We start from the raw sequence: 84,476 nt of genomic DNA on the forward strand, positions 1-84,476 counted from the left end.
TAACTAACAGAGAATATGTTAAAAATTTAGATGCAATTTATAACGCAGATACTTTTGAAAACTACAAAGCTATGCTTATTGTTAAAAACATTCAACAAGCTTGTGCGTATTTATCAGATGAATTAAGAGTGTTAGCTTCAAAATTAGCATTACATCTTAAAGGAATTGATAAACCGGTTTCAAATAAAAAATACGCTTTCAAAAAAGCAGAAAGTTGATTCTCAAAACCTTTAGGACTAGCTTATGCAGATAAATACTTTGGAGCAAAAGCTAAAGAAGATGTACAAAAAATGATTGCTCGAATGATTGAAATTTATACCAATCGTTTAAAAGAAAATAATTGATTAAGCAAACCAACTATTGAAAAAGCAATTTTAAAACTTTCAAAAATGGATGTTATGGTTGGTTACCCAGAAAAAATTAGACCATTTTACAATGAATACAAAGTAACAACATACGCCCAAAAATCTAATCTTTTTGCTAATGTTTTAAACTTCCAAGAAATCTTGCAAAAATATCAAGACTCATTTTACTTAAAAAATGAATCAAAAGAATACTGAGAAATGTCTCCAGCGATTGTTAATGCTTACTTCCATCCAATCAAAAACCACATTGTTTTTCCAGCTGGAATTTTACAAGCACCTTTTTATAACATCAACCAATCTTCTTCAGCTAATTATGGTGGAATTGGAGCGGTTATTGCTCATGAGATTTCGCACGGATTTGACAATAATGGGTCTCAATTTGATGAAACAGGTTCACTCAATAACTGATGAACCGATGAAGATAGAGCTAAATTTGAAGAACGTAAGCAACAAGTGATTGAACTTTTTGAAGGATTTGATACTGGAATGGGACTTGTAAATGGAGCTTTAACTGTCTCAGAGAATATTGCAGATTTAGGTGGATTTTCGTGTGCATTGGAAGCTGCAATGCAAGAAAAAGACTTTAACGCTAAAGATTTCTTTGAAAACTGAGCTCGTATTTGAAGAATCAAAGCTAAAGCAGAATACATGAACTTATTGCTAAAAACCGATGTACACGCTCCAGGAAAAGCACGGGCAAATGTACATATTAAGAACTCAGATTTATTTTATGAAGTATATGGCATAACCAAAGAAGATAAAATGTATTTACCAAAAGAAAAAAGAGTCAAAATTTGATAATTTGAGCAGGCCTATTGGTCTGCTTTTTGCTTTATTTGTTCATTTATACATTATTTTAATATAATTAAAATATGTATACAAAAAGCAAGCTTAAAATCGTATTTTTTACCATTATTACCTTTGGATTAATTTGAATCAAGTGAAACAAACAAACTAAACACCAAAAAAACACTATTTATCAAGTTGATAAATTACCTTTTAATTTAGAAGTGTTTCTAAATTGTTTTTCAAACTTAACAGATATTGAATCAATTGAACTCAAACCATCACGAGTAACAATTTTGTTTAAAAAACAACCACAAGTTAATGTTGATCAGTTAAAACAACTTAAAGGAATTAGCGGAATTATGCTTAATAGCAACAAAATGTCCTTGATTTTAGGAGAATTTTCAAAAGCAACTTATGAATTACTTTTGCAACATAAAGGATAAATATGAAAAAAGATAAATACCAAACTATTTTAGATAATTTACTCGATATTGATCCGCTTGATTCTTCAGTGTTTACTAAACTTACTCGAAACACTTTAGGACAAAGTAATTATTTTGATATTTTTCGTCTCTTTGGAAAAGAGAATTTTCACCATATTTTAAATAACGAAAAATTCAAACTCAATTTAGTGGAGCAAACTATTGTTAATGCTTATGAGAACATTCAAAAAACTACTAATTTAAACGATTTGGATTTTTTATTAGAAAATCTTTATAAATACGAAATTGTTCAAGACCGAAACATCCGTAAGCAATATCCAACCTTTGAACAAATTAAACAAAAATTAACCGAGCACTTAGAAAAACTTATTCAACAATCTTTATTTAGATGAAAGAGAATTAAAGACCGTGCAGACACTATTTTAGAAGAAACTAACATTTGACCTTTACATATTGGGTTCTTGTTTGTGTCCTTAAAAAAAGATGATAAAAGTATTTATGCACCCCTTTTACTTAAAGAAGTGCAAATTGATTTTGAAAACGGAAAACCGGTGCTTTATAGTAATGGTGAAATTAAAATTAATGATAAGTTGTTGTTTTTATTAAACAACTATGGTTTTGCTATTGACATTGATGATAATTTTAAAGAATTCAAAATAACCAATTTAATTGATGAATTAAGAACTCAATGAAGAGGAATTTATTCACTTCCTGCTAATATTGTTGCTCCTTTTAAAGAATATAAAAATGAAGATATTGTTAATGAGAATCTTCAATTTCACCCAGGAGGGGTTCTAGGAATTTTTCAACCTTCAGGTGGTTATCCAAGAAATCGGATGAAACAAATTATCCAAAGTGGAAAGCTGGAAAGCATCATTGATGTTGAAATTAATAAAACTAAATATCAAGAAGTTGTTGATAAATCGATTTTTAATCCTAAATTATCTTTATTTAGGTTAACTTCTTCAAATCTTTCTCAAGATAAGGCTATTATTTCGGCTTTAAATCAAAACACCATTATTTGAGGTCCGCCCGGAACTGGTAAATCGCAAACCATTGTTAATTTATTAACAAATATTTTAGTGTACAACAAAACTGCTATTGTGGGTTCTCAAAAGAAAGTGGCCTTAGAAGTTATTCGTAAAAGAATGAAATCGCTTGCTATGTTTTGTTTGTTTGTCCTAAATTCTAAAGACATGAGCAAACGAGAATTCTACAAACCAATTGCATCATATTTAAATGAACTAGAATATCACAAAACTTCTACTAAGATCGTTCGTCCACAATTAGCAAGTGAAAGCGAAATCAACTTTGTTAAACATGCAAATGGAGAAATTAAAAAACCAGCTATTCGTGAAGCTTTAGAAGCTATTTATTATCTTGCGGAAAATAAGCTTGATTTTAAAGGTGAAGAAGATATTTTATATGCAGCAAAATTACCTAAAAATGTAGTAATGCCAGATTATGTTGAGCAAGGATTGACTCCGAAAAAATTACTTGAATTATCTGGAAGTAAATTCTTTTTTACCAAACAATATCGTGCATTAAAAGAGCTTGGAATTAGTATCGATCAGAATCTAAGTGAATATAAAGGTTCACTTAAAGAATTGCAATTGAAATTTAAAAACTTAATCCCTTATCAAGAGGGCGCTTTAAATGATGATAATGTTTTATACAAACTTAAAAACTTAGAAGAAATGCATTCACATTTAAATGCTCCAGTAGATACATTTGATGCTGAAGAAATAAAAAAAGTAATTTTAGAACGTATTAGTGATAAATTAGAAAAACTCAGCGATGAAGATAAACAACTATATAAAGAATTTTCAGCTTCAGTTAGAATTCAAAATCTACATCCGCACCGTTTTGTAAAACGCTATACTTCAATTATTAAAAAAGTTTTCCCAATTATCATTGCTACCCCTGATTCAGATTTATCTGGCTGAGAAGAAAAAGAATTTGATTATGGTATTTTGGATGAATCCAGTCAAATTTTCATTGAAAATGGACTTACTTTCTTGTATTTAGCTAAAACTAAAATCTTAGCTGGAGATCAAATGCAAATGCGTCCAAGCAACTGATTTGGAACTAGAGTTACTGACGATTCAATTTATGGACATGTTGAATCGATGCTTGATTATGCAATGGGTCTTGGAGTTTATCATGTTTTATTAAATAAAAACTATCGTTCTGATTATGCAAGTTTAATGACTTTCTCAAGTCAAAACTTTTATAACTCGCAACTAGATGTTGTGGATAATGCTAAAAACAGCGACAAAAATCCAATTGAAGTCTATGAAGTGGATGGGATTTGAGACGATAATAAAAACGAAAAGGAAGCTAATTTAGCTTTAGAAATTACACTCAAAGAATTACCTAATTACTCAAAAATCATTTTACTTGCCTTTAACGCTAAACAATTTAATTATCTTAAAGATAAGATTTTTGTTGAATATCCACAGCTTGAAAACGCAATTCGTAACGGGCAATTGATGGTTAAAAATCTTGAAAACATTCAAGGAGATGAGGCTAATTTAGTTATTGCCACTGTTGCTTATGATAAAAATGCAAAATTAACTTCAACATACATTGCTAAACAAGGTGGAAGAAATGCTTTAAATGTAGCTATAAGTAGAGCTAAAGAAAAATTGATTGTAATTAAAACAATTAAATCCGAAGAAGTTACTATTTTACCTAACTCTTCAGATGATTTAATCATCTTTAAAAAATGATTACAATTTTTAGAATCTTCTCCAGAAAAGAGACTTAATTTATTAAATGAATCATTTACCAAACACAAAGAAAAACTTTCAAGCAATTCAGAAAAAGTTTGATTCACTAAAATTGTGGACAAACGATTAAATTCACTTTTTAGCAATCGTCCAGGATTTGATGTTTTTAAAGATTATTCAATTGGTTCTTTAACCATTGATTATGTAATTACTTTTAATCGTGTTCCTTACAAATGTTTGGTTGTTGATGTATTTAACTACGATAATGGATATGCTGATTACGCATTACTTAAAGATAAAGTCAAATTCTTAAAAAACAAAAATTATGACGTGGAATTACTAAATCCACTTAATTATGTGAATTTACTCAGAGAATTTGAAGGTTGAATCAAAGACAAAAACTTAATTGATTTTAAAGATCACACCAAAGAATTTAACACCGCTTATTACACTTTAAATGAAATTAACAATACTAAATTAACTCAAGAAGTAGTTGAGTCTAGTGAGGAAACAAATGAAGGAATTAACTAATTTATTTAAATATTTTTCCAGTGAATCAAAACTCAAAATTATCATTCATTTATACATGTGTTCAAAAGCTGAATGTGATGTTCAGACCTTAAGTGAACTTTTTAATATCAAACAAGCAAATTTGTCAAAACATTTAAGCGTATTACGCAATGATGATATCATCAAAACCAAAACAAAGGGCATTTATGTGTATTATTACATCAATAGAGACTTTTGCAACAAGTATCATCAACTACTTGATTTACTTGCAAAAGAACCGCTGTTAGAGCCATATGCATGCTCATGCAATTCAACCCATACTCACACTCATTAAAATCTCTTTTATAGAGGTTTTTTTATTACTTCCAAAGCCAAAAAATGAAAAATGGTATAATAAAATTATATTTTATTATAAAGGACATTTTATGGCACAAAACAAGAACAAAAATGAAGAAGAACTTAAAGTATCTTTAGAAGAGGACAAAGAATATGATTACGAAGAAAATAATCGTGTTGTTTTTAAAAAGAAACAACCAGTAGTAATTGAAGATGATGTTGAAGAAGAAATTCCTCAAAGCAAAGAGGAATATCAAGTTCAATCTCAAATTATTACCGAGGCAAGCGAAGGAGTCGCTCCTGTAACTATTGATAGTGAAATGCGAAACTCATTCTTAGAGTATGCAATGAGTGTTATTGTCTCAAGAGCTCTTCCTGATGCACGTGATGGTTTAAAACCAGTACATCGTCGGATTTTATTTGATATGAGCGAACTTGGCATCACTCCCGGAAGTCAACATCGTAAAAGTGCTCGGATTGTTGGAGATGTGCTTGGGAAATATCACCCTCATGGAGATTCTTCTGTTTATGAAGCTATGGTTAGAATGGCGCAAGATTTTTCAATGCGCTATCCTCTTGTAGATGGACATGGTAACTTTGGTTCTATTGATGGTGATGAAGCTGCTGCTATGCGTTATACTGAAGCAAGAATGTCTAAAGTAGCTGCGGAAATGCTTGAAGGAATTAAAAAAGATACTGTTGATTTTGTTGATAACTACGATGCAAGTGAAAAAGAGCCTGAAATTTTACCTTCACGCTTTCCTAATTTACTTGTTTCTGGAGCAACTGGAATTGCAGTAGGGATGGCTACTGAAATTCCTCCTCACAACTTAGGAGAAGCAATTGATGCTACTATTGCTTTGGCTCAAAATCCTGATATTACAACTAAGGAATTAATGGAACACATTAAAGGTCCGGACTTTCCTACTGGCGCTATTATTTTAGGAACTAAAGGTATTTATGATGCTTATGAAACTGGAAAAGGAAAAGTTCCTGTTCGTTCTCGTTGTGAAGTGAAAGAATTTTCAAATGGTAAAGCTAAAATTATTATTACCGAAATTCCTTATGCAATTAAAAAATCAGCAATTGTACAAAAAATTGCTGAGTTACACAAAGACAAAGTCATTGAAGGTATTTCCGATTTAAGAGATGAATCAAACCGTGAAGGAATTCGAATTGTTATAGATGTTAAAAAAGGACATAATCCTCATATACTTTTAAATAAACTTTACCAAAAGTCATATTTACAAACTAATTTTAATGTTAATATGGTTGCATTAGTTAATGGTGAACCAAAATTATTAAACTTAAAATCAGCATTGCAAGTTTATTTAGATCATCAAAAAACTGTTGTTCGTAGAAGATTAGAATTTGATTTAAATAAAGCCGAAGAAAGAGTTCATATTCTTGATGGATTAAAAATTGCAATTCAAAATATCGATGAAGTAGTTGCTATTATTCGTTCTAGTGCCACTGATGCAATTGCTCAAGAAAGATTATCTAAACGCTTTGAATTAACTGAAAAACAAACTAAAGCTATTTTAGATATGAACTTAAGACGTTTAACTGGTCTTAATTTTGAAAAAATGACTCAAGAAATTGAAGAGCTTAGAAAAGAAATTGAGTATTATAAATCAATACTTGCTTCTGATGAGAAATTGGTTGAGTTAATTATTGAAGAACTTCAAGATATCAAAACAAGATTTAATGACAAACGTCGTACCCAAATTGACTCTTCAGCTGCAGGAATTATCTCTGATGAAGATTTAATAGCTCAAGAAGATATCGTAATTACCAGCAGTGTTAATGGTTATGTAAAAAGAATTGCACTTTCAGAATACAACACTCAAAATCGTGGAGGTGTTGGTTCAAGAAGTATGAAAACTTACAATGATGATGATATTAATACTATCATTCATACAAACACTCATACTGACTTACTTTTATTCTCAAACAAAGGAAAAGCATATAAAGTAAGAGCTCACCAAATTCCTGAAGGTTCAAAACAATCTAAAGGAATGCCATTTATAAACATTATTCCTACATTAGATGTGGAAAGTGGCGAAAAAATTGTTTCAATGCTTGATGTTCCTGATTATGTAGAAGATAAATATTTAACTACCGTAACTAAAAAAGGAATTATTAAGAAAAGCACAATTGTGTCATTTGAAAATGTTCGTCGCAACGGATTAAATGCCTTTAAATTAAATGAAGATGATGAATTAGTAAGAGCCTTTATTGTTTCGGATCAAGATCATATTTTAATTGCTAATAATGAGAAAAGCATTATCAAATTCCCTGCTACTTCAATTCGTCCAATGGGAAGAACTGCAGTTGGAGTTAAAGGAATTAGACTTGAAGAAAATCAACATGTTATTTCAGCTTCTTCAAGTGCTGATGGAGAATTTATTCTTTCACTTGGAAGTAAAGGGTTTGGTAAGTTAACCAATAGCGAAGAATATCGGGTAACTAATCGAAATGCCAAAGGTGTTTCAGGAATTAATTCTGAAAAAGCTGGACATTTAGTTTTTGCTCGTTTTGTATCTCAAGATGACGAATTAATTATCATCACTAGCAGCGGAATTACCATTAGAATTGCTATTAGCCAAATTTCGCTTGCATCTAGAAACACTAAAGGAGTTAAAATAATTAACCTTAAAGATAACGATGAAATTGTTGCTGTAGATGTTATAAAATCGCAAGAATAAGATCCAAAATACTCGTGCATTTAGCACGAGATTTTTTTATTTTAGATCAAAAAATGTGAAAAATATCCAGTTCTTAAAATGGCAAAATTCATTGTTTTAAAATGTGATTTAATAAAATATTTTTATGTTAAAAACTTTTGTTCACATTTTAAGCATAAAATCATGTCTAAAAAAAAAAAAAAAAACAAAATAACATCAGATATTTTTTTATAACATAAAAAAGAAATTTTGTTTTAAAATTATTAGTTATAAACTTTTTTATTTTTATAAAAATAAATACGTTTTCCCTAGTAATTAAAATATGTTTTAAAAGATTTTTGAATCTTTGGAAAAGAGTCTTTATGAAAAAGAATAATAAAGTTAAATTGATTCTAGGTACATCAATAGCAACAATTTCATCTGCTACAGTAGCTATTGCTTCTTTATCTGCTTCTTCAATTGCATCTTCACAAGATGCAGAACAAGCCAGAATTAATGATTTAGTTTCAAAAGTTACTTCAGCAGACTATGAAGGCAAAAAAGAAGTATCCGCAGCGTTTGTTTTCCAAAATGCTTTAAATCCTACAAGCACACCAATGGAGAAAACTTTAACCGATGAACAAAAATCTAAGTTAAGTTTCACAATTACTGATGGAGAAAATACCTATACTTCAGTGTACGAAAATGGAAGACATGTTTTTAAAGAATTAAACGTATATGTTAAAAAATATTACTTTAATAATTTTAGCAATGATAACGATCTAACAAAAATATATAGAAATTCTGCAGGACGTGCAGTAAATCCTCCTAGAAGTAGATGGGTTAATGAATATAAATACACAGGAAATTTAAATATAAGTATTTCTCTGGGATCATTAAACTCAGTTTACGATGCCAGTTTAAACGACACTCTTTCTAACACTATTAATATTTCTGGTTTTTTAACAGAAAGATTTAGATTAAGAAAAATAATTTTTGGAAACGGTGAAGATGGTACAACAATTATTAACGATTTAAATACTGAATATTTGAACATATTAAGAAATTCGATTTTTACTGAAGAAGACAAAAAATTTAGACCAAGTTCATTTACAAATAAAGAAGAAGTTGATGGCAAAACTACTTATAGTTTAAAACCAGAAATCTACAAAAGAGTTCAAGATATATTAAAAAATTATAGTGATGAAAATCATTTAGAATTCGAAGTTTATAGAGATAATACAAAAGGTGACTTAATTGATGATGAAAATGGAAGTTTGAGTGTTTCAGTAGCTATCAGAAGCACCAGAAATTTTTCTCGACTTCAAACTTCAGTGAGTATTTCAGATGTTGAAAGTATAGCAGAAGGTTTTTGAACAGATACCAAAGAGAAAAACCGACTAAATTATTTAATTAATAATTTAGATGTTGAATATTCTCCAAATGAAACAATGTTAAATTATCCAACAACATATGCCTTGGATGATTCAACCAAACCTCAATATGTATTTTCTACTACTGATGAACAAGGTAATAAACATACTGCAGTTTATGAAGATGGTAAATTTGTATTTAAAACTTTAGATGCAGAAATCAGTTTATTTGAAATGAATGACGTCATTACAAATAGAAATGACGCTGATGGTGGATTTAATTATAGAGTGCAAATGCATTCTATAAGAGAGCAATTCGAAAATAATAACTCTGAAATTATAACTAGACATTCTCACGGATTTAAGACTGAAACAATGCGTTTAAATGATGTTTTAACTTCTAAAAGGGAATCATTAGAAGGATTGGATTTCCCTAGAAATCGAAAAGATGGTTCTTTACCTTCTTCTGTTACAAATGAAGAAATTGTTGCAAAGTTAAACGAAGTAATAACTCCTTCAACAGATTTAGCAATTATTAAATCAAATAACATAGTTAGTTTGGTAAAAAACAATGCAAACGGTACAATTACTGTTAAATTTAAATTAAATTCTACTCGTGATCAATTAACCGATCAAACTTCTGCTTCAGAAAATGCTTATACAAAAGTGTTTAATTGATTTTTAACATATGACCAAGATATTCAAAGATCAATTCAAGCAGCAAAGCAAGAAATTCAAGACAAAACTTATTTAACACAAGAAGAAAAAGATAAATTAAAAGCAAATTTAGACACAATTAAAGATCAGTATGATAATTCAACTTTAACTGATGACGAAAAATATCAAGAAGCTAAAGATGCAATTTCTTCAAATTCAAATATAGCTAGCACAATTGATTCAAATAAAGAAACTGAAATAAATAATGTAGATACAAATTATCCACATTTAAATGATGAGCAAAGATCTCAAGTAAAATCCGATATTAAAAATGCAAATTTACTTACTGGTATTTCAGATGCTACTAATCCATCAGTTGAGCAAGTAAAACAAAAAGCACAAGCACTTGATGATTCAATGACTCATGCTCAAAATAATATTGATTTAGATGTACCTTTTAAACAAACTGATGCTTATTTACATGCCCCACAAGATCTTAAAGACCTTTATGAAGCAGCTCTACAAGCGACTAAAGATTTAGTTCCTCAAAATGCAGAAACTGGAGAAAATGCAAAAACTCCTGATTTAAATGCATTAACAGATTGAAATACTAATGTTGATAAGCCAACCGATTCTAATTACCCTAAAGATGCTGTTGATGAATTAAATCGGAACTTAGAAGCTATTAAAACTAAAATAAATGAACTTGAGCAAGCTAAAATAGCTGCTAAAGAAGCTATTGATAACATGGGTTATCTTTCTGAAGAGGAAAAAACAGCTCTTAAATCTAATGTAGATAAAACAACAAACTTAAATGATGTTTCTTTAGTTAAAACCGAAGCACAAAGTGTTAATAAACAGAAAAAAGAAGAAGTTGATGAAATAGATGAGAATTATCCAAACTTAAATCAAACTCAAAAAGATGAGTTAGCTCAAGCAATTAAAAATGCTAATTTGAACACAATTGAAGGTTCAAATAATCCAAGTGTTGACGATGTTTTAAATAAAGGTTCGCAATTAAATGATTCAATGGGAACTTTAAATGAATTTGTTGATTCTAAAGATGCATTTAAAGCATCTCCTTTATACACCGAAGCTACTCCAGAAGCTAAAGCTAAGTATGACAAACTTCTAAATGCAGCAACAAATTTAAAAGATGATATCAATCCAAATGTTAGCGACATTGATTCAACAGACATTTCTTCTCAACCTGATGCAGGATGAGAAAAAGACAATGTTAATAAGTTAAATGCAGCTATTAAAAACGCCCAAGTTGAAGCTGTTAAATCAATTATTGATCAGTTGCCTAATTTATCGCAAGAAGAAAAGAATAATCTAAAAAATAAATTAAATTCTAATCAAACATTAGAACAAATGCAAGTAGTTGTTGATGAAGCAAAACAATTAAATTCTGACAAACAAACAGAAATTAATAAAATTAATGCTTTCCAACATTTAAATGATTCTCAAAAAGCAGATGCAATTCAAAAAATCAAAGACGCTAATTTAGATCCGCAGCTCAATCCAACATCTCCAAAAGTAGCTGATGAAGTAGCAAAAGCAACTACGTTAGATAAAGCAATGGAAAAACTTGAGAATTTAGTTAATAACAAAGATAATGTTCACACTCAAGATAAATACAATAATGCCACTGACGAAAGCAAAAATAATTATGATAAATTAGTTGAAGCTGGAAAGCAACTTAAAAATAACACTAATCCAGACGATACTAATTTAGCTTTGCTTGATAATTTCACTAAACCTAACACTCCGAATTGATCTCTAGACGATGTTCAAAAACTTACTCAAGAAATTGAGGATGCTTTAAAACAAGCTACTAAAGATGCAATTAACAAATTACCAAATCTTTCTCAAGCTGAAAAAGATGCGTTAAACAATTTAGTGGATGATGTACAAGATGTCAATTCAAACGATTTGGATAACATTCTAAATAAAGCTAAAGAAATCAATGATAAAAAACAACAAACTATTGATTCAATTAATGCTTTAGATTATCTTTCAAATGATGAAAAAGAAAAATACAGCAATGATGTTAAAGGCGAAGATCTTTCAGGTGTTGATAATTTAGATACTGATACAACATTAACAGATGATTTAAATGCAGCTAAAGCCACAAATGATGCTAAAAAAGCTAAAGATAACACTTTAAACTTAGAGCATTTAAATACCGATCAAAGAGCAGCGGTAACTCAAGCAATTAAAGACTCTAACTTAGAACCTATTGAAGGAAAAGATAATACTCCTTCAACTGAAAATGCTATTGCAAACGGAACCGCCTTAGATGGATCAATGAAAAACTTAAAAGATGTTAAAAATGCTCAACCAGAAGTAACATCTTCTCAATTGTTTGATTTAGCCCCTCAAGACGCTAAAGATAAATTCAATAACTTAATTGAAGCTATCAAACAACTTGAAAACAATACAAACCCTGATGCAGATAAAGTAAACGACCCAAGCATTAACGAAACATCTCCTAATTGATCAAAAGATAGCGTAGATGCTTTAAAAGTAGACACAATTAATGCTCTTAAAGATGCATACAAAAAAGGAATTGATAATCTACCTAATTTAAGTGGTGATGAAAAACAAGCTCTTAAAGATAAATTAGATAATTCTGAAGTGGACACCTTAGAAGAAATTAAAGCAATTGAACAAGAAGCTTTAAAATTAAATACTGATAAACAAAAAGAAATTGATGCTGTTGAAGCAAATTATCCACACTTAAATCAAACTCAAAAAGACGGGGTTAAAAATGCAATTAAAAAAGCAAATTTAGATCCAGATCTTAAAGAAAATTCTCCAACTGTAGCAAGTGTAAAAAACACCGCTTCAGAGCTAGATGCTTCAATGGATAAATTGCACCAAAGAAGTGCTGAAGAAGAAAAAGTCAAATCTTCTGAATTATTTGCTAATGCTACTCCAGAAGCTAAAGTTAAATACGAAAAAGCTTTAGAAGCAACAAGACAATTGCAAAGTAATCAAAATCCTCAAGATGTTAGCGGACTTGAAGGAGTAACTCCTCAAGATAGTGCTAACTGACCTAAAGAACCAGTTGATGTGTTAAAAGCTAACTTAGAGAACACCCTTAAAGATGTAGCTAAAAGTTATGTTGATAATCTTCCAAATTTAAGTGATGCTGAAAAAATAGCATTTAAGGATGCAATTACTAACTTAAGTGATCCTAGTTTTGAAAACATCAAAGCTCTCACTGATAAAGCTAAAGCAATCAATGATAAAAAACAAGATATCATTGACAAAATCAATGCCTTAGATTATCTTTCAAATGATGAAAAAGAAAAATACATCAATGATGTTAAAGCCGAAGATCTTTCAAGTGTGCCTAATTTAGCAGAAGATCAAACATTAACTCAAGATCTTCAGCAAGCTCAAACCACAAATAACGCTAAAAAAGCTAAAGACCAAGCTTTAGATTTACCATATTTAAATGACGACCAAAGAGCTGCAGTAACTCAAGCAATTAAAGATTCTAATTTAAATGAAATTCCAGGAAAAGAAGCTACTCCTTCAACTGAAGATACAATTAATGGCGGGAAAGCTTTAAATGAATCAATGAAGGAACTTGATGATCTTAAAAATGCTCAAGATGACATTAAGGCTTCAGAATTATTCAATTTAGCAACTCCAGAATCGCAAGATAAATACAACACTTTAATTGATGCCATTAAAGAACTTCAAGCTAATAACAACCCCACAAGCGATCCAAATGTTGTGCAAGATTCTCCAAATTGACCAAAAGACAGCGTGGATACCTTAAAGGTAGATATAATTAATGCTCTTAAAGATGCATACAAAAAAGGAATTGACAATCTTCCTAATCTAAGTGATGATGAAAAACAGGCTCTTAAAGATAAACTTGACGATCCTCAAGTGGACACTTTAACTGAAGTGCAAGCTATCGCTAAAGAAGCAACTGATTTAAATAAACAAAAACAAGGCGAAATTGATGCAGTTGAAACTACTTACCCTCATTTAAATGCTTCTCAACAACAAGCTCTTAAAAATGCAATCAAAAAAGCCAATGTAGATCCAGAACTTAAAGAAGGCTCTCCAACTCTTGAAAGTGTTAAAGATACAGCTCAAGCTTTAGATAACTCAATGGCAGAATTAATTAACCGCACCAACGAAGATGCAAATGTTCAAGGTTCAGATTTATTTGCGGGAGCAACCCAAGAATCTAAAGCTAAATACTTAAAAGCTCTTGAAGCTTCAAAACAACTTCAAAATGATTCAAATCCTAATGTTGATGGCTTAGATAACTTAACTGCTCAAGAAAATGCTAACTGAGTCAAAGATCCAGTAGATAACCTCAAAGGTAATTTACAAGAAGGTCTTAAAGATGTGGCTAAAAGTTACATTGATAACTTACCTAATTTAAATGAAAATGAAAAAGTTACTCTTAAAGATTTAGTAACTAATTTAGAAAATCCTACTTTTGAAGATATTGAAAAAGTTGCTAATAGAGCCAAAGAAATTAATGACAAAAAACAAGACGCAATTGACGCTGTAATTGCTGGCAAATACTTATCTGAAGATGAGAAAAATTACTTTAAAAAGCAAATTGTTGATACTGATTATTCAAATGAAGCTAGCGATGAAGATAAAGACATTGCTTTAGCTGAAATTATAAATGTAGCTTCTTTAACTAACACTGATAAGAAAACTCAATATGATAATTTAGATAGCTTACCTCATTTAAATGACTCTCAACGTCAAGCGCTTAAAGAAGATATTATTAATTCTAATTTAAATGATGTTCCTAATTCAAGCAATCCTTCAACAGAGTCAGTATCTCAAAAAGGAACTCAGTTAGATAATTCAATGAAAAAACTTAGAGATTTTCTTGCTTTAAATCCTGAGATTCTTCAAGGTAACACTTACAATAATGCTACTGATGATTCAAAATCAAACTTTGATGATGTAGTATCTTTAGGAGTAAGTTTAGCTAATAACCAAACACCTAATGCAGATACTTTAAATAAAGTTAACACTACAATTGCAGATTCAGCAAAACAATTAAATGCAACAAATACTACTCCAAATTGAGATAAAGATAACGTTGATAAATTAAATGCTCAATTGCTTGAAAAATACAAACAATTAGTTGAAGATAATATTGATAAACTACCTTATTTATCTGATGAAGAAAAACAACAATTAGTTGATAAACTCAACAGTTCAGATACAAATGATAAAGCTAAAATTGATAAGATCTTAAAATTAGCTAATAATGTAAATGCTCAAAAACAAGAAATTGTCGACAAAATCAACGATCTTCCTCATCTCTCTGAAGTAGAAAAACAAAGTTTTACTGATGATGTGATTGCTTCAAATCAAGTTCAAGATCCTTTAAATACTTCACCTGAAGAACCAAACGATCAACCTAAAAATTCAAATGAACTTGAAGATATTTTAGATAATTCAAGAAAAGCTGATTTAGATAAAGCTTTTGAAGATTACATTCAAAACAATTTAACAAGTGAAGATACTAATGGTGCTAGAGAAAAACTTCAAGATTTACAAGATTTAATCAAAACTTTTGAAGATGATGATAAAACCAAAGGTAAAGATACTGATTATTCAAATTACAAAGAAGTAGCCGAAGCTCTTAAAAATATTGCTGATTTAAAAGATGCTTATAATGCATACTTAAATGCTGATGTTTCTAATGTAGATGAATATACCGAAGCTAAAAATGCATTAGAGTCTAAAATAACTCAAGTTAATAAAGACATTGAAGCTTTAGAAAAACAAACATTTAGTGATCCTAGACTTGAAGATGTGAAAGATCAAATGATTGCACAAGCTAAAAAAGATGTTGCTAAAGCTGATGCTGAAAAAGAAATTGTCGATGCGTTAGTCAATTTATCTCATGATGCATATAATCCTGAACACTTTGAAGCGGCTCTAGCAAACGCTCAAGCTAAGTTAAATTCAGCTGAAGAAGATAAAAATAATATCTTGCTTTCTCATTTACGTGATCCAAAAATTAATTATCCAGCATTAGTTGATAAATCTGATAATGATGAAGGTTTAGATGAAGATGAATACAACAGATATAAACCTACTTTAGAATCACCAATGTCTAATGTGGTTAAATCTGCATTACAAAACTTCGGGCCTTACAGAGCTCATTTAAGTGATGAAGCTAAGGCTGAATATAAAGGTCAACTTGATGAACTAGAATACCTTTCTCCACAAGAAAGAGAGTTATTTGAAAGTCAAATAGATAATGCTGAAAGAAATCGTGAAGCTAGAGCAATCATTGAAGAAGCTAAAAATGTCAATGCTGCTAAAAAAGCAATCGCTGATCATATTCGTGATTTTGAACATTTAAATGATTCGCAAAAACAAGCTTATATTGACGAAGTGAAAGCAAATCGGCTTCAAAGTAAAGAACCTCAAAGTGAAAAATCAATGGATCAGATTTTAGAAGATACTCAAAAACTTGATGATAAAATGCTTGAACTTAAAAACGCTTTAAAAGAAGCGTTAAATACTAAAAAAACTCCAATTTATCAAAATGCTTCCGAAACAAAACAAAATGATTTTGATTGAGCTATTCGTGATGGACAAAAAACTGTTGACAACTTGCCTCCAAGAAAGCATCTTGATCCTAATTTGACTCTTGATGAAGTACAAACATTAATTGATAATCTTAAAATTCAAGCCGATCAAGCTGCTCTTAGTGCTATTGATAATTTACCTTATGTACTTAAAGAAGACAAAGATAAATTAAAAGAAGAGTTGGGCAAAGCTAAAAATCAAGACAAAATAATTAAAGTCTTAAACAAAGCTAAAGACACAAATGACTTAATTAAAGAAATTATCGATGCTTTAAATGACTTTAATAAAGATACTAGTGCTGAAAATTCAGACAAAATTAATGATTTATTAAATAAATTAGCTAAAGTTAACCCTGAAGTTAATTTAGATAACTTTACAGACACAAAAGAAGCTATTAAAGCTAATAAAGAATTAAGTGATGTTTTAAAAGCTTATCGTGATAGTGAAATTCAAAGTGATACTTATGAACAAGCTAAAACTAACTTAGAAAACGTTTTAGCCAAAGGTGTTGTATCTCTTGAAAGTCCATATTCACAAATGAATGATTTAGTATCAGATGTTTTAAATGCTTCTACAACACTAAATGCACAAGGACATAACGAAATTGCTTTAGTTGAAGCTTTGGTTAACATTAATAAAGAAAACTTTGATTTATCAATGTTAAATAACCAAACAACTGGAGCATTCGATAAATATAATGATTTAGCAGATAAAATTGCTAAATCTGCATACTTTGATTTACTAAAAGAAGCTGCTAAAAATAACAATCATGTAATTAATGCAATTTATCAACTTATTAAAGAAGTAGATGATGAAAATGCTTCTAATGTAATTCGTTCAGCATTGCTTAAAAACTTTAAACCTCTTAAAGTAGGATGCAATTCATGATGAAAATGCTGATGATGATATGTAATTTTATCAGTAGGTTCAGCATCGCTAGTGGCTCTTGCTGTAGCTGCAGGAAAACGTTTTAAACAAACAAACAAAAAATAAAATTGTTTTTCACACTCCTTTTTCTTTAGGAGTGTTTTTTTTATATTTTTTCATAAAAGTATTTATGAATTTTATGAAAAATTTTGATTTATTAACATGATTTTATTTTTTTAAAAATCTTAAAAGAGTTTTAAGAACACAATTATTGCTAAAAAAAGATTTATAAAAAAAAAAAAAAAAAACAATATTTAAGAAGCGATTTTAATATTATGTAAGAGAAATTAATTTAAGAAACAAAGTGTCAAATATTAATTTTGATAATATTCATCAGTTTATTTGATGTTTTAAATTGAATTTAAAAGATTTAATCATCTATGGAAAAGAGAAATCATGAAGAAGAAAAACAAAATTAGCTTGATTTTAACTACATCTACAACAGCAGCTTCTATAATTGCTGTTGCTGTTTCTTCTATATCCGTTTCACCTATAGCAAATACTCAAGCTGAAGAACAAGCAAGAGTTGATGCTTTGGTGGCAAAAGTCACTGGTGCGGATTACTCAAATAAACAACAAAATACACCTGCTTTAGAATTTTCTAATGCACTAAATCCAACAACAACTCCAATGATTAAGGAACTTACTGAAGCTCAAAAAGCTGGTCTTAGTTTTACAATTACTGATAATGGTCAAACATATACTTCAGTTTACGAAAATGGAAAACATATTTTTAAGGACTTAAACGTTTATGTAAAACACTACTATTTTAGTGATTTTAGTCCTATAAACGATAGAACTGCTAGTAGACCTCCAGATAACAACATCCCTACAACAGAATTTCCTCAATATAGATACACTGCAAACATGAACATTCATGTATCTTTAGGATCGTTAAGTGAAACTTTTGATGCTAATTTAACTGAGAGACCGTCTCAAAAAATTACAATTAATGGCTTTTTATCTGAAAGATTTAGACTTAGAGACAAAGTTCAAGTAGGAATACTAAATGGAAAGTTAGCTACTGAAATTTTTACTCCACAAGAAAGAGCGCTAAAAGCTAGCACCTTTATTGTAAAAAATGTTGTAAACGGGAAAACAACTTATCGTTTAAGAGATGATATTTGACAAAGAGTGGTTGCTTTAGCTAATAATCACCCAGAAGCCATGGCTGAATATTATGAAGATGCTACAAGAGCCAGTTCATTCGATGATGAAGCAGGAACGTTAAGAATTTCGGCTAGGGTTCGTAGTAATAGACCTGATGGTTTTCAAGAAATCAGTACTTCTACATTTAGTATGCCGGTAAGAGGTGGCTTTTGATCAAATACTAAAGAAAAGCAAAGACTAGCAACTCTAATGAATAATTTAGAAATTGAGTATTCACCAAATGATATAATGCTTAATTACCCAAATCAATACGTTTTTAATGATCAAACAAAACCAAATTATGTATTTTATACCACTGATTCAGATGGTGTAAGACACACTTCTGTTTATAACAACGGAGAATATGTTTTTGAAGATCTTAAAACAAAAATTACATTATTTGAAAATGTCGATACTATTTCAAACACAAATGATGCTACAGGAAGTTTTTCAGTAAGAGCACAAATGACATCTTTTAGAGAGCAATTTGAAGGTATAACATCAGAAATTGTTACTAAAAAGGTTACTGGTTTTAAAACTGAAACCGTGCGTTTAAACGAAATTCTAGCTTCTAAAAATGATTCAATCAACGCATTACAATTTGAAGAATCAAGACGCAATAATGCTCTACCATCTTCTGTGACAGATGAAGAAGTTATTCAAAAATTAAATACTATTTTAATAACAAATGATTTAGCTACAATTAAAGCTGAAAACATTATAGGAAAAATAGTAAAAGATGACATTAACGGTACTATCACAGTAACTTTTAAATTAAATTCAACTCGTGATGATTTAACCGATCAAACTTCTTCTCAAGATAATGCAGTTACAAAAACATTTAATTGATTTTTAACACGTGATAAAGATATTGAAAAATCTATTGTAGCCTTAAAAGAACAAATAGATGACAAACCATATTTAAGTAATGAAGAAAAAAATAAACTCAAAGCTGACTTAGATGCAATTCAAAATTCATATAATACATCAGAACTTGATTCTGAGCAAAAATACAACCAAGCCAAAGAAGCAATTACAAATATTAAAACACTTACTGATAATACTAATACATCTAAAGAGCGCGAAATTAATGATGTAGAAACTAATTATCCGTTACTAAATAAAGCTCAACGTGACCAAATTAAAGCTGATTTAAAAAGTTCAAATTTATTAGATACAATTGAAAATCCTCAAAATCCAAGTGTTGAATATATTCGACAAAAAGCTCAAAATTTATCTAACTCAATGCAAAATACTCAAAATAACATTGATAATGACGAAACCTTTAAAACTACTGATGGTTATACAAATGCACCACAAAACTTGAAAGATCTTTATAATGCTGCAATTTTAGCATCAAAAAATTTAGTACCTAATAATGCAGAAACTGGAGAAAATTTAGCAACTCCTGATTTAAGTACTTTAACTGATTGAAGTGATTCTGTTGCTAAGCCTGAAAATTCTAATTATTCTAAAAATGCAGTTGATGAATTAAATAGAGTATTACAAGCAATAAAAACAAAAATGAATGAGCTTGATGAAGCTAAAAAAGCAGCTAAAGATGCAATAGATAATATGGATTATCTTTCACCCGAAGAAAAAGAGGCATTTAAAGCAAATGTTGACAATGCTACAACTCCATCAGAAGTAACATCTGCTCAAAATGAAGCTAAAAGTGTTAATGATACCAAAAAAGCTAAAGTAGATCAAATTGATGATCAATACCCAAATTTAAATACTAACCAAAAAGAACAATTAGCTCAAACTATCAAAAATTCTAATTTAAATTCAATTGAAGGCTCAAGTGGTCCTACAGTGGCTGATACTTTAAGCAAAGGTTCACAATTAAATGATTCAATGGGTACTTTAAAAGATTTTACAAATAATGATGATGCATTTAAAAGGTCACCTTTATACACTCAAGCAACTCCTGAGGCTAAAGCTCAATACGATAAACTTCTTAACGCTGCTAACAATTTAAAAAATAACATAAATCCTGATTCTAATGATCTGAATTCAACAAATATTGCTCCTCAAAGTGATGCAGCTTGAGATAAAGAAAATGTAGATAAACTTAACTCAGCCATTAAACAAGCGCAAGCGGAAGCGGCTCAATCAATTATTGATCAATTAGCAAACTTATCTCAAGAAGAAAAAAATAATTTAAAAAATAAAATTAATTCAGACCAAACGCTTGAACAAATGCAAGCAGTTGTTAATGGTGCTGAAACATTAAATGCAAATAAACAAGGTGAAATTAATAAAATCAATGCTTTCGAACATTTAAACAATTCTCAAAAGACAAATATAATTCAAAAAATTAAAGATGCTAACTTAGATCCGGATCTTAATCCACAATCTCCTAAAGTCTCTGATGAGGTAGCGAAAGCAACTACGCTAGATAAAGCAATGGAAAAACTTGAGAATTTAGTTAATAACAAAGATAATGTTCACACTCAAGATAAATACAACAATGCCACTGACGAAAGCAAAAATAATTACGATAAATTAGTTCAGGCTGGAAACCAACTTAAAAATAACACCAATCCAGATGATGTTAATTTAGCTCCACTTGTTAATTTAACAAAACCAGAAACTCCGAATTGATCTTTAGAAGATGTTCAAAAACTCACTCAAGGAATTGAGGACACTTTAAAACAAGCTACTAAAGATGCAATTAATAAATTACCAAATCTTTCTCAAGCTGAAAAAGACGCTTTAAATAACTTAGTCGATGCTGTTGAAGATACTAATTCAAATGATTTAGATAACGTTCTAAACAAAGCTAAAACAATCAATGATAAAAAACAACAAACTATTGATTCAATTAATGCTTTAGATTATCTTTCAAATGATGAAAAAGAAAAATATATCAACAATGTTAAAGCTGAAGATCTTTCAGGTGTTGATAATTTTGATACTGATACAACATTAACAGATGATTTAAATGCGTCTAAAACCACAAATGATGCTAAAAAAGCCAAAGATAAGACTTTAAACTTAGAGCATTTAAATGCCGATCAAAGAGCAGCGGTAACTCAAGCAATTAAAGACTCTAATTTAGAATCTATTGAAGGTAAAAATAATACTCCTTCAACTGAAAATGCTATTGCAAACGGAACCACCTTAGATGAATCAATGAAAAACTTAAAAGATGTTAAAAACGCTCAACCAGAAGTAACATCTTCTCAATTGTTTGATTTAGCTACTCAAGACGCTAAAGATAAATTCAATAACTTAATTGAAGCTATCAAAGAACTTGAAAATAACACAAATCCTGATGCAGATAAAGTAAATGATCCAAACATTAACGAAACATCTCCTAATTGATCAAAAGATAGCGTAGATACTTTAAAAGCAGATACAATTAATGCTCTGAAAGATGCATACAAAAAAGGAATTGATAATCTTCCTAATTTAAGTAATGATGAAAAGCAAGCTCTTAAAGATAAATTAGATAATCCTGAAATTGACACCTTAGAAGAAATTAAAGCAATTGAACAAGAAGCTTTAAAATTAAATGCTGATAAACAAAAAGAAATTGATGCTGTTGAAGCAAATTATCCACACTTAAACCAAGCTCAAAAAGACGGGGTCAAAAATGCAATTAAAAAAGCAAATTTAGATCCAGCTCTTAAAGAAAATTCTCCAACTGTAGCAAGTGTAAAAAACACCGCTTCAGAGCTTGATGCTTCAATGGATAAATCGCACCAAAGAAGTACTGAAGAAGAAAAAGTCAAATCTTCTGAATTATTTGCTAATGCTACTGCAGACACTAAAGCTAAATACGAAAAAGCTCTTGAAGCAGCAAAACAATTACAAAGTAATCAAAATCCTCAAGATGTTAGCGAACTTGAAGGAGTGACTCCTCAAAATAGTGCTAACTGACCTAAAGAACCAGTTGATGCGTTAAAAGCAAACTTAGAAAACACGCTTAAAGACGTAGCTAAAAGTTATGTTGATAATCTTCCAAATTTAAGCGATGCTGAAAAAACAGCTCTGAAAAATGCAATTACTAATTTAATTGATCCTAGTTTTGAAAACATCAAGGATCTCACTGATAAAGCTAAAGCAATTAATAATAAAAAACAAGATACCATTGATGCAATCAATGCTTTAGATTATCTTTCAAATGATGAAAAAGAAAAACACATCAATGATGTTAAAGGTGAAGATCTTTCAAATGTACCTAATTTAGCAGAAGATCAAACATTAACTCAAGATCTTCAAGAAGCTAAAGCAACAAACGATGCTAAAAAAGCTAAAGATCAAGCTTTAGATTTACCATATTTAAACGAATCTCAAAGAGCAGCAGTAACTCAAGCAATTAAAGATTCTAATTTAAATGAAATTCCAGGAAAAGAAGACACTCCTTCAACTGAAGATGCAATTAATGATGGAAAAGCTTTAAATGAATCAATGAAAGAACTTGATGATCTTAAAAATGCTCAAGATGATATCAAAGCTTCAGAGTTATTTAATTTAGCAACTCCAGAATCTCAAGACAAATACAACACTTTAATTGATGCCATTAAAGAACTTCAAGATAATAATAACCCTACAAGTGATCCTAATGTTGTACAAGATTCTCCAAACTGACCAAAAAACAGTGTGGATACCTTAAAGGTAGATACAATTAATGCACTTAAAGAAGCATATAAAAAAGGAATTGACAACCTTCCTAACTTAAGTGATGATGAAAAAGAAGCACTCAAAAATAAACTTGATGATGCTCAAGCAGATACTTTAGCTGAAGTACAAGCTATCGCTAAAGAAGCAACTGATTTAAATAAACAAAAACAAGCTGAAATTGATGCAGTTGAAAGCACTTATCCACATTTAAACGATTCTCAACAACAAGCAGTTAGAGATGCAATTAAAAAAGCTAATGTTGATCCAAAACTTAAAGAAGGATCTCCAACCTTAGAAAATGTTAAAGACACCGCTGAAGCTTTAGATGCTTCAATGGAAGAATTAATTAATAGAACCAATGAAGATGAAAATGTTAAAGCTTCAGATTTATTCGCAAAAGCTAGCGAGGAATCTAAAGCTAAATATTTAAAAGCTCTTGAAGCATCAAAACAACTTCAAAACGATCAAAATCCGAATGTAGATGGTTTGGATAATTTAAACACTCAAGAAAATGCAAATTGAGTCAAAGATCCAGTAGATAAACTTAAAGCTAATTTACAAGAAGGACTTAAAGATGTGGCTAAAAGTTACATTGATAACTTGTCTAATTTAAATGAAAATGAAAAATCCACTCTTAAAGATTTAGTAACTAACTTGAAAAATCCTACTTTTGACGATATTGAAAAAGTTGCTAATAGAGCCAAAGAAATTAATGATAGAAAACAAGACGCAATTGACGCTGTAATTGCTGGTAAATACTTATCTGAAGATGAGAAAAATTACTTTAAAAAGCAAATTGTTGATACTGATTATTCAAATGAAGCTAACGACGAAGATAACGACATTGCTTTAGCTGAAATTATAAATGTAGCTTCATTAACTAACACTGATAAGAAAACTCAATATGATAATTTGGACAGCTTACCTCATTTAAATGACTCTCAACGTCAAGCACTTAAAGAAGATGTTATTAACTCTAATTTAAATGCTATTCCTAATTCAAATAATCCTTCAACAGAGTCAGTATCTCAAAAAGGAACTCAGTTAGATAATTCAATGAAACAACTTAGAGATTTTCTTGCTTTAAATCCTGAGATTCTTCAAGGTAATACTTACAATAATGCTACTGATGATTCAAAATCAAACTTTGATGATGTAGTATCTTTAGGAGTAAGTTTAGCTAATAACCAAACACCTAAAGCAGATACTTTAAATAAAGTTAACACTACAATTGCAGATTCAGCAAAACAATTAAATGCAACAAATACTACTCCAAATTGAGATAAAGATAACGTTGATAAATTAAATGCTCAATTGCTTGAAAAATACAAACAATTAGTTGAAGATAATATTGATAAACTACCTTATTTATCAGATGAAGAAAAACAACAATTAGTTGATAAACTCAAAAGTTCAGATACAAATGATAAAGCTAAAGTTGATAAGATCTTAAAATTAGCTAATGATGTAAATGCTCAAAAACAAGAAATTGTTAACAAAATCAACGATCTTCCTCATCTATCTGAAGTAGAAAAACAAAGTTTTACTGATGATGTGATTGCTTCAAATCAAGTTCAAGATCCTTTAAATACTTCACCTGAAGAACCAAATGATCAACCTAACAATTCAAATGAACTTGAAGATATTTTAGATAATTCAAGAAAAGCTGATTTAGATAAAGCTTTTGAAGATTACATTCAAAACAATTTAACAAGTGAAGATACTAATGGTTCTAGAGAAGAACTTCAAAATTTACAAGATTTAATCAAAACCTTTGAAGATGACGATAAAACCAAAGATAAAGATACTGATTATTCAAATTACAAAGAAGTAGCTGAAGCTCTTAAAAACATTGCTGATTTAAAAGATGCTTATAATGCATACTTAAATGCTGATGTTTCTAATGTAGATGAATATTCCGAAGCTAAAAACAAATTAGAGTCTAAAATAACTCAAGTTAATAAAGACATTGAATCTTTAGAAAAACAAACATTTAATGATCCAAGACTTGAAGATGTGAAAGCACAAATGCTTGCACAAGCCAAAAAAGATGTTTCTAAAGCTGATGCTGAAAAAGAAATTGTTGATGCGTTAGTTAATTTAGCTCATGATGCATATAATCCTGAACACTTTGAAGCTGCTTTAGCAAGTGCTCAAGCTAAATTAGATTCAGCTGAAGAAGATAAAAACAATATCTTGCTTTCTCATTTACGTGATCCAGAAATTAATTATCCAGCACTAGCTGATAAATCTGATAATGATGAAGGTTTAGATGAAGATGAGTATAATAGATACAAACCTACTTTAGAATCACCAATGTCTAATGTTGTAAAATCTGCATTGCAAAATTTTGGACCTTACAGAGCTCATTTAAGTGATGAAGCTAAAGCTCAATATAAAGCTCAACTTGATGAACTTGAATATCTTTCTCCACAAGAAAGAGAGCTATTTGAAAATCAAATTGATAAAGCTGAAAGAAATCGTGAAGCTAGAGCAATCATTGAAGAAGCTAAAAATGTCAATGCTGCTAAAAAAGAAATCGCTGATCATATTCGTGATTTTAAACATTTAAATGATTCACAAAAACAAGCTTATATTGACGAAGTAAAAGCAAATCCACTTCAAAGTAAAGATCCTCAAAGTGAAAAATCAATGGATCAGATTTTAGAAGATACTCAAAAACTTGATGATAAAATGCTTGAGCTTAAAAATGCTTTAAAAGAAGCTTTAAACACTAAAAAAACTCCAATTTATCAAAATGCTTCTGAAGCAAAACAAAATGATTTTGATTGAGCTATTCGTGATGGTCAAAAAACTGTTGACAACTTGCCTCCAAGAAAACATCTTGATCCTAATTTAAATCTTGATGAAGTACAAACATTAATTGATAATCTTAAAATTCAAGCCGATCAAGCTGCTCTTAGCGCAATTGATAATTTACCTTATGTACTTGAAAAAGACAAAGATAAATTAAAAGAAGAGTTAAACAAAGCTAAAAACCAAGATGAAGTAATTAAAGTCTTAAATAAAGCTAAAACCACAAATGACTTAATTAAACAAACTATCGATGCTTTAAATGACTTTAATAAAAACACCAATGCTGAAAATTCAGACAAAATTAATGATTTATTAAATAAATTAGCTAAAGTTAATCCTGAAGTTAATTTAGATAATTTTAAAGACACAAAAGAAGCTATTAAAGCTAATAAAGAATTAAGTGATGTTTTAAAAGCTTATCGTGATAGTGAAATTCAAAGTGATACTTATGAACAAGCTAAAACTAACTTAGAAAACGTTTTAACCAAAGGTGTTGTATCTCTTGAAAGTCCATATTCACAAATGAATGATTTAGTATCAGATGTTTTAAGTGCTTCTACAACATTAAATGCGCAAGGACATAACGAAATTGCTTTAGTTGAAGCTTTAGTAAATCTTAACAAAGAAAACTTTGATTTATCAATGTTAAACAATCAAACAGCTGGAGCATTCGACAAATACAATGCTTTAGCTGATAAAATTAAAAAATCTGCTTACTTTGATTTACTCAAAGAAGCTGCTAAAAATAACAATCATGTAATTAATGCAATTTATCAATTAATTAAAGAAGTTGATGATGAAAACGCTTCTAACGTGATTCGTTCTGCATTACTTAAAAACTTTAAACCTCTTAAAGTAGGATACAACTCATGATGAAAATGCTGATGATGATATGTAATTTTATCGGTAGGTTCAGCATCGCTAGTAGCTCTAGCTATTGCTGCTGGAAAACGTTTCAAAAGATCAAATAAACAATAATTATTTATAGACATTTCAACATTTAGTTGAAATGTTTTTTTGTAAAAAATACTTAAGTTAAAGTTAAATATATTTGATTATTATTTCTCTTTAAAAAGATTTGTTTGAAATAATACCTACATTTTATGCAATAAAAATAATAAAAAAATAAGTATCAATAAGCTATCATACTTTTTTAATAGCTTAAAGTTACTCATTTTCTAATTGTTGAATTTCTTCGTTTGTGAGCAAACGGTAATCTCCAATTCTTAAAGAATCATCTAACTGAAGATTTCCGAAAGTTAGTCTTTTTAAGTAAGTTACTTCATAATTTAAGGATTTAAACATTTTTTTAACTTGATGAAATTTGCCTTCAAAAATTGTTAGTTTGCAAGTGTTTTTATCAAGATTTGAGACTGTACCTTTTGCTAAGTGATTTAAATCAATTAACACTCCTTTTTCAAATTCTTGGATAATGTTATTGTTTAAAATTCGATTTGTTTGCACATAATAAGTTTTGGGAACATGATTTTTAGGACTAAGTAATTTATGACCTAATTCTCCATTAGTTGATAAAATAATTAATCCTTCGGTGTCTTTGTCAAGTCTTCCTCAAAGAGCAAGATTTTTCTTAGGTATTTCATTTCCAATTAACTCAAATACTGTTTTGTCATTTTTGTCATAATTTGCACTTAAATAACCACTTGGTTTATTTAGCATTATATAGTAACGTTTAGTTTGATTTAAAATTTTATTTTTTATTGATATTTGATCATTTGGAGCACATTTTAATCCTAAATTAGCCACTTTTCCATTAACTAAAACTTGTTTTCGTAAAATCAAATTTTTAATATCTTTTCGTGTGTAATTGGTATGTTCAGAAATTATTTTTTCAAGTCTTTGCATAAAACCTTCTTATTTAAAAGAAACGTAATTCGGATTGTTTTGCGCTTTTAATAAATTAAATATTTTAAGATTCATTCAAGTTTCAAACATTTGTTCATTTAAAGCGCTAAAATTTATTTCCAACTCTAATGCAGAGTATATTTTTAAAAATAAAGCAAAGAGAATTTGTTTATGTTGGTTGTTTAAAACTTGGTTGTGTTTTAAAATATAAGCAGAAATTTTGTCAAAGTAATTGTTTAAAATATTTGATTTAATGCGACTGTTTTCATATGCGCTTTCAAGTTGTGATCCTACTAAAGTTAAAAAGATGATTTTTAGATCTTTTTAGTAACTGATTGTGTTTGCTCAAATTTAGATATCACAGTACTTATTGAACTGTTTAAGAGATCTTCGACAAAAGTATCTGTGTTTTTAAAAATGAATTTTTGTGAAACTTCTAATAAGTACTTCTCAATGTTTTGCTTGGTTGTTAAAATTGTTTGCTGTGGATAATCTTCATTAACTAATAAATTATTTTCATTTACACTTGAAATTCCATTATATTTCAATAAACAAACATTATTTGGAACTATTTCTTTGCTACGAATGTAATGATAGTGATCTGGTGGTATTTGTTTAAAACCAGCAATTGTGTATCTGCTAATGTAATTTGCATTAGAAGAATCGTTTCTTATTTTTCAAGACACTTTCATGTCAGCAAAAGAATTTCCAGGCAATTGAATAACTTCTTCAACTGTTGAATCAAGTATTAGGTTTGTTTTTGAATCAACTATTGTAGCGCCACTTATTAAATGCATACAATCTAACGCTTCAGCTGTATACTCACTTAATTGATCGTTCTTGTTTAAAAATCTAATTACCGGTTGTTGTTTAACTAAAGGTGTTTCTGAAAGAATTTGTAATATTGTTTCTTGTTTTTTTAAATTAGTTTCATCATTTGTTTTATTGCATGATACAGCAAAAGTCACAACTGTTGTAGTCGTAATTAACGGAAACAATAGTTTCAATCATCTTTTCATAATAATAAATTATACTCAAGTATTTGCTTTGTAAAAGTGCCTAAATTAACAAGTGAAAATACACTTCAAAAGGCAAAATTAACCCGTTTTCAGAATGTTTTTTTTTTTTTTTTATAAAATATTTTATAACCACGATTACACGAGCAAAAACACTTGTGTTAATGTTTTTTGAACCTAATTTCTATTTGGAATATTTATATAATACATTATATAAATGGCCTTATTAGGTTTATTTATTTGTGTAAATGAAAAAAGAGGTTTTTATGAAAAATAAAAGATTAAAAAGAGTTTTAAGTTCTAATGTTGCTGTAGGTATTGCTGCACTAGGATCTATAGGTACTTTGTCTCTTACTGATGCTCAAGAACAAGAAAAAGCTCATTTGCAGGAGATTGAATCTAACATCGAAATATTCTTAACTACTCCTGGTTCAGGGTATCCTAACCCAGACAACTTGCCTTTGATGTCTGCTAAATACACCGATCCTTCTGGTAAAGTTACTACTGTTTCTCAACGAAATTTTTGAGATAGTTTTAAATTTACTGACTATGGATTTGAAGTTATTCTAAGAACAACCACAATTTTTGAAAGAGGTGAATTAGAAAATTCTTCTAGATTCTACAAAGATAATTCGGCACATATAGATTGAATAATTAGTGTTAGGTCTCTAACAGATCCAGCAGTTGAGTACTATTCCACTACAAATAGAGTTACTACTGGTTATAAAACTGAACAGCAAAGATTGGATCAGATTATTAACGGATCAATGGCTACGCGAGATTTAGGTGAAATCGATAAAAATAGAACCGTAAGTGATGTAACAGACCAAGAATTATTGGCTTATGTTAAAAAAGCAGAAAGAACTTCTGATAAAGCAGTTATCTCTCCGGGTCAGGATTTTCAAGTAGTAAGAAACGGAAGAACAATCACTATTACATATAGACTAAAAAGTACAAGAACTGATTCAAACACTACAGATCATTTGCGTAATCAAACCGGTGCTCCTGATATATTCTCTAGAGCCACAAATACAATTACATTAGATGGTTTCTTAGAACCTGTGGATCCAACTCAAGAAACTAATCGTTTAAATCAAATTAAAAATGCTTCTTGAAGCGCAAATGGTAATGCTGATTATGCTAATAAATCAAACTTAATTACTTCTACTAACTTAACTTTTAAAGACACTATCATAAAAGCAGTGTTAGAAAATGGACAAATAGCAACTTTTAGATACGATTCTGCTAATGGAGAAGTAAACAAATTAGTTTCAAGTGATCCAAATGTTGATTTTGAAATTAGAAATGTTACTTTTGAAAATAAAACAAATGCCCTTGACCAAAATGGAACACTAAGGGTTAATTTTGATGTATTTTCAAAAAGACCTCGTTTTGAAAACGTTTCAGTTTCTGCTTCTTCTCAAATAAATGGATTTAAAACTGAAGTTCAACGCTTAAATGAACTTTTTGCTCAAAAACGAAACACAATTATCAATAACTTGTATTCTACAAGTGAAAAACAATCTTTAGCTTCATCAGTAACTAAAGATTCTTTAGCAGCCAAATTAACTACTTTATTTAACAATGCTTCTGATAATGCTAAAGTAACTTCAACCTTAATTACTTCATTTACTACAAATAATGACAACGGTACAATTACTTTTACATACAAACTTAATTCAACTAGAAATCAGTTAACTACTCAAGTATCTTCAAATGATAGTGGTTCAATTACAATTGGTGGTTTTTTATCAGTTGCTAGTGAACAAGCTCGTATTGATGATTTAAACAATCGAGTAACTGCTGTTGATTATCAAGGAAAAGAAAATGTTCTTGCTGCTATTGAATTTAAGGATTTCAAAACTGCTACCGGAGCTTATAAAAAAGCAAATTTACCTAGAGGTATAAAAAATAAATTATCTTACACAATTACTGATGCTTCAGGAACAACTCATACTTCGGTTTACAAAAACGGAAGACATGTTTTTGAATCTTTAAATGCATATGTAAAAAGTTATTACCTTAAAGATTTAACTAATTTAAATGATGCAGATGGACATTTAGATTCATACATTACTTTAGGTTCTTTAAATACTAACTTAAATTCTCACTTAATTGAAAGAACTCCGACCTCATCAACTAATGCAATTAGATTAAACGGATTTAAAACCGAAATTCAAAGACTTACTGAAATTCTTGAAGACATTCATCCAAGTCTTGAAGGAAATTTATTTACTGCCGATGAAAAACAATTGAAAGCCTCAAAATATACTGCTGATCAAGTGAAAACAAGATTAGCTAATTATTACAATGATAGCAATTTAAATGTAGTTGTTAAACCTTTTTCAGCAACACCAGATGATATAAATGGTCAATGAAATATCACCTACTCACTTAGTTCAACTAGAGATCAACTTTCAAGTGTTGATACTGTAAAAACCGCAGATAAAACTTTTGCCGAAACTGGTTTCTACACCGCAGCGAAAGAAAAAGCTCGTTTAGATGCTTTGATGAGAACTTTAACTGTTGATTATTCACCTAAAAACTTCTTATTAAATTGACCAACCACATTTGATCCAATAGCTAATTATTCTAAATTTATTTTTTCAGTAACTGATGATAAAGGCGTTCAACATCAAGGAGTTTTCCAAAATGGAGAATGAGTTTTTCCTACTGCTAATGCCAAAATAGTTAGGTTTGAACCATCTCAAATTACAAACCTCACAGATACAAGTGGTGCTTTTAGCATAAGAATTAACTTGCAATCAACAAAAGAAGATTTTGCAACCACTCAATCAGATAATCAAAGTGCAGCAATTTATCTTAAAAGAATTCAAGGTTTTATTACAGAAACTCAACGCCTTAATACTTTAATTGACGATAGAGCTATTCTTAATAATTCGAATATCTCAAATCAAATCAACAATAAAAATCGCCTTGCTTCAAGTGTTTCTAAGGATGAGTTAGTCGCTGCTATTAACGCAGTTATTCCTGAATCACAAAAAGCTCAAGCGGTTAATGATCATCAGTTTCAAGTATCATACAATGATACCAATGGTACAATTAATGTTAGCTTCTGAATTGTGTCAAAACGTGATTCCTTAACTGACAAAAAATCAAATAAAAGAAGCTTTACTATATCTGGATTTAACACAGCAGCTCAAGAACAAGCTCGTCTTGATGATTTAAAAGCAAAAATTACTAATGTTGTTTACAAAGGAGCAAGAAATAATCTTCCAAGTGAAAGAGCACTTGATTATAAACAACTTGAAGTTACAATTAGACATAATAATACTGACTATGTAGCTAAATATGTTGCTGGAAATGAAAACAAATTAGTTATTGCAAATAATCCATTAAATTTAGATATCACCGATATTGTCTTTAATGTTGATACTACAACTAACAGCAGCGATCGTAATGGTACAGCTAATGTTGATTTTAATTTACGTTCAAACAAATCTTCATTTACTAATGTTGTTTCTAGTGTACAAAATAAAGAAATCCGAAACTTTAAAACTGAACAACAAAGATTAAATGAATTAATTAATCGAAACTTGCACAATTCAATCACATTCACCGCTTCAGATAAAAATAATTTACCTTCAAGAGTTTCTGATTCACTAATTAAAGCTAAGTTTCTTGCTTTATTTAACAATGGAGCCAATAAATCTAATCCTGAATATATTTCAATAAATAAAGATGATCAAAATGGAACTATTACTGTCACTTATAAAGTTAAATCAGCTAAAACTAATTTAACTGACATAGTATCTGAACCCCAAAAAGTAGCTATTTTTAATGGATTTTTAAGCAAATCAGCTGAACAACAAAGAATTGATCTTATAGCTGCTTCTTTAGACGGGGCTAACTTTGATTATTCTCCTAAAACAAACACTCCCGCTTTAACTAGTTTTATTGTTAATAATTTACTTTGAAGTACAAGTGCAGATGGCAGTGGAAAAATTGCGGGTAATGCAACCAATACTAATGAGCAAGTTAAATTAACAGGACCAGTTACTGTTAGTGCAACAGATGATCGAAGTGGTAATTTAACTATTTCATACAAATTAGCTTCAACTAAACCAGGTTTTGAAGAACTTCAAACAGAAACTAGAACAGCAATCATTCCAGGATTTTTAACTGAAGTACAACGTTTAAATAATATTTTAAACGCAGCGGTAAACAATCCAGAAAATAACACTAACTTACGTAATGGTTTACAAAACCAAACTCCTTCAAGTGTAACTAAAACCGAAGCAAAACGACTTCTTACAATTGGATACAATCATGATTCTTCAGAAATTGATTTAAATTCAATTAATTTAGTTGCAAATAATGCTAACGGAACTTTAAAAATAACATACCAGCTCCGCTCAAAGAGAACTTCGCTTACTGATGTCCTTTCAAGTGATACTAAATCAATTACTTTAAATAATTTAAGATCAAACGCTAGTGAAAAAGTTCGTGTCAATACACTTGCAAACCAAATTGTTGCAAATTACCCAGTTGGAGATAAAACTGCACAATTAACTAGTTTTGAAAAATCACAATTGAGATTGACTTTAAATAATGAACAAGGTGTATGAGACGCTTCGCGCGATGGTTTTGTTTTTGCAAATCAAAATATGGTTGTAAAGGATATAACCTTTACTGAAGCTAATGACTTAGGAAATAACGGAGCAAATAACACTGGTTCTGTTAAAGTAAACTTTAAAGCTTATTCAACCATTGATCAATACACTGCTGTTGCTAGTGATGCTAAATATAAAGTTGTAAGTGGATTTAAAACTGAACAACAAAGAGTTAATGAAGTAAAAACATCATTAAATGGTGTTGATTTCAACACTGCTGATTTAGCTCGTAATCGTGAAGTATCTCAAGTAACTAATGACGAAATTATTGCTTCGCTTGCTAAACTAATTCCAAGTGATAAACTTGCGACTGTGGATCCAAATATTACTGTAAATCGTGATAATTCAAACGGAACTATTAATGTAACATGAAAAGTTCATTCAACCAGAAATAACTTTAATGTTTCTTCAAGTCACCCAACAAAAAGTGTTGAAAGTTTCACTACTACATTAACTGGATTTTTAAATGCTCAAAATGAAATTAATCGTTTAAATAATATTAGTGTTGTTTCAGCTGATTATGCTCAAAAACAAAACTTAATTACCAATACCAACCTTACAACTGCAAATACAATTTTAAAATTTAATGTTAATGGTGAGCAAGTAACTGCTTATTATGATGCATCACAACCAAACAAACTCAAAATAGCAAATAACAAGGGTCAATTTGAAATTCGTAATGTTGTTTATGCAAGCAAAACAAATGCTCTTGATGAAAATGGAACCATTAATTTAACTTTTGATTTATATTCTCTTAAACCTGGATATGAAAATGTTAAAGTTACCAAAAATGGTACTGCAAGTGGGTTTAAACGTGAAGTAGATCGTTTAAATGAAGTAATTAATAATGTTAATCCTAATTTAGATTTACCTGCTGCGCTTAAAACAAAACCAGCTTCATCAGTAACTAAAGCAGATATAGCAAATGCAATAACTCAAGCTTTCGCTTCTTCAAAAGCGACTTTTGATAATAATAATTCTCTTAAAAATGTTAACTCTACAACTCCAGAAGTATTGCTTAAGTCAAATGATGAAAACGGAACATTAGAAATTAAATACATTATCAAATCAACTCGTGATGATCTAACTGGAGTTTATTCAACTACAGAAGTATCTAAAGTATTTACTGGATTTTTAACAAAAGCTCAAGAAAAAAGTCGTTTAGATAATTTAGCTAATTCTTTATTAGCAGATAGTGTAAATTATGATGATAAAACTAATTTACCTTCAATGACTACTTTTGAAGATTCAAAATTAAAAGTTACAATCGGTTCTCAAACAAAATCAGCTACTGTTAGCGATCCTTTTGATGCACCAATTAATGCTATAGTTGTTCCTTCAAATACTTCTTATTATTCAGATAAAAACGATCGTGATGGAAGCGTTAAAACAACCTTAAAACTTAAATCAAGAATTTTTGATGATGTTGTCTCAGAACCACAAGAGTTTACAATAAATGGATTTAAAACTGAAGCTCAAAGACTTGATGATGTTTTAGATGCAAGAACTACTCCTCGTGATTTTAGTGATAGCGAAGAAATTCCAGCTTCTACAAAAACAAAACAACAAGTATTTGATTTGTTAAATGATTTATATACAGCAGAAGATAAAGCGAAAATTGATTTAGATTCAATTACTCTAAATGCAAATGATACTAATGGAACTTTAGGTGTTTCATATAAATTAATTTCACTTAGAGATAATTTAACTGATGTAGATTCTACAAAAGCAAGAAATGTAAGCTTTAGCGGATTTAAAACAACTGAGCAAGAACAAGAACGTTTAAATGGTTTATTGCTTAGATCTACAGCTGATTATGAAGATAAAACAAATACACCTTTATTAACTACTAAAGACAAATCAAAAGTAATCATTACAATTGATAACGTTAGAGGAAGATATGACTCAGTTACTGATTCATATATCTTTGATGCACCAGTTAATGCCAAAGCTATTAATTTACAATTTAGCGAAGAAAACGATCAAAATGGTACTCTAAAAGTAAAATATGATTTAGTTTCTACAGATCCAGCCTTTTCACATGTTGAAGTTAGAGATACAAACGATACAACTAAAAAAGAAATTACTAACTTCTTAACTGAATCTCAAAGACTTGATAAAGTTATTGATAATAAAACTGCTGATATTAACGGCTTAGATTTTGATGCAGCTACTAAGAAAAAAGCGCCTTCAACCATTGAAGATGCGGATGTAATTGATAAGTTAAATTCGGTATTAAATAATACTAATTCAAATGTTACTATTAATAATATTGTTGGTTCGATTGCGAAAAATAATGCTGATGGTACAATAACTGTAACTTATAAACTAAATTCAACACGTAATAATTTAGAATCTGAAACCTCTTCAAAAACTGTTACTAAAGTCTTTAGAGAATTTAGAAATGAAAATCAAGTTAAAACTGAATTGAATGCAATTATTAACAGCTCAAGTACAACTTTAGATTATTCAGATAAAGCTAACTTACCTTCTGATACCACTTTTGAAGATGCAAAATACACATTAGTGTCAAACGATCCTAATAAAGCGTTTTCAAGTTCGGTTGTAAATAATGAAGTTGTAATTGATGCAATTAGTGCAAAATTAGAATCAGTTGATGAATCAAACAAAAATGACAAGACAGGAAGCGTGGATGCAGTATACAAATTGCGTTCAACTGAGCCTGGTTTTGAAAATGTTGTTTCAGATCCTTCGAGTGCTAAAACTTTAAGCAACTTCAAAACAGAACAACAACGTCTTGATGAAGAAATCCAAAAACATGCAACAAGTGATAATGTAAATGTTACAAACAAAGAAACACGTTCACCTTCAGAAGTGACTAAAGCGGAAATAGCAAAATTGCTTAATGATTTATATAATACAAACGCTAATGCCAAAGTTACTGAAGATGACATTACTTTAACACCAAATAACAATACTGGAACACTAGGGGCAGAATTTAAACTTACTTCAACCAAAAACGGTTTAACAGATGTTAAATCTTCAACTTCACGAACTATTCAATTAAATTCATTCCTTTCAGCAGATGGTGAATCAAAAAGACTTCAAGATTTAGTGGATAATCATACTAGTGTTGAATATAATGGTTCTAGAGAAATTCTTGCGGATTATCAAAGTGATCAGTTATCTAATGAAAACATTAAAATGACAATTAACGGAGTTGTGGGAACATATAATTCAAGAACTGAAGAAATTGATTTTCCAACTTTAAATGCCAAAGCAACAGAACTTTATTTCAATAACACTGAAGATCGCAATGGAAGTTTAGAATTAGAATTTAAATTAGTTTCTACTAAACCAGGTTTAAGAAATTCAACAAGCGATTTATCAACTAAAACAATTTCTGATTTCAAAACAGAAAAAACAAGGCTTTCTGAGCTAGTATCTGCTAAGGAAACTCAACTAAACAATCTTCAATACAATCGCGCAAATAAAAAAGGAGCTTCAGAATTTACAAAAGACGAAGCTTCTCAATTATTATCAACTGTATTTTCAAGTGATCATGCAAGAGTTCGTGTAGAAGATGTCCAAAGTATTGAATTTAATAACGAAACCGGAACTGCAACTGTAGTATATAAATTAAACTCAGCTAGAGATGAGCGTCAATTAGGTGATATTGCTACAGATGAGACTTACACTAAAGTGTTTACTGGTTTTATAACATACGAACAAGAAAGACAAAGATTAGAAACTGCATTAGCTGATACACTAGAAAATGTTGATTATGAAGATAAAACAAATTGACCAACTGGTACTACATTTGATAAACAAGATGTATTTTTTAACCTTAATGGTGAAGATTTAAGTGGTTTAGCTACTGATTACATAAATAAAGTTAGAGTTTCAGAAATTGAATTTGATAATAAAAACGACAGAAATGGTACTGTTGATGTTTCATTAACACTTACTTCAACTCGTCCTGGTTTTGAAACTGTATCAGTTAAAGATAAAACCACTGTAGAAGGTTTCGCAACAGAAGTAAATCGTTTAAATCGTGTTTTAGTGGGAGAAACAGAAAGATTTCCGTTACCAGTAAATATAGACTTTCTTTCACCAAATGATAAAACCACTCGTGCGGCATCCACATACACTCCTGATGAAATTAAAGCCTTAATTCAACCATATTACGATGGTCATTCAGTAAATATTGAAAATTTAAGATTAAGAGCTAATAATAAAACCGGTGTTTTAGAAGCTACATATACTCTTTCTTCAACTCGAGAAGGTCTTGAAGGAATAAGATCAACACAAACAAAAACCCATGTAATGAGAGGAATTAAAACCGAAGAGCAAGAAAGACAAAGACTTTCAAAAATTCTTGAAGACATAAATGCTAACATCGCTAGAAAAAATAACACACCAATTTTAAGCAACTTAATGTTAAGTGATATTTCCTTAAGTGTGAGAGAAGTAAACGGAACATTAAATGATCACAATGAATTCGTATTTGGAGCACCAGTTAACGCAATTGCTAAAAACGTAACTATTGAATCTCTTAACGATGAAGAGGGAACTGTGATGGTAAAAGTTCCTGAACTTGCTTCAACAGAACCTGGATTTGAAAACGTTTCATCATTTAACATTCGCGGCGCAGATGATAATGCAGGTATTTCAAGAGAAGTAACCGGATTTTTAACCGAATCTCAAAGACTTGATAAATTAGTTGAAGCTAATGCAGGAGAAGTAACTTATACAAGTGAAACTGCTCCAAAAGCAAACAAATTACCTTCAAATGTTACTAAATCAGATTTAAGTTTTTCAAAAGATGAAACTGAAAATAAATGATATAAATTACTTCCTGATGATGCCACTTTAACACCAAATGATAAAGCCGGTACTTTAACTATTACTTTACCAATTACTTCAACTCGTGATAATTTGAGTGATGTCAAATCAACACAAAGTAGAACCTTTACTTTAGAAGGATTTAAAACAACATATCAAGATGCAATTGATAAATTAAACAATTTAGATAAAGACACCGTCTCAATTACCAATAACAATCCAACAACTACCTTGCCAAGTTCTGAAGAAGGTAAAAATAAAGACAATTACACAATTAATTTAACTAATGATGATCCGAATTTAGTTGCTGAAATTGTCAATGTAGTTGGACATGATGATGTTAATGGTAAAACATTGGTTGCATATAAATTAGTTGATAATAATCCTGATCACACTAATTTAGATGGAACTAAACCTGAATCCAAAGTATTTTATAAAGTTGTTGATGGTCTTAAAACCGAAAGAGATAGATTAAATGAATTAAAAGATCAAGCTAATAATAATTTAACTTATTCAGATTCTGAACATCCAAAAGCTTCAACATTCCCAAGTGATGTTCAAAGTAGCGATTATGTGCTAGATAATACCTTTGCTACAAACAATAAAGTTTCAACAATTGATACAACCATAGATCCAAATAACGAAGATGGAACACTTACTGCAAATTACAAACTTAACACCACAAAAACTTCATCAGAATTATTTAATGTGGATACTTCTTTAGTTCCGGAAAATGCTCGTGAAGATTTAAATAATTTTAAAGATACTAACTTTGTATCTCCTACTGCAGAACAATTTAAGGTTGCTGTTGACAACACTAAAGATGACAATGGATTCTTAAATTACGAAAGAGATTTAGATAATAAAATTCAAACTGCTAAAAATGCTATTGATGGTAAAACTAATATTTCAGATGAAGAAAAAACAAAACTTAAAGCTGATTTAGATCGTGTTAAAGATACATTTAAACAATCTACATCAACTCCTGAGGAAGCTTACAATACTGCAAAAGAAGCAATTGAAACCATCAATAATATAGCTACTACAACTGACAATGCAAAAGGAGCTAAAATCGCTGCAGTGGATGCTACCTATCCACACTTAAATAAAGCTCAAAGAGATCAAGTTAAAGAAAATCTTAAAAACTCAAATACTTTAGAAGTATCAAATGCAAACCTTCCTACAACTACACAAGTTGAGCAAAACGCAAAAGCTCTTGATAATGCAATGAAAGATACCAAAGAACGTGTGGATGCAAATGAAGAGTTTACTGCTGGTGAAAAATACACTAATGCTCCACAAAATCTTAAAGATCAATATGATGCTGCAATTCAAGCAGCTAAAGATTTAATTCCACTTCCAGATAATGTAGATGGAACTAACACAAAAGTTCCTGTACTTGATGGAATTACCGATTGAAGAGATACAGTTACAAAACCAACAACTTCAAATTATCCTCTTGATGCTGTAGAAGAACTTAAACGGACAATTGATTCTCTTAAAGAAACTATTGAACATCTTCAAGAAGCTAAAGATAACGCTAAAGCAGCTATTGACAAATTACCATATCTTTCAGCTGATGAAAAAGCCGATCTTAAAAAACAAGTAGATGCAGCTGAAACCGTTGGTAAAGTTAATGAAATATCAGATAAAGCCACTGTGAAAAATTCAACAAAAGAACAAAAACACAATGCTGTTGACACTCAACCTGAATTTGAACATTTAAATGATGCTCAAAAACAAGCAGTAAAAGATGCAATTATTAATTCTAATTTAGAACCAATTACTAATTCAACTCTTCCTTTAACTGCTAAAGTAATTTCAGATGCTACTGAGTTAGATGATGCAATGGAAACTCTTCAAGGATTAGTAAATGCTAAAGATAGTGTACACAAAACACCTCTTTACATTAATGCAACTCCAAATTCTAAAGATGTATATGATAAATTAACTGAAGCAGGTAGTGAATTATCAAGCAATACCAATCCTGATGCAACTAAATTACCGAACGTTGATATTCATGAATCAACTCCAAATTGAACTAAAGAATCTGTTGATAAGTTAAATGAAGCAATAAAAAATGCTTTAGTTGAAGCAGCTAAATCTGCAATTGATAATTATCCAAATCTTTCTGAAGAAGAAAAAACTAAACTTAAAGATAAAATTAATGATTCTTTAGATAAAACAGCTCTTAATAATGTTGTTGAAGAAGGTAAAAACTTAAACGAACAAAAACAAGCTAAAATTAATGCAATTGATGCTTCTTATCCATATTTAAACCAATCTCAAAAAGATGCGGTTGCTAAAGAAATTAAAGAAACTAATTTAAATAAAGATACCAACCCTAATGCACCTGCGTTTGAAGATGTTGATACTAAAGCGAGCGCTTTAAATGAGTCAATGAAAACTCTTAGAGATCTTGTTGCTGATAAAGCTAATGTTTTAGGAAGTGATTTCTACAATAAAGCTACTGATTCTTCAAAAGACAAATACAACAAATTAACTGAAGGAGCTTCAGAATTAGCTAATAACAATAATTTAACTGATGATCAAGCAAATCAAATTGAAGATTCATTTACTAAACCTGCAGATGCTAACTGAAATAAAGAAGCTGTTGATAAATTAAACGAAGCAATCAAAAACGCTTTAAAAGCAGCTGTTGAAAGTGCTATTGATAATTATCCAAATCTTTCTGAAGAAGAAAAAGCTAAACTTAAATCAGACCTTGCTAAAGCTACAACTCCAGAAGCAATCAAAAACGTTGGTAATAATGCAAAACAAATTAATACCGACAAGCAAGATGTAATTGATGAAGTTAACAAATATCAACATCTAAACGAAACCCAAAAAGCATCAGCAATTAATGAAATTAAGCAAGCTAATTTAGATGCTACACTAAATGCAAATTCAAATAATGTTGCTGATGTTAAACAAAAAGCTAAAGATCTTGATGATGCTATGGGAGTGCTTGATACTTTAGTTAAAGCTAAAGAGGCAGTACATACAAGCGACAAATATAATAATGCAACTGATTCAAGTAAACAAAATTATGACCATTTAATTAGTGGAGCAGATCAATTACTTAAAGATCAAAATCCTAGTGATGAAAACTTAGCTCCCGCTCTTGCACCAAGTGGATCAATTACAAAACCTTCAGATCAAAACTGAGACAAAGATAATGTTGATAAACTGGCTCAAGCAATTAAAGACGCTTTAAAACAAGCGGCTAAAGACGCAATTGACAAATTACCTAATCTTTCAGATGCTGAAAAAGAAGCTCTTAAAAATTCAATTGACGGTGTTGAAGATGTTAACACCAGCGACATTGATGATATTGTTGCAAAAGCTACAAATATAAATGACGCAAAACAAACAAGTATTGACAAAATTAAACAATTACCTTACTTAAGCGATGATGAAAAAGAAAAATACATCAAAGATGTTAAAGACACAAACTTAAGTGATGCTAATGAGTTAAATGAACAAGCTTTAGCACCTCTTAAAGCAATTGAAACTAAAGCCAAAGAAGTGAATACAACCAAAAAAGGTCATTATGATGCTGTTGAAACAAATTATCCATATCTAAACGATTCGCAAAAAGCAGCTGTTAAAGAAGCAATCATTAAGTCTAATTTAGAAGTAATTCCTAATAAAGAAACCACTCCTTCAACTCAAAATGTTTTAGATCAAGCAAGTGCATTAAATGAATCAATGAAAACATTACGTGAATTTAATGACAAAGCTAAATCAATCATTGATAATAACGAACTAGGAGATGATGTTAGTGCTGAATCTAAAGATAAATTCTCTGCAGCTCAAGCTGTCGCAAATGCTTTAAGTACAAATACAACTCCTGATAGTGCTAATGTAGATAAAGTTGATACTACTATTTCAAATAGAGAAAATCCTAACTACAACAAGAGTGATGTCGATAAAGTAGTGGCTAAATTGGCTGAAACCCTTAAAAAAGTTGCTGAAGAAAAAATTGATCACTTACCTAATCTTTCAGAAGCAGAAAAAACAGCTCTTAAAGAGCAACTTAACAATCCTGAAACTAACACTGTTGCTGAAATTGATGCTGTTTTAAATAAAGCTAAAACAATTGATAATGTCAAAAAAGACACAATTGATGCAATTAATAAATTAGATTACTTAAGTGATGATGAAAAAGCAAAATACATTAAAGATGTTAAAGACACAAACTTAAGTGCTTCAGAAAATCCAGCTCAAGATCCTGCATTAAGCGAAAAATTACAAGAAGCTCAAAATACAAACAACACCAAAAAAACTCAAGATCAAAACTTAAATTTAGAGCATGTTAACCAAGCTCAAAGAGATGCGATTACTCAAGCAATTAAAGATTCTAATTTAAATGCAATTGCAGGAAAAGAAAACACTCCTGCAACAGCTAAAGTTATTGAAAATGCTGAAGCATTAGACAATTCAATGAAAACATTAAGAGACTTAGAAGCTGCTAAAAATAAAATAATTACTTCTCCACTATATGCAAAAGCAACTCCTGAATCTCAAGATCTTTACGATAAATTAACTAATGGTGGTGATGAGTTAATTGCTAATAATAATCCTCAAGCAAGTAATTTAGCAAACACTAATATTAATGAAACTTCACCAAATTGAAGCAAAGCTAGTGTTGATACTTTAAATGATGCTATCATTCATGCTTTAAAAGAAGCTTACAAAGGTGCAATTGACAAGTTAGAACATCTTTCACAAGAAGAAAAAACAGCACTCAAAGATCAACTTGACAATCCACAAACTACTACATTAGATCAAATTCAAGAAATAGCTGATAAAGCTACTACTTGAGACAATGCAAAAGCGCAAGAAATTGCTAATGTCGAAACTAATTATCCACACTTAAATGCTTCACAAAAACAAGCTGTTAAAGATGCAATCAAAAATGCTAATTGAGATGCCACTTTAAATCCTGATGCTAAAAACGTGGCACAAGTAAAAGCTCAAGCTCAAGAACTTGATGATTCAATGGCAAAATTACAACAATTTACCAATGATGATCCTAAGGTTGTTGCTTCTCCGATGTTTACTAATGCTTCAGAAGAATCAAAAACTAAATATCAAAAAGCAATTGAAGCATCAAAACAACTTCAAAATAATCAAAATCCTAGCGTTGAAGGGTTAAATGGCATTGAAGAGCAAAATGATGCAAATTGACCTAAAGACCCAGTTGATAAATTAACTACCAACTTAGAAGATGCTCTTAAAGAAGTTGCTTCAAGTTATGTTGATAATTTACCAAATCTTAGTGAAGCTGAAAAAACCGCTCTTAAAAATCAAATTAACGCTGTTGAACACCCTACATTAGAAGTTCTTAAACCAATTACTGATCGTGCTCAAACAATTAATGATAAAAAACAAAAAGCTATTGATGTTATTGTTGGCGGGGAATATCTTTCTCAAGCTGAAAAAGATAACTTCCAAAAACAAGTTAAAAATACTAATTACTCAAATCCTGATCAAGACTCAGTTAATGATGAAGCTATTAGTGGAATTTTAAGTAATTCAAATGACACTAATAACACCAAAAAAGAACATCATAACAATATTGATAATTTAGATTCTCTAAATGATGCTCAAAAAACCGCTCTTAAAGATCAAGTAATTAAATCAAATCTTAATGCAATTGAAAATTCAAATAATGAACCTACAAGTGATGTGGTAGATCGTGCTAATGCGTTAAATGAGTCAATGAAAACTCTTAAAGATTTTGTCACTCAAAATCCAACTGTTATAACTCAGCCACTTTACACTCAAGCAAGTGAAGAAACTAAAGATAAATACGATCATGTAAGTGAAGCTGGAAGCAACTTAATTAATAACATTGCTCCAACTCAAGAGTCAATTAACGATATCAATAGTGCCATTGCAGAAGAAGATAAAAAAATAGCTCAAAACAATACTCCAAATTGAGATAAAGCTAATGTTGATAAGTTAAATGCTGATTTACTAGATAAATACAAAGATTTAGCCAAAGAAGCTATAGATAAATTACCTTATCTTTCACAACAAGAAAAAACTGCTCTTAAAGATAAATTAGATCAAGAGCAAAATAACACTAAAGCTAAAGTGGACGAAATTCTTGATTTAGCAAAAAATATCAATTCTCAAAAAGAAAATATCGCAAATAAAATTAAAGAACTTCCACATTTAAACGAGCAAGAAAAACAAAACTTTATCAATGAAATAATTGCAACAAATAAAGTTCCAGAAAATCCTAACGATCCTCAAGATAATTCTGATTTAGAAAGTATTTTAGATCGTGCTCGTAAAGATGATTTAGATAAAGCGCTAGAAGAATATGTTGCAAATAATTTACCTTCACATAACACCCAAGATTCAAAAGCTAAGTTAAGTGAAATTAATGATTTAATTAAAGCTTTTGAAAAAGATGATCAAACCAATAACAAAAACACTAATTACAACGATTACAAACAAGTTACTACAACTTTAGATAAAATCGCTTCTCTTAAAGAAGCTTATGACGCTTACTTAGATTCTAATGTTGCTAACAATGATGCTTACAAAGTAGCAAAAGAAGCTTTAGATAACAAAGAAACTCAAGTGCAAAATGATGTTGATACTCTTAAAGATAAACAATATTCAGATCCAAGATTGCAAAATATCAAAAATGCACTAATAAATGAAGCTAACAAAGACATTGCCAAATCACAAGCTGAAAAAGAAATTGTTGATGCTTTAGTATCTCTTAAAGATGATGGATATAATTCAGAACACTTTAATGAAAAACTAAATGATGCTTTAGCCAAAATGAATGCAGCTCCAGATTCAAGAAACAACCAAGTAATTGCTGAGTTAGAAAACGCACAGTTAAATTACCCAGCAATGGTTGAAAAATCAAACAATAATGAAGGTCTTGATGATGCTGAATTTGCAAAACTTCAACCATTACTTGATGCTCCAAAATCAAATGTAGTAGCTTCGGCATTAGAACATTTTGGTCCATATCGTGCAAACTTAAATGATGAAGATAAAAACAAATTTATAGCTAATTTGAACGATCTTGAATATCTTTCACCAAAAGAAAAACAAGATTTCATCAATCAAATCAATCATGCTGTTCGTACTAAAGAAGCTAAAGATATTATTGCTAAAGCTAACGAAGTAAATGATGCCAAAAAAGCTATAGCTGATCAAATTCGAAACTTTGAACATTTAAATGATTCACAAAAACAAGCTTATATAAATGAAGTTAAAGCAAATCCACTTGTAACAACCGATCCACAAAGTGAAAAATCAATGGATCAAATTCTAAAAGACACTCAAGAACTTGATGATAAAATGCTTGAACTTCAAAATGCTTTACAAGCAGCTAATGAACTTAAAAAATCAGATGTATATACCAAAGCCAAAGAATTAAATAAAATGAATTTTGATGAAGCTATTGTTGATGGTCTTAAAGTTACTCACAATGAAGCTCCAAAAGGATTTACTACTCCAAATCTTAATAAAGGTGAAGTACAATCAATTATTGACCGCTTGAAATTACAAGCACAAGAACTTGCCAAAAGTGCAATTGACAAACTTCCTTATGTATTGAACGAAAACAAAGATGAGTACAAAGAACAATTAAGTAACACAACAGACACTAAAAAACAAGAAGAAATTATCAAAAAAGCTGAATCAACTAATGATTTAATTAAACAAATTATTGACACTTTAAAAGATTTAGCCAAAGAAGCTACACCTGATAAAGAATCGCATTTAGACGAACTTCTTGATAAATTAGCTCAAACAAATCCAAATGTGGATCCAAAAGTCTTTAATGACACCAAAGATGCCATTTATGCTAATGCTCAGTTAAGCGACTTCTTAAAAGCCTACCGTGACTCAGATATTAATGATGAAACATATCTAAACAAAAAAGAAGCCTTAACTAATGCATTAAATGAAGGTGTTAAATCAATTGAAAACAAATACTCTCAACTAAATGATTTAGTCACAGATTTAGTTAACACTTCAAAAACATTAAACGCTCAAGGACGTAGCGAAATTGATTTAGTAGACGCTTTAATTGAATTAAATAAAGATAAATTCAATTCAGCTATGGTCAATAACCAAGTTAATGGTCGCTTTAATAACTATGATGATTTAGCTGATAAAGTTAACGCCTTTCCATACTTTGATGTGCTGAAAAAGGCCGCTGAACATGATAATAAAGTTACTGTCGGAATTTATCAACTAGTTAAAGATGCAAATGATGAAAAAGCCTCAAATGTTATTAAATCAGCCCTTAAGAAAAACTTCGATCCTCTTAAAGTAGAAGAAACACTTAAATGCAAATCATGATGAGCATGTTGATGATGATATGTTGTGCTTTCACTTGGATCTATATCAGTGCTTGGTTTAGTTGCTGCCGCTGCTAAAAAATTCCAAGAATCAAATCCTAAAAAATAATTAAATGAGCAAGTCAACTGACTTGCTTTTTTTGATATTAAAATTAAAAATCAAACAATTACTTTTTTAGTAAAAGGACTAAAAAAATAAATAAAAATATCGCAATAATGCGATAAATCTTATTTTTTAAGAAGTTCAAACATGTTTTTCTTATAAACTTCAACACCAGGTTGATTAAAAGGATTTACTCCAAGTAAATAAGCACTCATTGTTACAGCTCTTTCAAAGAACATAAATAATGCACCAAGAGAATGTTCACTAAAATCTTTAAATGTTAAATGAATGTTTGGAACATTTCCTACATTTGCGTGTGCGTTAATTGTAGCTCTAAGAACTGTGTTGTTTACTTGATGCAAGTTTTTATCATCTAAATATCCGAGTTTATCAAAATCATGTCCTTGAGTTTTTAAAGTAATGTTGTTTTGTGAGTTTTCCACTGACATAACAGTTTCAAATAAAATTTTATTTCCTTCTTGTACCATTTGTCCAAGAGAGTGTAAGTCTGTGGTGTATAAAGCTGATGAAGGTCACAATCCTTTTCCGTCTTTTCCTTCACTTTCACCAAAAAGTTGTTTTCATCACTCGCTAAAGTATTGCAATTTAGGTTCATATGAAACCATTAATTCAACTAAGTAATTTTTATTGGTGTGTAAGTAATATCTAAGAGCTGCATATAAATAAGCTGGGTTATGTGCAATTAACTCACTTGAAAGCTCTTCATTGGTTTCTTTAGCTCCTTCAAGAAGTGCTTCTACGTTAATACCAGCACAAATAAAAGGGAATAAACCAACAGCAGTAAGTACTGAAAAACGTCCACCAATGTCATCTGGAACTACTAATTTTAAATATCCTTTTTGAGTAGCAAGTTCATTTAAAAGACCTTTTGATTTATCAGTTGTTGCCACTATTAACTGAGCAGCATTTTCAGGAGTTTCCTTTTTCTCAAGTAACATTCTAAATTCTCTAAATGCTACAGAAGGTTCTAAAGTAGTTCCTGATTTTGAAATTACATTAATGGCGAATTTTTTGTCCTTAACGTAATTTAATTTTTCCACTAACGCACTAGCTGAAAGATCGTTTCCAGCAAAAAGAAGTTCCATTCTAGGTTTTTTCATTGAATATGGACCATAAATGAAGTCATATCCAGTTTTAGCTCCTAAATATGAACCACCAATTCCAATTACAACAACAACTTCAACTCCTGCTTTTTCTCATTGTGCAGCTTTTTCGTGCATGATTTGAACTTCATTACGATCATAAGTGTTAGGAAGATCGTATCATCCAAGTCAGTCTTTTTCATTGACTTTTTTTTCTTTAACATCATGATGAATTTTTGAAACTCTCTCTTGCAAAAATTCTAAAGTTTGTGATGCATTTTCAAGAGCATCATTAGTTTGTAAATTTAAATATTTTAATTTCATTTTTCCTCATTTTACACATTTGATTTTTTATTGTTTAATTATATTATATATTTAAAAATTCTTCCAAAATGTCGTTTTTATTGTTAAAAAAATAACTCTTAAATACTTTAAAATTCCCTTATTAAAAGATTTAAAAAGGTATAAAATAAAGAAAGCAAACAAAGGAGGAGCAGTGAAACAGTTTATTTTACGAAATACTGTTGATCTTGCTTTTTTTATTATATTTGCTTTTGGTGTGTCAGCAACACTTATTGCTAGTTTTTGGCACATTGGACTTTTCTTTGGTTTTGCTATTGGAGCGATGTTATCATTGCTCTCAATTAAATTAAATGTTTTTATTTCCAATTTTTTATCTCAAAAAATTGGTTCCAAAAAAGCAATTCAACTAATTTACATCAAAAACGCGGTGTTTTTTTTATTAATTATTTTGACCATTTATGTGGTGATTTTAATTAATGAAAACTATTTACACAAACACAATTTGGTTTTAAATAATTGGAATTATGTTAATAAACCAATTAATTTGATTGCTTTATTTGTAGGAGTTTCTCTTGCGTTACCAACTTATGCACTTGAAACTTTATTAAAATCAAAACTACATAGGAGGTGAAATGGATAATATTGCTGAAAAATTATGAGTGTGAAATCAGCCACAACTTTTATCTTTGATTGTGACAGTGCTTATAATTTTAGTGCTTGCAATTATTGCCTATCGATCAATTAAAAAAGTTAAACCAAATCAAGCTCCTAGTGGTGCTGCTCTTCTTGCGGAAATGTATTTATCAGGACTAGATAAAACAATGGATGAAACTTTGGAAGATAAACTTCCTAAAGCACGTCATTATATCCTAACTTTATTTACAATGCTAGCTGTTGGTAATTTACTTTCACTAGTTGGACTTGAACCAATTGGAACATCTTATTCAATTCCTTTAACTTTAGGTATTGCAACTTGACTTGGTATTTTTGTGACAGGATTTGTTTACCAAAAAATTCGCTACTTAAAAAAATACATTAATATTTTTGAAATAATTGGTGATATAGCTCCACTTATTTCACTTGGGTTCCGTTTATATGGAAACTTAATTGGTGGAGGAGTAGTTATGTTTTTAATGTATTCATTTTTAGGATACATGTGAACTTTACTTCCTAATTTAAGTGAGCATCAATGATATTTCTTTGCTCCGCTTATTACTCCTGCATTTCACTTTTATTTTGATATTTTTGAATCACTGATTCAATCATATGTTTTTACGGTATTAACCATGAGTTATTGACTAAATCAACTTGGTGAAGGCGAAGAGGTGAAAAAACCTGCTTCAACTAAACGAGACTTTAAACGTGTTAAAGTTAGCCAAAAACTTAAAGCTATTTATTAAATATTACTTTTATATTTTAGGAGACTATTATGTTAGAAAACATTACAAAACTTTTAGAAGAAACAACAAATGCTGCAACCACTTCAACAGCTGCAACTACAGCAACTACCACCACTGAAAAAGCTTCTAGCGGACCTTCAATTGGGCTTGGTTTAGTTGCTATTGGAGCTGGTGCTGCTATGATTGGAGCTATGGGTTCTGCTATGGGACAAGGGTATGCTGGAGGAAAAGCTGTTGAAGCTATTTCTAGAAATCCTGAAGTTGAGAAAAAAGTTCGTAACATGTTCATTATCGTTGCGGCTATTTCTGAATCAGCAGCTATTTATTGTTTAGTTATTGCATTCTTACTTTTCTTCTTAGGTGGAAAATAAGAGATTGAAAAGAGTTATAAATGCTTACACAAGTAACTAAGTTAATGGCTGAAACTCAAGCAATTGATAAACCAGTACCTTTTGAAGAAGGGATTGCCGAAAAATTCCAAGCAATTTTTCCAAGCATTCCTTTAATGATTGCTACTATCATTGCTTTTATTGTTATTGCAACCATTATGTATATCTTTTTACGCAAACCAATTGCCAAGATGCTTCGTGAGCGTAAAGAATATATTCAACAAAATATTGATGAATCAATCAAAATCAAAGAAGAAATGATTCAAAAATTAAATGATGCTAACGCTAATTTAGAAAATTCTAACAAACAAGCTGAAGTTATTATTAATCGTGCTAAATTAAAAGCTGAACAAGTAATAGTAACTTATATTGCTAAAGCTAAAAACGATTCAAAACAATTAATTGAAGAAGCGCATTTAGACATTAACAAACAACAAAAAGAATTTGAGCAAAACTCACGTTTAATTGTGGCTGAAACTGCCAAAGAGTTAGCTGAAAAAATTCTACAAAGAGAGATTTCACAATCAACTCAAGAAGAAATTATTGAAAGTTTCTTAAAAGATGAAAATCTTAAAGGATTTGAATAATGTTAGATAAATCTAATATTAAAGGTTATGCGATTGCTCTTTTTGAATTAGTTAAAGAAGCAAATAAATTTGAACAAATACATGTTGAATGCAACCAAATACTTACTGTGGTTCAACAAAATCCGAATCTAATTGATTTTTGATCTGCATTAAATGTGCCAAACGAAGAAAAACTCAAACTAGTTGATGATCTTTTATTTGACTATGACCCAATTTTAAAAAACCTTATTAAGGTGGCCATTGAACGTAAAAGCATCAACAAAATAAAAACAATTTTGACACATTATTTAAAGCTTTCAAATGAGGCATTAAAAATTTCTTTTGTTAAAGTAATTACTGCTAAAGAAATTTCTCAAGATCATTTAGACCGCATCAAAGATAAACTTGAAAAACACTATCATAGAAGATTTGAAATTAAAAATGTCATTGATAAATCACTTATTTCAGGTTTTCAAATCGTTTCTGAAAGTCGTATTATTCAAAAAAATTACAAAAATGATTTAGCTCAACTTATTGGAGCTATAACCACTAAAAATATCAAAGGAGGTAGATAATGGCGATAAAACTTGATGATATTTCAGTAATTATTAAAGATCGTATTAAAAATTATGATTTAAAAATCGATCAATCTGAAATTGGTAAAGTTATTTCTATTGGAGATGGAATTGCTTTAGTATCTGGAATTGAAAAAGTTATGAACTCCGAAATTGTTGTTTTTGAAAACGGAGTTTATGGTCTTGCTTTAAATTTAGAAGAAGAAGCAGTCGGAGTAGCTTTATTTGGAGATGCTAATTCCGTTTCTGAAGGTGATAGTGTTAGAAGAACCAATCAAGTTATCTCAGTTGAAGTTGGAGATGAGCTACTTGGAAGAGTAGTTAATGCGCTAGGACAACCAATTGATGGTAAAGGTGAATTAAAATTAACCAAAACTAGAGAAATTTTCAAAGTTGCAAGTGGAGTTATGTCTCGGAAAGAAGTTAACCAACCACTTGAAACCGAAATTATTGCAATTGATTCAATGATTCCAATTGGAAAAGGACAAAGAGAGCTAATTATCGGTGATCGTCAAACTGGTAAAACTGCTATTGCAATTGACACAATTATTAATCAAAAAGGTAAAGGTGTTTATTGTGTTTACGTAGCTATTGGACAAAAAAACTCAACTGTAGCACAAATTGTTAAAAAACTTTCTGATTCAGACGCTTTAAAATACACTACTGTTGTGGTAGCTGGAGCTAGTGAATTAGCTCCTCAACAATACATTGCTCCTTATACTGGAGTAACTATTGCTGAAGAGTGAATGTCTCAAGGAAAAGATGTGTTAATTGTGTATGATGATTTATCAAAACACGCTACTGCATATAGAACATTATCACTTCTTTTAAGAAGACCTCCTGGTCGTGAAGCTTATCCTGGAGATGTGTTTTACTTACACTCTCAATTACTTGAACGTGCTGCTCGTTTAAATGAACGTTACGGTGGTGGTTCAATTACTGCTTTACCAATTATTGAAACTCAACAAGGAGATATCTCTGCATATATTCCAACAAACGTAATTTCAATTACTGATGGTCAAATTTTCACTCGTGAAGGTTTATTCAACGCCGGTCAAAGACCAGCTGTAGATGTTGGTTTTAGTGTTTCGCGGGTAGGTTCAGCTGCACAAACTAAAGCCATGAAAAGTGTTGTAGGTTCATTAAAATTAGAGCTTGCTCAATACAATGAAATGCTTGCTTTTGCTCAATTTGGATCTGATTTAGATGATTCAACTAAAACTATTTTGGATCATGGAGCTAAAGTATATGAATTGCTTAAACAAGAGCAATACAACCCAATTTCACAAGCATCACAATCAATTATTTTAGTTGGAGTTAAAGAAAGAATTATCAATCCATTACCAAAAAATAAAATGCACGAATATCGTGATATGGTGCTAAAAGAAATTGAAAATAATAAAATGCTTAATATCGTTTATAAAGATATCTTGTCAACTTCTGTTATTTCGCCTGAAAATTATGAAGTTATCACCAAAACTCTTGTAAAAATTGTTCAAGACATCGTTAATACCATTCCTAATTACGACCCTAAAATGTACAAACCACTTCCAAGTAAATTTACAAACAATTAATCATGTCTAATTTAAACGCATTAAAAAACCGTATTTCTGTAGTGGGTAATACTAAAAAAATAACCAAAGCTATGCAATTAGTAGCCACTGCAAAATTGCAAAAAACTAAAAAAGACTTAGAAAACATTAAAAATTATCGTAATTTACTTGAAGAAACATTTAATGAATTAATGCAAAACGTATCTCAAAAAGATCTTCAAAACATTTTTCCAGCCAATGAAAATCTTGATCAAGATCTTTACATTATCATTTCTTCAGATTTAGGATTATGTGGTTCATATAATTCAAACATTTACGCACAAATTCATCAAAACGTAACTGATAAAGATTTAGTGATTTTTGTTGGCGCTAAAGCTTACTTATATGCGCATTCTTTTATTAAAAAAGAAAACATTGTACAAAAGTATTTTGCTTATGGTGATTCATTTAACTACGCTTTAGCTGAATCAATTAGTAAAGATGCTTTAGAACTATACTTTAATAAAAAAATTCGTTCAATTAAAATTATTTACACCGAATTTGTTAATAACATTATTCAAGAGGCTAAAACATTTCAATTATTTCCTTTTGTAGTAACTCAAAAAGTTAATGTATTAACAAGCAATGTTGAATTTTATCCTAACGCTGAAACAATACTCAGAAATTCAATTCCGCTTTTTATTGGAAGTATGATTTATTCTTTAGGTAACTTTTCTAAAATTTCTGAGATGTCATCTCGTAGAAACGCAATGGAAAATGCTACCGAAAATGCTAATGAATTAATTCATGAATTAGGTCTTGAATTTAACCGAAAACGTCAAAGTTTAATTACTCAAGAAATTACTGAAATTGTGTCTGGTGCAGACGCAACTCAAAAATAATAAAGGAGGACACATGCCACAAAACAAAGGAACAATTGTTCAAATTCTTGGACCAGTTGTTGACGTGCGTTTTACAAGCGGCAAATTACCTAAACTTCTAAATGCTTTAATTGTGTATAAAGATCAACAAGCATATACATTAGAAGTTGCGCAACACATTGGTGATGATACCGTTAGATCAATTGCGATGGTTTCAACAAATGGTTTACAAAGAGGAATGGAAGTTATTGATACTGGCGCACCAATTTCTGTGCCAGTTGGTAATGCCGTTTTAGGAAGAATGTTTGACGTTTTAGGAAATCCTATTGATGAATTGAAAATGGCTGATAATGTTGAAACAGCTCCAATTCATGCACCTGCTCCTACTTACGAAGAACAAAAAAGCTCAAGTGAAATTCTTGAAACTGGTATTAAAGTTATTGACCTTTTAATCCCTTATGCTAAAGGGGGTAAAATTGGTCTTTTTGGTGGAGCTGGAGTTGGTAAAACCGTTCTTGTACAAGAATTAATCAATAACATTGCTACCGAGCACAACGGACTTTCAGTTTTTGCTGGAGTTGGTGAAAGAACTCGTGAAGGTAATGATTTATACTACGAAATGAAAGCAGCTGGTGTTTTAGATAAAACAGCACTAGTATTTGGTCAAATGAATGAACCCCCAGGGGCCAGAATGAGAGTTGCTTTAACTGGTTTAACAATGGCTGAATACTTTAGAGATGTTCAAAATCAAGATGTGCTTTTATTTATTGATAACATCTTTAGATTCACACAAGCTGGTTCAGAGGTTTCTGCTCTTTTAGGGAGAATGCCTTCTGCGGTTGGATATCAGCCAACTTTATCAACAGAAATGGGTCAACTTCAAGAAAGAATTACATCAACTCGTAGAGGTTCAATTACATCAGTTCAAGCTGTTTATGTTCCCGCAGATGACTTAACTGACCCTGCTCCTGCAACAACTTTTACTCACTTGGATGCTAAAACTGTTTTAGATCGTGGAATTGCTTCTCTTGGAATTTATCCTGCTATTGATCCTCTAGAGTCTTCATCAAGACTTCTAGACCCTTTAATTGTAGGGGTAGAACATTATCAAGTAGCTCAAGGTGTAGTAAATATTCTCCAACGTTTCAAAGAATTGCAAGATATTATTGCAATTTTAGGGATGGGAGAACTTTCTGAAGAAGATAAGAAAATTGTTGCTCGTGCAAGAAGAATTAGAAACTTCTTATCTCAACCCTTTACAGTTGCTGAAAAATTCTCAGGAATGAAAGGTCAATATGTACCTTTAAAAGAAACAATTAGAAGTTTTAAAGAAATTCTTGAAGGTAAATTTGATGATTATCCTGAAGAAATTTTTAGATATGCTGGAAGCATCGAAGATGTAATTGAAAGACACAATAAAAATTTAAATAATGGCTAAAACAACTTATTTAACCATTACAACACCAGAAAAAATCTTTTTTGCTGGCGAAACAAATATTGTTACATTAAAAATCGCCGATGGTTACATAGGTATTTTGCCTAACATATCTCCAATTTTTTCTAGTATCGAAATGGGTTCTTTAACTATTGGATATTCAAATGATCCCCAATCAATTAAATGTTACATTGGTGGTGGATTAATTTATGCTGATCAAGAAAAAGTCAATATTATTACTGATGACATTATCAAAGCTGATGATATTGATTTACAAAGAGCTAAAAGTGATTTAGCCATGTATGAAGCTGCGCTTTTAAAAGCCAAAGAAACATCCTCAGCAGACACTCAAAAGTTTGAAGTTAAGCTGAAAAAAGCAATTAATCGAATTGATATTTATAATCAATTCCACAAGTAATAACTAGTTTTTTGCTAGTTATTTTTTTGTTTTTGGTATATTTTTTTTATGAACAAATTTTTAAAAGCACTTAAGAAAAAAATCGCAGAGGACCAAAAGAAATTATCATGAATTTTATTTCTTGATAAATTATTTAGCACTCTAATTTTACTTTTGAATTTATCAGTTTTAGGACTTGCTATTGCTGCATTGGTTATTTTAATTCGTATCGCTAGAAGTCATGATAATGTCGATTATACTTCTTTATACATTTTAATGACTCTTGTAATTTTTATTATCGCTTCATTTGTTCTTACACTCGTTATTGCAGTGTATAAAGTTAATGGAAAATTCAATCGTTACAAAAAAGTGGAGCAAACAGCAATTGATTTAAGTTTTAAATACAAGCATTCAGTTATTAGCAAAGAAGAATTCATTGCTTATTTAAAAGCCTTGGAAGATAAGTTAAATAAAAAAGAGCAAATTGCTTTCAAAAATGTAATTCAAAAACAATTAACAGGAGATAAATAATGAACGTTAAAGAGTATTATGCAAAAGTCAAAAAAGAAAATACTATAAAACTTGTTATTTCTGGTATTTCATATTATTTATTAAATATTCTTTCGATTTCATTTGCTCTTTATTTAGGGGTTATTGCTGCGATTTTTTTAGCCTCAATTAATCAAAACTATCCAAAAGAACTAGGCAATCCTTACAAAGCATTGTTTCCAAATATAACAACCGGATCTACATATATTTTGCTTACAAGCATTATCAACGCAAGTGTTTCATTAATTTCAGGATTTTTATCATTTTTTGTTGTTAATGATTATTTTAAAAATCAAAAATCTATTCGTGAAAAACTTAAATTAGAAAACTTAATTTACTCTGATAAAGTGTTTTATTACAAAGAATTAACTCAAAAAGAAGCAGATTACTTGTTTTATAAACGAATATTTTTCCTAACTAAAAAAGAAAAATACGATCGTGAAAAACTTATTAATAACGGAGGTAAATAATGAATGATATAAATGAAAAAATCTATTGCTCTGAAATTATCTCTAAATCCAAAAGTAAATATCGTAAAAGTTACTACACTTTTGTTGGATTAAATGTTGCATTAATTGTAATTACTGCACTAACAATTATTTTAAACCTTTTTGCAATGCGTTATAATCCTTATCCACAACAAACAATGATTTATTTTGTGTTGCTTGCAATTTTTGCAGTAATTATTTCGTTTATTTCATCAGTGCAAACTTTTTTAAGCATTAAAGATCAAAAAACTTCAATTGGTAATAATATTTATTTAAATGAACAAATCATTGAACGCATTCAAAATAAAGATATTATAACTCGCGATGACATCGATGATATTTTAAATACATTTTAAGGTGCTTGGTCACCTTTTTATTTTGCTTTTAACTAGAAAATTAATTAATTGATATAATAAAAATTATGACAAACAAATGAGCTATTTTCAGTGATGTAGATGGAACAATCTACCCTTTTCCAGAAAAACAATTAACCCAAGTAAACATTAACAAAATTGAGGAATTAAATCAAAAAGGAGTTCCTTTTATTTTAAATACTGGCAATCCACCATATCAAAAAATTCAAAGGCTTGCAGATCAATTTAAATCACCATATATTGTCTGTTCAAATGGAGCCTTAGTTTTTGATAATTTTGCTAAAAAAACTATTTTTATTGAAAAAATGCCTCTTAGTGAAGTGAAAAAAATTTGAGAAGTATCCAACATTACCAACTCACCGTTATATTATTTTGGTACCGATAAGTATTATTTTAAAGATATGCCTAAACAATGACACGATTTTTTAGTTGAGTTTTGTGAATACGACCAATTCATTACACACGGAGAAATTGTGGATGACATTCATAAAATTGAAGTATATGGAGAATCTGAGGTTATTGAGCGTTTTTATGCCGAAGCGATGAAACATGATATTGATTTAAACATCATTAACCTAAAAACTCATATTGAAATTACTAAAAAAGGGGTTTCTAAAGCTTCTGGAATGCGTTGAGTTTGTGAAAATGCTTTTAACATGAGCGTTGAACAAGCTATGGCAATTGGAGATTCACCAAATGATATTTCAATGCTAGAAGCAGCGGGATATTCATATGCGATGGATAATGCTGACAAATTAACTAAATCTAAAGCCAAATATTATACTTCTGATGTGAGACAAAATGGACTTGCCGAAGCTATTGATGATTATTTATATCGTAGTGACTTTGAACTTAAAAGAGCTGTTTCTCAAAGAGGAAAACAAAAATAAATGACACCAATAGAACAAATTATTTACTTTAGTTTAATTGGAGTTTTTGCAACTTTACTACTCACTTTATTGATTCTTTTAATTTTAAATTTATATATTAAAAAATTTGTTAATTTTTTAGAATCTAAACAAACTAGTATCACTCGTGATCAAAGTGATTTTATCAACTCTTTAAAACGTTTTAAAGCTTTAAAAGAGCAAAATAGCAATTACGTTAATACTTATAAGTCTCTTTTAAGTTTAGAAAATATTATTTCAAATCAAAAAGAAAAATTGGACAAAACATCACAAGAGTTATATTCATTCTTAAAAAAGAAAAAAATTTTAGCTGCTCGCAAAACTCTTAAAATTTTTACTCAAAAATATGAAAACTTTAAAAAATCAATTCACCAATATCAATCAATTATTGGACAAATAAGTGCTAATTGAAATAATTATGAAGGTGACATTACTGATATTTTAAATAAACTATCTTTAGCTAGAGAATATTTAAATAAAAATCAAAAAGTTTTACACAATTTATATGGAGATTTAAAAAGTAAAATTGACCGTTATAGCGAGCGGATTAGTTTTATTGATGATCAATGAAACAATCAAGCTAAATTCGAAAATGTTTCAACATCTATTTCTAATTTGATTGTAGATTTAGAATATTTATTTGACATACTTGATCATGCTAAAGTTATTGAATTTTGTTTGTATGATAATTTACCTAAAGCTTTTGAAATCAGAGCAACACAAATTCATGATTTAGAAAAACAAGATCTATTTTTTATAAAAAATAAATTTTACAAATTACAACAAAAAGCTCTTTCTTATCAAGTGGATGCCATTAAGGATAAAATTATTGATTTTTACTTATTTTTCCACAAAAATGAACTTGAAGAATTCAAAAATAAAGCTCTTCATTACATGCACACAAATTTAACAAAAATAATTAAAAATTTATGTGTCAATTTGCAAAAACAACTAAATTACTACGATTTTATTGATATTAAAACAAGTGAAAAATGAGCTAAAGTAATTAAATTATATGAAAAGCTATCTGATAGTAATTTTGAAGAGTACATCAAAAACATAAATAAAATCATTCATTTGCTTGAAGAAATTAATTATTTTATTATTGAACATGTTTTTGAAAATAAACGCCAACAAACAATTGATTTAGCTTTTCAAGAAGAGTTATCTCAAAGCGTTCACTTATATTTTGAAATTATGCAAAATGAGATGTTAATTTCCGCAAAATATCATTCTAGTTTAGAACAGTTAAAAAATATGTATCAACAATTTTTCACAAAAAAACCCAACTTTGTTGATGTGGAAAAAATTTGAAATCGATGAGTCGAATCACTTAGTGCATTAATAGAAGAGATTGCTTTAAATGAACATTATAAGAGTTTATATTTAAGCGTTTATACTTCGCTTATGCAAAGTGAAAGAAATATTTTACAAAATAATGCTGAATTAGCGATTAAATTAAAAAAGCTTACAGCTGTTAATGATTATCAAGAAGCTTTTAGATTATTAAAAAGAGCTTATAAATAGGAGAGTATATGTATAACAAAATATTAATTCGTTATGGTGAATTAGTTTTAAAAAAGAAAAACCGTAAACAATTTATTAAACAATTAAGCGATAATGTTACTAAAATTACGCATCAAAAACCACAAATTGAATTTGATCGAATGTATTTAGATTATTCACCTGAAACTATTCAATCACTCTCTTATGTGTTTGGTATTAGCTCATATTCTCCGGTGATTGTAGTTGATAATGATGTAGAAATTTTTAAAGAAACTATTTTAAAATTAATCAAACCCACTTCTAAAAGCTTTAAAATCGCTTCAAGAAGAAATTATAAAAATTTTGAAGTTAATTCAGATCAATTAAATCGTATTCTTGGGACACACGTACTTAAAAATACTTCTTTAAGTGTGGATGTTCACAACCCTGATCAAACTTTTTATGTGGAAGTAAGACGTTATCACACTTATATTTTTAGTGAATACATTAAAGGTCAAGGGGGATTGCCAGTAGGTATTGGTGGTAAAGGAATACATTTAATTAGCGGTGGGTTTGATTCACCAGTGGCTGCTTATTTAATGATGAAAAGAGGAATTAAACTTGAATTTTTATCATTTTTAACACCTCCACAAACCGATGAAAGAACCAAAGAAAAAATCGTTAATTTAGTTAAAATACTTTCAAGATATCAAGGAGATTCGCTCATTCATTTTGCTGATTATTCAAAGCTGATGAATTACATTTCATTTGTTTCTAAAGAATCTTACAAAATAAATTTAATGCGTCGTAGTTTTTATCGAATCGCTGATACTTTAGCTCAAAAAAGACATTTATTATCCATTTCTAATGGAGAAAATCTAGGCCAAGTAGCTTCGCAAACTCTTGAATCAATTAATGTAATTGGTTCAGTTGCTCAAACAGCTATTTTACGTCCGCTTATTACTTATGACAAAAACGATATAATTAATTTAGCAAAAGAAATTGATACTCATGATATTTCAATTATTAAAGCTAACGAAACTTGTGAGTTATTTGCTCCTAAAGAACCCACTACTAAACCATCTTTGGATGTGGCTCAAAAACTTGAAACTGAGTTATCAATGATTTTTGATTTAGAAGCTGATTTACTAGAAAACGGAATTGAGACCACCAAAGTTAATATTTAAAAAAGCAAGTTTACACACTTGCTTTTTTAAATGATTCTTAAAGAAAATAGGGTAATTAAAGTAATTAGGATTCCAAAAACTAACAAAATTGACAAAATACCTAGAGCATAACCGAGTTGTTGTTTACGATGAGTTTTAAGCTTAATATCATCAAAATCACCCACTTGTTCAACAATATCTTGTGCTTTAGCAACTTTATATTCAGTAGATTCTTCATCAATGAATTTGAGTTCTTGAGTGAATGCTTGAATGTTTTTATTACCTAAATAAAAATCTTTATCAATTAAAGAGCTATCATCACCACTTTCATCAAGTGATTTTAAATTGTTAATTACTTGTTCGGTTTTTCTTTTGATACTTTTAAATGGTTTCATATTGTTTATTGTATCAAAATTACGCAACAAAATAAAAAAAGCACTTAATAGTGCTTTTGGTCATTTCTGAAATGGTACGTCCTAGAGGATTCGAACCTCTGACCCAATGGTTAAAAGCCATTTGCTCTACCTGCTGAGCTAAGGACGCAGGATTTGGTGCCCAGGACTGGACTTGAACCAGCACAGTCTTGCGACCGAGGGATTTTAAGTCCCTTGCGTCTACCTATTCCGCCACCTGGGCATTTCTTCTAGGTAGCTTTTCAATTATACACTTTATTTGAAAAAAAGAATATATTTTTTTAGATTATTTTTTTCTGTTGCTTAAAGTGCATTAATATTATAACACTAGAAACTAAAAACCAAATAATAATTTTTAAAATTTAATTTATATTATAATTAAATATATTTATTTAAAAATTTTAAAGTAATGAGGTATTTATTATGATTAATGTAAACGAATTTAAACCAGGTATCACATTTCAAGATGAAGGAGATATTTTTGTTGTTTTAGAAGCACAACACTCAAAACAAGGACGTGGACAAGCAAACGTTAAAGCAAAAGTAAAAAATCTAAGAACTGGTGCAACAACTATCAAATCTTACACTGGTGGAGATAAAGTTAAACCAGCTCACATTGATAAAAGAAAAATGAACTATTTATATTCAGATGGAGAAAACATCATTTTAATGGATAACGAAACATACGAACAAATTGAAATTCCAGTAAAAAATGTTGAATGAGAATTAAACTTTTTAACTGAAAATAGTGAAGTTCAAATTAGAAAATTCCAAGAAGAAGTCTTAGATGTAGAATTACCAATTAATGTTGATATTAGAGTTGTTGAAGCCCCAGATGCCGTTAAAGGAAACACAACAACCAATCCACAAAAGAAAGTTATTTTAGAAACTGGTTTTGAAATTGAGACTCCAATGTTCATTAAAGAAAACGACATTATTACTGTTTCAACTGAAACTGGTAAATATGTTGGAAAAAGCAACAAATAATGAACTGAATTAATGTAACTTATAATTCTAATCAAACTTATATTGTTAAAGAGGAAGCTATTTTAGATGTTATCAACAATGTATTTAGCGAATTAAAACATTTAAAATTAGTAAAAACACCAAGATTAAGCTTTGATGAAAATCACCTAGATTTAGAAATCTTTGTTGATGTTAAAATCAAAAAAAATAAAACTAAAGATACATATTCAGCAGTTAAACAGCTTGCTAATCAAATTGAAGAAGCAGTAAAAATTTTAATTGACAAAAAACCAAAAAACGTTCAAGTTTGTCTGTTGGACATAATCTAAAACAAAAAGCACTCAATGTAGTGCTTTTTGTTTATGTTGTTGGGATGCTTTCAAAAGGCAAAATTGTTATTTTGCTTTTTGAACCTTTGGGAAAATTTGTTTTTACACTCTTGAAAGAATAATTAATTTTTAGTTTAATAGTTCTATCTGAATAAATTTTAGTAAGTGTCAAAACTTTAAATCAATAACTTGTTTTAACAAGACAATTCTGAGGATTAAAAATAGAGTTTTCTTTTAAAAAAACAAAGATGTTTTCGAGGATAATTTGTATTACTTTAGGATTATAAATAATTGAACGTTCATTTTTAGAAACTGGTAAATGTGGATATTTAAACAAAACGGATTTGCTAGCGAATTTAGATAGCTTCACCAATGATAAAATTTGATTGTTCACAAATAATAGGGTCGAAGTATTTTTTAATATCGATTCCAAATCAAAAATGATTTTCATTTGAATTGCGAAAATTGTTTTTAAAAACCTTGCTTGATTTCGAATTGAATTTAAATCTAACGTTTTGAAAATTAAAACAAATAACTCTCAATTGAATTTTTGTTTCTTTACCTTTTTGAAGGTTATTTGATCAATTAAAAAAAGTATTTGAATTTGTTGTGGAATAAACTTTAAAAGCTTTTGATAAATTTTTGATACTGAATTTAGATCAAAATTCGCTTTAGTTGTAAATAGATCTTTTATAATAACCCCATCTAAATTGAAATTATTTTTTATAAATTCAATTAAGCTAGTAAAAACTTCTATTTGTGCTTCTGTTAAAAGGGTTTGAGAAGCGTGGTTGAATTTTTCTTTACCTAAGTGTTTATAAAAAGTAGTTAAATATTCAATGTTATCAAGATATTTGGTGTTTAAATTACTAAAAATCCATTTTGATAATGTTGCGTTTTGATAACTTAAGTTTCATCAAAATGCGATTTTATTAATTTTTAGAAATTCAATAAAATCAAAGAAAGTTTTGAGTTTATAAATAAACTCTTCATCAACAAATTGCTTATTGTAATGATAATTAATTATAAAAGTAGCAATATCATTTAAAACAACTTTGACAGTTGTTTTATTCTTTAAAAGATCGTTTTTTAGTTGCTCAAAGTAGTTAAAAAAAGCCTTGTTATTTTCTTGATAGAAAAATTCATCATCTACAAATACAAAGTTTTTATCTAAGTTGTTCATTTTGTTGTTTTCCTATAAAGTGTTTTACTAAAAAGCTCTCAAAAATTGCTTCATTATCTATTGTTGATGATTTAAAAGAAGAATCTAGTTTAAGCAAATCTTCAATGATATTTTCAATTTTGGTTAAAGAATATTTAGAAAGCAGTAAAGAAGCTTTTTTGATTCTAAATTCGTGTACTTTTAAAAAACTAGCTATTTTTGCATTATCTCAATTTAAGTTACGCAAATGATAAACCTTATTGGCTAAAATAAAGACGTTTGCCATTTGACTTATTAATGTATTAATGTCAATTCCTTCATATTTTTTTTGTTTATATGCTTTTCAAATAACATTAAAATCATTTGATTCAAAAGCATTTGATAACCCAAAAGAATCATCTAATACATATTGACCAACTGACTTGTCAATTACTTCTTTAGTAATATCCCTAGTTTCAAGCAATAACTTATTGATTTCTTGCATTATTAACGTTAAGTTTTCAGGAAGTTTTTCTAATAGATACATCAAGTTTGATGGAGTAATATCTCCACCTTTGTTTTTAATGTAATTTACCAGTTGTTTAGGTAAATCTTTTTTAGGGATTTGCAAACATTTAAATACTTGGTTGTTTTTTTGAAGTAGTTGAGTTAACTCGTTTTCAGCAAGATCAAGCTTGCGAATAATAAACACAACTTCATTTGAGTTTGGTTGATTTGCTTGCAACAAAAGTTGATTTAGAAAGTCTTTTTGCTCACTTGAAAGTTTTTTAGTCAAAAATAGATCGCAATTTTCAATTAATATTAGCTTATTTTGAGCAAATAAAGAATTACTATACAAATGATCTAAAACTTGTGAATATTCAAATTTATCATTGAATACAATGATATTTTCCTCGGTGTATTTTTGTTTTATTTCTTTTACTTTTTCGTCAATAAAAAAGTTTTCATCCCCATAAATTAAAAACATGTTTTAATTATATAAAAATTTATTAGTTGCTTTTTGATTAGTTACTAATAATATTAATAATGCTGCAAGATTAAGAAAAGATAATGTAGTTTTCAAGTATAAATTACTTACTTGAAATGAAATAAATAAACTTCATCTCATGAGAACTTCTGATATGTTTTTTAAAATAAAATCATAAAAAATTACCACCGGCTTAATTCACCATAAAAATACTAAACTAACTACGTAAAATTCAATAAGTGGGCTTAAAAAGAGCATAAACAAAAAAGACAATGGGTAAAATTCAAATCTAAAAAGTAACACTAACAAAGTTGAAAACATTCAAGTTTTAAAATATTTTTTAAAAGCCTTTTTATTTCATTGTCACTGTTCATTGTTTTCAAACAAATATAAAAAACCACTTAATAAAAATGTGAATCAATACCCAATTTCTGTAACAAATCAGGGATTAATTATTAACACAAATCCAGCAACAATTATTAAAAATTTGGTTTTATCAACATTTATATTTTTAACACTAGCAAATTGGTATATCTCAATTAATAAGATCAGAAAAAATGATTTTACTGCTGATATGTTTCAGTTACACATGGCAAAATAAATGCTTAAAAATAATAAAGATCCAAAAATTTTTAGTTTTGTTTTTCCGAAGATAAATTTAAAAATCACATAAATAATATTAAAATGAAAACCACTTAAAACTACTAAATGTATAACACCTAAAAACGAAAAGTTCTTCGAAAGATCCTCGCTTGTATAACCAAAAATAAGTGGCATGATCGTATTTTGAAATTCTTTGTAATTAAATAATTCTAAATTAAAGAAGCTACTTTTTAAAGAATTGCTAACATTTAAAATTTCATTTACTTGAATTTGATAATATATTCCTTTGTTTAAAAAGAAGTCGAATTTAGAATCTAAAAAAGTCACTTTTCCTTTTAAATAAATTCACTCATTAATTTTAATTTCTTTGATATTTGTTTTATTTAGTAAAACAAAATCTCTTAAAAACGTATCTTGTAATATTGCTGAATTTTTATTAATTTGCTTAACCTTAAAAGTGTAAGTTGCAGTTCCAATTTGAATTGAATTTATTCATCATTTTCAGATCGCATAAATGCAAAACAGCACAATTAAAGCAAGAATTAATATTTTTGAATGTTTATATTTATTAAAAAATAAAATCAGTGCACAACAAACAAACAGCAACAATTTTAATCATGAAAACAAAATAAGCAAAGACATAAATAGTGAAAAGCAAACAAAAGTTATTATGTTTATTCCAGAAGGAGAAAGGTTTGCAATTTTTTTAAAGTGCTTTTTCCAATACCGGATATTTGTGCAATATCTTCTCATGTTGGTACCCCTTGCTTTTTATTTTTGTATTCCAAAATGGTTTTTATAACTCGTTTTGGAAGGTTTAAATGACGTAATTGTTTTTCGCTAGTTAAATCATTTCACTTTAACGATAAATTTTTATAAGGAACAAAAATGTCGCTTTTTAAGGGTGCTAGCGTGTTTAAATCAAATCCAGAAATATCGCTATTTGGTAATAATTTAACTGCGAAAAACAATTGTCGGTAAGTTAGTGGATTTTTAGAGATGTGCACTCCTTCAAATGTAATAGCACCCGATACCGAATAAGTAAAGGATTCGCTTTTTGGTTTAAAAGATTCATTAGTGTTTTCTTGTTTATAAAAATAAACAATCACTAAAGGTATAACAACTAAAGGAATTCAAAACATTTGTTTGATTAATTTTGGTCATTTCATTTGTTTTGATAATAAAAAATACTAAATTAAAAATTAAAAAAAGAATAATGACACTAAAAATCTCTGTTTTTAATTGTGGTAAAATATTAAAGCATCGGCCAGCAGCTGCATTTGCAGAGGAAAGTCCGTGCTAGCACCGCCTGAGATGGTGGTAGTGATCACGTTAGGTCTAATAAACCTAAGCCTAGACGACTAGTGCCACAGAGACGAGAAATGTGAAACGCGGTAAACTCCGTGAGTTAGAAACCCAAATTATGGTAGGGGAACTTTGATAGGGAATTGAACCAATTCAGAGAACATATTATATATGTTAGATAAATTGCTGGCGCTGCTTTTAGCAGAACAGAACACGGCTTATAGATGTAAAAAACAGAGATTTCTCTGTTTTTTTAATTAAAAAAAGTAATCTCAAAGAGATTACTAATCTAAGTATAATGGAATATAACTAAAGCAAAGTAAATAATAAAAACTATAAACATCTAACAAAATATCTTTATAAAATCCTAAAGCTACTTGTGAAGGATCTGATGTAATTGTGGTGTCAATACGCATAAAACCTTTTTTACCGTTAAAATCATATGTGAGCGAATTTTGTTCTGGATCAGTTTGCAAAGTGAATTTGGCAAAATGAGTATATCCATTATCATATGAACGTTTAACAAGAAGTTGTTGAACATATGGTGTAAAGGTTTTGAAAATATCTTGGCGATCGAAAGCTCTTAGTGCAAAAGTACGGTTAAATTGTTCATCTTCAAGTTGAATGGTATTTTGAAATTTTCTAAAAAGTTTAATTCCTGAAACACCTTCATTTGATAAAGATCAAGAAAATTGTTTTTCTTTTAATGCTTGTGTGTAAATTTTAATTAATCCTCTAAAAACATTCACGGTTTCAACTCTGTCTTTACGATGAACTTCATATTGTCAATGCAAGAAGTAATATTCGACTGGAAATTTATTATCAATTAATCATGAACCTATTTTTTCATAACTTACTAATGTAGGTTCGCTTGGACAATCAGGTTTATTAACCAAAATATCTTTTTTGGTTAAATAAGGTAATTCACACTCTTTTAATTTATCCAAAAAGACTTTATTATCAGGTTTGAGATACTCAATGTCTGGAGAAATGTTGGCAAAAGCTTTTTCATATATGCTATCAGCGTTATAAAGTTCTGTCGCAATGTATTGAGAAACTCTGTTTTTAATACTTTTGTAATTTACCGAATATATAATTCCGATTATAAAAAAGATAATAGCAGTAAGTAAAATTCCAACAGCAGCATAAAGAGTAATGTTTTGGTTGTTTTTTGCTCCGTTATACGCAGTAAAAAGAAATGCAATTACCAAAATTGAACCAAAAACAAATGAAGAAATAAAAACAGTTTTTATTTTCTTCATTTTTTCAACTACTTCATTAGAAAAAGCTTTTTGAACTTTTTCTAATACTAGTGGATAAATAGTTTGATCGCATTTACTTTTAAAAGTTTCAAAATCTAAATATTCTTTAACTATTTTCATTTAATACCTTAAATTAAATTGATAAGTTAACGTCTTGTCTTTGTAAAGCTGAAGCTTGATAAAGAGGTTTGGTTTGCAACCCTTGGAAACTTGCAACTACTGAATGTGGTCAGTTAAACAATAATGTGTTAAATTCATTTACGTCCATGTTGTAAATTCTTCGAGCTGCTGAAATTTCTCTTTCAAGGTAAGTAGCTTGTTCCATTAAATCTTTAAAGAGTGTAGAAGATTTAAGCTCTGGATAGTTTTCAGAAATAGCAATTAAACGACCAAAAACTTGATTGTTTAATGCTTCAATTTCGCTTGCGTTCGCAACAGGATTTGAAGTTAAAAGTGAACGCATTTTAGCGAATTTGTCAACCATATCTTCTTCTTGTTTTTTATAAGAAGCAACTGCATCACGAAGCTTTGTTAATGTATCGTAACGTTTGGTAAGTTGAATATCAATTCCTGATGCTGAATTGTTAATTTTGTTTTGCATTCGCATAAATTTGTTTTTTGTAGAAATGTAAGGAATTCCTAATGTAATAATGCAAAATAAAATGTAAATAATTTTTCCAAAAATTCCCGCTTGAGCTGGTTTGGGTCTGTTATCTGAAGCTGGATTAAATTCTTCTGTGTTGGTTTTAGTTTGATCAAAAAGATTTGACATATTTGTTCTCCTTATTTTTTTATACTAATATAAATTATATATCTTTCGTATCAACAACAGCATAGATAAGAGCTATTTAAAAAAATAATTTTTCTGACGTGAAAAAATTTATTTAAAGGTATAATAAAATAACTTGCGAATTTTAGTTCGTTTGTTTTTTACTGTTGCTTTTTTGATATAAATATATAATTTTAATGTTAAAAATTTAATCAAATTATGGAGATAATATGAATTTAAAAAAATTATTACTTATTAGCGGATCAATCTTAGCCGCAATTCCTACAGTAGCTATTGCAGCTGCATGTGGGCCGCAAGTACAAAAAGATCAACCTACAACACCTGAGAAACCAGCTGAACCAGCACCAACTCCAGCAAATCCAGGTACTACAACTGGTGAAACACCTACTGCACCAGTTACTCCAACACAACCAGTTAATGCTGATGCAGTTTTTGAAGTAGTTTCATTAGATAATTTAAAATCTGAAGTTGCATTTTCAAAAACTAAAAATCGCAATACAGTTAGAGCTCGTAAAGGAGCTGATGGTTCATTGGTATTAGTTTCTGGTGGAAGTCAACCAAAAGATTTATTAAAACTAAAAGATGGTCTTGATTTAAGTAAATTAACTTTCTTAACATACACCAACAAAAAAGATTCAAGTAAAACTTATCAATATATTGAAGCAACAATTACTGATGATAATACTTTAACATTCACATACACTTATGATCGGAAATCAATCACTCAAGTGATAAAATTATCAGATTCAGCATCATCAAATTCAACTGAACAACCAGCTCAACCTTCAAATAATGCTACAACTACAGCTTCTGAAGCTCAAGATGGTAATTTAGTGGTTGTATCAGTTGCGAACTTGCAAGCTGAAATTGAATTCTCACAAGGAAAAGGTTTTCCAACTTTAAGACTTAGAAAATTTGATGATTCAGGAATCTTAAAAGGTGGAGGTAGTGCCAAAAAAGAATTAGTTAAATTCAAAGAAGGCATTGATTTATCTAAAGTCTCATTCTTAACATACACCAACAGAAAAGATGCAAGCAAAAGTTATGATTATTTAGATGCTAAAATTTTAGCTGATGGTAATTTAGAAGTAACTTACACTTATGATGGTCAATCTGTTACTCAAGTAATTAAAGTTAATAATTCAACTTCTTCAAACAATTCATCAACAGGCAGTAACAGCAGCGTAAGTGTTGAACCTGTTGTAGTTGCAAGTGGTAATTACGAATATGTTTATGATAGCTCAAATGATTACTACAAAGCTTTAGAGGGCTTATCTGGAGTGGCGCTAGCTCAAAAAATTAACGAAATTCAAAACAGCAGACACAAAACCACAAATTACGGAATGCTTCCTAGCTTTTACAACAGCAGTAGTGCTTTTAAAGATAACTTCTACGAAAAAGACGGAACTATTTTAGATATTTATTCTGAAAATCCAGCTGGTAAAGATCCATATACATATAGAACTTATTCAGGTAATCAAGCCAGTGCTGAAGGACAAGGAATGAACCGTGAACACGTTATTCCACAATCATGATTTAATAAAGCAGAACCTATTAGAAGTGACGCTCACTTTGTATGACCTACAGATATTAAAGTTAATGGTTTAAGAGGTAATTTACCTCATGATAATGTTGTTAATGTTAGTCAAACAACAAGAAATGGTTCAAAATTAGGAGCTAACGACTTAAGACAATCAGTCTTTGAACCAATTGATGCCTTTAAAGGCGATGTTGCAAGAGCTTATTTATATTTCTCTTTAACATACAATAACAAAGATATTTATTCAGGAACAAGTATTTTCCAAAGAAACTTCCCTTATCTTCCTTCTCACTACTTAAATACTTATTTAGGATGAAACGCTAAAGATGTAGTTGATCCTTTTGATGTGACAAGAAATAATGAAGGAGAAAAATACAATAAGTTGAGAAATCCATTTATTGATTATCCTGACTTAGCTGAAAACTTATATGGAAGCAACCCAAAACCTTTTGTTAATAAAGGGGTATTGGTTTCACTAAGAGCTAAAAGCTAATTCTTAAAAAAAGCAAAAGCAAGATTCACCACCTTGCTTTTTTGTTTCTAGTTTAGTAAATTTTAAGTAGTCATCTGATACTATAAATGATACTATAAATGATACTATAAATGATACTATAAATGATACTATAAATGATACTATAAATGATACTATAAATGATACTATAAATTATGTATTAAAATTGTTAAAAATTTTTTAAACGAACAATTTAAGCAACAAAAAGAATAAAAATTCATAATATCAAAATGATAAAAAAATAAAGACAAATCAAAAATGATACTATAAATGATACTAAAAGTGATACTATAAAGACACTATAAATAACCTATAAAAGATACCAAAAACGACATCCAGTTAAAATACGATCAAAAGCTTAAAACTGGGATCTATTCCAATGAGATTTTTCAAAAATTGAGCAATTTTTTTATAACTTTTTTAAAGTTGTAATATATGCATATAATTAAATCAAAAGTAGACAAAGAAAGGATAAAATGATTGATTTTGAAAACTTGAAAAAACACATTTTTTGAAAATTAACCAAAGGTTATCGACCTTGAATTGTTATTAGTGTGTTTATGGTTATCTTAGAAACAGTATCAAACGTAATTTTGCCATTACTTATTGGTTTTATGGTTGATAAAGGTTTACAAGTTAAGGTTGTTGATTCATTAGGAACAATTAGTTATACTACTAATTTAGACCAAGTAATTTTTTATGGTTCGCTTTTAATTGTTTTTGCCATTACGGGATTAGTGCTTGGAGTAATTGGTGGAATTGCTTCAGCTAAAGCTTCAGCAGGAATTGGTAAAAACATCCGATCAGCTGTGTATTTTAAAGCTTCAAAATTTGCTTTTGAAAACATTGATAAATACAGTGTTGCTACTTTAATTAATCGGATGGGAAATGATGTAGCCAACATTGTCAATGCTTTTAATCAAATGGTGCGCTTACCAATTCGAGCAACTTTTATGTTTATTTTAGCGCTCGTGTTTTCAATTTCACTAAGTCCACAATTATCATTAATGTTTTTAGTGATTTTACCTCTACTTGTAATCTTTTTTGCGTTAATTTGATGAAAAACTTACCCAATTTTTAAAAAGACTTTTGTTATTTATGATGACTTTAACCAAAAAGTTCAAGAAAACCTGCAAGGGATGCGTACTATTAAATCCTATGTAACTGAAAAAAGTGAAGCTAATATTATTGCTGAGAAAATTCAAAAACTCACCAAAATTAACATTTATGCTGAACACGGGATTATTTTAGGAGGGCCAGCCTTTTCAATTGTTATTTTCAGTGCAATTTTATTTTTAGGAGGGTATGGAACTCATTTAATTTTAGATGGAACAGTAACCACCGGAGCTATTTTATCTTTTTCTTCTTATGTGTGACAAACATCAATTGCAGTAACTATGTTTGTAGGGGTGATTGGATCAACAGTTATTGCCGGACCTAGTGCAAAGCGGATTTTTGAAATTATTAAAGAAACACCAGCAATTGATGAAAATTCAAGTGGTATTACTGAAGTTGAAAATGGAAGTATTACTTTTAAAAATGTTTCATTAAAATATCCTTCTAATAAAGGAAATAGTTTAAACAATTTAACTTTTAATGTTCCTGCTGGAAGTACTTTAGGAGTAGTTGGTCGTACTGGTTCAGGAAAATCTTCGTTAGTGGCTCTTATTGCTCGTTTATATGATGTAACCGAAGGAGAAGTATTGGTTGCAGGCGTTAATGTGAAAAAATATAATCTCCACTCTTTACGTGATGCTGTAGCGGTAGTACTGCAAAAAAACAATCTTTTTAGCGGCACCATTAGAGAAAATATGCAATGGGGAAATGAGCACGCTTCTGATGAACAAATTTATCAAGCCTTAGCTAATGCTGGAATTTTAGAGTTTGTTTTATCTTTAGAAAAGAAATTAGACACTCAAGTAGAGCAAGGAGGAACTAATTTTTCAGGTGGGCAAAAACAACGTCTTTGTATTGCTCGGGCATTACTTAAAAATCCAAAGATTTTAGTCTTAGATGATTCAACTTCTGCAGTAGATACTAAAACTGAAAAAATCATTCAAAATGCATTAAATACTCAAATTCAAGAATGTACAAAAGTGATTATTGCCCAAAGAATTTCTTCGGTTATTAATGCTGATCACATTATTGTAGTTGATCAAGGTGAAATTGTAGCTCAAGGAACTCATGAGCAATTAATAGAAAATAATGAGTTTTACAACTCAATTTATCAAGCACAACTTAACGCAGGAGGTATTAATGAGAATTAATTTTCAAAATCGTAGCAACCTCAAAAACAATGCTCCAAAGTTAAGTTTTAAAGAAAATAAAAAAGTTTTTTCAAGAGCTTTAGGATTAGTTTGAAAAGACCACAAAATCGTTATGAGCCTTGTATTTGTTTTAATAGTGCTTTCGAATGTGGGAATGATTTTTAACCAGGTCTTTTTAGGAAAGATTTTAATTGACGGGCTTTTAACTGATCATAACACTGGTGGAATTATTGCAATTGATCAATTTGATTGAACTCGTTTTTATTGAATGATGACTCTTGGGGTTATTATGTTTGCCTTAGGAATTATTTTTAGTTTTACTTATCAATGACTTATTATAAAAATTACCTTCAATACAATGGCCAAACTTAGAAATGATTTATATGTTCATTCTCAAAAATTACCTATTAAGTTTTTTGATTCTAATCAAAAAGGTGAAATTCTATCTCGCTATACTAGTGATATTGATACTTTAAGACAATTTATTTCTAATTCTATTCCTTCAACAATTAATGCACTTGTAACACTGATTATTTCTTTTGTGATTATGATGTGATTTAGTTGAATTTTAACTTTAATTACTGTTGTGTTAGTTTTTGGATTGCTTTTTGCAATGCAAGTACTTGGAAAACGTTCTGGGAAACATTTTAAACATCGTCAAATGATGAATGGTAAAGTTGTTGGATTTGTTGAAGAAATGTTTAGTGGACTTAAAGTGGTTAAAACTTTTAATTACGAAGCTAAGTCAATTGTAAAATTTGAAAAATTAAATGAAGAATTTTATCAAGCCGAATATAAAGCAAACAAGGTTGCTAACGTAATGTTTCCAGTAGCTTGAAACTTAGGGTTGATTGTTTTTGCGGTTGTATCCATTATTGGAGGAGTAATTATTTCAAATACTAATGCTCGTGTCTTTTTTGGTTTAACTGTTGGTGTGCTCTTTTCATTTACTCAATTTGCTCGCTCATTTGCTGGACCTATTTCAACAGTTGCGCAACAATCTAATGTGATTATTATGGCTTTAGCAGGATCAAAAAGAGTATTTGACATTCTTGATCAAGAACCTGAAATTAATTTAGGGGAAGTTAAGTTAGTTAAAATTAACAAAGATCAAAACGGAAACTTTGTTGAACAAAGCAAAGACAATTTATATAGCATCTATGCTTGAAAAATACCTCATAAAGTTGGTAATGAACAATACAAGTATGCTCAAGGAAAAATTGAATTTAAAAATGTATCTTTTGGATATTCAGATGAAAAGATGATTCTAAAAGATATCTCACTTGTGGCTTATCCAGGTCAAAAAATTGCTTTAGTTGGACCTACTGGAGCAGGAAAAACCACTATAACCAATTTGTTAAATCGTTTTTACGAAATTCAAAGTGGAGATATTTATTTTGATGACATTAATTTAAAAGATATTGATAAAGATTCTCTTAGAGAAGCTTTGGTTATGGTTCTTCAAGATACTCATTTATTTACTGATACTATTAAGCGAAATATTGCATATGGTGCTGAAAATGTTATTGACACTTTAATGTTTTTAAGTGCTGATATTGCTAACATTTCTCATTACATTGAAAACTTGCAACACAATTACAACACAGTTCTTACAGAAGGTGGGAACGAACTTTCACAAGGACAAAAACAACTCTTTTCAATTGCTCGGGCTGCCTATCATGATGCCCCAGTAGTTATTTTAGATGAGGCAACTTCAAGTATTGATACCAAAACTGAACAATTAGTACAAGAATCAATGGATAAATTAATGTCTAATCGAACTTCATTTGTAATTGCTCACCGTTTATCAACAATAAAAAACGCCGATTTAATTTTGGTAATTAAAGATGGTCAAATTATCGAACGTGGTAATCACTCTGAATTGATTACTCAAGCTGGGTACTATGCTTCGTTGTGAGAAAATTCCAAAATTCAGATAAATTAAACTTAAAAAGCAATTTTCATAGTTGCTTTTTTTATTTGGAATATTGTGCAAATAAAATAAAGAAATTTACTTATTTTTTTAACTAGTTGAAAATATTTTTAGAGTTTATTAGCAAGTACTCTCTAAAAAAAAAAAAAAAAACGCTTGTTTATAATTTTGATGGTACCTAAAATTATTTCATCTCCTTAAAATGAATTTTTTTGACAAATTTTTAGGTCCAAATACGGAGGTTATAAGTGAATAAAAGCTTATCAAAAACAGTAAGTGTCCAAAAAGTTAAAAAACTTTCTATTGCTACATTAGTAGTTACTAGTTTGTTTCTATTTTTAAGTTTACTTACTATTTTATTTTTAATTATCACATCAGCTAAAACAGCTGAAGATATGAATGTTTTATTACAAGAAGCAAGCAAATACAGCGCAGAAGAATTGGCTTCACATATTGCATTTATCTACGAAAAAAACGGTGTAGCAGGATTGGTGTCTGCTACTGCAGCGTTATGAATTATTAATGGTATTTTAGCTATTACAACACTTGTATTGATTATTGTAACTTTAGTTAAAGCAAACAAACTTCATATGCAAAGAACTCAAAACAATGAGTTAATGGCAAAAGAAGCAGATTCACACAAAAAATTCAAAATTCTTTCAATTGTTGGAATTTTCTTTGCTCCTTGTGCTATTGCAGGGTTAGTAATTAAATTAAAATCTCTTCCTAAGGCTTAATTATGTACAATTTAGAACAATTAAAAAAACAAACTAAATGAGCTAAAACTTGAGGAATGGAAGTTGCTCTGTTCCCGCTTATGCTAATCTTATTTGGTATTTTGATAGCAATAGGTGGAGCTATTAGCGGAGAATTTGTAATCTTTGCGACAATTGTATTAGTTCTAGTTGGAATTTATTATTTTGTATCTTTAATTATGGCTACAGTTTATGCCTTTAAATTAAGAAGATTAGCAGAATTTGTTAGAATGAAACATCCAAATGAAACAGGTTTTTATAATCCTTCAGCAGCTGGAACCTTATTTATTGTAGGTTGAGTGTTGACATTGTTTTTGCTTGGTGGATTAATTCTTTGAATTGGTGGAATTGTATTGGCTGTAAAAGCTAATGAATTTAATCGCATACTTGATACTATTAATTTTAATGAAACAACTAAAGCTCAAGCAAGCAAAACCGAAGAAGCAACTGTAGTTGAAAACAAATAAAAAATATAGTGTAGATATTTTTCATTTTCTCTAAAATTTGTATTCGTTATTTAAGAGCTTTATGCTCTTTTTTCTTTTGAGAAATTTGTGTTAAATTTTATAATAAAGTAAAATTTATTTATATGAGAACAAAATATATTTTAGTGCCTGGAGAAGCTTTAATTGATCGCTTCGAAAATACTACAGAGATTGTAGAAAAAGTTGGAGGAGCTCCTTTAAATGTTGCAGGAGCATTGCTCATGCTTCATCCAAATACCTATTTTGTGGGATGTGTGGGAAAAGATCTTCAAGGAGAACAAATCTTACATTATTTGCGATTAAATCACATTCCTACAATGTTAATTAAACAAATAATAAAACGCACCACTATTGCTCATGTTTATTTAGATTCTAGCGGCGAAAGACATTTTACATTTACTCGTGGAGCAGATGAAGAGATGTATTTAGCAGCACACCAAATCAGTGATACTAAAGGAGTTGTTCTTTCTTCTGCAACTGCTATTTTAGAAAACGAAACATATAATGTTTACTTGCAATATGGTCTTAGTAAACAAATTAATGATGCTTTAATTGCGTATGATCCTAATTATCGTCCAGCGCTTTTTAATACTCCTGAGTTGAAAAAATTATTTTTAGAAAGATCTCGTATTTTAACTTCGCTTGCTGATGTGGCAAAATTTTCTGAAGAAGAATTCGAACTTATATACAAACACTCTTATAAAGATCTAGTTAACAATAAAGAGCTTCAACGTGAATTTGCGTTAAAACTATTGGTAGTTACTTTAGGAGAGAGAGGAACTTTTGTTTATTTTAAAAATACTGCTTTTGAAGTTCCTTCAGTAAAAACTACAGTGGTAGATACCACTGGAGCTGGAGACAGTTTTTTTGGATATTTAGTTGCTCAAATTTTAAAAACTACTGATAATTTATTGTCTTTAACAGTAAATGAAATTAAAAAAATGGTCTTTAAAGCAAACCTTTGTGCATGCTTTGTTATCTCTAAGATAGGTGCTCTAGAATCACTTCCCTCAGAAGATGAACTTGAGAGATTCTATCTTAAAAATAAACATTTAATCAATGAATAAACATTATTGGAAAATGCGAAATTTTCCAATTTTTATTTATTCTTTAAAGTAAAGAAATGTTTTATTAGATATAATTAAATATAGGTAAATAACTTACAGTATTAGTTATAAAAGAAAAAATATTCTAAGCATAAATTGTGCGTTTTAGGAGAAACATGAAGCCAATGCTAAATTCTGATAATTCCAATTGAGTGGTAATTGAAGATTTCAAAAGTTTAATTAGACCTGATCGAAAATATCAATCTGAAGCTGAATTAGAAGACACTTTTATTCAAGATTTGCAAGAAATTGGTTACGAATATGCACCAATTAAAAATGAACCAGAACTTGTAGCTAATTTAAGGGTTCAAATTGAGAATTTAAACAACTTTAAATTTAATGACGATGAGTGAAAAACATTTTACACCAAGGTCATTGCTAATGATTCTGATGATATTTTTAAAAAGACAGAAAATATTCAAAAAATTAAAATTTTCAACACCCCTTTATATGGTCGTGAGCAAAAATCCAAAAACATTAAACTAATTGACGAAGATAACATTTTTAACAACAAATTACAAGTTATTAATCAATATAACACCAACTCAAATATTAAAAATCGTTATGATGTAACAATTTTAGTTAATGGTTTACCGCTAGTTCAAGTAGAACTTAAACGTAGAGGTGTTTCTATTAAAGAAGCATTTAATCAAATTGAACGCTATCAAGATCAATCTTATTCTGAAGGTGCGGGATTATTTAAATATATTCAATTATTTGTCATCAGTAACGGGACACACACTAAATACTATTCAAACACCACTAGATTTTTAGCTATTAAAGAACGAAAAAACCAAACACTTAAAGAAGGAAAAATCAAAACAAGCAACTCTTTTGAATTTGCTATTACTTGAGCAGATCAAAAAAATAATCAAATTCATGATTTAGTTGATTTTACTAAATACTTCTTAAGACCAAGAACTATACTTTCAGTATTAACCAAATATTGCGTTTTAACTTCTGAAAATAAATTACTTGTAATGCGCCCTTATCAAATTACTGCAGCTGAAAGAATTGCTCAACAAGTAAATGTAGCTTTAAATCATAAAAACTTAATCGGTACTACTCAAGCTGGTGGATACATCTGACATTCCACAGGGTCAGGAAAAACGCTCACCTCATTTAAAATTTCACAGATTCTAGCTAAAAACCCAGAGATTCGGAAAGTTCTTTTTGTTGTTGATCGGAAAGATTTGGACTATCAAACTATTGTCGAATTTGAAAAATATGAAAAGGGTTCAGTTTCTTCAACATCAACAACAAAAGTTTTAGAACAAAAACTTAATTCTACTTCTTCTGATACCAGCAATAAAATAATTGTTACTACTATTCAAAAATTAAATAATTTAATTAGACAAAATAAGAAATTAAATTATTTAAGTAAAAATGATGGAAAAGCAACAGTTATTATTTTTGATGAGTGTCACCGTTCACAATTTGGAGATTCACAACGAAGAATCAAACAAGCATTTAAAGATTACATTTTGTTTGGTTTTACCGGAACTCCAATTTTTGGGGAAAATTCTAGTTTAGCGAAAGGATATGCAACCACTAAAGATATTTTTGGAGAAATGTTGCATTCATATACCATTGCTGATGCTATTAAAGATGGTAATGTTTTAAAATTCAATGTTCAATATAATGCAGTAGTTAAAGATATTAACGAAAAATACATTCCTAAAACACAATCACAAAGAGAAAAACTTCGTAGAGATTATCATCATCCAAAACGGATTGAAGAAATCGTTGCCTATACATTAGATAATTACGATAAAAAAACATTACGGAACTTCAACAATACTAAGCGTAGCGGATTTAACTCAATTTTTGCTGCCGATTCAATTGAAGCAGCAGGACTTTATTATTTAGAGTTTAAAAAACAAATTAAAGAGCGTAATTTAGATCTAAAAATAGCTACTATTTACACCAAAGAACCTTCAAGTTATGCATCTTCACCATATGAGAGTTTTGATTTTGATCCAGAGCTTTCAACTGAAGAGATGACTAAAAATGAATCCGATATCCTTAGAGAAGCTATCAATGATCACAACCAACTTTTTGGTACTAATTATTCAATGGACAAAGATGGTTTTGATAGTTATTACAAAGGTGTTTCAGCTAAAGTTAAAGAAAGAAAAATTGATATTTTAATTGTATGTAGTATGTTCTTAACTGGATTTGATGCAGTTACTTTAAATACATTATGAGTGGATAAAGATTTAAGTTATCATAATCTAATTCAAGCGTATTCAAGAACAAATCGGATTTATAATTCATACAAACATCACGGAAATATCGTAACATTTAGAAATTTAGAAAAAGAAACAAACGAAGCTTTAAGAATTTTCAACAACGCTGAAGCTTCACAAATTTGTTTACTAAGAAAATTTGATACTTACTTTAAAGAAGCTTACATTTCTCCAAATGGAAGACCTATTTTAGGATTTAAACCAGCTATTGAAAAACTCAGAGAGCAATTCCCGCTTGAAAAATTAAATTCCGCTCCACTGAATACTCAAGAAACAAAAGACTTTGTTGACTTATTTGGAGACATTTTGCTAACTGAGCGAATTGTTAAAACTTTTGATGAGTTTTACACTCGTGAAAATTATATTTTCCAAGATCGTGAACGTCAAGATTATCAAAGTTGATATCTACAAATTCGTGATGAACACACTAAAAAATCTAAAACCGATCTCAAAGAAGTACCTGATGATTTAACTTTCCATGTAGAGTTAATTAAAACCACCGAATACGATTGAGAATTAATTGTAAAAATAGCTTTTGAAGATGTTAAAAAACATGTTGAAAACGAAAATAACTCTAAATTTGCTGGTAAAGAAACTATTCAAGATATTAAAGATAAACTTAAAATCACCTTGAAAGCTCAAGATAAGTGAAGAAATAACATTGATATTGTGGATGAATTCATTGATTTAATTTATACTCGTCTTAAAGATAAAAAAGTATCAAGCGATGATGATATTAACTTAGAATGAAACAAATTTGTTAGAGATAAAATTGCCAAAAACATTGACGAAATCATCACGACTCTTAATTTACGTGATGATGAAAAAACACGTAAATACATCTACGCTTGCTTAGAAAAAGGTGATGTTAAAGATTATGGAACTGAATTTATAGGAATGATTAATTCTGACCTTTGAAATATCAAACCTAAATCTAAAAAACTTTCTGAAGTGTTAAATAATCTAGTCAAAAAATTCAAAGGTATTTATTAATACCTGCAAGAAAGGAAAAATATGGATAAAAAAAGAGAAACAGAACGTGCTGAATTGCACAAAAGCATTTGAAAAATTGCTGAAGATTTAAGAGGAAGTGTTGATGGATGAGATTTTAAAACTTATGTGTTAGGTTTTATGTTTTATCGTTACATTTCAGAAAACATCACTAATTGAGTTAACCAAAAACAACACGAATCTGGAGAAGAAGGTTTTGATTACAAAAAATTAGATGATTCAAAAATTGATGATAATGTAGTAGAAGCAATTGTTACTGGAATTGGGTATTTTATTAAACCATCAGAACTTTTTGCTAACATGCGTTTAAACGCTCCGCAAAACAAAGATTTAAACACTGATTTACAAAGAGTGTTTAATGACATTGAAAAATCAACTACCGGAACTCAAAGTGAAGGTGATTTTGCTGGTCTTTTTAATGATTTGGATTTTGATAGTAATAAGTTAGGTAAAAGTGTCGAAGAAAGAAACAAAAACTTAGTTAAGTTACTTGAAAGCATTGGAGATATTAATTTAGGAGATTTTCAAGATAGTTCGGTTGATGTTTTTGGAGATGCGTATGAATTCTTAATGAACATGTATGCTTCTAGTGCTGGTAAAAGTGGTGGAGAATTCTTTACACCTCCTGAAGTATCTGAACTTTTAACTAAAATTGCCATTAACAACAAAAAAGAAGTTAACAAAGTATATGACCCAACTTGTGGTTCAGGTTCACTTTTACTTAAAACCATTAAATACTTAGGTAAAGATAACATTAAAGATGGGTTTTATGGTCAAGAAAAAAACATCACTACTTTTAACTTATGTAGAATGAATATGTTCTTACACAACATTAGCTATGATAAGTTCAAAATTAAAAATGGTGACACTTTGCTTGAACCAATGCATTTAGAAGAACAACCTTTTGACGTGATTGTATCTAATCCTCCATACTCATTAAAATGAGAAGGAGATTCAAACCCTACATTAATTCAAGATGAAAGATTTACTCCAGCTGGAGTGCTTGCTCCTAAATCTAAAGCTGACTTTGCCTTTGTGATGCACTCATTACATCACTTAGCTGAAAATGGAGTAGCTGCTATTGTTTGTTTCCCAGGAATTTTCTATCGTTCAGGAGCTGAACAAAAAATTAGAAAATACTTAGTTGATAATAACTTCATTGATGCGTTAATTCAACTTCCTGATAATTTATTCTATGGAACTTCTATTGCTACAACTATTTTAGTGCTTAAGAAAAATAGAAAAACTAATGATATTTTATTCATTGACGCAACAAATGAATACATTAAAGCTGGTAAAGGAAATAAATTATCTGCTGATAATATTGAAAAATTATCAAATGTTTACTTTGAAAGAAAAGATGTTGATCATTTAGCTAAAGTTGTAAGCTACGAACAAATTAAAGAAAATGACTATAAATTATCAGTATCTTCATATGTTGAAAAAGAAGATACAACTGAAGTTATTGATATTAAAGAATTAAATGCCAAAATTAAAGAAATCACTGCAAGACAAGATGAATTAAGAAAAGAAATTGACAGAATCATTGCAGAGATTGAAAAAGACGAAATTTAATATGGATTCAAGTGTAAAAGTTTATAAATTAAAAGACTTATTAATAGATAATTTTTGATTAATGCCATCAACACCTAAATTTGTTGAAAAAGGAGTTAAATATATTACTTCTAAAAACATTAAAAATAATAAAATCTATTTTGATAATGTTAAATGTATTGAAGAAAAAGAATTTATCTCTATTTCAAAAAATAGAAAGCTCCAAATTAATGATTTTCTTGTAACTATGATCGGTACGGTAGGAGAAATAGCAAGAATTGAAAACGAACCAGATTTTTATGGTCAGAATATTTATGTATTAAGGTTAAATACCAATTTAGTTAATTTGGATTATTTTTTGCATTATTTTAATTCGAAATTTATTCAATTAGATTTGAAAAAATCCTTGCAATTATCTAGTCAAGGATATTTGAAGGCAAATCATTTATTAGATTTAGATATTAATTTACCAAGTTTAGAAAAACAAAATAAGTTAGCTGAATATTTAAATTCTTTTGAAACTTTTTCAGCAGAGCTGAAGGCAGAGCTGAAGGCAAGAAAAGAACAATACACTTATTATAGAAATTATCTTTTATCAGATGAAAAACTTAATAATGTATATAAATTAAGTGAAGTAACAGAAATGAAGTACGGCACAGGTAACAAAATACCAAAAGAAAACGGTGAATATCCTGTTTATGGTTCGAATGGTATTATAGGTTACACAAATATTTGAAACAATGACACGGGAATTATCATAGGACATAATGGAAGTGCTGGTAGTGTAACATGAGTAAATGGAAAACATTATGTTATTTATAGTGGAACAATTTGCAGGCCGAAATCTGAAATAATTTTAAATAAATACTTATATTATCTTCTTTTATCTTTGGATTTGCCTAAGTATTATAAGGGAGTTAGACCTATTTTAGCTATTTCGGATATATCAAATATAGAAATAAAAATTCCAAGTATAAACATCCAAAATAAAATCGTAGATGTTATTGATAATTTCGAAAAAATATGCGAAGATCTAAATATTGGATTACCTTTAGAGTTAAATTTAAGAGAACAACAATACGCATATTATCGTGATAAACTTCTAAGCTTTGCTCAAGGAACTCTCGAAGTGTCTCCAGAGAGAGAGAGAGAGAGAGAGAGAGAGAGACTGGCAAAATGTAGTCAAATTAATTGAATACATATTCAAGCCACAATTACACAAAATTGATGAATCTAATGTTTCTATTCTTGATGAATTTATTGATATTAAAATTGGTGAGCAATTAAATAAAAGTCAACTATCAGAAAATGATAAATATCCAGTAATTAATGGTGGAGTAAGACCTAGTGGACATTATAATGAATTTAATTTCGAAAAAGATAATATAACAATTGCTCAAGGTGGTTCGGTTGGTTTTGTGGATTGACAAAATACTAATTTTTGAGCTGGCGCACATTGCTACGTGATTAAGACAAAGAATGAAGATAAATTATTAAACAGATATTTATATTTCGTTTTAAAAGACAAAGAATCTTATTTAATGGAAAATAAAGAAGGAGCAGGAATTCCTTCTTTACCAAGAAATATAATTAAAAATTTAAAAGTATCAATCCCTTCAATTGAAAAACAAAAAGTTTTAGTTAATATTTTAAATACTTTTGAAGAATTAACCAACACTCTTAAAACTGGTTTACCAAAAGAAATTGAACTTAGAGAACAACAATACGCATATTATCGCGATAAACTTCTAAGCTTTGCTCAAGGAACTCTTGAAGTGTCTCCAGAGAGAGAGAGAGAGAGCTTGCGCTCATAGAAATTCTTAATTTATATTTAGAAGTACTAAATCCAAATAAAAACAAATATTGAACTGTAAAAGAACTTTTTAAATCTCAAAATGGAAGAATAATTCCAAAAACAGAACTTTCAAATAATGGTAAATATCCTGTTTACTCAGCACAAGTTACAAATAACGGAGAAATGGGACGATTAAACACTTATGATTTTGATGGAGAATATTTAAGCTGAACAATTCATGGATATGCAGGGGAAATTTTCTATAGAAAAGGAAAATTTAGTGCAACAAATGTTTGTGGAATTTTAAGTCAAATTAACAAAAATATAGATATTAGATTTGCTTATCATTATTTAAAATATATAGTGCCTAATTTTGTGTTCACTAAAGGAAGCAGACAAATGTTTATGACAAACGAAATGTATCAAATTCAAATCCCTAATATTTCACTTTATAAGCAAAAACAAATTGCCACAATTTTAGATGCTTTTGAAAAATATTGTTCTGAAGTTGTGGGTATTTTACCGCTTAAAATTCAATTAATCGAACAGCAATATAAGTATTACTTGAATAAATTATTAGCAGATTGCAAGAGATAATATGTAAATTTATAATTAATTAAAAGCAAAAAATCAAGTATAAGAAACAAACTTTATTAAAGAAAAAGAGAAGATTACAAATTTTATGAAAAGGCCAGATCCGAAAAATTATTCTAGAAAAGATTTAGAAGAACTTGTGAGACTTTATAGAGAGGTTTTTCCTGAAATTTCTGAAGAAGAAATTCAAAGAAGACTTAAAGAAAAATCTAAAAGCAATTAGAGTTTTACTAATTGGTGTAGCACTTATCTTAAGTGCTTTTTTTATTGTAAAGTTTATTTAAATTCAATAAATATTTTTCAAATATAATTGAAATATGAATTTAACAAAGAAGAAGCTTTGAGAAGTTACCATTTGAGATAAAAAGTTCCAAAATGTCGATCTATTTAAACAAGAATCTATTAAAAAATATAAGTATTTTCTAGCAAAAGAAATAGACAAATTTGTTCATTCATCTAAAACAAATGAAGAAAATGTGATAGATGCAAAAATTAGGTGGTCGGGAAAATACATCGTGAAAAGCGGTGTATTTTTTCTTACTTTAAGCAAGGAGTTTTT

Annotated in this window: 48 protein-coding genes, 2 tRNA genes and 1 other RNA gene (1 of these 51 cut by a window edge); 39 read left to right on the forward strand and 12 right to left on the reverse strand. The window is 29.3% G+C overall.

What is annotated here, in order from left to right:
* The 7 genes from EXC45_RS03605 to EXC45_RS03635 form a co-directional block, all read left to right on the forward strand.
* A protein-coding gene (locus EXC45_RS03605; protein WP_036435318.1) for a M13-type metalloendopeptidase crosses the window boundary here: on the forward strand, positions 1–1,166 show its 3' portion. Its footprint begins 739 nt before the window's first position; 1,166 of the gene's 1,905 nt are visible here — the last part of the coding sequence; its start codon lies beyond the left edge, outside the window; it ends in the stop codon at positions 1,164–1,166.
* Between the two features lie 71 nt (positions 1,167–1,237).
* Positions 1,238–1,597 carry a hypothetical protein gene (locus EXC45_RS03610; protein ID WP_036435322.1) on the forward strand — a complete coding sequence of 120 codons (360 nt, stop codon included), beginning with the start codon at positions 1,238–1,240 and terminating at the stop codon, positions 1,595–1,597.
* A gap of 2 nt (positions 1,598–1,599) precedes the next feature.
* Complete coding sequence (locus tag EXC45_RS03615) at positions 1,600–4,860, forward strand: DEAD/DEAH box helicase (protein ID WP_051616995.1); 3,261 nt, start codon at positions 1,600–1,602, stop codon at positions 4,858–4,860.
* Positions 4,844–5,173: an ArsR/SmtB family transcription factor gene (locus EXC45_RS03620; protein ID WP_036435325.1), complete on the forward strand. Its 330-nt coding sequence runs from the start codon at positions 4,844–4,846 to the stop codon at positions 5,171–5,173. The genes EXC45_RS03615 and EXC45_RS03620 overlap by 17 nt, the downstream gene beginning before the upstream one ends.
* A 91-nt stretch (positions 5,174–5,264) precedes the next feature.
* Entirely contained in the window at positions 5,265–7,883 is a 2,619-nt protein-coding gene (gene gyrA / locus EXC45_RS03625; protein ID WP_036435328.1) for a DNA gyrase subunit A, read from the forward strand.
* A gap of 341 nt (positions 7,884–8,224) precedes the next feature.
* Positions 8,225–17,470, forward strand: coding sequence for a GA module-containing protein (locus EXC45_RS03630; RefSeq protein WP_129693801.1), 9,246 nt, complete (start codon positions 8,225–8,227; stop codon positions 17,468–17,470).
* Between the two features lie 330 nt (positions 17,471–17,800).
* Entirely contained in the window at positions 17,801–26,980 is a 9,180-nt protein-coding gene (locus EXC45_RS03635) for a GA module-containing protein (RefSeq protein ID WP_129693802.1), read from the forward strand.
* 189 nt (positions 26,981–27,169) lie between these two features.
* On the opposite strand, the gene EXC45_RS03640 is transcribed toward EXC45_RS03635, so the two are convergent.
* On the reverse strand, positions 27,170–27,865 hold the full coding sequence (locus EXC45_RS03640; RefSeq protein WP_036435340.1) for a pseudouridine synthase: 696 nt from the start codon (positions 27,863–27,865) through the stop codon (positions 27,170–27,172).
* Between the two features lie 314 nt (positions 27,866–28,179).
* On the reverse strand, positions 28,180–28,884 hold the full coding sequence (locus EXC45_RS03645) for a hypothetical protein (protein WP_129693803.1): 705 nt from the start codon (positions 28,882–28,884) through the stop codon (positions 28,180–28,182).
* A gap of 263 nt (positions 28,885–29,147) precedes the next feature.
* Between EXC45_RS03645 and EXC45_RS03650 the strand changes: the two genes are divergently transcribed.
* Positions 29,148–46,775, forward strand: a complete 17,628-nt coding sequence (locus tag EXC45_RS03650) for a lipoprotein 17-related variable surface protein (protein ID WP_036435346.1) — start codon at positions 29,148–29,150, stop codon at positions 46,773–46,775.
* A 119-nt stretch (positions 46,776–46,894) separates the two neighbouring features.
* Here EXC45_RS03650 and EXC45_RS03655 read toward each other — a convergent pair whose 3' ends face one another.
* Complete coding sequence (locus tag EXC45_RS03655; RefSeq protein ID WP_084272248.1) at positions 46,895–48,196, reverse strand: glucose-6-phosphate isomerase; 1,302 nt, start codon at positions 48,194–48,196, stop codon at positions 46,895–46,897.
* A gap of 172 nt (positions 48,197–48,368) precedes the next feature.
* Between EXC45_RS03655 and EXC45_RS03660 the strand changes: the two genes are divergently transcribed.
* The 15 genes from EXC45_RS03660 (at position 48,369) to thiI (ending at position 60,341) form a co-directional block, all read left to right on the forward strand.
* Entirely contained in the window at positions 48,369–48,815 is a 447-nt protein-coding gene (locus tag EXC45_RS03660; RefSeq protein ID WP_036435348.1) for a hypothetical protein, read from the forward strand.
* A complete protein-coding gene (locus EXC45_RS03665) occupies positions 48,808–49,575 on the forward strand; it encodes a F0F1 ATP synthase subunit A (RefSeq protein WP_036435351.1) in 768 nt (255 codons plus the stop codon). The genes EXC45_RS03660 and EXC45_RS03665 overlap by 8 nt, the downstream gene beginning before the upstream one ends.
* A gap of 29 nt (positions 49,576–49,604) precedes the next feature.
* Complete coding sequence (gene atpE / locus EXC45_RS03670; protein ID WP_036435353.1) at positions 49,605–49,946, forward strand: ATP synthase F0 subunit C; 342 nt, start codon at positions 49,605–49,607, stop codon at positions 49,944–49,946.
* A 20-nt stretch (positions 49,947–49,966) separates the two neighbouring features.
* On the forward strand, positions 49,967–50,551 hold the full coding sequence (atpF, locus tag EXC45_RS03675) for a F0F1 ATP synthase subunit B (RefSeq protein WP_036435357.1): 585 nt from the start codon (positions 49,967–49,969) through the stop codon (positions 50,549–50,551).
* Positions 50,551–51,105, forward strand: coding sequence for an ATP synthase F1 subunit delta (gene atpH / locus EXC45_RS03680; RefSeq protein ID WP_036435360.1), 555 nt, complete (start codon positions 50,551–50,553; stop codon positions 51,103–51,105). Before atpF ends, atpH begins: the two co-directional genes overlap by 1 nt.
* Complete coding sequence (gene atpA / locus EXC45_RS03685) at positions 51,105–52,679, forward strand: F0F1 ATP synthase subunit alpha (protein WP_129693804.1); 1,575 nt, start codon at positions 51,105–51,107, stop codon at positions 52,677–52,679. The genes atpH and atpA overlap by 1 nt, the downstream gene beginning before the upstream one ends.
* 2 nt (positions 52,680–52,681) lie before the next feature.
* On the forward strand, positions 52,682–53,539 hold the full coding sequence (gene atpG / locus EXC45_RS03690; protein WP_036435366.1) for an ATP synthase F1 subunit gamma: 858 nt from the start codon (positions 52,682–52,684) through the stop codon (positions 53,537–53,539).
* A gap of 13 nt (positions 53,540–53,552) precedes the next feature.
* Entirely contained in the window at positions 53,553–54,956 is a 1,404-nt protein-coding gene (gene atpD, locus EXC45_RS03695) for a F0F1 ATP synthase subunit beta (RefSeq protein ID WP_036435369.1), read from the forward strand.
* Positions 54,949–55,371 (forward strand): ATP synthase F1 subunit epsilon, encoded by a 423-nt coding sequence (gene atpC, locus EXC45_RS03700; RefSeq protein ID WP_036435372.1) that lies wholly within the window; start codon positions 54,949–54,951, stop codon positions 55,369–55,371. The genes atpD and atpC overlap by 8 nt, the downstream gene beginning before the upstream one ends.
* A gap of 48 nt (positions 55,372–55,419) precedes the next feature.
* On the forward strand, positions 55,420–55,881 hold the full coding sequence (locus EXC45_RS03705; RefSeq protein ID WP_036435375.1) for a hypothetical protein: 462 nt from the start codon (positions 55,420–55,422) through the stop codon (positions 55,879–55,881).
* Positions 55,881–56,369, forward strand: coding sequence for a DUF4231 domain-containing protein (locus EXC45_RS03710; protein WP_036435378.1), 489 nt, complete (start codon positions 55,881–55,883; stop codon positions 56,367–56,369). Before EXC45_RS03705 ends, EXC45_RS03710 begins: the two co-directional genes overlap by 1 nt.
* Positions 56,369–56,743, forward strand: coding sequence for a hypothetical protein (locus EXC45_RS03715; protein ID WP_051616996.1), 375 nt, complete (start codon positions 56,369–56,371; stop codon positions 56,741–56,743). The genes EXC45_RS03710 and EXC45_RS03715 overlap by 1 nt, the downstream gene beginning before the upstream one ends.
* Before the next feature lie 65 nt (positions 56,744–56,808).
* Entirely contained in the window at positions 56,809–57,651 is an 843-nt protein-coding gene (locus tag EXC45_RS03720; protein WP_036435381.1) for a Cof-type HAD-IIB family hydrolase, read from the forward strand.
* On the forward strand, positions 57,652–59,196 hold the full coding sequence (locus EXC45_RS03725; protein WP_036435383.1) for a hypothetical protein: 1,545 nt from the start codon (positions 57,652–57,654) through the stop codon (positions 59,194–59,196).
* A gap of 8 nt (positions 59,197–59,204) precedes the next feature.
* A complete protein-coding gene (thiI, locus tag EXC45_RS03730) occupies positions 59,205–60,341 on the forward strand; it encodes a tRNA uracil 4-sulfurtransferase ThiI (protein ID WP_036435386.1) in 1,137 nt (378 codons plus the stop codon).
* Positions 60,342–60,367: 26 nt separating this feature from the next.
* On the opposite strand, the gene EXC45_RS03735 is transcribed toward thiI, so the two are convergent.
* The 3 genes from EXC45_RS03735 to EXC45_RS03745 all read right to left on the reverse strand — a co-directional run bounded on the left by EXC45_RS03735 (position 60,368) and on the right by EXC45_RS03745 (position 60,956).
* Positions 60,368–60,715 (reverse strand): hypothetical protein, encoded by a 348-nt coding sequence (locus tag EXC45_RS03735; RefSeq protein WP_084272250.1) that lies wholly within the window; start codon positions 60,713–60,715, stop codon positions 60,368–60,370.
* Positions 60,716–60,787: 72 nt separating this feature from the next.
* Positions 60,788–60,863 (reverse strand) — tRNA-Lys (locus EXC45_RS03740).
* Positions 60,864–60,869: 6 nt separating this feature from the next.
* Positions 60,870–60,956: transfer RNA gene (locus EXC45_RS03745), tRNA-Leu, on the reverse strand.
* A gap of 200 nt (positions 60,957–61,156) precedes the next feature.
* Here EXC45_RS03745 and efp point away from each other — a divergent pair.
* Positions 61,157–61,720 carry an elongation factor P gene (efp, locus tag EXC45_RS03750; protein ID WP_036435392.1) on the forward strand — a complete coding sequence of 188 codons (564 nt, stop codon included), beginning with the start codon at positions 61,157–61,159 and terminating at the stop codon, positions 61,718–61,720.
* Positions 61,720–62,028, forward strand: a complete 309-nt coding sequence (locus tag EXC45_RS03755; protein WP_223213883.1) for an MMB_0454 family protein — start codon at positions 61,720–61,722, stop codon at positions 62,026–62,028. Before efp ends, EXC45_RS03755 begins: the two co-directional genes overlap by 1 nt.
* Positions 62,029–62,059: 31 nt before the next feature.
* Here the strand turns inward: EXC45_RS03755 and EXC45_RS03760 are convergent, their stop codons facing one another.
* The 4 genes from EXC45_RS03760 to EXC45_RS03775 all read right to left on the reverse strand — a co-directional run bounded on the left by EXC45_RS03760 (position 62,060) and on the right by EXC45_RS03775 (position 65,929).
* A complete protein-coding gene (locus EXC45_RS03760; protein ID WP_036435398.1) occupies positions 62,060–63,211 on the reverse strand; it encodes a hypothetical protein in 1,152 nt (383 codons plus the stop codon).
* On the reverse strand, positions 63,195–64,157 hold the full coding sequence (holA, locus tag EXC45_RS03765) for a DNA polymerase III subunit delta (RefSeq protein ID WP_036435399.1): 963 nt from the start codon (positions 64,155–64,157) through the stop codon (positions 63,195–63,197). The genes EXC45_RS03760 and holA overlap by 17 nt, the downstream gene beginning before the upstream one ends.
* Positions 64,158–64,160: 3 nt before the next feature.
* A complete protein-coding gene (locus EXC45_RS03770) occupies positions 64,161–65,369 on the reverse strand; it encodes a ComEC/Rec2 family competence protein (protein ID WP_165163216.1) in 1,209 nt (402 codons plus the stop codon).
* A gap of 65 nt (positions 65,370–65,434) precedes the next feature.
* Entirely contained in the window at positions 65,435–65,929 is a 495-nt protein-coding gene (locus EXC45_RS03775; protein WP_036435404.1) for an MAG0490 family ComEA-like DNA-binding protein, read from the reverse strand.
* A 90-nt stretch (positions 65,930–66,019) separates the two neighbouring features.
* On the opposite strand from EXC45_RS03775, the gene rnpB reads away from it, so the two are divergent.
* Positions 66,020–66,291, forward strand: an RNA gene (gene rnpB / locus EXC45_RS03780) — RNase P RNA component class B.
* Positions 66,292–66,349: 58 nt separating this feature from the next.
* Here rnpB and EXC45_RS03785 read toward each other — a convergent pair.
* A complete protein-coding gene (locus EXC45_RS03785) occupies positions 66,350–67,447 on the reverse strand; it encodes a hypothetical protein (protein ID WP_036435407.1) in 1,098 nt (365 codons plus the stop codon).
* 13 nt (positions 67,448–67,460) lie between these two features.
* Positions 67,461–68,099, reverse strand: coding sequence for a LemA family protein (locus tag EXC45_RS03790; protein WP_036435411.1), 639 nt, complete (start codon positions 68,097–68,099; stop codon positions 67,461–67,463).
* 227 nt (positions 68,100–68,326) lie between these two features.
* Between EXC45_RS03790 and EXC45_RS03795 the strand changes: the two genes are divergently transcribed.
* The 13 genes from EXC45_RS03795 to EXC45_RS03850 form a co-directional block, all read left to right on the forward strand.
* Positions 68,327–70,150 carry an endonuclease gene (locus tag EXC45_RS03795; RefSeq protein WP_051616997.1) on the forward strand — a complete coding sequence of 608 codons (1,824 nt, stop codon included), beginning with the start codon at positions 68,327–68,329 and terminating at the stop codon, positions 70,148–70,150.
* Positions 70,151–70,644: 494 nt separating this feature from the next.
* A complete protein-coding gene (locus EXC45_RS03800) occupies positions 70,645–72,435 on the forward strand; it encodes an ABC transporter ATP-binding protein (protein ID WP_051616998.1) in 1,791 nt (596 codons plus the stop codon).
* Positions 72,425–74,380 (forward strand): ABC transporter ATP-binding protein, encoded by a 1,956-nt coding sequence (locus EXC45_RS03805; protein WP_051616999.1) that lies wholly within the window; start codon positions 72,425–72,427, stop codon positions 74,378–74,380. Before EXC45_RS03800 ends, EXC45_RS03805 begins: the two co-directional genes overlap by 11 nt.
* A 236-nt stretch (positions 74,381–74,616) precedes the next feature.
* Positions 74,617–75,105, forward strand: a complete 489-nt coding sequence (locus EXC45_RS03810) for a hypothetical protein (protein ID WP_036435414.1) — start codon at positions 74,617–74,619, stop codon at positions 75,103–75,105.
* Between the two features lie 2 nt (positions 75,106–75,107).
* On the forward strand, positions 75,108–75,590 hold the full coding sequence (locus EXC45_RS03815) for a hypothetical protein (RefSeq protein ID WP_036435416.1): 483 nt from the start codon (positions 75,108–75,110) through the stop codon (positions 75,588–75,590).
* Positions 75,591–75,712: 122 nt separating this feature from the next.
* Positions 75,713–76,675, forward strand: a complete 963-nt coding sequence (locus tag EXC45_RS03820; RefSeq protein ID WP_036435419.1) for a carbohydrate kinase family protein — start codon at positions 75,713–75,715, stop codon at positions 76,673–76,675.
* A 155-nt stretch (positions 76,676–76,830) separates the two neighbouring features.
* Positions 76,831–79,956, forward strand: a complete 3,126-nt coding sequence (locus EXC45_RS03825) for a type I restriction endonuclease subunit R (RefSeq protein WP_051617000.1) — start codon at positions 76,831–76,833, stop codon at positions 79,954–79,956.
* Between the two features lie 21 nt (positions 79,957–79,977).
* Positions 79,978–81,549 (forward strand): type I restriction-modification system subunit M, encoded by a 1,572-nt coding sequence (locus EXC45_RS03830; RefSeq protein WP_036435422.1) that lies wholly within the window; start codon positions 79,978–79,980, stop codon positions 81,547–81,549.
* A 1-nt stretch (position 81,550) separates the two neighbouring features.
* Positions 81,551–82,765, forward strand: a complete 1,215-nt coding sequence (locus tag EXC45_RS03835; RefSeq protein WP_129693806.1) for a restriction endonuclease subunit S — start codon at positions 81,551–81,553, stop codon at positions 82,763–82,765.
* 46 nt (positions 82,766–82,811) lie between these two features.
* On the forward strand, positions 82,812–83,342 hold the full coding sequence (locus EXC45_RS03840; RefSeq protein WP_235666118.1) for a restriction endonuclease subunit S: 531 nt from the start codon (positions 82,812–82,814) through the stop codon (positions 83,340–83,342).
* 17 nt (positions 83,343–83,359) lie between these two features.
* Positions 83,360–83,920 (forward strand): restriction endonuclease subunit S, encoded by a 561-nt coding sequence (locus EXC45_RS03845; RefSeq protein ID WP_036435462.1) that lies wholly within the window; start codon positions 83,360–83,362, stop codon positions 83,918–83,920.
* 85 nt (positions 83,921–84,005) lie between these two features.
* Complete coding sequence (locus tag EXC45_RS04100) at positions 84,006–84,140, forward strand: hypothetical protein (RefSeq protein ID WP_258408993.1); 135 nt, start codon at positions 84,006–84,008, stop codon at positions 84,138–84,140.
* A 94-nt stretch (positions 84,141–84,234) separates the two neighbouring features.
* A partial coding sequence (locus EXC45_RS03850; protein ID WP_197724310.1) for a hypothetical protein occupies positions 84,235–84,476 on the forward strand: 242 nt, incomplete at its 3' end.

The sequence above is a fragment of the Mycoplasmopsis columboralis genome, from assembly GCF_900660675.1.
Taxonomy (GTDB): domain Bacteria; phylum Bacillota_I; class Bacilli_A; order Mycoplasmatales; family Metamycoplasmataceae; genus Mycoplasmopsis; species Mycoplasmopsis columboralis.